This window comes from Demequina lignilytica, assembly GCF_030418305.1.
In the GTDB taxonomy this organism is placed as follows: Bacteria; Actinomycetota; Actinomycetes; order Actinomycetales; family Demequinaceae; genus Demequina; species Demequina lignilytica.
The window spans coordinates 287,545-400,004 of the sequence record NZ_JAUHPX010000001.1 but is presented as its reverse complement, the minus strand read 5'-3'; the positions used below and the strand labels follow the sequence as shown (position 1 = coordinate 400,004).

General features: G+C 71.9%; 101 protein-coding genes (2 of these 101 only partly in view). 43 read left to right on the top strand and 58 right to left on the bottom strand.

The annotated features are described in order from the left end of the window. The 4 genes in view from QQX10_RS01840 to map are tightly spaced (at most 51 nt apart) and all read right to left on the bottom strand, a layout consistent with a single transcriptional unit that may run on beyond the window. Positions 1-807 carry the 5' portion of an ROK family protein gene (locus QQX10_RS01840; protein ID WP_301144482.1) on the bottom strand. Its footprint begins 420 nt before the window's first position, so the window shows 807 of its 1,227 coding nt (coding positions 1-807); its start codon is at positions 805-807; its stop codon lies beyond the left edge, outside the window. Positions 808-858: 51 nt separating this feature from the next. Next, the gene (locus QQX10_RS01835) at positions 859-1,443 is read right to left on the bottom strand and encodes a GNAT family N-acetyltransferase (protein ID WP_301144481.1); all 585 of its coding nucleotides are present in this window, start codon (positions 1,441-1,443) and stop codon (positions 859-861) included. Then, complete coding sequence (ppgK, locus tag QQX10_RS01830) at positions 1,440-2,279, bottom strand: polyphosphate--glucose phosphotransferase (RefSeq protein WP_301144480.1); 840 nt, start codon at positions 2,277-2,279, stop codon at positions 1,440-1,442. The genes QQX10_RS01835 and ppgK overlap by 4 nt, the downstream gene beginning before the upstream one ends. Continuing rightward, positions 2,276-3,157, bottom strand: a complete 882-nt coding sequence (map, locus tag QQX10_RS01825) for a type I methionyl aminopeptidase (RefSeq protein ID WP_301144479.1) — start codon at positions 3,155-3,157, stop codon at positions 2,276-2,278. The genes ppgK and map overlap by 4 nt, the downstream gene beginning before the upstream one ends. A 31-nt stretch (positions 3,158-3,188) precedes the next feature. Between map and QQX10_RS01820 the strand changes: the two genes are divergently transcribed. Together QQX10_RS01820 and QQX10_RS01815 are read left to right on the top strand one after the other, a co-directional pair. After that, positions 3,189-3,392, top strand: coding sequence for a hypothetical protein (locus QQX10_RS01820; protein ID WP_301144478.1), 204 nt, complete (start codon positions 3,189-3,191; stop codon positions 3,390-3,392). Between the two features lie 169 nt (positions 3,393-3,561). Further along, entirely contained in the window at positions 3,562-3,885 is a 324-nt protein-coding gene (locus QQX10_RS01815; protein ID WP_301144477.1) for a hypothetical protein, read from the top strand. 27 nt (positions 3,886-3,912) lie between these two features. Here the strand turns inward: QQX10_RS01815 and QQX10_RS01810 are convergent, their stop codons facing one another. The 3 genes from QQX10_RS01810 to QQX10_RS01800 all read right to left on the bottom strand — a co-directional run bounded on the left by QQX10_RS01810 (position 3,913) and on the right by QQX10_RS01800 (position 7,471). Next, positions 3,913-4,764 carry an NAD-dependent epimerase/dehydratase family protein gene (locus QQX10_RS01810; RefSeq protein ID WP_301144476.1) on the bottom strand — a complete coding sequence of 284 codons (852 nt, stop codon included), beginning with the start codon at positions 4,762-4,764 and terminating at the stop codon, positions 3,913-3,915. 2 nt (positions 4,765-4,766) lie between these two features. Further along, positions 4,767-5,576 carry a 3-methyl-2-oxobutanoate hydroxymethyltransferase gene (gene panB, locus QQX10_RS01805; RefSeq protein WP_301144475.1) on the bottom strand — a complete coding sequence of 270 codons (810 nt, stop codon included), beginning with the start codon at positions 5,574-5,576 and terminating at the stop codon, positions 4,767-4,769. 248 nt (positions 5,577-5,824) lie between these two features. Continuing rightward, a complete protein-coding gene (locus QQX10_RS01800; RefSeq protein WP_301144474.1) occupies positions 5,825-7,471 on the bottom strand; it encodes an NAD+ synthase in 1,647 nt (548 codons plus the stop codon). Positions 7,472-7,545: 74 nt separating this feature from the next. Between QQX10_RS01800 and glnA (QQX10_RS01795) the strand changes: the two genes are divergently transcribed. The 3 genes from glnA (QQX10_RS01795) to QQX10_RS01785 are packed head-to-tail and all read left to right on the top strand — an operon-like array spanning position 7,546 to position 12,795. Next, complete coding sequence (glnA, locus tag QQX10_RS01795) at positions 7,546-8,880, top strand: type I glutamate--ammonia ligase (RefSeq protein WP_301144473.1); 1,335 nt, start codon at positions 7,546-7,548, stop codon at positions 8,878-8,880. Between the two features lie 31 nt (positions 8,881-8,911). Continuing rightward, positions 8,912-11,911: a bifunctional [glutamine synthetase] adenylyltransferase/[glutamine synthetase]-adenylyl-L-tyrosine phosphorylase gene (locus QQX10_RS01790; protein ID WP_301144472.1), complete on the top strand. Its 3,000-nt coding sequence runs from the start codon at positions 8,912-8,914 to the stop codon at positions 11,909-11,911. Further along, positions 11,908-12,795 (top strand): hypothetical protein, encoded by an 888-nt coding sequence (locus QQX10_RS01785; RefSeq protein ID WP_301144471.1) that lies wholly within the window; start codon positions 11,908-11,910, stop codon positions 12,793-12,795. The genes QQX10_RS01790 and QQX10_RS01785 overlap by 4 nt, the downstream gene beginning before the upstream one ends. Positions 12,796-12,823: 28 nt before the next feature. On the opposite strand, the gene QQX10_RS01780 is transcribed toward QQX10_RS01785, so the two are convergent. From QQX10_RS01780 to QQX10_RS01770, 3 genes are read right to left on the bottom strand one after another with little or no spacing between them, the layout of a single operon-like run. Beyond that, positions 12,824-13,723 carry a carbohydrate kinase family protein gene (locus QQX10_RS01780; protein ID WP_301144470.1) on the bottom strand — a complete coding sequence of 300 codons (900 nt, stop codon included), beginning with the start codon at positions 13,721-13,723 and terminating at the stop codon, positions 12,824-12,826. After that, positions 13,716-14,747 (bottom strand): LacI family DNA-binding transcriptional regulator, encoded by a 1,032-nt coding sequence (locus QQX10_RS01775; RefSeq protein ID WP_301144469.1) that lies wholly within the window; start codon positions 14,745-14,747, stop codon positions 13,716-13,718. The genes QQX10_RS01780 and QQX10_RS01775 overlap by 8 nt, the downstream gene beginning before the upstream one ends. Positions 14,748-14,787: 40 nt before the next feature. Next, the gene (locus tag QQX10_RS01770; protein WP_301144468.1) at positions 14,788-16,452 is read right to left on the bottom strand and encodes a glycoside hydrolase family 13 protein; all 1,665 of its coding nucleotides are present in this window, start codon (positions 16,450-16,452) and stop codon (positions 14,788-14,790) included. 389 nt (positions 16,453-16,841) lie between these two features. On the opposite strand from QQX10_RS01770, the gene QQX10_RS01765 reads away from it, so the two are divergent. The 3 genes from QQX10_RS01765 (at position 16,842) to QQX10_RS01755 (ending at position 19,645) form a co-directional block, all read left to right on the top strand. Next, positions 16,842-17,450 carry a GTP cyclohydrolase II gene (locus tag QQX10_RS01765; protein WP_436968550.1) on the top strand — a complete coding sequence of 203 codons (609 nt, stop codon included), beginning with the start codon at positions 16,842-16,844 and terminating at the stop codon, positions 17,448-17,450. A gap of 67 nt (positions 17,451-17,517) precedes the next feature. Continuing rightward, on the top strand, positions 17,518-18,504 hold the full coding sequence (locus QQX10_RS01760) for a zinc-binding dehydrogenase (RefSeq protein WP_301144467.1): 987 nt from the start codon (positions 17,518-17,520) through the stop codon (positions 18,502-18,504). Between the two features lie 61 nt (positions 18,505-18,565). After that, the gene (locus tag QQX10_RS01755) at positions 18,566-19,645 is read left to right on the top strand and encodes a T6SS phospholipase effector Tle1-like catalytic domain-containing protein (RefSeq protein ID WP_301144466.1); all 1,080 of its coding nucleotides are present in this window, start codon (positions 18,566-18,568) and stop codon (positions 19,643-19,645) included. Between the two features lie 8 nt (positions 19,646-19,653). On the opposite strand, the gene QQX10_RS01750 is transcribed toward QQX10_RS01755, so the two are convergent. Next, a complete protein-coding gene (locus QQX10_RS01750) occupies positions 19,654-20,118 on the bottom strand; it encodes an acyl-CoA thioesterase (protein WP_301144465.1) in 465 nt (154 codons plus the stop codon). 11 nt (positions 20,119-20,129) lie between these two features. Beyond that, positions 20,130-21,704 (bottom strand): AMP-binding protein, encoded by a 1,575-nt coding sequence (locus tag QQX10_RS01745; RefSeq protein ID WP_301144464.1) that lies wholly within the window; start codon positions 21,702-21,704, stop codon positions 20,130-20,132. Positions 21,705-21,877: 173 nt separating this feature from the next. Between QQX10_RS01745 and QQX10_RS01740 the strand changes: the two genes are divergently transcribed. Then, positions 21,878-23,080, top strand: a complete 1,203-nt coding sequence (locus QQX10_RS01740) for a TetR/AcrR family transcriptional regulator (protein WP_301144463.1) — start codon at positions 21,878-21,880, stop codon at positions 23,078-23,080. A gap of 27 nt (positions 23,081-23,107) precedes the next feature. Here QQX10_RS01740 and QQX10_RS01735 read toward each other — a convergent pair whose 3' ends face one another. Next, on the bottom strand, positions 23,108-24,607 hold the full coding sequence (locus QQX10_RS01735; protein ID WP_301144462.1) for an aldehyde dehydrogenase family protein: 1,500 nt from the start codon (positions 24,605-24,607) through the stop codon (positions 23,108-23,110). Positions 24,608-24,736: 129 nt separating this feature from the next. Between QQX10_RS01735 and QQX10_RS01730 the strand changes: the two genes are divergently transcribed. Then, positions 24,737-25,357 (top strand): TetR/AcrR family transcriptional regulator, encoded by a 621-nt coding sequence (locus tag QQX10_RS01730; protein ID WP_301144461.1) that lies wholly within the window; start codon positions 24,737-24,739, stop codon positions 25,355-25,357. A 26-nt stretch (positions 25,358-25,383) separates the two neighbouring features. Here the strand turns inward: QQX10_RS01730 and QQX10_RS01725 are convergent, their stop codons facing one another. The 9 genes from QQX10_RS01725 to QQX10_RS01685 form a co-directional block, all read right to left on the bottom strand. After that, positions 25,384-26,439 (bottom strand): branched-chain amino acid ABC transporter permease, encoded by a 1,056-nt coding sequence (locus QQX10_RS01725; RefSeq protein WP_301144460.1) that lies wholly within the window; start codon positions 26,437-26,439, stop codon positions 25,384-25,386. Further along, positions 26,436-27,311, bottom strand: a complete 876-nt coding sequence (locus QQX10_RS01720) for a branched-chain amino acid ABC transporter permease (RefSeq protein WP_301144459.1) — start codon at positions 27,309-27,311, stop codon at positions 26,436-26,438. Before QQX10_RS01720 ends, QQX10_RS01725 begins: the two co-directional genes overlap by 4 nt. 13 nt (positions 27,312-27,324) lie before the next feature. Next, on the bottom strand, positions 27,325-28,032 hold the full coding sequence (locus tag QQX10_RS01715; protein WP_301144458.1) for an ABC transporter ATP-binding protein: 708 nt from the start codon (positions 28,030-28,032) through the stop codon (positions 27,325-27,327). Then, a complete protein-coding gene (locus tag QQX10_RS01710) occupies positions 28,029-28,796 on the bottom strand; it encodes an ABC transporter ATP-binding protein (RefSeq protein WP_301144457.1) in 768 nt (255 codons plus the stop codon). The genes QQX10_RS01715 and QQX10_RS01710 overlap by 4 nt, the downstream gene beginning before the upstream one ends. A gap of 73 nt (positions 28,797-28,869) precedes the next feature. Further along, positions 28,870-30,183, bottom strand: coding sequence for an ABC transporter substrate-binding protein (locus QQX10_RS01705; protein WP_301144456.1), 1,314 nt, complete (start codon positions 30,181-30,183; stop codon positions 28,870-28,872). Positions 30,184-30,589: 406 nt separating this feature from the next. Further along, positions 30,590-31,576, bottom strand: coding sequence for an NAD(P)H-dependent flavin oxidoreductase (locus tag QQX10_RS01700; protein WP_301144455.1), 987 nt, complete (start codon positions 31,574-31,576; stop codon positions 30,590-30,592). A 9-nt stretch (positions 31,577-31,585) separates the two neighbouring features. Continuing rightward, positions 31,586-33,775: a 3-hydroxyacyl-CoA dehydrogenase NAD-binding domain-containing protein gene (locus QQX10_RS01695; RefSeq protein ID WP_301144454.1), complete on the bottom strand. Its 2,190-nt coding sequence runs from the start codon at positions 33,773-33,775 to the stop codon at positions 31,586-31,588. A 26-nt stretch (positions 33,776-33,801) separates the two neighbouring features. Beyond that, positions 33,802-35,010 carry an acetyl-CoA C-acetyltransferase gene (locus QQX10_RS01690; RefSeq protein WP_301144453.1) on the bottom strand — a complete coding sequence of 403 codons (1,209 nt, stop codon included), beginning with the start codon at positions 35,008-35,010 and terminating at the stop codon, positions 33,802-33,804. Between the two features lie 26 nt (positions 35,011-35,036). Further along, complete coding sequence (locus tag QQX10_RS01685; protein WP_301144452.1) at positions 35,037-36,233, bottom strand: acyl-CoA dehydrogenase family protein; 1,197 nt, start codon at positions 36,231-36,233, stop codon at positions 35,037-35,039. A 145-nt stretch (positions 36,234-36,378) separates the two neighbouring features. Here QQX10_RS01685 and QQX10_RS01680 point away from each other — a divergent pair, with 145 nt between their 5' ends. The 10 genes from QQX10_RS01680 to QQX10_RS01635 are packed head-to-tail and all read left to right on the top strand — an operon-like array spanning position 36,379 to position 46,979. After that, positions 36,379-37,182 (top strand): SDR family oxidoreductase, encoded by an 804-nt coding sequence (locus QQX10_RS01680; protein WP_301144451.1) that lies wholly within the window; start codon positions 36,379-36,381, stop codon positions 37,180-37,182. Further along, complete coding sequence (locus QQX10_RS01675; RefSeq protein ID WP_301144450.1) at positions 37,179-38,402, top strand: acyl-CoA dehydrogenase family protein; 1,224 nt, start codon at positions 37,179-37,181, stop codon at positions 38,400-38,402. Before QQX10_RS01680 ends, QQX10_RS01675 begins: the two co-directional genes overlap by 4 nt. Continuing rightward, entirely contained in the window at positions 38,399-39,481 is a 1,083-nt protein-coding gene (locus QQX10_RS01670) for a phosphotransferase family protein (RefSeq protein WP_301144449.1), read from the top strand. Before QQX10_RS01675 ends, QQX10_RS01670 begins: the two co-directional genes overlap by 4 nt. Then, entirely contained in the window at positions 39,478-40,254 is a 777-nt protein-coding gene (locus QQX10_RS01665; RefSeq protein WP_301144448.1) for an electron transfer flavoprotein subunit beta/FixA family protein, read from the top strand. The genes QQX10_RS01670 and QQX10_RS01665 overlap by 4 nt, the downstream gene beginning before the upstream one ends. An 11-nt stretch (positions 40,255-40,265) precedes the next feature. Beyond that, positions 40,266-41,246, top strand: coding sequence for an electron transfer flavoprotein subunit alpha/FixB family protein (locus tag QQX10_RS01660; RefSeq protein WP_301144447.1), 981 nt, complete (start codon positions 40,266-40,268; stop codon positions 41,244-41,246). Then, positions 41,243-42,538 carry a cytochrome b/b6 domain-containing protein gene (locus tag QQX10_RS01655; protein WP_301144446.1) on the top strand — a complete coding sequence of 432 codons (1,296 nt, stop codon included), beginning with the start codon at positions 41,243-41,245 and terminating at the stop codon, positions 42,536-42,538. Before QQX10_RS01660 ends, QQX10_RS01655 begins: the two co-directional genes overlap by 4 nt. Next, entirely contained in the window at positions 42,535-43,305 is a 771-nt protein-coding gene (locus QQX10_RS01650; protein ID WP_367281251.1) for a GntR family transcriptional regulator, read from the top strand. The genes QQX10_RS01655 and QQX10_RS01650 overlap by 4 nt, the downstream gene beginning before the upstream one ends. A gap of 2 nt (positions 43,306-43,307) precedes the next feature. Beyond that, positions 43,308-44,834, top strand: coding sequence for an MmgE/PrpD family protein (locus QQX10_RS01645; RefSeq protein WP_301144514.1), 1,527 nt, complete (start codon positions 43,308-43,310; stop codon positions 44,832-44,834). Positions 44,835-44,845: 11 nt separating this feature from the next. Continuing rightward, positions 44,846-45,748, top strand: coding sequence for a methylisocitrate lyase (gene prpB, locus QQX10_RS01640; RefSeq protein WP_301144445.1), 903 nt, complete (start codon positions 44,846-44,848; stop codon positions 45,746-45,748). Between the two features lie 55 nt (positions 45,749-45,803). After that, entirely contained in the window at positions 45,804-46,979 is a 1,176-nt protein-coding gene (locus QQX10_RS01635) for a bifunctional 2-methylcitrate synthase/citrate synthase (RefSeq protein WP_301144444.1), read from the top strand. Between the two features lie 113 nt (positions 46,980-47,092). Here QQX10_RS01635 and QQX10_RS01630 read toward each other — a convergent pair whose 3' ends face one another. Next, positions 47,093-48,022, bottom strand: a complete 930-nt coding sequence (locus QQX10_RS01630) for an endonuclease domain-containing protein (RefSeq protein ID WP_301144443.1) — start codon at positions 48,020-48,022, stop codon at positions 47,093-47,095. A gap of 165 nt (positions 48,023-48,187) precedes the next feature. Next, positions 48,188-48,751: a TetR/AcrR family transcriptional regulator gene (locus QQX10_RS01625; protein WP_301144442.1), complete on the bottom strand. Its 564-nt coding sequence runs from the start codon at positions 48,749-48,751 to the stop codon at positions 48,188-48,190. 255 nt (positions 48,752-49,006) lie between these two features. On the opposite strand from QQX10_RS01625, the gene QQX10_RS01620 reads away from it, so the two are divergent. Then, the gene (locus QQX10_RS01620; RefSeq protein WP_301144441.1) at positions 49,007-50,572 is read left to right on the top strand and encodes an MFS transporter; all 1,566 of its coding nucleotides are present in this window, start codon (positions 49,007-49,009) and stop codon (positions 50,570-50,572) included. Between the two features lie 65 nt (positions 50,573-50,637). On the opposite strand, the gene QQX10_RS01615 is transcribed toward QQX10_RS01620, so the two are convergent. The 9 genes from QQX10_RS01615 to glnA (QQX10_RS01575) all read right to left on the bottom strand — a co-directional run bounded on the left by QQX10_RS01615 (position 50,638) and on the right by glnA (QQX10_RS01575) (position 61,887). Further along, a complete protein-coding gene (locus QQX10_RS01615; protein ID WP_301144440.1) occupies positions 50,638-53,151 on the bottom strand; it encodes a GH39 family glycosyl hydrolase in 2,514 nt (837 codons plus the stop codon). 36 nt (positions 53,152-53,187) lie between these two features. Beyond that, complete coding sequence (locus QQX10_RS01610; RefSeq protein ID WP_301144439.1) at positions 53,188-53,835, bottom strand: HAD family hydrolase; 648 nt, start codon at positions 53,833-53,835, stop codon at positions 53,188-53,190. A gap of 52 nt (positions 53,836-53,887) precedes the next feature. Then, on the bottom strand, positions 53,888-54,925 hold the full coding sequence (locus tag QQX10_RS01605; RefSeq protein WP_301144438.1) for an ABC transporter permease: 1,038 nt from the start codon (positions 54,923-54,925) through the stop codon (positions 53,888-53,890). Between the two features lie 34 nt (positions 54,926-54,959). After that, on the bottom strand, positions 54,960-56,186 hold the full coding sequence (locus QQX10_RS01600; RefSeq protein WP_301144437.1) for a LacI family DNA-binding transcriptional regulator: 1,227 nt from the start codon (positions 56,184-56,186) through the stop codon (positions 54,960-54,962). A gap of 54 nt (positions 56,187-56,240) precedes the next feature. Further along, positions 56,241-57,311: an ABC transporter permease gene (locus QQX10_RS01595; protein ID WP_301144436.1), complete on the bottom strand. Its 1,071-nt coding sequence runs from the start codon at positions 57,309-57,311 to the stop codon at positions 56,241-56,243. Continuing rightward, on the bottom strand, positions 57,299-58,798 hold the full coding sequence (locus QQX10_RS01590; protein WP_301144435.1) for a sugar ABC transporter ATP-binding protein: 1,500 nt from the start codon (positions 58,796-58,798) through the stop codon (positions 57,299-57,301). Before QQX10_RS01590 ends, QQX10_RS01595 begins: the two co-directional genes overlap by 13 nt. Before the next feature lie 273 nt (positions 58,799-59,071). Beyond that, positions 59,072-59,446, bottom strand: coding sequence for a hypothetical protein (locus QQX10_RS01585; protein WP_301144434.1), 375 nt, complete (start codon positions 59,444-59,446; stop codon positions 59,072-59,074). Between the two features lie 88 nt (positions 59,447-59,534). Beyond that, on the bottom strand, positions 59,535-60,287 hold the full coding sequence (locus QQX10_RS01580) for an FkbM family methyltransferase (protein WP_301144433.1): 753 nt from the start codon (positions 60,285-60,287) through the stop codon (positions 59,535-59,537). A 166-nt stretch (positions 60,288-60,453) separates the two neighbouring features. After that, complete coding sequence (gene glnA / locus QQX10_RS01575) at positions 60,454-61,887, bottom strand: type I glutamate--ammonia ligase (RefSeq protein ID WP_301144432.1); 1,434 nt, start codon at positions 61,885-61,887, stop codon at positions 60,454-60,456. Between the two features lie 165 nt (positions 61,888-62,052). On the opposite strand from glnA (QQX10_RS01575), the gene QQX10_RS01570 reads away from it, so the two are divergent. Both QQX10_RS01570 and QQX10_RS01565 read left to right on the top strand, forming a co-directional pair. Continuing rightward, the gene (locus QQX10_RS01570; RefSeq protein ID WP_301144431.1) at positions 62,053-62,481 is read left to right on the top strand and encodes an RDD family protein; all 429 of its coding nucleotides are present in this window, start codon (positions 62,053-62,055) and stop codon (positions 62,479-62,481) included. Continuing rightward, positions 62,478-63,131 (top strand): HAD-IA family hydrolase, encoded by a 654-nt coding sequence (locus QQX10_RS01565; protein ID WP_301144430.1) that lies wholly within the window; start codon positions 62,478-62,480, stop codon positions 63,129-63,131. The genes QQX10_RS01570 and QQX10_RS01565 overlap by 4 nt, the downstream gene beginning before the upstream one ends. A gap of 81 nt (positions 63,132-63,212) precedes the next feature. On the opposite strand, the gene QQX10_RS01560 is transcribed toward QQX10_RS01565, so the two are convergent. The 3 genes from QQX10_RS01560 to lipB are packed head-to-tail and all read right to left on the bottom strand — an operon-like array spanning position 63,213 to position 65,671. Continuing rightward, positions 63,213-63,914 carry a DUF4191 domain-containing protein gene (locus tag QQX10_RS01560; protein WP_301144429.1) on the bottom strand — a complete coding sequence of 234 codons (702 nt, stop codon included), beginning with the start codon at positions 63,912-63,914 and terminating at the stop codon, positions 63,213-63,215. Between the two features lie 48 nt (positions 63,915-63,962). Then, a complete protein-coding gene (gene lipA, locus QQX10_RS01555; RefSeq protein WP_301144428.1) occupies positions 63,963-64,982 on the bottom strand; it encodes a lipoyl synthase in 1,020 nt (339 codons plus the stop codon). Next, complete coding sequence (lipB, locus tag QQX10_RS01550) at positions 64,979-65,671, bottom strand: lipoyl(octanoyl) transferase LipB (protein WP_301144427.1); 693 nt, start codon at positions 65,669-65,671, stop codon at positions 64,979-64,981. The genes lipA and lipB overlap by 4 nt, the downstream gene beginning before the upstream one ends. 72 nt (positions 65,672-65,743) lie before the next feature. Between lipB and QQX10_RS01545 the strand changes: the two genes are divergently transcribed. Further along, positions 65,744-67,930, top strand: coding sequence for an MMPL family transporter (locus QQX10_RS01545; RefSeq protein WP_439710159.1), 2,187 nt, complete (start codon positions 65,744-65,746; stop codon positions 67,928-67,930). A gap of 67 nt (positions 67,931-67,997) precedes the next feature. Next, positions 67,998-69,227 (top strand): serine/threonine-protein kinase, encoded by a 1,230-nt coding sequence (locus QQX10_RS01540; RefSeq protein WP_301144424.1) that lies wholly within the window; start codon positions 67,998-68,000, stop codon positions 69,225-69,227. On the opposite strand, the gene QQX10_RS01535 is transcribed toward QQX10_RS01540, so the two are convergent. From QQX10_RS01535 to lpdA, 3 genes are read right to left on the bottom strand one after another with little or no spacing between them, the layout of a single operon-like run. Beyond that, entirely contained in the window at positions 69,211-70,098 is an 888-nt protein-coding gene (locus tag QQX10_RS01535) for a TIGR01777 family oxidoreductase (RefSeq protein WP_301144423.1), read from the bottom strand. The two genes, QQX10_RS01540 and QQX10_RS01535, sit on opposite strands and share 17 nt — an antisense overlap. Before the next feature lie 17 nt (positions 70,099-70,115). Next, entirely contained in the window at positions 70,116-71,891 is a 1,776-nt protein-coding gene (gene sucB / locus QQX10_RS01530) for a 2-oxoglutarate dehydrogenase, E2 component, dihydrolipoamide succinyltransferase (protein WP_301144422.1), read from the bottom strand. A 25-nt stretch (positions 71,892-71,916) separates the two neighbouring features. Beyond that, positions 71,917-73,302, bottom strand: coding sequence for a dihydrolipoyl dehydrogenase (lpdA, locus tag QQX10_RS01525; RefSeq protein ID WP_436968540.1), 1,386 nt, complete (start codon positions 73,300-73,302; stop codon positions 71,917-71,919). 126 nt (positions 73,303-73,428) lie between these two features. On the opposite strand from lpdA, the gene QQX10_RS01520 reads away from it, so the two are divergent. Further along, positions 73,429-73,761, top strand: coding sequence for an oxidoreductase (locus QQX10_RS01520; RefSeq protein ID WP_301144421.1), 333 nt, complete (start codon positions 73,429-73,431; stop codon positions 73,759-73,761). 84 nt (positions 73,762-73,845) lie between these two features. Here the strand turns inward: QQX10_RS01520 and QQX10_RS01515 are convergent, their stop codons facing one another. Then, positions 73,846-75,288, bottom strand: coding sequence for a leucyl aminopeptidase (locus QQX10_RS01515; protein ID WP_301144420.1), 1,443 nt, complete (start codon positions 75,286-75,288; stop codon positions 73,846-73,848). A gap of 32 nt (positions 75,289-75,320) precedes the next feature. Here QQX10_RS01515 and QQX10_RS01510 point away from each other — a divergent pair, with 32 nt between their 5' ends. Next, complete coding sequence (locus QQX10_RS01510) at positions 75,321-76,337, top strand: quinone-dependent dihydroorotate dehydrogenase (RefSeq protein WP_301144419.1); 1,017 nt, start codon at positions 75,321-75,323, stop codon at positions 76,335-76,337. Here QQX10_RS01510 and QQX10_RS01505 read toward each other — a convergent pair. Continuing rightward, positions 76,268-77,380: a TDT family transporter gene (locus QQX10_RS01505; protein WP_301144418.1), complete on the bottom strand. Its 1,113-nt coding sequence runs from the start codon at positions 77,378-77,380 to the stop codon at positions 76,268-76,270. The two genes, QQX10_RS01510 and QQX10_RS01505, sit on opposite strands and share 70 nt — an antisense overlap. 87 nt (positions 77,381-77,467) lie before the next feature. Here QQX10_RS01505 and QQX10_RS01500 point away from each other — a divergent pair, with 87 nt between their 5' ends. After that, positions 77,468-78,361, top strand: coding sequence for a LysR family transcriptional regulator (locus QQX10_RS01500; protein WP_301144417.1), 894 nt, complete (start codon positions 77,468-77,470; stop codon positions 78,359-78,361). A 362-nt stretch (positions 78,362-78,723) separates the two neighbouring features. On the opposite strand, the gene QQX10_RS01495 is transcribed toward QQX10_RS01500, so the two are convergent. From QQX10_RS01495 to nadA, 3 genes are all read right to left on the bottom strand, one after another. Beyond that, positions 78,724-79,731, bottom strand: a complete 1,008-nt coding sequence (locus tag QQX10_RS01495) for an aldo/keto reductase family protein (protein ID WP_301144415.1) — start codon at positions 79,729-79,731, stop codon at positions 78,724-78,726. 106 nt (positions 79,732-79,837) lie between these two features. Further along, positions 79,838-80,419 carry a DUF3043 domain-containing protein gene (locus QQX10_RS01490; protein ID WP_301144414.1) on the bottom strand — a complete coding sequence of 194 codons (582 nt, stop codon included), beginning with the start codon at positions 80,417-80,419 and terminating at the stop codon, positions 79,838-79,840. A 38-nt stretch (positions 80,420-80,457) separates the two neighbouring features. Further along, positions 80,458-81,660, bottom strand: coding sequence for a quinolinate synthase NadA (gene nadA / locus QQX10_RS01485; protein ID WP_301144413.1), 1,203 nt, complete (start codon positions 81,658-81,660; stop codon positions 80,458-80,460). 40 nt (positions 81,661-81,700) lie between these two features. On the opposite strand from nadA, the gene QQX10_RS01480 reads away from it, so the two are divergent. Together QQX10_RS01480 and erpA are read left to right on the top strand one after the other, a co-directional pair. Continuing rightward, positions 81,701-82,681 carry a glycerate kinase gene (locus QQX10_RS01480; protein WP_301144412.1) on the top strand — a complete coding sequence of 327 codons (981 nt, stop codon included), beginning with the start codon at positions 81,701-81,703 and terminating at the stop codon, positions 82,679-82,681. A gap of 111 nt (positions 82,682-82,792) precedes the next feature. Further along, positions 82,793-83,146 (top strand): iron-sulfur cluster insertion protein ErpA, encoded by a 354-nt coding sequence (gene erpA, locus QQX10_RS01475; protein ID WP_301144411.1) that lies wholly within the window; start codon positions 82,793-82,795, stop codon positions 83,144-83,146. 42 nt (positions 83,147-83,188) lie between these two features. On the opposite strand, the gene QQX10_RS01470 is transcribed toward erpA, so the two are convergent. Continuing rightward, entirely contained in the window at positions 83,189-83,464 is a 276-nt protein-coding gene (locus tag QQX10_RS01470; RefSeq protein WP_301144410.1) for a sulfurtransferase TusA family protein, read from the bottom strand. Continuing rightward, positions 83,457-84,575, bottom strand: coding sequence for a cysteine desulfurase family protein (locus QQX10_RS01465; RefSeq protein ID WP_301144512.1), 1,119 nt, complete (start codon positions 84,573-84,575; stop codon positions 83,457-83,459). Before QQX10_RS01465 ends, QQX10_RS01470 begins: the two co-directional genes overlap by 8 nt. Before the next feature lie 47 nt (positions 84,576-84,622). On the opposite strand from QQX10_RS01465, the gene ctaC reads away from it, so the two are divergent. Genes ctaC through QQX10_RS01450 form a run of 3 tightly spaced genes read left to right on the top strand, consistent with a single transcriptional unit; the run spans position 84,623 to position 87,627 of the window. After that, complete coding sequence (ctaC, locus tag QQX10_RS01460; protein WP_301144409.1) at positions 84,623-85,498, top strand: aa3-type cytochrome oxidase subunit II; 876 nt, start codon at positions 84,623-84,625, stop codon at positions 85,496-85,498. After that, a complete protein-coding gene (ctaD, locus tag QQX10_RS01455) occupies positions 85,498-87,213 on the top strand; it encodes an aa3-type cytochrome oxidase subunit I (protein WP_301144408.1) in 1,716 nt (571 codons plus the stop codon). Before ctaC ends, ctaD begins: the two co-directional genes overlap by 1 nt. 12 nt (positions 87,214-87,225) lie before the next feature. After that, entirely contained in the window at positions 87,226-87,627 is a 402-nt protein-coding gene (locus QQX10_RS01450) for a cytochrome c oxidase subunit 4 (protein ID WP_301144407.1), read from the top strand. Between the two features lie 73 nt (positions 87,628-87,700). Here the strand turns inward: QQX10_RS01450 and QQX10_RS01445 are convergent, their stop codons facing one another. From QQX10_RS01445 to ctaE, 6 genes are all read right to left on the bottom strand, one after another. Next, positions 87,701-88,438, bottom strand: coding sequence for a potassium channel family protein (locus tag QQX10_RS01445; protein WP_301144406.1), 738 nt, complete (start codon positions 88,436-88,438; stop codon positions 87,701-87,703). A gap of 104 nt (positions 88,439-88,542) precedes the next feature. After that, positions 88,543-89,163, bottom strand: coding sequence for a superoxide dismutase (locus QQX10_RS01440; RefSeq protein WP_301144405.1), 621 nt, complete (start codon positions 89,161-89,163; stop codon positions 88,543-88,545). 246 nt (positions 89,164-89,409) lie between these two features. Then, the gene (gene qcrB, locus QQX10_RS01435) at positions 89,410-91,032 is read right to left on the bottom strand and encodes a cytochrome bc1 complex cytochrome b subunit (RefSeq protein WP_301144404.1); all 1,623 of its coding nucleotides are present in this window, start codon (positions 91,030-91,032) and stop codon (positions 89,410-89,412) included. Next, complete coding sequence (gene qcrA / locus QQX10_RS01430; protein ID WP_301144403.1) at positions 91,032-92,099, bottom strand: cytochrome bc1 complex Rieske iron-sulfur subunit; 1,068 nt, start codon at positions 92,097-92,099, stop codon at positions 91,032-91,034. The genes qcrB and qcrA overlap by 1 nt, the downstream gene beginning before the upstream one ends. Further along, the gene (qcrC, locus tag QQX10_RS01425; RefSeq protein WP_301144402.1) at positions 92,096-92,884 is read right to left on the bottom strand and encodes a cytochrome bc1 complex diheme cytochrome c subunit; all 789 of its coding nucleotides are present in this window, start codon (positions 92,882-92,884) and stop codon (positions 92,096-92,098) included. Before qcrC ends, qcrA begins: the two co-directional genes overlap by 4 nt. A gap of 11 nt (positions 92,885-92,895) precedes the next feature. Beyond that, complete coding sequence (gene ctaE / locus QQX10_RS01420; RefSeq protein WP_301144401.1) at positions 92,896-93,525, bottom strand: aa3-type cytochrome oxidase subunit III; 630 nt, start codon at positions 93,523-93,525, stop codon at positions 92,896-92,898. A 157-nt stretch (positions 93,526-93,682) separates the two neighbouring features. On the opposite strand from ctaE, the gene QQX10_RS01415 reads away from it, so the two are divergent. Both QQX10_RS01415 and trpD read left to right on the top strand, forming a co-directional pair. Then, the gene (locus QQX10_RS01415; protein ID WP_301144400.1) at positions 93,683-94,111 is read left to right on the top strand and encodes a response regulator; all 429 of its coding nucleotides are present in this window, start codon (positions 93,683-93,685) and stop codon (positions 94,109-94,111) included. 9 nt (positions 94,112-94,120) lie between these two features. Then, complete coding sequence (trpD, locus tag QQX10_RS01410; RefSeq protein WP_301144399.1) at positions 94,121-95,161, top strand: anthranilate phosphoribosyltransferase; 1,041 nt, start codon at positions 94,121-94,123, stop codon at positions 95,159-95,161. Positions 95,162-95,204: 43 nt separating this feature from the next. Here trpD and QQX10_RS01405 read toward each other — a convergent pair whose 3' ends face one another. Then, positions 95,205-96,932 carry a DEDD exonuclease domain-containing protein gene (locus QQX10_RS01405; protein ID WP_301144398.1) on the bottom strand — a complete coding sequence of 576 codons (1,728 nt, stop codon included), beginning with the start codon at positions 96,930-96,932 and terminating at the stop codon, positions 95,205-95,207. A 97-nt stretch (positions 96,933-97,029) separates the two neighbouring features. Between QQX10_RS01405 and QQX10_RS01400 the strand changes: the two genes are divergently transcribed. Continuing rightward, complete coding sequence (locus QQX10_RS01400) at positions 97,030-97,230, top strand: hypothetical protein (RefSeq protein ID WP_301144397.1); 201 nt, start codon at positions 97,030-97,032, stop codon at positions 97,228-97,230. Positions 97,231-97,263: 33 nt separating this feature from the next. Here the strand turns inward: QQX10_RS01400 and QQX10_RS01395 are convergent, their stop codons facing one another. Next, entirely contained in the window at positions 97,264-99,048 is a 1,785-nt protein-coding gene (locus tag QQX10_RS01395; RefSeq protein WP_301144396.1) for an AMP-dependent synthetase/ligase, read from the bottom strand. An 87-nt stretch (positions 99,049-99,135) separates the two neighbouring features. Here QQX10_RS01395 and QQX10_RS01390 point away from each other — a divergent pair, with 87 nt between their 5' ends. The 4 genes from QQX10_RS01390 (at position 99,136) to QQX10_RS01375 (ending at position 103,503) form a co-directional block, all read left to right on the top strand. Further along, entirely contained in the window at positions 99,136-100,095 is a 960-nt protein-coding gene (locus QQX10_RS01390; protein WP_301144395.1) for an ROK family glucokinase, read from the top strand. Positions 100,096-100,102: 7 nt separating this feature from the next. Continuing rightward, positions 100,103-100,831 carry a lysophospholipid acyltransferase family protein gene (locus QQX10_RS01385; RefSeq protein ID WP_301144394.1) on the top strand — a complete coding sequence of 243 codons (729 nt, stop codon included), beginning with the start codon at positions 100,103-100,105 and terminating at the stop codon, positions 100,829-100,831. Between the two features lie 82 nt (positions 100,832-100,913). Continuing rightward, positions 100,914-102,113, top strand: a complete 1,200-nt coding sequence (locus QQX10_RS01380) for a pyrophosphate--fructose-6-phosphate 1-phosphotransferase (protein WP_301144393.1) — start codon at positions 100,914-100,916, stop codon at positions 102,111-102,113. Between the two features lie 4 nt (positions 102,114-102,117). Next, positions 102,118-103,503: a class II 3-deoxy-7-phosphoheptulonate synthase gene (locus tag QQX10_RS01375; RefSeq protein ID WP_301144392.1), complete on the top strand. Its 1,386-nt coding sequence runs from the start codon at positions 102,118-102,120 to the stop codon at positions 103,501-103,503. Positions 103,504-103,581: 78 nt separating this feature from the next. Here QQX10_RS01375 and pknB read toward each other — a convergent pair whose 3' ends face one another. Next, a complete protein-coding gene (pknB, locus tag QQX10_RS01370) occupies positions 103,582-105,543 on the bottom strand; it encodes a Stk1 family PASTA domain-containing Ser/Thr kinase (RefSeq protein WP_301144391.1) in 1,962 nt (653 codons plus the stop codon). A 58-nt stretch (positions 105,544-105,601) separates the two neighbouring features. Beyond that, positions 105,602-106,750 carry a LysM peptidoglycan-binding domain-containing protein gene (locus tag QQX10_RS01365; protein ID WP_301144390.1) on the bottom strand — a complete coding sequence of 383 codons (1,149 nt, stop codon included), beginning with the start codon at positions 106,748-106,750 and terminating at the stop codon, positions 105,602-105,604. A gap of 117 nt (positions 106,751-106,867) precedes the next feature. Here QQX10_RS01365 and QQX10_RS01360 point away from each other — a divergent pair, with 117 nt between their 5' ends. Further along, entirely contained in the window at positions 106,868-107,218 is a 351-nt protein-coding gene (locus QQX10_RS01360) for an Rv2175c family DNA-binding protein (RefSeq protein WP_301144389.1), read from the top strand. A 12-nt stretch (positions 107,219-107,230) separates the two neighbouring features. Here the strand turns inward: QQX10_RS01360 and QQX10_RS01355 are convergent, their stop codons facing one another. Further along, positions 107,231-108,271, bottom strand: coding sequence for a polyprenyl synthetase family protein (locus QQX10_RS01355; protein ID WP_301144388.1), 1,041 nt, complete (start codon positions 108,269-108,271; stop codon positions 107,231-107,233). Positions 108,272-108,379: 108 nt separating this feature from the next. On the opposite strand from QQX10_RS01355, the gene QQX10_RS01350 reads away from it, so the two are divergent. Further along, a complete protein-coding gene (locus QQX10_RS01350; protein WP_301144387.1) occupies positions 108,380-109,378 on the top strand; it encodes a DUF4192 family protein in 999 nt (332 codons plus the stop codon). Between the two features lie 125 nt (positions 109,379-109,503). Further along, positions 109,504-110,973 carry an RNA polymerase sigma factor gene (locus QQX10_RS01345; RefSeq protein WP_301144386.1) on the top strand — a complete coding sequence of 490 codons (1,470 nt, stop codon included), beginning with the start codon at positions 109,504-109,506 and terminating at the stop codon, positions 110,971-110,973. Between the two features lie 51 nt (positions 110,974-111,024). Here the strand turns inward: QQX10_RS01345 and QQX10_RS01340 are convergent, their stop codons facing one another. Continuing rightward, on the bottom strand, positions 111,025-112,460 hold the end of the coding sequence (locus tag QQX10_RS01340) for a helix-turn-helix transcriptional regulator (protein WP_301144385.1). The gene runs 1,480 nt beyond the window's last position; only the last 1,436 of its 2,916 coding nucleotides appear in the window; the start codon falls outside the window, past its right edge; the stop codon is at positions 111,025-111,027.

Here is a 112,460-nt window from a genome sequence, read left to right as displayed (position 1 = left end):
GAACTGCGTGAGGCAGCCGCGAGCGCCGCACTCGCACGCGGGACCGGCGAGATCGACGCAGATGTGCCCGCACTCGCCCGCCATCAGGTGCGACCCCAGATAGACCTCGCCGTCGATCACGAGCCCGCCGCCGATGCCTCCGTCGCCCTTGACGTAGGCCATCGCCCGGGCCGCGCCGGGGCCGCGGTCGGCATGCTCGGCCAGCGCGCCCAGGCGGCCGTCGTTCATGATGATCGGCGTGGCCGGCCGCTCCAGCAGGGCGCGCACGGGCTCGAGGATCTCGGTGCGCCCGATGCCGAAGTCGATCGCGGATCCGATGGTGGTGCCCGCGACCACAGGTGCGGGCACCGCGATGACGATCGCCGCCTGCCACGAGTCCTCGTGCTGCGCCAGGAAGCCCTGCGACGCGTTGACCGCCTCAGCGAGCGCGCGCACGACGTCGCCCGGCTCACCGGTCCGCACGCCGTGGCGCCGACGCAGCTCCCAGATCAGCTCTCCGCCGAAGTCGCGGATCTCCGCGATCGTGTCCTCCGCCGTGAGCTGGACCACGCTCACCACCACGCGGGAGTGGTTGAGGTGGAGCACCTTGCGGGGGCGGCCGCGGCCGCCGGTCGAGGTGGTCTCGCCCGACTCGATGAGGATCCCGCGCCCGATCAGCTCGTCGACGATGCTGGACACCGTGCCGCTCACCAGGCCCGTCGCCGCGCGCAGGTCCGTGCGCGAGGCGGGGCTCTGGGCGTCGAGGGCGCGCATCACGAGCGAGAGGTTGGTGCGGCGCACCTCCGCGGTATCGGCCGGCCCGTTCATGGCCTCATCCTCGCGCACCTGGGGTCGCGCGCGCCCGACGGCGCACGGGGGTCACCGCGATGCCACCCGGGACTCGAGGCCGAGCCGCACCGAGGGCCACTCGCGATCGAGGATCGAGAACACGACCGTGTCGCGGATCGAGCCGTCGGTCCAGACCTTGTGCTGGCGCAGCACGCCGTCCTGGTGGGCGCCGAGCCGGGCGATCGCCGTGCGCGACTGGTGGTTGTGCCAGTGCGTGCGGAACTCGACGGCCATGCAGCCGAGCGCGTCGAACGCGCGCGCGAGCAGCAGCAGCTTGACCGCCGGGTTGACCCCGGTGCCCTGAGCCTCGCGGCCCAGCCAGGTCGAGCCGATCTCCAGCCGGCGGTTCTCCGGGTCGAGGTTGAGGTAGGTCGTCATCCCGACCGCGCGCCCGGTCCGGGCGTCGACGATCGCCCACGGCGCGACCGCATCGTCCCGCTGCTGCGCGAGGCGCCTGTCGATCTCGGCGGTCATGGTGTCCGGCGAGGGGATCGACGTGTACCAGAGCGTGTGCAGGTCGCCGACGGCCGCGCACAGGTCGTCGTGGTGAGCGTGGGCCAGCGGCTCGAGCCGCGCGAGGCGATGGGACAGGACCGGGGCGGCCGAGAAGGTCACGACGCCTTCGCGGCCTTCTTCGACCTCTTCGCCTCGGCCTTCGCCTCCTTCTTGGCGGCGGCCTTCTGCTCGGCCTTCTCGACCTTGTCGGCCGCGGCCGCGGCGGCCGCTGCGCCCACGATGCCCGCGCCGTTGAGCAGCTCGGCGGGCACGATCGGGGCTCGCAGGCGCAGCTCCGGCAGGAACATGTGGTGCGACTTCGAGATGCCGCCGCCGACGATGATGAGGTCGGGCCACAGCAGCCGCTCGATCTCCGAGTAGTACTTCTGGAGCTCCGCGATCCACTGGTCCCAGTCGTAGCCGTAGCGGTCGCGCGCGGACTCCGCGGCTCGCTCCTCCGCGTCGTGGCCGTCGATCATGATGTGCCCGAGCTCGAGGTTCGGCACCAGGGTGCCGTCGACGATCATGGCGGTGCCGATCCCGGTGCCGAGCGTGGTCATGAGGATCGAGCCGTTCTGGCCGTGAGCGGCGCCGAACTTGTACTCGCCGTAGCCGGCGGCGTCCGCGTCGTTGAGCACGTGGACGTCGTGCCCGGCGTAGTCGCGGATGATCGCGCGCAGGTCGGTGCCGATCCACGAGTCGTCGACGTTGGCGGCGGTCTTGACGATCCCGTGCTGGACCACGCCGGGGAAGGCCACCCCGATCGGGGTGTGCTTGCCGGGGGAGAACTTCGCGATGACCCGCGCCACGGTCTTGGCGACGGCGTCCGGTGTCGCGGGCTGCGGCGTGGGGATGCGGTACCGGTCGTCCGCGAACTTGCCGGTCTTCAGGTTGACGGGCGCGGCCTTGATGCCGGTGCCGCCGATGTCGACGCCGAGGGCGATGTGCTTGCTCATGGCAGTGTCAGGATCTCCGGTCCGGTCTCGGTGATGACGATCGTGTGCTCGAACTGGGCGACCCAGGAGTGGTCGTCCGTGACCACCGTCCAGCCGTCGTCCCATTCGTGGTTCTCCTCCGAGCCCATGCACAGCATCGGCTCGACGGTGAAGACCATGCCCGGCTCGATCACGTCGGCGTGATGAGGGGCGGCGTCGTAGTGCGGGATCACCAGGCCCGTGTGGAACGCGGGTCCCACCCCGTGCCCGGTGTAGCTGCGCACCGACTCGAAGCCGAAGCGCGAGGCGTACTTCTCGATCACGCGGCCGATGATGTTGACCTCCCGGCCCGGCTGCGCCGCCTTGATGCCGCGCATCATGGCGTCGTACGTGACCTGCACGAGCTCCTGCGCCTCCGGGGTGCCCTCGCCCGCGATGAACGAGCCGCAGTTGTCGCCGTGCACTCCGCCCGTGAACGCCGTGATGTCGACCTTGACGATGTCGCCCTCCTCGATCACGGTCGAGTCCGGGATGCCGTGGCAGATCACCTCGTTGACGGAGGTGCACAGCGCCTTGGGGAAGGCCGGCCGCCCGGCGGCCCCCGGGTAGCCCAGGGTCGAGGGGTACGCGCCGTGGTCGAGCACGAACTCGTGGCCGATCCGGTCGAGCTCGTCCGTGGTCACGCCGGGCACCACGTGGCGGCCCACCTCGGCGAGCGCCTGCGCCGCGATGCGCGCGCTGACGCGGATCCTCTCGATGGTCTCGGGGGAGTGCACGTCGCCGCCCGTCCATAGCGCCGCCCGCGTCTTGCCGACGTACTCGGGGCGGGGGATCGATGACGGGACATCCCGCACGGGGGTGACGGTGCCCTTGGAGATGCTCTCGCGTACGGGGCTCATACCTGGCAGTCTATTCACGGAGGCGATGCCGATGTCCACCGAAGCCGAGCAGCCCGTCGAGTACTGGTTCAACACCCGCACCCGCATGGTGGAGAAGGGGCGCCAGAGCTCGTGGGAGCACCTCATGGGTCCCTACGCGAGCCCGGAGGAGGCCCGCCACGCTCTCGAGATCGCTCAGGCGCGCAACGAGCTGTGGGACTCCGACGAGGACTCCTGGGGCGACGACGACTCGTAGTCTGCGCGCCGAGCTCGGCTTCTGGCTCCTCGTCGCGCTCTTCGTCCTGCTGATCGTCGGCACCGTCGACATCGCCGCGCGGCTGTGGTCGGGCGACCTGACGCTGTGCGCCGCGCCGTGCGATGCCGGGGCTGTCGACGGCCTCGCGCTGCTCGCCTGGTACCTCGCGATGACCGGCCTGATCCCGATGACGGGCGTGCTCTCCTACTGGCTCGTCAGGTGCGTCGTCGGGTGGTGGCGGGCTCGTCGGGGGGACGATGCGACGGTCGCCTCTCACGGCGGCGGCGGGTGGCTCCTCGCGATCGTGCTGCTGCTCGTCGTCAACCTCGCGGGCATCGCGCTGCTGGTCGCGGACGCGCTCCACGCCGAGGACGTCGCCGGGCGCGCGAGGTCCTGGCTCGACGTCGTCACGCTCGCGTCGAACGTCTGGGTGCTCGTGTACTACGCGCGACGACGCAGGTGGGACGGGGTGCCGATGACTCTGCGGGCGTGAACGCGACCGCCGTCGCCATCCGCCGCGCTAGACGTGGTCGCGCCAGGAGTGCTCGGGCTCGTAGCCCAGGAGGCGTCGTGCCTTGTCGATCGACAGCATCGTCTCGTGCTCGCCGAGCTTCTTGACCACCGGGACGCCGGGGAACTCCGCCTCGGCGAGGTCGGCCGACGAGCGGGACATCACCGTGTCCGCGTTCGCGATCACGAAGCGGTCGAAGCCACGGGGCTCGTAGTCGAGCGCCCGGGCCACGGCCTGCGCGCCGTCGCGCCCGTCGATGTAGCCCCAGAGGTTCCAGCGGCGCAGCGTCGGATCGGCGTCGAAACCGGGGAAGGCCGCATAGTCCTCGACGTCCATGACGTTGGAGAAGCGCAGCGCGATGATCTTCAGCGCGGGGTCCCAGCGGCACAGCTGGATCGCCATCTGCTCCTCGAGGTGCTTGACCAGGGAGTAGTTCGACTCCGGACGGGCGTCGTACTCCTCGTCCACGGGGATGTACGGCGGGGGAGTCTCGAACGGGAGCCCCAGCACGGTCTCCGACGATGCGTAGACGACGTTCGTGATGCCCGCCCGGCGCGCGCCCTGGAAGACGTTGAACGTCGCGAGCATGTTGTTCTGGAAGGTCGCGGTGTCCGTCATCTGACCCGGCGCGGGGATGGCGGCCAGGTGGACCACCGCGTCGACCGCGCCGTAGGCGTCCTGGACCCCGAACATCGCGTCGAGGGTCTGGCCCGCGTCCGTGAGGTCGATGCGGACGTAGTCCCTCGCGGGTGCGATGGGCTTGGCATCGAGGCGGTGGACGTCGTGACCGTCGTGGCGCAGGCGCGCGACCACGTGACGGCCCAGCTTGCCTTCGGACCCGGTGACGAGGATGGTGCTCATGATCAGCTCTCGAACGTGTGCTCGGCCGCGGGGAACGCGACGGACTTGACCTCGGCGACGTAGCCGGCCGCCGCATCGTGCAGCGCCTGCCCCACCGCGCCGAACTGCTTCGAGAAGCGCGGGTGCCAGTCGCCCACGCCCGCGGCGTCGAGCCAGACGAGCACCTGACCGTCGGTGTCCGGCCCGGCGCCGATCCCGATGGTCGGGATGTCGAGCGCCTGCGTCACCGCTCGGGCGGCGGGAGCGATCACCATCTCGAGCACCACGGCGAAGGCTCCTGCCTCCTGGAGCGCCAGCGCGTCCGCCACGAGCTCCTCGACGCCGTGCTCGCCGCGCCCCTGGATGCGGCGACCGCCGAGGGCGGTCTCGCTCTGCGGCGTGAACCCGAGGTGCCCGCAGAAGGGGATGCCCGCGTCGGTGACGGCCTTGACCTGGCGGGCGATGCGGCGGCCGCCCTCGAACTTCACCGCGCTCGCGCCGGTGGCCTTGATCATGCGGATCGAGGACTCGACCGCCTGCTCGGGGGAGACCTCGTAGGTCCCGAACGGGAGGTCGGCGACCACGAACGCGCGCTCGGCGGCGCGCGCGACGGAGCGGGTGTAGGGGATCATCTCGTCGATCGTCAGCGGCACGGTCGAGTCGTAGCCCATGACGTTGTCGCCCATGGAGTCGCCGACCAGGAGCATGTCGACGCCCGCGGCGTCGAAGGCCTTCGCGGTGGGGAAGTCGTACGCGGTGAGCATCGTGATCTTCTCGCCGCGCTGCTTCATCTCACGGAAGTGATGGATACGGACCTTCTTCGGACTCGTCATGGTGTCCAGCCTCTCACGAGGGCGCAGGTGCGGCCGCAGATGCGGGCCTTCGCGCAGGCCCTCGCGCAAGCCTCCGGTACCGCTGCGCCGGCGCTCCCGTATTCATGCGCGAACGCACCGGTGCGGGCCGGGCGGCGGGACGCGGAGGAGCCCGTTCGTTCGTGCATGAAATCGGGAGCGTGGCCGCAGGCGCCCCCGCACCCGTCGGGGAGGGGGCGGCGCGGGGCCGCGGGTCGTCCGGGCCGGGGCTACTCGGCGAGCTCCCGCCAGCGGTTGGTGATGGGGAGCCGGCGGTCGCGGCCGAACGCCAGCGCCGTCACCTTCGGGCCGAGGGGGTACTGACGCCGCTTCCACTCCGCGCGGTCGACCAGCTGCAGCACCCGCTCGACCACGGCCTCGTCGAATCCGCGGGCCAGCAGCTCGGCGCGGCCCTCGGCGTGCTCGACGTAGGCGTCGAGCACCTCGTCGAGCAGCTCGTACGGCGGCAGCGAGTCCTGATCGGTCTGCCCGGGGCGGAGCTCGGCCGACGGAGGCTTCTCGATCGACGAGACGGGGATGGGCGGGGTCTTGCCGTTCGCCTCCGCATGGGCGTTGCGCCAGCGCGCCAGCTCCCAGACCCGCGACTTGTCGACGTCCTTCAGGGGGGCGAAGCCGCCGATCGAGCCCGCGTCGTAGATGGTCGCGTAGCCGGTCGCCAGCTCGGACTTGTTGCCCGGCGCGATCACCAGGTGCCCCTCCTTGTTGGACAGCGCCATGAGGATCACGCCGCGCAGCCGCGCCTGCAGATTCTCCTCGGCCACCCCCTCGAGCGCGAGCTCTCCCTGGAAGGCCTCCACCAGCGGCGCGATCGGCTGCACCCGGTAGTCGGCGCCGATGCGCGCGCACAGGTCCGCCGCATCGTCGCGCGAGTGCTGCGAGGAGAAGGACGACGGCATCGACACGCCGACCACGCGCTCGCCGCCGATCGCGTCCGCCGCCATCGCGGCGGTCAGCGCGGAGTCGATGCCGCCGGACACCCCCAGGACGATCGAGCGGAACCCGTTCTTCTCCACGTAGTCGCGCAGCCCCGTCACGCAGGCGCGGTAGACCTGCTCGGCGTCGGAGGCGAAGTCGACCACCGGCCCCTGGACGGGTGCCGCGCCCGGCTCCGGGGCGTCCCACAGCAGGAGGGCGTCCTCGAAGCCCGGCGCGTTCGCCATCCAGGCCCCGTCGGCCGCGACGATGAACGAGTGCCCGTCGAACACCAGGTCGTCCTGGCCTCCCCACAGGTTCACGTAGGCGAGCGGCGCGCCCACCTCGGCTGCGCGGCGGCGCGCGAGATCGGTCCGGACCCGGCCCTTGCCCTCCTCGAACGGCGACCCGTTGAGCACCAGCAGCAGGTCGACGTCGAGGGCCGCGAGCTGCGCGACCGGGCCGCCGTCCTGCCAGATGTCCTCGCAGATGACGATCCCGATGCGGGACGACGCGGCGGTGATGACGCAGGCGTCCTCGCCGGCGGCGAAGATCCGCCGCTCGTCGAACACGCCGTAGTTGGGCAGGTGGTGCTTGTTGTAGCGGGCGGCGACCTCGCCGCCGGTGATGACCACCGCCTGGTTGAACGGCAGACCGGCGCGCGACACCCCGAGCGTGCCGAGCACGACCATCAGGCCGCCCATGCCCTCCGCGTCGAGGGTCGCGGCGATCTCCTCGGTCGCGCGGGCCGCGGCGCGCTGGAAGCTCTCCCGCAGGGCCAGGTCCTCGATCGGGTAGCCCGTCACCACCATCTCGGGGAAGGCGACCACGGTGGCGCCAGCCTCATGGGCGGCGCGGCACCGGTCAAGCACGAGTGCCGTGTTACCAGCGATGTCACCCACGCAGGGGTTGACCTGGGCGAGCGCGAGGCGGAGCGTCGACATGGAGGAAGCCTACGCGTCGCGGCACGCGGGCCGCGGACACATGTTCGTCACACAAATGGTGCAGGATGGGCCGCATGGACAAGCAGCAGGAATATGTGCTCCGCAGCGTCGAGGAGCGCGACATCCGGTTCATCCGTCTGTGGTTCACGGATGTGCTGGGCATCCTCAAGTCGGTCGCGATCGCGCCCGCGGAGCTCGAGAACGCCTTCAACGAGGGCATCGGCTTCGACGGCTCGGCCGTCGAGGGGCTGACGCGCGTGTACGAGGCGGACATGATCGCCAAGCCCGACCCCGCCACGTTCCAGATCCTCCCGTGGCGCGGCGAGCGTCAGGGCGCGGCCCGCATGTTCTGCGACATCTTCACGCCCGACGGCGAGCCCGCGCTGTCCGACCCGCGCCAGGTTCTCAAGCGCACGCTCGACAAGGCCTCGCAGCAGGGGTTCAGCTTCTACACGCACCCCGAGATCGAGTTCTACCTGTTCAAGCAGTTCGAGCCGGGCCAGCAGCCGGTCCCGGTCGACCGCGCCGGCTACTTCGACAACGTGCCCCGCGGCACGGCCCACAACTTCCGCCGTGAGGCGATCACGATGCTCGAGAACATGGGCATCTCCGTCGAGTTCAGCCACCACGAGGCGGGCCCGGGCCAGAACGAGATCGATCTGCGCTACGCCGACGCGCTGACCACCGCGGACAACATCATGACGTTCCGCACCGTGATCAAGGAGGTCGCGCTGGAGCAGGGCGTGTTCGCCTCCTTCATGCCCAAGCCGCTGTTCGAGGCGCCGGGCTCCGGGATGCACACGCACATGAGCCTGTTCGAGGGCGACCGGAACGCCTTCCACGAGGCCGGCGCGGAGCTCGGGCTGTCGCTCGTGGCGCGCCAGTTCATGGCGGGCCTGCTGCGTCATGCCCCCGAGATCACCGCGATCACCAACCAGTACGTCAACTCGTACAAGCGCCTGTGGGGCGGGGCCGAGGCGCCGTCGTACGTGTGCTGGGGCGTCAACAACCGGTCTGCGCTGGTGCGCGTGCCCGCGCACAAGCCCGACAAGAGCCAGTCGGCCCGCGTCGAGTACCGGGCGATGGACTCCGCAGCCAACCCGTACCTCGCGTTCTCGGTCCTGCTCGCGGCGGGGCTCAAGGGCATCGAGGAGGGCCTCGAGCTCCCCGACGGCGCCGAGGACGACGTGTGGGAGCTGTCGAGCGCCGAGCGTCGCGCGCTGGGCTACGAGCCGCTCCCGACGTCCCTCAACGAGGCGATCCAGGTGATGGAGCGGTCGGAGCTGGTGGCCGAGACCCTGGGCGAGCGCGTCTTCGACTTCGTCCTGCGCAACAAGCGGGCGGAGTGGGAGTCCTACCGGGCCCAGGTCACGCCGTTCGAGCTCGAGACCTACCTCTCGGTCCTCTAGACGGTCGTCGTCCCCCGATAGGGTGGCCCGCATGAGCGCGCGGGAGGTCTCCTTCACCACGCTGCTCAGGCGCGCCGGGGCCTCTGAGCCGGCGCGCGCCGAGAGGCTGATCCGGGAGATCGAGGAGGTCTCCGGCGTCACGCTCGAGGACCCGGCGCACGCCGTCTCGTACCTGGCGGATCCCGACGCGGGTCTGCTGCAGCTGCTGCGGCTCGCGGAGTCGGCGCGGGACGCGGGCCTGAGCGCGGAGTTCGCCGCGCTGTCGTCCTCGCCGGGCGGCATGCGTCTGGGCGTGCTGCTCGGGGGCTCGCTCGCGCTCGGGGACTTCCTGATCCGGCACCCGGAGATGCTGCGCGACTTCCTCGACTGGGACTCCGCCGCCTCGTTCACCCGCATGGACTTCCGTGCGCGACTGCTCGAGGCCGTCGGGGCGGACCCCTCCGACGCCGCCCCGGTCGCGACGCTCGGGGGCCGTGAGGGCGTCGCCGCGATGCGGGTCGCCTACCGGCGGGCGCTCACCCGGATCGCCGCCGAGGATCTGTTCGAGCACGTGCCCGCCACGATCTTCCCCGCCGTCGCCGCCGCGCTCGCCGACCTCGCCGGCGCCGCCCTCGAGGCCGGGCTCGCGATCGCCCGCGCCGACGATCCGGAGCATGCGGCCACCCGGCTCGCGGTCATCGCGATGGGCAAGTGCGGCGCGCGCGAGCTGAACTACGTGTCGGACGTCGACGTGATCTACGTCGCGGAGCCCGCCGAGGGGGTCTCGGACGACGTCTCGCTGCGGGTCGCGACGAGGCTCGCGATCGCCGCGGCCAAGGCCTGCGGCGGCATGGGGGTCGAGCCCGCCCTCTGGGAGGTCGACCCGAACCTGCGTCCCGAGGGCCGCGACGGGCCGCTGGTCCGCAACCTCGCGTCGCATCAGGCCTACTACGAGCGCTGGGCGCAGACCTGGGAGTTCCAGGCCCTGCTCAAGGCCCGGCCGGTCGCCGGAGACCCCGAGGTGGGGGCGGCGTACGTCGAGCGCCTGCACCCGATGGTGTGGAAGGCCGTCGAGCGCGAGGGCTTCGTCGAGTCGGCTCAGGCGATGCGCCGCCGGGTCGAGGAGCACGTCCCGGCGGCCGAGTCGGGACGCCAGATCAAGCTCGGTCCCGGGGGCCTGCGCGACGTGGAGTTCACCATCCAGCTGCTCCAGCTGGTCCACGGCCGCGCCGACGAGTCGCTGCGCGTGCGGGGCACCCTGGACGCGCTCGCCGAGCTGCGCGCCGCCGGTTACGTCGGACGGCCGCAGGCGGCGGCGATGGACCGCTCCTACCGCCAGCTGCGCGTCTGGGAGCACCGCCTGCAGCTCCGGAAGCTCACGCGGACGCACCTGATGCCGGACGCCGATCAGGACCGTCGGATCCTCGCGCGCGCGTCGGGCTTCGCCACGGTCGAGTACATGGAGGAGGTGTGGACGGACATCCGGCGCGACGTGCGCGCGATGCACCTCGAGATGTTCTACCGGCCGATCCTCCCGGTGGTCGCGCGCCTGAGCGAGGACGAGGCGCGGCTGGACGATGCGGCGGCCAAGGAGCGCCTGGCGGCCGTGGGTTTCGTGGATCCGGCGGGTGCCTACCGGCACATCCAGTCGCTGACGGAGGGCACCAGCCGCTCCGCATCGATCCGCCGCCAGCTGCTGCCCGCCATGATCGGCTGGTTCGCGCAGGGCGCCGATCCCGACGCGGGGCTGCTCGCGTTCCGGCAGCTGTCGGAGCAGATGGGCGACCAGCAGTGGTTCCTCAAGCTGCTGCGCGACTCGGGGACGGCCGCACAACGGCTCGCCCGCCTCCTGTCGACCTCCCGCTACGTCGCGCGGGCGCTGCTGGCCTCCTCCGAGGGCGTCACGTGGCTCGACCGCGACGAGGACCTGGTGCCCCGCTCCTACGAGCGGATGTGGACCGAGGCCGACGCGATCCTGCGGCGCTCCAACGACCCGGAGCAGGCGGCCACCGCGATGCGAGGCCTGCGCCGGCGCGAGCTTGCGCGCGTCGCCTCGGCTGACGCGCTCGGCCTGATCAACGCCTCGGACGCCGCCGAGGCCGTGTCCCACGCCGCCGACATGCTGATCGAGGGCGCGCTGCGCATCGCGCGGCACAACGTCGCGACGTCGCGGGGGCTCGAGGAGCTGCCGATCCGGTTCGCGGTGATCGCGATGGGCCGCTACGGCGGCCTCGAGATGAGCTACGCGTCGGACGCGGACGTGCAGTTCGTCTGGGACGGCCAGGCGCCGGACGGCCAGGCCATCGCGGTGCAGATGGCGCAGGAGATCCGCAGCATCCTGCAGAGGGTCGGGCCCCAGCCGCCGCTGGAGATCGACGCGGACCTCCGTCCCGAGGGGCGCAACGGCCCCCTCGCGCGATCGCTCGAGTCGTGCTCGACGTACTACGGCCGGTGGTCGGACCCGTGGGAGGCGCAGGCGCTGCTCCGCGCGCAGCCGGTGGCGGGCGACCAGGGCCTGCGCGACGCTTTCGTCGCGATGATCGACGAGGTCCGCTACCCGGTGGAGCTGCCGGACGGCGCGCTCCGGCAGATGCGCACGCTCAAGGCGCGGATGGAGGCCGAGCGGCTGCCGCGCGGCGTCGACCCGCGCCGGCACCTCAAGCTCGGCCCCGGCGGGCTGTCCGATGTCGAGTGGTGCGTGCAGCTCCAGCAGCTGCGGCACGGGCGCGCGCACGCCGAGCTGCGCACCACGCGCACCCTCGAGGCGCTCGCGGCCTGCGCCGACCTGGGCCTCATCGGGCGTGGCGACGCAGCCAAGCTGCGGGAGGCGTGGGTGCTCGCGACGGATCTGCGAGGGGCGATGGCGTTGAGGGGTGCGGCGCGCGACACGGACGTCCTTCCGGCGGATATCCGCGAGTTGGGCGTACTTGCTGAGATTCTTGGTACACAGATGTCCGGTGCTGAGCTGGACGAACGATTCACGCGGGCCTCCCGACGAGCGAGGGCAGTGACGGAGCGCGTGTTCTTCGGCTGGGAGGTGGGGCGCACGTGAACTGGGCCCGCACGGTGGTATCGGCGCTGATCATCCTGGTGGCCGCGTCTCTGTTCTCCGCATGGGCGGTCAGCGCCGTCGCGGTCCGCGCGATCGAGGACGGCACCGCCGTCCACGGGATCGCGGAGGACGCGCTCGACGACCCCGAGGTCGTGGCGGCGTTGGGCGATGCCGTCGCCGACTCCGCGGTCGCCGGCCTGCAGGCGAGAGGCATCGACCCGGCGCGCCTGGGCCTCGAGGATGCGCTCCGGACCCTCATCACCGACGCGGTCGACAGCGACACGTTCAAGGAGTCCCTGCTGGAGCAGGTGGATGCGGCGCACGAGCAGCTCGCGGCCCAGCTCGGCAGCACGCTCACGACCCCGGCGCCGCTGACGCTCGAGATCGACGTGTCCGGCTACGTCAACGCGCAGATCGACACGATCCCGCTCGTCGGCGTGCAGATCCCCGACATCCAGGTGGACCCCATCGAGGTCGAGGCGCTCGACGCGGAGACGTTCGACGACGTGCGCAGCGCCTACCAGTGGCTCCGGATCGCGCAGGACTGGGCGCTGTGGACCGGCATCGGCGTGGTCGTCGTCGGCATGTTCGTGACGCTCCGACTCCGCTGGTTCCTGCCGAAGGTCGGAGCGGCCACCGCCGCGATCGCGGGGGCGCTGTTCGTCGGCACCCACTTCTGGGGCGTCGAGGCGGTCGTGGCGCTGCTGCCCGGCGGCAAGGACGGCTCGATCGGACGGCTGATCCTCGAGGTGGTCACCGAGGCCGCGGTGCCCGCGGTCGAGCTCCGCCTGCTCGAGCTCGCCGCGTGGGCGCTGATCATCGGGCTGGTGTTCTTCCTCATCGGGGTGCTCACGTACCCGCGCCCCAAGCCGCAGTACCGCTGAACAGCTCGGCGTGCCCCGGGGCACGCCCTCAGCCGGCGCCGTGCCGCTCGAGCAGCGGGGAGATCTGAGCGGAGCCGACGGCGCGGGCGCTCTGCGCGGCCCCGGCCTCCAGCGCCTGTCCCAGCAGCTCGCCGGTGATGCGCGACGCCCCGCCGACCTCGACCGCGAACGCCATCAGCCCGGCCGCGAAGGCGTCGCCGGCGCCGTTCGCGTCCACCACCGCGACCTCGGGCGCGGCGATCCGCACCATCGCGCCGTCGGCGGTCGCGCCGAGCGCGCCGTCGGCGCCCAGCGTGCAGACGGCGAGGGTGGTGCCGGCGGCGATCCGATCGCGCAGGTAGGACCCGGGATTGCGGATCCGGTCCCGGTTCATGATGAGGACGTCGGCCGCGTCGACGAACGGCCGGTGGAATCCGTCCATGCCGTCGTAGTCGTGGACGTCGCACCACACCTCGTGGGCGAGCGCCGTCGCCTCCGGGATGAGCGCGCGGCCCACGTCCGAGAGGTCGAGGAACACCGCGGCGGCATCGGTCATGGCCGCCAGCGCGACCGAGCGTGCGCGGCGCAGCTCCTCGGCGGGGAGCGGCCCGGACGGCTGCAGATAGATCGAGACGCGTCCGCCGTCGGCCGCCATGAGGTTGAGGTGGCGCTCGGTCGGGCCCTCGGCACGGACCTCGCGCACGTCCACCCCGCACGCCCGCAGCTGCGCCATGAGCGCGTCGCCCGCGGCATCGTCCCCCCGCGTGGTCAGCAGCGTGGGGGACAGGCCGGCGTCCACCAGGTGGAGGGCCTTGCCCGCGGAGGTCCCGCCCAGCACGGTGCGGTGCCCGAGCGCGAACACCGTATGGGGCTCGGGGCGGGGCAGCGCGTCGAGCGCGACCAGCTGGTTCTCGCTCGTGGGCCCCACCACGAGCACGCGGTCACTCACGCGGCCTGCCGGAGGGCACCGCGGTGCTCTTGCGCACTACTAGCTCGTACGGGAGGTCACGGTTGACGTGGTCGCCGGGCGCGTCGGGGGACAGCTCCTCGAGGAGCGTCTCCGCGGCCATCCGCCCCTGCACGACCGGGAACTGGTCGACCGTCGTGAGGCCGAAGAACTCGCCGAGCTCGTGACCGTCGATGCCGACCACCGACAGGTCCTCGGGGACCCGGAGCCCCAGGTCGCGCGCGGCGAGGATGGCGCCGATCGCCATCTCATCGGAGGCGGCGAACAGGGCGGTGGGCCGCTGCGGCGCGCCGAGCATCTGCAGCGTCGCCTGGTAGCCGCCCTGGATGGTGAAGTCCGCGTTCTTGATGAGCCGGGGATCCGGCTCGACCCCGGCGGCGCGCAGCGCCTGCTCGTACGCGGCACGGCGCTTCGCGGGCACGTGGAAGTCCTGCTCGAACGCCTCGTCGCCGCCCAGGTGGGCGATCTCGCGATGGCCGAGCGACAGCAGGTGCTCGGTCGCCAGGGTGGCGACGCCCGCATCGTCCAGGCTGAGCGTGGTGACGCCGGGGATGGGGCCGCCGAGCCCGACGATCGGCTTGCCCAGCAGCGCGATCCTCTCCAGCTCGGCGTCCGACAGCTCGAGGGAGACGGCGATGAACGCGTCGACCCGCTTGCGTCGCAGGAACTCGTCGAAGAGCCGTTGGCGGCGCTCGGCGTGCCTGGTCGTGTCCTCGAGGTGGTAGAGCGTGAGGTCGTAGCCGCCGTCGGCGAGCGCCCGGTGGGCGCCCTTGAGCACGGCGGCGTAGAACCAGCTGCCGAGGTAGGGCATGACCATGCCGATGTTCCGCGTCCTGCCCGAGGCGAGGGACGATGCGGTCGCGGAGGCGACGTAGCCGAGCGACCGGGCGGCCTCCTCGACGCGCTCGCGCGTCGCGGCGGAGACGGACGGCTTGCCGGCGAGGGCCCGCGAGACCGTCGCGGTGGAGACGCGTGCCAGGTCCGCGACCTGCTGGATCGTCGCCAACGCCGGCTCCTTCCCTCGCTGTGCGGCCCGCACCTGCATGCTACTCGGCTGCGCGCACCCAGACGGTCGTGTCGGGCGGCAGCAGGTCGCCGTCGAACGGGCTCGACGCCACGAGGACCTCGCCATGCACCTTCACGGGAGCGCCGTCGAGGTTCGCGATCACCCGGACGCCGCCGTTGTCGAGCGACAGCACGCCGGCGGGGGCGTCGCGCCACGCGATCGCGCCGGCGCCGAGGCCTCGTTCGCGCCGCAGCCGCAGGGCATCGCGGTACATCTCGAGCGTCGAGCCCACCGTGCCGCGCTGGCGGTCACGGGCGAGCACGCCGTACAGGTCGGGCTGGGGGAGCCACGTCTCCCCGGTGGACGAGAACCCGTAGGCCGCTCGGTCCGCCTCCCAGGGCAGCGGGACGCGGCAGCCGTCGCGGCCGTAGCGCTCTCCCTCGGTCCGGTGCCACGTCGGGTCCTGTCGCGCGTCGCCCGGGATGTCGATCGCCTCGGGAAGGCCCAGCTCCTCGCCCTGGTAGAGGTAGGCGCCGCCGGGCAGCGCGAGCATGAGCAGGGTCGCGGCGCGTGCGCGGCGGATGCCCTCCTCGATGTCGGGGAGCCCGGGCGTCTCGGGCCCGACCCCGTGGCCCTGCGGCGCGTCCTCGCCCAGCGACAGGCGGGTCGCGTGGCGGATCATGTCGTGGTTCGACAGCACCCAGGTGGAGGGAGCGCCGACCGCGCCGAACGTCTCGAGCGAGTCGTCGATCACCTGGCGCAGCGCCTCGCCGTCCCAGGGTGCCTCCATGTACCCGAAGTTGAAGGTCTGGTGCATCTCGTCGGGACGCACCCAACGGGCCATGAACTCGAGCGGGTACACCCACGCCTCGGCGGCGAGGATCCGGTCGCCCGGGTACTCGTCGGTGACCCGGCGCCACCGGCGCCAGATCTCATGGACGCCGTCCTGGGCCCAGTAGGGCGACTGGGTCGCCGCCCCGCCGCCCATGGAGGCCTCCTCCTGGGACTGCACGAAGTCGGGCAGTCCGGGCGCCTTGATCAGCCCGTGCGCGACGTCGACGCGGAAGCCGTCGACCCCGCGGTCGAGCCAGAAGCGCAGCACGTCGTCGAACTCGGCGCGCACCTCCTCGAGCTCCCAGTTGAGGTCGGGCTGGGCGGTGTCGAAGATGTGGAGGTACCACTGGCCGGGCGTGCCGTCCGGCTCGGTCACACGCGTCCACATCGGCCCGCCGAAGACGGACTCCCAGTTGTTCGGTGGCAGCTCGCCGTTCTCGCCCGTGCCGTCGCGGAACACGTAGCGCTCGCGCTCGGGCGATCCGGGCGCGGCGGCGAGCGCGGCCTGGAACCAGGGGTGCTGGTCGCTGCTGTGGTTCGGGACGATGTCGACGATCACGCGGATGCCGAGCGAGTGAGCGCGCTCGATCATGGCGTCGAAGTCCGCGAGGGAGCCGAAGATCGGGTCCACGTCGCGGAAGTCTGACACGTCGTAGCCGGCGTCCTTCTGCGGGGAGCGGTAGAACGGCGACAGCCACACCGCGTCGATCGCGAGATCGGCCAGCTCCTCGAGGCGGGCGGTGATGCCGGGCAGGTCGCCGATGCCGTCGCCCGAGGCGTCCGCGAACGACCGGGGATAGATCTGATAGATGACCGACGACCTCCACCACTCGGTTCCTGCGGTGGGCGCGGTTGCGTCGGTGGGGGCCACGTCGTCCTCTCGAGGGGTGCGGTGCTGCGATCCTGCTGGTCGGACACCGCCCGCGCGTCGATGAGCGCGCGGCGTCCTGGACACCAATGTAAGCGTTTGCAGGCGGTGCCACAAATCCGACCCCGCCGCACGCGGTCGGCCCCGGGCGCGGCTGCCGCGGGAGGTTCCGTGCGACCCGTGCGCGTGCCCGCGAAATACGAGGCGCGTCCGCGGCGTTCGACACCTCACCAGACCCGAGCCGACGCCGACGGGGCGTCGCCCGATCAGAAGGAGCGGTCGTGACCCTCACCTGCCCCCTGCTGCGATCGCGTGCCCGCGACCTCGAGGCCACCATCGCCGAGCCCGCCGCCCTCACGCCCGAGCCCGCCACGGTGCGCACCTCGGTGCGGGTGCCGCTGCGGTTCGCTGACGGCCTTGCCGCCACGGGGGACGTGGTCACGTTCGACGGCCTGGTCGACGGGCGGGAGCATCTCGCGATCGGGTTGGGGGACTGGCGCGGCGCCCTGGAGCGCGCCGCCGCCGGCGGCGCGGCCCCGCTGGTGCGGCCTCACTCCGAGTGCCTCACGGGCGACGTGCTGGGCTCGGAGCGCTGCGACTGCGGCCCGCAGCTGCGCGAGGCCGTCGAGCGCATCGCGGAGTCGGGCGGATTCCTGCTGTACCTGCGCCAGGAGGGGCGCGGGATCGGCCTTTACGCCAAGCTCGACGCGTACGCGCTTCAGGATGCCGGCCTCGACACCTACGAGGCCAACGTGGCGCTCGGCCGCGGCGAGGACGAGCGCGACTACGCGCCCGCCGCCCAGATGCTCCGCGCCCTCGGGGTCGACCGGATCCGGCTGCTGAGCAACAACCCGGACAAGGCGGCGCAGCTCGAGCTGCTCGGCGTCGACGTGGACGAGCGCGTGCCCACGGGCGTGCACCTCTCGGGCGCGAACGCCCGCTACCTCGAGACCAAGGTGCGGCACACCGCGCACACCATCGCGCTGCCCGACCCCGTGTGAGCGCTGGGCCGCGCCGCCCGTCGGACCGGCGCGCTACGGTGGGCGCATCGGTCGAGGAGGGACCCAGATGCGCGCGCTGCTGCTGGAGGCACCGGGAGATCCGTCGGGCCTGCGTCTCGGGGAGATCGAGCCGCCCGCGCTCGACCCGGGCGCGGTGCTGATCGCGGTCGAGGCCTGTGGGCTCAACCCCGTCGACGCCTCGACCGCGCGCTCGGGACATCCGGCGTGGACCTACCCGCACGTGCCGGGGCTCGACATCGTCGGACGGGTCGAGGCGGTGGGCGAGGCCGTCGGACACCTCGGGGCGGGCGACAGGGTCGCCGTGCACACGGACCTGCGCCGCGGGGGTGGCCTCGGGGAGCTCGCGGCGGTCGACGCGCGCGCCGTGGCGCTGGTCCCCGCGGGTCTCGGCCCCGTGGAGGCGGCCGCGCTCCCGTGCGCGGGCCTCACGGCGCTGCAGGCCGTCGCGCGGAGGCTCGACGTCGAGCCCGGCGACACGGTGCTCGTGACGGGCGGCTCCGGCGGTGTGGGCGGCTTCGCGGTTCAGCTCGCGGTGCTGGCCGGCGCGCGCGTGATCGCGACGGCGTCGGCGGCGCATCACGAGGCGGTCCGCGAACTCGGCGCGCACGACGTGATCGACTACCGCTCCGAGGACGTGGCCGCACGGGTGCGCGAGCTGACCGGCGGCCGCGGGGTGGACGCGGTGGTCGACACCGTGAGCGCGCGCTCCGCTACCGAGAACCTGTCCCTGCTCGCTCATGGCGGCGGCATCGCCTGCGTCGCCGGTCGCGCGGACCTCTCCGCGGTGCCGCCGTTCACGACGGCGCCGTCGGTGCACGAGATCGCGCTCGGCGCGGCCCATGCCGCGGACGACGAGCGGTCGGTCGCGTGGCTCGCCGAAGGGCTCGAGCTGCTGATGGACCTGGTCGTGGCGGAGGAGGTCGACCCGCTCGTGACCGCGACCGTCACGCTGGCTGAGGCGCCCGCCGCGCTCGCCCGGGTCGGCGAGCGGCATACGCGGGGCAAGGTGGTCGCGGTGCTCACCGAGCACTGAGGCGCGTTGACAGCGCCCGGGACGGGCGCTGTCATGGGAGGACGCCAGGGGAGGGGGCACGGTGGTCTCACGCATCGTCCTGTGCTGCGACGGGACCTGGAGCCGTCCCGATCAGGCCGCGGACGGCACGCCGACGCCGACCAACGTCACGAAGCTCGCGGCCGCGATCGCTCCGACCGGGGACGACGGAGCACGCCAGGCCGTGCTCTACCACCGCGGTGTGGGCACCGACGCCGGCGAACGCCTCCTCGGGGCCGCGTTCGGCGTGGGCCTGTCGCGCATCGTCCGGGACGCGTACCGCGACATCGTCGCCGAGTACACGCCGGGCGACGAGCTGTACCTCATCGGCTTCTCCCGCGGCGCCTACACGGCACGATCCGTCGCGGGACTGATCCGCAACTGCGGGATCCTGCGCCCGGAGCACCGGGACCGGCTCGACGACGCCTACCGCCTGTACCGCTCCCGCGCGTACGGGCCGCACGCGGTCGAGTCCGAGCTGTTCCGGCGCTCCTACTCGCACCCGGACGTCGGGGTCAGGTTCATCGGCGTGTGGGACACCGTGGGCGCGCTCGGCCTGCCGTGGAGCGGCATCCCCGGCGTGCGCCGCCTCAACCGCCGGTGGAGCTTCCACGACACCCGGCTGTCGGGCACCGTCCAGGCGGCCTTCCACGCGCTGTCGATCGACGAGCAGCGCAAGCCCTACGCGCCCGCCGTGTGGGAGCTCCCCGATCCCGAGGGCGGGCAGATCGTCGAGCAGGTCTGGTTCGCGGGCGACCACTCGAAGGTCGGCGGCGGGGTCCTCGCGCACGGCCTGTCGGACATCACCCTGCGGTGGATGGCCGATCGGGCGGTCGAGCACGGGCTCACCCTCCGGCCCGGGTCCTTCGCGGTGGGGGACGATGCGGTGCCGGGCGACGACGAGCTGGTCCCGTTCGCGCCGGACCCAATGGGCGAGGTGGGCGACGCGCGCACCGGGCTGTTCCGCCTGTGGCCGCCGCATGTCCGCCCCCTGGGCGCGGCCGAGGGCGGGCGGGAGTCGGTGGCCGCGACGGCCGTCGATCGCCTCGCGGTCGATCCGGCCTACCGGCCGCGCAACCTCGAGGGCTTCCTCGAGGACGGCGGACCCGTCAGCGACGTGTGACGCGCGCGTCAACGCGCGACGGCGGCGGGAGCGACGGGACCGCGGAGGGCCAGGGGCTCGTCGGCGAGCTCCGCGAAGGCGGCGCGCTCGTCGGCCCGGAGCCCGCGCGGCCGCTGGGTGGCCGGGTCCAGATAGACGATGACCGAGACCGCTCGCGCATAGGTGGTCTCCGGGTCACCCTCGGGCGAGCGGATCTGATGGCACACCTCGATGCTCGCGCCGCCGACGCGGGAGACCCACAGGTCGACGCGGACGGGCCGCTCGGACCACGGCATCGGCGCCAGGTACTCGACCTCGTGCCGTGCGACCACCGCGGAGGCCCGCCCCCGGGCCTGGTCGGCCCGGGAGCGGAACACGTGGAGGTGGCGGATCCGCACCTCCTCGAGGATCGTGAGGAAGGCGACGTTGTTGACGTGGCCGTTGGCGTCGAGGTCGGACCAGCGCACCTCCACCGGGACGGTGATCCGGGTCATCGGCGCCCGCCCTACGGCGCGACCGGCACGGGGTCGGCCTGCCGCAGCGCGACCTTGTTGACCTTCCCGGCGGCGTTGCGGGGGAGCGCCTCGACCTCGACCAGCGCCTTCGGCTGCTTGAAGCGGGCCAGCTTGTCGCCGAGCCAATCCTGGAGCCCCTCGATGTCGAGGCTCGCGCCTGGGCGCAGCGCCACGGCGGCCACGGGCACCTCGCCCCAGCGCTCGTCCGCGCGACCGTAGACGGCCGCCTCGACGATGTCGGGATGGGCGAAGAGCGCGTTCTCGACCTCCGCGCAGTACACGTTCTCGCCGCCCGAGATGATCATGTCCTTGAGGCGGTCGACCACCCAGACGAACCCGTCCTGGTCCTGGCGCACCAGGTCGCCGGAATGGAACCAGCCGCCGGCGAAGGCCTCCGCGGTCTCGGCCGGCTTGCGCCAGTACCCCTTCATCAGGTTGGGCCCGCGGTAGATGATCTCGCCGACGTCGCCGACGGCCACGTCGTTCATCGCGCCGTCGACGATCCGGTACTGCTGCGTGACCAGCGGACGGCCCACGGATCCGAGCTTGTGGATCGCGTCCTCGCCGCGGAGCGCACAGGTGATCGGGGACAGCTCGGTCTGGCCGAACACGGCGACATTGAGGGCGTCCGGGAAGGTGTCGGACATGGTCCGCAGCAGGGTGTCGGAGGCCGGTGCCGCGCCCCAGCTGATGACGCGCAGCTTGAGATCGCGCTCCCGGATCCCCGGCACCGCGCAGATGGCCTGCCACTGCTGCGGGACGTTGAACACGATGGTCGCGCCCTCGCGCTCCCACGCGTCGACCATCTCGACGGGATCGAACGCGCCCAGAGGGTGCAGCACGGTGGGGATGCCGACGATGAAGTTCGCGCCGATCGAGCCCAGACCCGCGATGTGGAACAGCGGAGCCGTGAGGAAGGACACGTCGCGCTCGTTGAAGATGTTGTTCACCCGGATCACGGTGATCGCCTGCGACGTCATGTTGGCGTGATCGAGCATCGCGCCCTTCGGGCGTCCCGTGGTGCCGGAGGTGTACATGATGAGGCAGGTCGTGTCCTCGGGGACGTCGGGCGCCTCGAAGTCGCCGATCGGCTCGGCGAGCAGCGCGGAGATGGGCTCCTGGCCCTCGGCTGCCTCGCCGAAGACGATCACCTTCCGGATGCGGCCGGTCAGCTGGCCCACTGCCGCCACCAGCGGGGCCAGCGGCTGGTCGACCATGATCACGTCCGCGTCCGCGTCGTCGACGATGTACGCGAGCTCGGCGGGTGACAGCCTGATGTTCATCGGGACCGCGATCGCGCCCAATCTGTTGATCGCGAATACCGACTCCACCACCAAAGGATGGTTGAGTGTGAGCATGAGCACGCGGTCGCCGAAGCCCACGCCGCGCCTCCGCAGCGCGGCGGCGATGGTGTCCATGTGGCGTGCGGTGTCCGCCCAGGTGGTCACCTCGCCGCGGAACTTGAACGCGGGACCGTCGGGCCTCATCTCCGCGTGGCTGAGGACCTGGTTCATCCAGTGGTTGCGGCGGATCGCCGCGGGGATGCCGGTGGTGGATTCGCTCATGAGTTGCACCTCGTTGTACGTCGAGCCCTGCGAGCGGCGGCGCCCTTGCCGCGACTCGTCCCTCCCTGCCGGACATCTGGCTGCCCGACTGGCATCATGTTACTCATGATTCACATTTCCTGGCTAGGGCGCCCGGCGTATTGCGCGGCGCGCCGCCGCGACGAGGCGCGATCGTGAGCGGCGCCGAGGCTCCGGCGCCCCCACGGCGCCGGCCGCGGGACCGGCGGCAGTCCATCGAGGCGGCCGCCGCCGCGGCCTTCGCGGAGCGCGGCTACCATCGCGTCGCGATGCAGGACGTGGCCGACGCCGTGGGCATCACCGCGGCGGCGCTCTACCGGCACTTCGCGAACAAGTACGACCTCTTCAGCTCCGTGGCGATGGGCCTGGTCCAGGGCCTCCACGAGGCGGCCGACGAGGTGCCGACGCCGGCGGAGCGCACGCCCGACGAGGCGCGCCGGGAGATCGACGCGCTTCTCGAGGCGTGGACCGTCGCGACGCTGGGCATGCGCACCACCGGCGGGATCTACCGGTGGGAGAGCCGCTATCTGCACGACGACGACCGCCGTGCGCTGCGCGACGAGTTCGCCGCCCTGCGCGAGCGGCTCGGGGGCCCGGTGGGGGTGCTGCGCCCCGAGCTCGACGCCGAGACGCTGGACCTGGTGTGCCGCGCGGCCCTGAGCGCCATCGCCTCGGTGACGATGCACCGCACGGCGATGCCCGGCGCCGCCCTGCGCGCGCTGCTCGAGCACGCTGCCGGCGACGCGCTCGCCTGCGCCGTCGACCCGGTGCCCGCGGTCTCCTCCCAGGCGGCGGAGCCGTCGTCTCCGCCTCGCCGTCGGCGCGACCAGCTCGCGCAAGCGGGCATCGCGCTGTTCGGTGAGCGCGGGTACCACGACGTGACCATCGAGGACATCGCCGGTGTGGTCGGGCTGACGCCGTCGGGCGTCTACCGCCACTTCGCCGGCAAGGCCGAGATCCTGCGCACCGCCTGCGAGCGGGCCGCCGCGGTGCTGGACGCTGCGGCGGAGGAGGCGCTGGGCGGGGACGAGCCGCTGGAGTCGCTGCGGGTGCTCGAGCGCGCGTACATCGCCTTCGCCGTCGACGACCGCGACCTCATGGACGTGTACACGGCTGATGTCGGCGCCCTCGATGCGGAGGACCAGCGGCGCCTGCGACGGCTTCAGCGCGAGCACGTCGACGACTGGGTGGAACTGCTCGGCGCCGTGCGCCCCGACCTGGAGCCTCGCGAGGCGCGCACCCGGGTGCACGCCGGGCTCAACGTGGTCGCCGACCTCGCCGTCGCGCTGCGCCACCGTCCGGCCGCGGACGCCAAGGCGTGGATCCGGCCGATGCTGGAGGCGGTCCTGGGCGTGTGACGCCAGGACCGCCTCCGCGGTCGGCGATCAGCGCTGCGGCTTGGACTTCCCGTGGAGCATCGGGATCATCTTGGCCGCGGTGTGCATGTCCTTCTCGGTGCGATCCATGGTGAGCAGGTTCAGCATCGGCTTGCGGGTCTGGCGTGCGATCGACTTGACCGTGCAGAACTCCCGCAGCCCGTCGGCGCCGTGGATGCGGCCGAAGCCGGAGTCCTTCACGCCGCCGAACGGGAGCGCCGCGACGCCCGCGAAGCCGAGCACGGAGTTGATCGACACCACCCCGGTGCGCAGGCGGCCCGCGGCCCGGTCGGCGGCGCGGGTGTCGCGTGTGAAGATCGCGGCGGTGAGGCCGTACGAGGTCGCGTTCGCGCGGGTGACGGCCTCGTCGAGCGACGCCACGGGGTTGATGACCACGAGCGGCCCGAACGTCTCGTGCTGCACGGCGTCCGAGGACTCGTCCACGTCCGTGATGACGATCGGCGCGATCGTCCGGCCCTGGATGCTCTCCGGGCCGCCGAGCGCGGCGGTGCCGGTCCGCAGCGCATCGTCGACGTGGGCGCGGACCACGTCCGCCTGGGCCGGCAGGGTCATGGGGCCGTACTGGGCGTCGTCGCCGCCGGTGCGCAGGCGCTGCGCTCGCTCGACCACCTTGGCGACGAGCGCGTCCTTGATCGAGTCGACCGCGTACACGCGCTCCACGCCGGCGCATGTCTGGCCCGCGTTGCCCATGCCGCCGAAGACGACGAAGTCGGCCGCGGCGTCGAGGTCCGCGTCGGCGGCCACGAGCACGGCGTCCTTGCCGCCGCATTCCGCGACGATCGGCACCAGCCGCTCGGCGGCGGCGGCCATCACCTTCTTGGCGGTCGCGGTCGACCCGGTGAAGGCGATCTTGTCGATGTCCGCGGCGACCAGCGCCGCGCCGGTCTCGCGGTCGCCGGTCACGGCGATGAGGACGTCGTGACCGACCGTCTCGTCCCAGCGCTCGGCGATCCACACGGCGGCACCCGGCGTGAGCTCGCTGGGCTTGAACACCACGGCGTTGCCCGCGGCCAGCGCATACGAGATGGAGCCCATCGGCGTGTAGAACGGGTAGTTCCACGGTCCGATCACGCCCACGACCCCGTAGGGCTCGTAGCCGACCGTCGCGTGCTGGTTGTAGTTCACCAGGCCCGACTTGACCTTGCGGCGCCTGAGCACGTGCTCGGCGTTCTTGGCGGCCCAGTCCAGGTGGCCGAGCGTGAGCATCACCTCGAGCACGGCGTCGCCATGGGGCTTGCCGGTCTCCGCCGAGATCACGTCCGCGAGCTCGTCCGCCCGGAGCGCGATCGCCGACTTCCACGCCAGCAGGTGCGCGCGCCTGGCGCCGAACCCGAGGTCCCGCCACCAGTCGGCGCCCGAGCGCGCGCGGGCGATCGCGGCGGCCAGCTCGGGCGGGCCGGCGACCGGATAGGTGGCGACGGCCTCGCCGTCGATCGGGTTGCGGGTGGTCAGCTGGGCGCCTCGGACGGGCTGGTCCATCAGGGTCATCGCCGGATCTCCTACTCTCCATTGAGCAGCAACCTGCAGGTGGCACGATTAAGTGAATCGCGCTTCACATGCTAGGACGGGCCGCGTCGTTCCGCAAGGTGGAATCTAATATGGGTTAGAATCCCAGGTATGAACAGCACCGAGGCCGTGGCGTCCTCCGCGACGTCGAAGTCGGCGCAGACGCGCCAGCGCATCCTCGACGCCGCCGCCGAGGTGCTCTCCCGGAAGGGCTACGCGGGCACCCGGCTGTCCGACGTCGCGCAGGTGGCCGGGGTCCAGGCGCCCGCGATCTACTACTACTTCTCCTCGCGTGACGAGCTGGTCGAGGAGGTCATGTGGGTCGGTGCGAACCGCGTCCGCCTCCACCTCGCGGAGGTGCTCGCGGCGCTTCCCGAGGACACGTCGTGCATGGACCGGCTCATGGTGGCCGTCGACGCGCACCTGCGGTTCGAGCTGCAGCTCTCGCACTACGCGACCGCCTCCATCCGCAACGCCGGCCACGTGCCGGAGCAGCTGCGCATCCGGCCCGCGGCCGAGGAGGCCCTCTACAGCCGGCTGTGGCGCGAGCTCTTCGCCGAGGCGCAGCAGGCGGGGGAGGTGCGGGCGGACCTCGACATCAACATGTTCCGGCTCCTGCTGCTGGGCGCGATGAACTGGGTGGTCGAGTGGTGGAACCCGCGGACCCGCTCGCTCGACGAGCTGGTCGCGACCGCGCAGGCGATGGTGCGCACCGGCGCCGGCGCCGTCTGACGCCGTCCGGGCGCGGCGCGGGCCCGCTACGTGCCGCGACGCCCGGGCAGACGGGCCACGAGCCGGCCGAGCGCCGCGCGGACCAGGCCCACCAGGCCATAGGGCAGGAAGAAGGCGAACGCGATCAGCACCGCGCCGTAGGCCGCGCCGGTGGCCGCCGGGCTGATGCTCGACGTGAGCGTGGGGACGTACTGCACGAACAGCGCCCCGAGCACGGCGCCCGGCACGGTCGCGAGCCCGCCGACGACGATCAGCGTGACGAACGAGATCGACAGGGTGAGGTTGAAGTTCTCCGGGCCGACGAACTCGAGAAGCATGGCGTAGAGCCCTCCGGCCACCCCGGCGTAGGCGGCCGACGCCGCGAACAGGCGGGTCTTGGTCCGCCAGACGTCCACGCCGAGGGTCTCGGCCACGATCTCGGCGTCGCGGACCGCCACGAAGGATCGGCCCAGGCGCCCGCGCGCGAGCCGTCGCGTCACCACGTAGCCGATCGTGGCCGCCGCGAGCGCGAGGTAGTACACCCACTGGTCGTGGGCGAGCGGGATCCAGGCGGGCGGGTCGCCGTCGATCGCGATGCCGCGGCTGCCGTGCGTGAGGGGCTCGAGCGCGCGGATCGCCGCGGGCGTGGCCATGGCCATCGCCAACGTGACCAGGCCGAGCTGGAGCCCGTGCAGCCTCAGCGCCGGCAGCCCCAGCACGTATCCCACGAGGAAGGGCAGCGCCGCGGCGATCGCGAGGGTCGCCGGATGCGGGATGCCCGCCTCGCCGCCCACCGCCACGGCGTACGCGCCGATCGCGAAGAAGGCCGAGTGGCCGAGGGAGACCTGGCCGCCGAACCCGACGAGCAGGTTGAGACCGAGGCCGACGAGCGTCCAGATCATCACGAGCGTCACGGTGAGGTTGATGTAGCTCGGGTTGACCAGCGGCACCACCGCGAGCGCCGCGGCGCCGACGGCGATACCGGCGATGGTGAGCCAGCGCGGGGGAGCGAGCGGGGGACGGGGGCGCCGCAGCCACTCGACGGCGGAGCCGCGCGACGGCCGCGGGCTCCCCGTCCTGCGCCGTGTCGATGTCGCGGTCATACCCGGACCACCTCCCGCCGCCCGAGGATCCCTTGGGGTCTCACCAGCAGCACCACCACGATGATCACGAGCGCGACCACCTGCTTGAAGTCGGAGCCGTGCGGGAGGTAGCTGCCCGCGAGGTTCTCCACCACCCCGACGGCGAGGCCGCCGATCAGCGCGCCGACGGGGGAGTCCAGGCCACCGAGCGTCGCCGCCGCGAAGGCGTAGATCAGGACGGGCGCCATCATGCCCGGGTGAAGGAACAGCTCGGGCGCGATCAGCGTGCCGGCGAGAGCGCCGACCGCGCCGGCGATCGCCCACCCCATGGTCATGGTCCGGCCCGTCGAGATCCCCGACAGCTCCGCGGACTCGGGCGCCGACACCGCGGCCCGCATCCGCAGGCCCCAGCGGGTGAACTCGAAGAGGACGCCGAGCACCACGGCGACGACCAGCACGGTGAGGACGATCCCGATGTCCTGCCGCGACACCGCCACCCCGCCCAGGTCGACGGCGCCTCCGCCGAACAGCGCGGGCACCTCCTTGGTCTGATAGGTCCACGCCCACCCGATCACCGCGTTGATCGCGATCATGAGGCCCAGCGTGACGATGATCAGCGGGAGGGCCTGGTGGCGGCGCGCGAGGGGCCGGATCAGCGCCCTCTCGCTCGCGGCCGAGAGCACCGCGAGCAGGGCCATGGAGACCGGCAGCGCCGCCCAGACCGGCAGCCCCCAGACGACGAGCTGCCAGGACACGTAGGCGCCCAGCAGGGCGAACTCGCCCTGGGCGAAGTTGAGCGTCCGCGACGCCCGGAAGACGAGCACGATCGCGAGCGCGAGCGCGCTGTAGATCGCACCGGTCGCGATGCCGTCGGCCAGCTGCTGCAGGAGCATCCGCGTTCCTCTCTCACACGCCCAGGTAGGCGCGTCGCACCTCGTCGTCGTCCCTCAGCTCGGCCGCGGGGCCGCGCAGGGTGATCTGGCCGCTCTCGATCACGACGGCCTGCTCGGCGATCCCGAGGGCCGCCTGCGCGTTCTGCTCGACCAGCAGCATGGCGGTGCCGGTCTCGCGGCAGAGCACGTCGAGCGTGGCGAACAGCTCGGCGGTGATCTTGGGGGCGAGCCCCAGCGACGGCTCGTCGAGCAGCAGCAGGCGCGGGGCTGACATGAGGGCCCGCGCGATCGCGAGCAGCTGCTGCTCGCCGCCGCTGAGCCCCGAGGCCGGCCGTGCGGCGCGCTCCCCGAGCCGCGGGAACCTCTCCATCCAGCGGTCGGCCTCGGCGCGGGCGGCGCGGCTGGGCCGGGTCGCGCCGCCGACCAGCAGGTTCTCGCGCACGGTGAGGTCGCCGAACGTCCCGCGACCCTGCGGGACGTGAGCGATGCCGGCGGCGGCGATGCGGTAGGGGCTGAGGCCCACGAGCTCGCGGCCGTCGAGCCTGATCGACCCCTCGACCCGCGTGAGGCCCGAGAGCGTCCGGAGCACGGTGGTCTTGCCCGCGCCGTTGGCGCCGAGGACCGCCAGGCGCCCTTCGGCGGGGACCTCGAGGTCGACGTCGTGCAGGACCGTGGCGCGGCCGTAGCCCGCGCTCGCGATCTCCGCCGTCAGGAGGCTCATGCGGCCGTCCCGAGGTAGGCGGCGACCACCCGCGGGTCCCGGGCGACCTCGTGCGGCTCGCCCTCGGCGATCACGCGGCCGAAGTCGAGCACGACCACGCGGTCGCACACGGAGGTCACCAGGCCCATGTGATGCTCGACCAGCAGGATCGCGGCGCCGCGCTCGGTAGCGAGGCGGCGCAGCGTCGCGCCGAGCTCGAGCACCTCCCCGTGCACCAGGCCGTTCGCGGGTTCGTCGACCAGCAGGAGGCGGGGCTCGCCCATGAGCGCGCGGGCGAGCTCGACCCGCTTCAGCGTGCCGAAGGGCAGGGTCCCGACCATCCGTCCGGCCACGTCCGCGAGGTCGAGCTCGGCGAGCAGGGCCATTGCGCGCTCGCGGTGGTCGCGCTCGGACCGGGCCACCGAGGGCAGGCCGAGCGCCGTGGCCCACCAGCCGCCGGCGGCGACGTGATGGGCGCCCGCGAGCACGTTCGCCAGCACGGTCTGGCTCGCGAGCAGGCCGATGTTCTGGAAGGTGCGGCCGACGCCGAGCGCCGCGATCCGGTGCCGCGGCAGGCCCGCGACCTCCCGGCCGGCGATGCGGATGCTGCCCGACTGCGGGCGGTAGAGCCCGCCGATGCAGTTGAACAGGCTGGTCTTGCCGGCGCCGTTGGGTCCGATCAGCCCGACGACCTCGCCGTCGCGCACCTGCAGGCTGGGGCCGTCGAGCGCCTGCAGCCCCCCGAACGAGAGGCGCACCTCGCTCACCGCGAGCAACGCGTCCATGCGGGTCCTCCTTCCTGGGTGCGAGGCCGTCGCTCCCCCGGGGCCGGGGCACGTGGCCCCGGGGGAGGCGGGCTCAGCCGACGGTGTAGGTGCCCTCGGCGACGTCCCACGTGGTCCCGTTGAAGACCTGGATCTTCACCTCGCTGAAGACGTAGGGGTACTCGGGGGACGTGCTCACCGTCACGGGTGCCAGATCGAGCTCGAGCCCGTCGAACGAGGTCGCGGCATCGAGCAGCGCCTCGCGGGTGCAGCCCTCCATCTGCGCCAGCGCCGCCTCGAGGAGCTGGGCGGTCTGGTAGCCCGCGGCGGCGGGCGCGAACATCGCGTTGACCTCGTCGGGGTGAGCCGCGGCGAAGGCCGCCCAGGCGTCGAAGCCGGCGTCGCCTGCGAGCGACGGATCGGTGATGTCCTTCGTGTAGGCGACCGAGACCACGCCGTCCGCGGCACCCTCGCCCGCGGGCTTGAGGAAGAACGTCGCATCCGCCGCGGGAGCGTTGATCACGGTGGTGGCGTCCCAGCCGAGCTCGAGCTTCTTCTTGAGCGACTGCGTCGCGAAGGCGCCGACCGCCCAGTTGAGGAAGATGTCGGCGTCGGACGCGGCGAGCGTGGTCACCTGGCTGTCGACGGTCGCGCTCGCGACCTCGTAGGGCTCGGCCGCCACGATCTCGATGCCGCTGCCCTCGAACGCGGCCTCGAAGCCTGCCTTGATGCTCTCGCCGAAGTCGTCGTTCTGGTAGAGGATGGCCGCCGTCTCGCCGGGGTGGTTCTCGATCAGGTACTGCGCGAGCGCCGAGACCTCGAAGCCGTACTGGGGCATGAAGCCGATGGTCCACTGGGTGCCGTCCGCGTGGAGGCTCATGATCGCATCGGAACCGGTGCCGACGAACAGGTTCGGCACGCCGGTCTCGGAGATGTACGGAGCGACCGAGATCGCGGCCCCCGTGCCCAGCACGCCGGCGAGCGCGAAGACCTCGTCCTGCTCGACGAGCTGGCGGACGTTCGTGGCCGCCTTGGCCGGGTCGTAGGCGTCGTCGACGACCGTCACGTTCACCTGTCGGGTGGTGCCGTCGGCCAGCTCGAGGCCGCCCGCGGCGTTGATGTCGTCGAAGTAGAGCTTGAGGGTCTGGCCGATCGCCCCGTACGCGGCCGCGGGTCCGGACAGGGGGACCGAGTTGCCGATCCTGATCTCCGTGTCGGTGAAGCCGGGGCTGCACGATTCGGCCATCGCCTCCGTGGCCGCGCCCGTGCCGGCGGTGGCGGACGCCTCGGGGTCGGCGCCCGCGGCATCGCGGCCCGAGCAACCGGCCAGGGCCAGGGTGGAGACCGCGAGACCCGCGACCGTGAGAGGCAGGGCGCGGCGGCGACCCGTGCGGTGGGCGATGGACATGGTTCCTCCTCAGATGCGCGGATGCCCGACGCGACGTTCGCGCGTCGAGGCGGGGGATGCGCCGCACGGGGCGCGGTGAGCGTGGTCGGACCCGCGGCCGTCGCGTACGCGGACGTCAGGCGCCATCGCCGGTCTCCTACTCTCCATTGAGCAGATAAGTAAATGGTGACTCACATGCTAAACGGAGGAAAGGGCGGGCGCAAGGCCCACGCGTCGTCGGCAGGGGATCCGTGACCGTTCCGTGACAACGTTCGCGAGGTGGCACGGACTCGCTCGCCTGACGCCTCGCGCGAGTCGGCGGGTCGGGAATGACGAAGTGAATCGAAGATCACGTCGATGCAGCGTCCACACGCACCGAGGGCCCCGGTGGCTCTCGCCGCCGGGACCCTCGGTGCGTCCGCTCGGTTCAGCCCACCGGGGCGGGGTCCCCGAACAGCGTCAGCCGGCGCCGAAGGATCTCCTCCGCCTGGGCGACGATCCGCCTCACGACCTCGCCCGCGGGCGGGATGTCGTGGATGAGGCCCTGCACCTGGCCGACCGTCCAGATCCCCGCGTCGAGGTCGCCCTCCTCGAAGACCTTCCTCCCGCGGGTGCCCGCGACCAGCGGCCGCACGTCCTCGAACTGCCCTCCGGCGTTCAGGATCTGCACCACCTCGTCGCTGATCGCGTTCTTGGCCACGCGGGCGGTGTTGCGCAGCGTCCGGAAGATCAGGTTGGTGTCGAGCTCGGAGGCCGCGACGATCCGCTCCTTGACCGCCTCCGCGATCGGGGACTCGACCGTGCACATGAACCGTGAGCCCATGTTGATGCCGTCCGCGCCCAGCGCCAGGGCGGCGGCCAGGCCGCGCCCGTCCGCGAATCCGCCGGAGGCGATGAACGGGATCGTGAGCTGGTCCGCCGCCGCGGGGATGAGGATCAGCCCGGGGACGTCGTCCTCGCCCGGGTGGCCCGCGCACTCGAAGCCGTCGATGGAGACGGCCGTTACGCCCACGGCCTCGGCCTTGAGGGCATGTCGGACGCTGGTGCACTTGTGGATCACCCGCACCCCGTGCTCGCGGAACAGCTCCATGTGCGGCTCCGGGTTGGATCCCGCGGTCTCCACGATCGTGACCCCGGAGTCCACGATCGCGCGCCGGTACTCGTCGTACGGCGGCGGGTTGATCGACGGCAGGATCGTGAGGTTCACGCCGAACGGCTTGTCGGTCAGGGTGCGCGCCCGTGCGATCTCCTTGACCAGGTCGGCGGGTGTGGGCTGGGTCAGCGCCGTGATCATCCCGAGGCCGCCGGCCTCCGACACCGCGGCCGCGAGCTCGGCCCGTCCCACCCACATCATGCCGCCCTGGACGATCGGGTGCTCGATCCCCAGCGCCTCCGTGAACCTCGTGGTCAGCATGGTCCGCTCCTACTCGTAGATCTCGCCGGTGGCCGCGCGGGCGATCAGCGAGGCAGGCGGGCGGAAGCGCTCGCCGTAGCGGTCGGCCAGCTCGTTCGCCCGCTCGATGAAGCCGTCGAGGCCGCCCTCGTACTGGTTGACGTACTGCAGCACCCCGCCGGTCCAGGCGGGGAAGCCGATGCCGTAGATCGAGCCGATGTTCGCGTCGGCGACGGAGGTGAGCACGTTGTCGTCGAGGCAGTCGATGGTGTCGATCGCCTCGGCGAACAGCATCCGCTCCTGCAGGTCCTTGAGCGGCACCTCGACGCTCCCGGAGGCGTAGCGCTCCCGCACGCCGGGCCAGATCCCCGCGCGCCGGCCGTTCTCGTCGTAGTCGTAGAAGCCCTGGCCGGCCTTGCGGCCCGGGCGTCCCGCCTCGTCGACCATCCAGTCCGCGATCGATTCGGCGGGGTGGGCCACCCACGGGATGCCCTCGGCCTCCTGGGCCGCTCGGGTCTCGTCGCGGATCTTCTGCGTGAGGGCGATCGAGAGCTCGTCGACCAGCTGCAGCGGGCCGGCGGGGTAGCCGGCCTGCAGCGCCGCCTGCTCGATGGACGCCGGCTCGACGCCCTCGCCAACGGCGGCCACCGCCTCGTCGATGAACTTTCCGATCACGCGCGACGTGAAGAAGCCGCGCGCATCGTTCACCACGATCGGGGTCTTGCGGATCTGGAGGACGAAGTCGAAGACCTTCGCCAGCACCTCGTCCGACGTGCGCGCGCCGCGCACGATCTCGACCAGGGGCATCTTGTCGACGGGGGAGAAGAAGTGGATGCCGATGAAGTCGTCGGTGCGGTCCACGCCTTCCGCGAGCAGCGTGATGGGCAGGGTCGAGGTGTTGGAGCCCAGCACCGCGTCCGGCAGCACCATGTCCTGGATCTCCTGGAACACGGCCTGCTTGACCGGCACGGACTCGAACACGGCCTCGATGACGAAGTCGACGCCGGCGAAGTCCGCCGGGTCGCCCGTGGTGGTGATCCGGGCGAGCAGCTCCTCGCTGCGCTCGGGTGTGGTCTGGCCTCGCGTCAGCGCCTTCTGCTCGAGCATCCGCGAGTAGTCCTTGCCCTTCTCCGCGGACTCTTTCGAGACGTCCTTGAGCACCACCTCGATGCCCACCTTGGCGGCGACGTAGGCGATGGCGGCGCCCATCATGCCTGCACCCACCACCCCCAGGCGCTTGGCCTGGTACGTCGGGTAGCCGATGGGCCGGCTCGCGCCCGAGCTGATGCTCTGCAGGTCGAAGAAGAAGGCCTTGATCATGTTCTTCGCGACCTGCGAATGGGTGAGCTGGACCAGGTAGCGGCTTTCGATGGTGGAGGCGGTGTCGAAGTCGACGTAGGCGCCCTCGACGGCCGCGGCCATCGCGGCCCGCGGCGCGGGAAGGGGGGCGCCCTTGGTCTGCTTGCGCAGCAGCGCCGGCATCGCGCCCAGCATCCCGGCGTTTCCGGGGGACAGGGGTGCACCGCCCGGCAGGCGGAAGCCCTTCACGTCCCACGGCTTGACCGGCTCGGGGTTCGCCGCGATCCAGGCCTTCGCGCGGTCGACGATCTCGGCGGTGGGTGCCACCTCGTCCACGAGGCCGGCCGCGAGCGCTCCCTCGGCGGTGAACTTCGTGGCGGGCAGGATCACGTCCGCGAGCGCCTTCTGCAGGCCGAGCATCCGCACCGTGCGCGTGACGCCGCCGCCCCCGGGGAGAAGGCCGAGGGACACCTCGGGCAGGCCGAAGCGTGCGCCCGTCGCGTCCGACGCCGCGATCCGGTGATGGGTCGCCAGCGCGACCTCGAGCCCGCCGCCGAGCGCGGTGCCGGTGAGCGCCGCGACCACGGGGCGGCCGAGCTTCTCGACGCGTCGCAGCAGCGCCTTGACGTGCTCGATGTGGGCGGTCTCCTCGGCCGCCCGGGACGGGTCGGCCGCCCGCAGCAGCTTGAGGTCGCCGCCCGCGAACCAGCTCTTCTTCGCCGAGGCCAGGATCACGCCGGTGAGCTGCTCGCGCTCCGCCTCCAGCCGCTCGACCGTCGCCTCCAGCGCGGCGACGAAGTGCGCGTTCATGGTGTTGGCGCCGCTGTCCGGGTCGTCCATGGTGATGGTGACGATCCCGTCGGCGCCCTGCTGCCAGTCGTACACGTGGACCACGTCGGTCCGCTCCTCGATGACGCTCATGCGCTGTCCCTCCCGTTCCCGCTCGCTCAGACCCGCTCGATGATGGTCGCGACGCCCATGCCGGCGCCCACGCAGAGCGTGGCCAGGCCACGCGTGAGGTCGCGACGCTCGAGCTCGTCGAGCAGCGTGCCCAGGATCATCGCCCCGGTGGCCCCCAGCGGGTGGCCCATGGCGATCGCGCCGCCGTTGACGTTGACCTTCTCGTGCGGGATGCCCATCTCCCGCTCCCACCGCATGACCACCGAGGCGAACGCCTCGTTGAGCTCGAACAGGTCGATGTCGTCCACCTCGAGGCCCGCCTTCGCGAGCGCCTTGCGGGTGGCCGGCGCGGGGCCTGTGAGCATGATGGTGGGCTCGGATCCCGACACCGCCGCGGCGACGATGCGGGCGCGCGGCGTGAGCCCGAGGCGCTCGCCGACCTCGGCGGAGCCGATCACCATGAGCGCCGCTCCGTCGACGATCCCGGACGAGTTCGCGGCCGTGTGGACGTGGTCGATCCGCTCCACGGCGTGGTACTTCTGCATCGCGACGGCGTCGTAGCCGGCCTCGGCGCCCATCGCGGCGAACGCGGGCGTGAGGGCGCCGAGCGACTCGACGGTGCCGCCGGGGCGACGGTGCTCGTCGTGGTCGAGCAGCGTGACGCCGTTCATGTCCTTCACCGGCACCACCGAGCGCGCGAAGCGGCCCTCGCTCCACGCCACGTCGGCACGTCGCTGGGACTCCACCGCGAAGGCGTCGACATCCTCGCGGGTGAAGCCCTCGACCGTCGCGATGAGGTCGGCGCTGACGCCCTGGGGGACGAAGTAGAGGTCGTAGTTGGTGGTCGGGTCCTGGACGTACGCGCCGCCGTCGGAGCCGATCGGGACGCGCGACATCGACTCGACCCCGCCGGCGAGCACCAGCGACTCGAAGCCGCTCGCGACCTTCTGCGCCGCGGTGTTGACGGCCTCGAGGCCCGAGGCGCAGAAGCGGTTGAGCTGGACGCCGGCGACGGTCTCGGGCAGGCCGGCGACCAGCGCCGCTGTGCGGGCGATGTCGCCGCCCTGCTCGCCCACCGGGGAGACCACACCCAGGACGATGTCGTCGATCAGGTTCGTGTCGAGCGTCGGGTTGCGCTCCTCGAGCGCGTGGATCAGGCCGACCACCAGGTCGACGGGCTTGGTGCCGTGGAGCGAGCCGCCCCGGTTGCGTCCGCGCGGGGTGCGCACGGCGTCGTAGATGAATGCGTCAGGCATGTTGTCCTCTCCCAGTCCCTGTCCGGTCACAGTCCCAGGCCCCGCCCGACGATCTCCTTCATGATCTCGGTGGTGCCGCCGTAGATGGTGGTGATGCGCGCGTCCTCGTAGTCCTTGGCGATCCGGTACTCGCGCATGTAGCCGTAGCCGCCATGCAGCTGCAGGCAGCGGTTGACGACGTTCACGTACTGCTCGGTCGCGAGGAACTTCGCCCCCGCGGCCTCCTCCGCGCTCAGGGTGCCCTCGGTGAGCCGGACCATGCAGTCGTCGACGTAGGCACGGGACGCGCGCACGGCGGTGACCATGTCCGCGAGCTCGAAGCGGGTGTTCTGGAAGGAGCCGATCGGCCGGCCGAAGGCGTGGCGCTCCTTGACGTACGCGAGCGTGCGCTCGAGGACCCCCTCGCTCGACGCCACCGCCGCCGCGGCGATCGAGAAGCGCTCCTGCGGGAGGTTGCGCACCAGCCCGAAGAACCCGGTGCCCTCCTCGCCGAGGAGGTTTGCCACGGGGACGCGGACGTCCTGGAAGAAGATCTCGCTGGTGTCCTGCGCGTGCAGGCCGATCTTCTCGAGGCGGCGGCCCCGGGAGAAGCCGGGGGAGTCCGCCGGGATCACCAGGAGGCTCATGCCGCGGTGCGGGTCCGGCCCGGTGCGCACCGCCGTCACGATCAGGTCGGCGTTCTGGCCGTTCGAGATGAAGATCTTCGAGCCGGTCACCACGTAGTGGTCGCCGTCTCGGACGGCGCTGGTGCGGATGCCCGCGAGGTCCGAGCCGGTTCCCGGCTCCGTCATGGCGACGGCGACGATGCTGCGCCCGGCGGCGATGTCCGGCAGCCAGCGCGCCTTCTGCTCGTCGTTCGTGAGGTCCGTGAAGTAGGGGATGACGATGTCGTTCGACAGCGCCACCCCGGCCATCCCCGAGGTGACGGGGTGGCGGGCGAGCTCCTCGCCCATGACCGCGTTGAAGCGGAAGTCGTCGGAGCCGCCGCCGCCGTACTCCTCGGGGATGCCGAACCCCAGGATCCCGGCCTCCGCGGCACGCACGAACAGGTCGCGGTCGACTCGTCCCTCCTGCTCCCACCGATCGGCGTGGGGGCGCGCGTGCAGCTCGACGAAGTCCCGCACCATCTCGCGGAACTGCTCGTGCTCCTCGTCGTAGACGCGACGGGGGCCGACGACGCTCGCGCTCGCGGCCTTGGGCGACGTGCCGGTGACAGCGGTCATGAGTGGATCCTCCTTGATCTCAACCTCACGGTTTTTATAGCACATTAGAAACCACGATGGCCAGGGGCCGGATTCTGCGTGTCGCTTGCGCGCCTCCTCCCTTGCTGTTTAATCTGGATTAAGCAATCGCGCAAAGGAGCGTGGCATGCAGGATGTGGATGGTCGAGTGCTCGAGGCACCGGGCCTCGTGGTCGCGGACCGCTTCGCGGGGAAGGTCGCGGTCGTCACAGGAGCGAGCCGCGGGATCGGCCGCGCCATCGCGGCGCGTCTCGCGGCCGAGGGGGCGTCAGTGGTGATCACCGCGCGCAAGGAGGACGAGCTGGCCGCGGCCGCCGCCGAGCTGCCCGGGGGGCGGGTGCGGACGATCGCCGGCCGCGCGCAGGATCCCGACCACCGTCGCGACGCGATCGCGGCCGCGATCGCCGCCTTCGGGCGCCTGGACGTGCTCGTGAACAACGCCGGCATCAACCCCGTGTACGGGCCGCTGCTCGGCCTCGACCACGAGGCCGCGCGCAAGGTGCTCGACGTCAACCTCCTCGGGACGCTCGGCTGGGTGCAGGAGGCGTGCGCGGCCGGGCTCGGCGCGCACGACGGCGCCGCGATCCTCAACCTCTCCTCCGTGACGGGCACGGTGCCGTCTCCCGGCATCGGCTGGTACGGCGTGAGCAAGGCGGCCGTCTCCCACCTCACCCGTACGCTCGCGGCGGAGCTCGGGCCCCGCGTCCGTGTCAACGCGCTCGCGCCGGCCGTGGTGCGCACGCAGTTCGCGCGCGCGCTGTACGAGGGTCGGGAGGCCGAGGTCGCCGCGCAGTACCCGATGGGCCGGCTCGGCGTCCCGGAGGACGTCGCGGCCGCTGCGGCCTTCCTCTGCTCGCCCGAGGCGGGCTGGATCTCGGGCCAGGTGCTCGACCTCGACGGGGGACTGCTGGCGGCGGGAGGGGTCGCATGACCGCCGCGGAGGCCACGCGGGCCACCGTGGGCGAGCTCGCCGTGCGCACCCGGCGCTTCATCCGCGACGTGGTGGTGCCGTCCGAGCCGCCCGCCGGCATGGAGCTGGGGCCGGAGCGCAGGCGCGCTCTCCAGGAGGAGGCGCGCGCGGCGGGCGTCTTCGCGCCTCAGGTGCCGACCGCGCTGGGCGGCCTGGGCCTGACCCTCCCCGAGTGGTCGCCTGTCTTCCAGGAGGCGGGCTACTCGCCGATCGGCCCGGCGGTCCTCAACTGCATGGCCCCCGACGAGGGCAACATGTACCTGCTGGAGCGCGTCGCCTCGCCGGCGCAGCAGCAGGCGTTCCTCGCCCCGGTGGCCGCGGGCGAGGCACGGTCGTGCTTCGCCATGACCGAGCCCCACCCCGGCGCCGGATCGGATCCCGCCGCGCTCGCGACGGTCGCGCGCCGCGTCGACGGCGGCTGGGTCCTCGACGGGGAGAAGCGGTTCATCTCCGGCGCGGACGAGGCGGCCTACGCGATCGTCATGGCACGCACGCCCGAGCTCGGCGACGGGGCCGCGACCATGCTGCTGGTCCCGATGGACACGCCCGGCGTGACGGTCGGCCACCCCGTCCGCACCATGGAGACGGCGATCACGGGCGGCCACCCGCACGTGACCTTCGCCGACGTGCGCGTGGGCGACGATGCGGTGCTCGGCGCGGCGGGCGAGGGCTTCGCGTACGCGCAGGTCCGGCTCGGCCCGGCCAGGCTCACCCACTGCATGCGGTGGCTCGGTCTCGCCCGACGCGCGCAGGACACGGCCCTCGACCGCGTGCGGACGCGCGAGGTGTTCGGCGCGCCCCTGGCGGAGCTCGGGATCGCCCAGGCGATGCTCGCCGACTCCGAGATCGACCTCGCCACCTGCGACGCGCTGATCGACCGGGCCGCCAGGCTGCTGGTGGAGGACCCGCGCGCGGGCGCCACCGCATCGTCCATCGCCAAGGTGCACGTCTCGGAGGCCGTCGGCCGCGTGATCGACCGCGCGGTGCAGCTGTGCGGGGGCGACGGCGTGACGCTCGAGCTGCCCCTCCTGGCGTTCCTCAACGAGGTGCGCCCGTTCCGTGTGTACGACGGCTCGTCGGAGACGCACCGGTGGGCGATCGCCCGCCGCGCCGTGGCGCGGCGGCGGCGTGAGGTCGAGGCGGGTGAGCGGGTGCTCGACACCCCGGAGGGGGCGCGATGAGCGTCGAGACGCGGGACGTCGTGGCGGACGCCGCCGATGCCGCCGCCCTCGCGAGCCCGCCGCTGCTGGTCATCGAGCCGCTGGACGCGTACCTCGACTCCGTCGGGATGGCGCGCGGCACCCTCGCGTGGCACCGGATCGGCGACGGCCAGGCGAACATCACCTACGAGCTGCGGCGGGGGCGCGACCGGCTGGTGCTGCGCCGCGGCCCGCGGCCGCCGTTCCCGCCCTCGGCGCACGACATGGTGCGCGAGGCGCGCGTCGTCGCGACGGTCGGTGCCGCCGGCGTGCCCGCTCCGCGCGTGGTGGCGGTGTGCGAGGACCCGGACGTCATCGGGGTGCCGTTCTACCTGATGGAGCTCGTCGAGGGGCACGTGCTCACCGACGCGCTGCCGCGCGGCTACGCCGATCCCCGCGACCGTGCGGCGACGGTGAACGAGGCCGTGGACACCCTCGCCCGCCTGCACCAGGTCCCGCTCGAGGGCGACGTGGCAGCACTGGGCCGTCCCGCGGGCTACCTCGAGCGCCAGCTGCGGCGGTTCTCCCAGATCTGGCCCCTCAACACCCGGCGCGAGGTGCCGCTCGTCGACCAGGTCGGCGAGCGCCTCGCCGCCGCCGTGCCGTCCGAGCCCGGCGCGAGCATCGTCCACGGCGACTTCCGCCTCGGCAACCTGATGTTCGCGGCACCGGGCCTGATCGCCGCGGTGCTGGACTGGGAGATGGCGGCGCTGGGCGATCCGCTCGCCGACCTCGGCTACCTGGTGGCGACCTACACGGAGACCGGCAGGCCGACCACCCCGATGGACCTGACCCGGGTGACCGCGCTGCCGGGCTTCCCGACGCGGGCCGCGCTCGTCGCCCGGTACGCCGAGGAGACCGGCGCGGACGTGTCGATGCTGCCCTGGTACGAGGCGCTGGCGCTGTGGAAGTCGGCCATCTTCTGCGAGGCGATGCACACGCGCTGGCTGGACGGCGAGCGACCCGGGGACGCGTTCGCGCCCACGCTGGCGGAGGGTGTGCCCGCGCTCGCCCGCGCCGCCGCGGAGGCGCTCGACAGGCTGGAGGAGGGGGAGCGGTGAGGATCGTCGTGCTGATGAAGGTGGTGCCCGACACGTACGGGGACCGGACGCTGTCGCTGGAGACGGGGCTCGCGGAGCGGGCCCCGGAGGACGCCGTGATCGACGAGATCAACGAGCGCGCGCTCGAGGTCGCGCTCGCGCAGGCCGATGCGCACCCGGGAACCGAGGTGGTGGTGCTCGCGATGGCCGCCGAGCCCGCGCAGAGCGCGCTGCGCAAGGCGCTCGCGATGGGAGCCTCGTCGGCGGTTCAGGTGATCGACGAGCGGCTGCTCGGCGCGGACCTGATGCTGACCGCCGAGGTGCTCGCCGCCGCGGCACGACGCATCGGCTTCGACCTGATCGTCGCGGGCAACGCCTCGACCGACGGCGGCGGAGGTGCGGTGCCCGCGGCCATGGCCGAGCACCTCGCCGTGCCGTGCGCGACCGCGCTCGCCGCGATCGAGATCGGTGAGGACGCGGTGACCGGCACGCGCGCCTCCGACGCCGCCACCGTGCGCGTCACCGCGCCCCTGCCCGCGATCGTCTCGATCACCGAGGCGCTGCCCGACGCGAGGCTCGCGAGCTTCAAGGGGATCATGGCCGCCAAGAAGAAGACCGTCGAGACCCTCTCCCTGGACGACCTCGGGGTCGACGCCGAGGCTCCCGACGTGGCGCGGTCGATCATGATCGCCGCGCGTCAGCGACCGGCCCGCGAGGCCGGCATCAAGATCACCGACTCGGGTGACGCGGGCGAGCAGCTCGCCGCGTTCCTGGTCTCGAGCCGGCTGGTGTGAGGGGGAGGGACATGACCGACCACAGCGACGCGCCCGTGCTGGTGCTGCTCGACCGGCTGCCGTCCGGCGCCCTCGCCCCGTCCGCGGCCGGGCTGCTGGGCGCCGCGGCGGAGGTCGGCCTCCCCGTCGCCCTCGTCGTCGGCGACGGGGCACGCGAGGTCGCGGCGGCCGCAGGTGCGCTCGGAGCGACCCGGGTGCTGGTCGCCGATGCGGCCGAGGACGCGGTGACGGTGCCCGTCGTCGACGCGCTCGCGGCGGCCGTGGAGGCATCGACGCCCGCGGCGATCCTGGTGTCGCACTCCGTCGAGGCGCGTGAGGCCGCGGCCCGGCTCGCCGTTCGGACGGGTGCGGCCCTGGCGGTCGACGCGGTGGGCGTGTCCCGCGACGCCGAGGGGATCGTCGCCCACCACAGCGCCTACGGTGGCGCCTACCTTGTCGACTCCGCCGCGACGTTCGGGGCGCCCGTCATCACGGTCCGCCAGGGAGCGGTCGACGCGCGGGGCGTGCCGGTCGAGCTGCCGGTGGTGGAGGCGCTGGAGGTGGCGCCGTCCGGCCTGCCCGCCGCGACCGTCGTCGAGGTCGAGCCCGTCGAGGCGACATCCTCCCGCCCGGACCTGCGCGGCGCCGCGAAGGTGGTCTCCGGCGGTCGCGGGCTCGGGTCCGCCGAGCAGTTCGCGCTGGTCGAGCAGCTCGCGGACACGCTCGGCGCCGCCGTCGGCGCCTCCCGTGCCGCGGTCGACGCGGGCTACATCCCCGCAGCGCATCAGGTGGGGCAGACCGGGGTCTCGGTGTCGCCGCAGCTCTACGTGGCGCTCGGCATCTCGGGGGCGATCCAGCACCGGGCGGGGATGCAGACGGCGAAGACCATCGTGGTGGTCAACAAGGACGCCGACGCGCCGCTGTTCGCGATCGCCGACTTCGGGGTGGTGGGCGACGTCTTCACCGTGGTCCCGCAGCTGATCAGCGCCCTCGAGTCGAGGAAGGGCGCATGACGGCCACCCTCCGTCGCGGTCTGCCGCGCGTGCCCGGCGGGGAGCCGTGGCCGCCCGCGCCCGCCGCGACGGGGGACGATGCGGGGGCCCTGACGGGAGCCGCGCCCGCCGCCGTGACGCTCACCGCCGGGGCGCCCGCGGCGACCTCGACGACCGCCGTCGCCACCGCATCGTCCGTCCCGGGCGACCCCGCGCCGGGCGCCGGGCGTCCGCGTGGAGACATCGCGCTGCGGCGGGGGCTTCCCCGAGTGCCCGGCGGGGAGCCGTGGCCGCCCGCCGGGTGGGCGCCGGCCGTCGAGGCTCACGATCCGCCTCCCCAGGAGCCGGCGCCGGAGCCCGCGGCGGTCGCCGCGGACGAGGCGCCCGGGACCGCCGACGCATCCCCGACCACGGAGAGCGATCCCGGCGGGCTCTCGCCCCGCGCGCGCCGCTCCCTCGGGATGGTGGCCGTGATCGCCGTTCTCGGGATCGCCGCGGTGCTCGGCGCCCGCCTGATCATGGGCCTCGACGGCGTCCAGGCGTTCGTCGCCCGCTACCCGGGGGCGGTGCCGCCGCCCGAGGGCGCGCCGGTCGGCATCCCGACGTGGCTCTCGTGGACGCACTTCTTCAACGTGTTCCTGCTGGCGATGATCGTGCGCACCGGGCTCGAGGTACGACGCCAGGCGCGGCCGGAGGCCTACTGGGCGCGCCGCTCCGACCCGCGGACGCGGATCAGCCTGCTTGCGTGGACCCACCAGGCGCTCGACGTGCTGTGGGTGGTCAACGGCGTCACCTACGTGGTGCTGCTGTTCGCGACGGGGCAGTGGATGCGGATCGTGCCGCTGTCGTGGGAGGTCGTGCCGAACGCCGTGTCGACCGCGCTGCAGTACCTGTCCCTGGACTGGCCCGTCGAGGACGGCTGGGCGTACTACAACTCGCTGCAGCAGCTCAGCTACGTCGTCACCGTCTTCATCGCGGCGCCGCTCGCGATCGCGACCGGGGTGCGCATGAGCATCTTCTGGCGCGCGGGCGGCCGCCTCGACCGGCTGTACCCCGTGGCGGTGGCGCGGCGGATCCACTTCCCGGTGATGCTCTACTTCGTGCTGTTCGTGGTGAGCCACGTCGCGCTGGTGCTCGCGACCGGGGCGCGCCGCAACCTCAATCACATGTTCGCCGGCACCCAGGGCGAGGGCTGGACGGGCGCGATCGTGGCGACCGCGGCCCTGGCGGTCGTGGTCGGAGCCGTGCTCGCAGTCCGGCCGCTGCTGATCGCGCCCGTCGCGCGGCGCTTCGGGACGGTGAGCGGACGATGACCGCCACGATCGAATGTATGCACAAGACCTCCGAGAGTGCTAGTTTCGCGACCATGGAGACGTTGTTGTATACAGAAGATCCGCCGGGAGCGCTGAGGACCAGCGACCGCGTCTACCGAGCGCTACGGGACGAGATCCTCGATGGCACCCTCGCGCCCGGCGCGCCCCTCGCAGAGATCGAGCAGTCGGCGCGGCTCGGGGTCTCCCGCACGCCCCTGCGCGAGGCGCTGTCCCGCCTGCAGGGCGACGGACTGGTCGCGGCCCGCGGCGCGCGCGGCCTCGAGGTCGCCGGCCTGACGCTCGACGACGTGCGCGAGCTGTTCGAGATCCGCGAGGCGCTCGAGGTGAAGGCGGCCAGGCTCGCCGCGCTCCGCCGCGACCGCGGGGTCTTCGAGGTGCTGCGCGAGGAGGTCCGGGAGGCGGGGGAGCGGCTCGCCACCGAGGCGTCCCGCGACGACTTCTACGCGCAGACCGCGCGCATGGACGCCGCCATCGACGGGGCCGCCGCCAACCCCTACCTGCTGTCCGCGCTGCGCGGCGTGCGCGTGCACGTCGCCAGGATCCGGCGCCTGTCGAGCGACGACTCGGCCCGGCTCCGCAGCGCCACCCAGGAGCACCTCATGATCCTCGACGCGATCATCGAGGGCTCCGAGACCATGGCCGCGTACGCGACCGAGCTCCACCTGCACCGCAGCCTCGCGAACATCCTCGCGACCATGCGCCAGGACCCCACCCTGCCCCCGACCGCTGAGGAGCGTCACCAGTGAAGATGCACGCCGTCCGAGCCCACACGTCCGCCGAGGCGCTGCCCCGCGAGGGCCAGCTCGCGTGGTCGATCGCGCAGGTCGCCGCCGACCCCGTGCCGATCGCCGACGACGTCGCGGAGATGGTGATCAACCGTGTGATCGACAACGCCTCGGTGGCGGCCGCCTCCTACTCGCGCGAGGCGCCCGCGGCGGCCCGCGCGCAGGCCCTCGCGCATCGTCCCTCCGCCGGAGGCGCGGGCGCGACCGTGTTCGGCGAGCCCGGCGCCACCCGCGTGAGCGCGGAGTGGGCGGCCTGGGCGAACGGCGTGGCCGTGCGGGAGCTCGACTACCACGACACCTTCCTCGCGGAGGAGTACTCGCACCCCGGCGACAACATCCCGCCGATCGTGGCGGTGGCGCAGCACGCCGGCGCGCGCGGGCTCACCGGGGCCGACCTGCTCCGCGGGATCGTCGCCGGATACGAGATCCAGGTCGACCTGGTCAAGGGCATCAGCCTGCACCGGCACAAGATCGACCACGTCGCGCACCTGGGTCCCAGCGCCGCCGCGGGCATCGGCGCCATGCTCGGCCTCGACGCCGAGACCATCTTCCAGGCGGTGGGTCAGGCCCTGCACACCACCACCGCGACCCGGCAGTCCCGAAAGGGCGAGATCTCGTCGTGGAAGGCGCACGCCCCGGCCCTGGCGGGCAAGCTCGCCGTGGAGGCGGTCGACCGCGCGATGCGGGGGCAGACGTCCCCGACGCCGATCTACGAGGGCGAGGACGGGGTGATCGCCTGGATGCTCGGCGGCTTCGACGCCCGCTACGAGGTCCCGCTGCCCGAGGCCGGGGAGGCCAAGCGGGCGATCCTCGACACGTACACGAAGCAGCACTCGGCGGAGTACCAGTCGCAGGCGTGGATCGACCTCGCGCGGCGCCTGCACCGCGCGCGTCCCGAGATCGGCGATCCGGAGCGGGTCGCCAGCATCGTGCTCGCCACGTCGCACCACACGCACTACGTCATCGGGTCCGGCTCGGGCGACCCCGAGAAGTACTCGCCGACCGCGTCGCGCGAGACGCTCGACCACTCCCTGCCGTACATCTTCACCGTCGCCCTGCAGGACGGCGCGTTCGATCACGAGACCTCGTACCTGCCGGCGCGGGCCGCGCGGCCCGACACGGTCGCGCTGTGGCAGCGGATCACCACCACCGAGGACCCCGAGTGGACGCGCCGCTACCACTCGAACGACCCGGCGGAGAAGGCCTTCGGCGGCACCATCCGGGTGACCTTCACCGACGGCTCGGTGCACGAGGAGTCGATCGCGGTCGCCGACGCCCACCCGCTGGGCGCCAAGCCGTTCGCGCGCGACGACTACGTCGGCAAGTTCCGCACGCTCGCCGACGGCATCGTCCCGCCCGCCGAGATCGAGCGGTTCCTCACCGTCGCGCAGCGGCTGCCGGAGCTCGGCCCCGACGAGCTCGGCGGGCTGACGTTCACCGTGTCCGACCAGGTGCGCGCGGCCGCGCCCGCGCCGTCCGGGCTGCTGTAGGGGAGGGGACGATGCTCTACGCGACCACCTCGGCGGCCGACAAGCGGGCCGCGTTCCGAGCCCGGCTGGCCTCCGGCGAGCTCCTGCGCTTCCCCGGGGCCTTCAACCCGCTGTCGGCGCGGCTCATCGAGCAGCGCGGCTTCGAGGGCGTCTACATCTCCGGTGCGGTGCTCTCCGCCGACCTGGGGCTGCCGGACATCGGCCTCACGACGCTCACCGAGGTCGCGGGGCGGTCGCGCCAGATCGCCAGGGTCACCGACCTGCCGGCGCTCGTCGACGCCGACACCGGCTTCGGGGAGCCCATGAACGTCGCCAGGAGCGTCCAGGAGATGGAGGATGCCGGCGTCGCGGGCCTGCACATCGAGGACCAGGTCAACCCCAAGCGCTGCGGCCACCTCGACGGCAAGGAGGTGGTGGGGCTCGACCTCGCCGTACGCCGCATCCGCGCCGCGGTCGACGGTCGCCGCGACCCGAACCTGCTCATCATGGCGCGCACCGACGTGCGTGGCGTCGAGGGCCTCGACGCGGCCACGGACCGGGCCAGGGCCCTGGTCGACGCGGGCGCGGACGCGATCTTCCCCGAGGCGATGGCCACCCTCGCCGAGTTCGAGGCCATGCGCGCGGCGGTGGACGTGCCGATCCTCGCGAACATGACCGAGTTCGGGAAGTCCGAGCTGTTCTCCGTGGACAGCCTCCGGGACGTCGGCGTGAGCATCGTCATCTGGCCCGTCTCGCTGCTGCGGCTCGCGATGGGATCCGCGGTGCGCGGGCTCGACGAGCTCCAGTCCGCGGGCCACCTCACCGGGCTGCTCGGGCAGATGCAGCACCGCGCGGACCTGTACGACCTGCTCGACTACGAGTCCTACGGCCGCTTCGACTCGAACGTGTTCACCTTCACCGTCACCAAGGACTGAATCGACCCCTCCTCGCACCGCACGGTGCCCGTCCCCACATCACAAAGGAGTGATCATGAGCGACACCCCCGAGATCAAGAAGGGCCTCGCCGGCGTCACCGTTGACCACACGGCCGTGTCGAAGGTCAACGTCGACACCAACTCGCTGCTGTACCGCGGGTACCCGGTCCAGGAGCTCGCGGCCATGCGGTCGTTCGAGGAGGTGGTCTACCTGCTCTGGTACGGGGAGCTGCCGACGGCCGAGCAGCTCGCGCAGTTCCAGCGCATCGAGCGCTCGCACCGGACGCTCGATCCGGCCATCGCGCGGGTGATCGACCAGCTGGTGGGGACCGCTCATCCCATGGACATCGTGCGCACCGCGGTGAGCATGCTGGGCGCGAGCGACCCCACCGCCTGGGACAGCGAGCCCCACGCGATCCTCGACAAGGCCCTCGCGCTGTTCGCCCAGCTGCCCGGGATCGTCGCGTACATCCAGCGCTGCGAGCGAGGGCTGGGCGCGATCGCGCCGCGTGACGACCTCGGCTACGCGGCGAACTTCCTGTGGATGACCTTCGGTGAGGAGCCGCACCCGGTGGCGCGCGAGGCCTTCGACGTGTCGATGACGCTCTACGCGGAGCACTCGTTCAACGCCTCCACCTTCACCGCGCGCGTGGTGACCTCGACGCTGTCGGACTACTACAGCGCGGTGGTCGCGGCGATCGGCGCGCTCAAGGGCCCGCTGCACGGCGGCGCGAACGAGGCGGTGATGCGCACGTTCGAGGAGATCGGCGACGCCTCACGCGTGACCGGGTGGCTCGACGAGGCGCTGGGAGCGAAGCGCAAGATCATGGGATTCGGCCACCGGGTCTACAAGCGCGGGGACTCGCGCGTGCCGACCATGCACGCGGCGCTCGACACGCTCATCGCGCACTACGGACGGCCGGACATCGCCGACCTGTACGACCGGCTGGAGGCGGAGTTCGTCGCGCGCAAGGGGATCTACCCGAACCTCGACTACCCCTCGGGGCCGGCGTATCACCTGATCGGGTTCGACACCGCGATCTTCACGCCGATCTTCGTGGCGTCCCGCGTCGCGGGCTGGACCGCGCACATCCAGGAGCAGCTGGCCTCGAACGCCCTGATCCGGCCCCTCAGTGCGTACAACGGCCCGGCGGAGCGGCACATCGAGGGCTACGTGGCGGACGAGCGTGCGATCGCCGCCGCGACGCGTCAGGAGGAGCTCGCGGGGTAGCGGGGCTCGGCGCTCAGGCCTGCCCTCGCCTCGCCTCGCCACCACCCCACCCCATCCCACGCCAGCGCGCTCCGGCCGGACATGAGTGCGCGATCGTTGCCGCATCGCCGCACTCATGTCCGGCCCAGGCGCGAACTGATGGCCGCGCGCAGGAGCGTTCGGCATCGGTCGGGGTCCCTCATGAGCTCGCGGAATCCGAACCGCACGGTCGCGTACCCCGCCGCCAGCAGCTCGGCATCGCGGGCGCGGTCCCGCGCCACCTGCTCAGGACCATCGTGATACGCCGAGCCGTCGAGCTCGATCACCAGGCGCGCACGCCGATGCAGGAGGTCCGCGATCCGGGTCCGTCCCGCGGCACGGATCGAGACCTGCGCCTCGAGCTCGGCGAACTCGTGACCGACGAACACCCGCCGTCGCGCCAGGACCTCCGTGGGCGATGTCGCCCCGTCGTCGAACTCGTCCAGCAGCCGGACCAGCGAGCGGCGATCGGCGACTTTCGCGCGCCGGTCGGCCGCCCGACGTAGCTGACGGGGCGACACCGCCCGAAGCCAGAGGGCGGTGTAGAACACGGTCTCCCGGTCGGCCGGCGCTGCGATGCACCATGCGTCGAGCACCGCGTCGTCGCTCACCAGGCACGTGACGCCCCCGACCGTGATCCGCCACCGAACCGATTCGCCGTACCTGACGCGCAGCCACGCTGGCGCGCGGACGTGGCCGTGCCGCTCGCTGCGAGCCTCAACCCGCTGAGGTGCGGGGAACCGGCTGTCGAGCAGGTGGAGTGCGGAGCGGCCCGTGATCGCCAAAGCGCCCCGCGACCAGCGCACGACGGCCGCGCACCGCACCTGATGGTCATCCGCGTGCGCGGCGAGGCCGTACCAGCCGGGCAGCACCCTGGTCAGCGTTCCGTCGGCGACGGCGCGGTCCAGTCCGGCCCGTCCGATCGCGTCGAGCACCTGCCGGCGCGGGAGCACCGGGTCTCGCGGGCCGTCGAGCCGCGATATCAGAGCGGTCAGGCGACCGTCGGAGCGTGCGGCGCGGGCCATGGGTCGAGGCTCGCGCACCTGGTGATAGGGGACTCCGACCGGCTCCTCGCAGGGGAGAGCGGGCCGTCCAGGATCGGCGCCGGACATCGGTGCCGGAGACAGGGGGAGATCAGGCAGCCATGTCCGGCCGGGCGAGGGAGATCGGAGGGTGTCGGCTCCGCGGCGCTACGGCACCAGGTCCGCTGCGACCCTGAGCGCCGCCTGACCGCGCTCCTCGACCGTGCCTCCGAGGTCGCTCTCGAGCTTGTTGGCGATCAGCACGGTCATCACTGCCATGCGCATCCGCAGCCGGTCCTCGAGCGGGGCGTCCGCCGGCAGCGACGAGTCCCACAGCTTCTGCTTGAGCTGGTGGACCAGCCCGGTGGTGGAGGCGAGGTTCTGCAGCGCGACCTCGTTCTGCTGCACGCACCGCATCACCTCGCCGGGGGTGCCGCGGGTGACGTCGACCAGCCGCGCGATCATCTCCAGGCGCCGCTCGCGCGTCGCCGGGCCGTCGTTCATCCACGTCACCAGCGCGTCGACCTCGTCGAGGACCTGCGCGATCAAGGAGTCGAGGATCTCCTCCTTGGACTTGAAGTGGTAGTAGAGCGCGGCCTTGGTGACGCCCAGGTCCTCGGCGATCTCGCGCAGCGAGGTCTGGTCGTAGCCCTGCGAGGTGAAGCGCTCGAGCGCGACGTCCTGGATGCGCGCACGGGTGTCGCCCCGGCGGCGCGTGGCGGTGTCGGTCATGGCTTCCTTCCTACCTCTCGCGGGGGACGATGCGGCGGTCCGACACGTCCCGGGAATTGACTTGACGACCGGTTAGTTGTGTGAATACTATCACCGAGAGAACTTACCGGTCGGCTAGGAAGTTCCCCGGGCATCGTCCCGCCGCCGCCCGGACCGTCGCCGGCGCCTCGCCGGCACCGCCCTCACGGGCTCCCCGCATGGTCGCGCTCGACGAACGTCCCTGCCGTCGCGGCCCCTGCACACGAAAGGCTCCCCATGGACACCACCCCCGATCCCCGCCGCTGGTGGGGGCTCGCCGCGATCGGCCTCGCGCAGCTGATGGTCGTGCTCGACATGACGATCGTCAACATCGCGCTGCCCACCGCACAGGCGGACCTGGGCATCTCGGATGCCGACCGCCAGTGGGTCATCACCGCCTACACGCTCGCGTTCGGCGGGCTGCTGCTGCTCGGCGGTCGCCTCGGCGACGTGTTCGGCCGCAAGAACACGATGATCATCGGCCTGAGCGGCTTCGCCCTCGCCTCGGCGTTCGGCGGCTTCTCGCAGTCGCTCACGATGCTGCTGGTCGCCCGCGCCCTCCAGGGAGTGTTCGCCGCGCTCCTCGCCCCCGCGGCGCTGTCGATGTTGAACATCACCTTCACCGAGCCGAAGGAGCGCGCTCGCGCGCTCGGCGTCTACGGCGCCATCGCCGGCGGCGGCGCCGCGATCGGTCTCATCCTGGGCGGCGCGCTGACGCAGTACGTCGACTGGCGCTGGACGCTCATGGTCAACGTCCCGATCGCGGTGGTCGCGGTCATCGGCACCGCGCTGTTCCTCCACGACCGCCGCACGCCGGGCATCCGCACCCGGCTCGACATCCCGGGCGCGGTGCTGGCCTCGAGCGGCCTGCTCGCGATCGTCTTCGCCCTCAGCGAGGCGGAGCAGCACGGATGGTCCTCCGGCCTCGTCCTCGGGATGCTGGGGCTCGGCGCGATCCTGATGGTCGCGTTCGTCCTGGTCGAGCGCCGTACCCCGCACGCGCTGCTGCCGCTGCACCTGCTGCGCGAGCGTAACCGGGTGGGCGCGCTGCTCGCCGTCGGCCTGACGCAGATCGGCATGTTCGGCGTGTTCCTGTTCCTCACCTACTACCTCCAGGGCGTGCAGGGCTACTCGCCGCTGAGGACCGGCGTCGCGTTCCTCCCCATGGTGCTGGGCATGATGACGGGCGCGGTCGGCATCTCCGCCCGCCTGCTCCCGCGGGTCGGGCCTCGCCGCCTCATGGTCCCGGGCACGCTGCTCGGCGCGGGCGCCCTCGCGTTCCTCACGCAGATCGAGGTCGGCTCGTCGTACTGGTTGCACGTGCTGCCCGGTCTGGTGGTGCTCGGCCTCGGCATGGGCATGACGTTCATGCCGTCGATGGCGACCGTCACCGGGGGAGTGCGCGGGACCGATGCGGGCGTGGTCTCGGCGACCCTCAACACCACCCAGCAGGTGGGCGGCTCCGTCGGCATCGCGCTGCTCAACACGATCGCCGCGACGGCGACCGCGAACTGGATCGTCGACACCGGCGCGTCCGCCCCTGCCGAGATGGCGCAGGCGGCCGTGCACGGCTTCACCACCGCCATGTGGGTGTCCGTCGGAGCCGTCCTGCTGGCCTCGCTCGCGGCGGGCCTGCTGGTGACGATGCGCCCGGCAGCGGGCGGCGACGCCCACGTCGCGTCCGAGGCGGCCGAGCGGGAGGCCGCGATCGCGAGCTCCGGCGAGGCGATCTCGGGCGGCGATCTCGCCGCCGCGCCCGCCTTCGCCGACGGCGAGCCGCACCCGGGGGGATCGCGCGGCTGACGCATCGTCCCGTCCCGGCGCCCTCGGCTCTCGAGAGAGACCCGGGGGCGCCGCGCCGTCCCTCGTCAGGATGCGCGACGGCGCGGCACGAGCTCGATCACCCGGACCTCGAGCGGCTCCAGCACGGCGGAGACCGTGAGCGTGCCGTCGACGCCCGCCTCCACGTCGTTCACGATCATCTGCGGGACGGAGACCTGCCGGATGTAGTCGACCTCCGGGGGATCGATCGACGGCGCGCCCATCCGCAGCCAGGTGTCGAAGGCCGAGCCGTGGTCGGCGTTGATGACCTCCTCGCGCTGGCGGTACGTGCCCGGCGCGAGCCCGGTGAGCTCCAGCGAGACGTCCATGCGCCCGACCTCGGAGAACGGGGCGTAGCGCTCGAGGTAGGTCATGTCGTAGCGCTCGCCCGAGGCGAACAGGTGGCTGAAGTGCTCGTAGTTGTACAGGTAGATCTGCACGGCGTGATCGCTGGCCGTCACGAAGTGGCCCTCGCCTGAGGCGAGCAGGCGGTCGCCGGCGCGACGCAGGGCGGCGAGCACGTAGTAGTGGGGCTTCTTGACCCCGTTGTAGGTGTAGAGCCCCAGGCCGCCGTGGAACATGTCGTCGGACGGCTGCAGCTCCTCGACCAGGTCCGTGAGCATCCAGTAGCCGAACGAGTCCAGGTCGTCGTAGTTCTCGAGCAGGTTCTTCGCGAGGTAGCAGCTCTTGAACGTCGTGTCGTTCAGGAGGTCGCGGTGGGACACCGTGAGGTTCCACTCGGTCATGTACACGGGGGTGGCCATCCCCCGCTCCTGGAGCAGCATGCGGAGCTGGCGGACGGTCTTGTGGAACGTGTCCTGGTCCTTGTTGAGGCGCAGCCCGGCCGGCTCTCCGGGGGAGTGCTCGTCGAGCCGGGCGCGCGAGAAGTCGTTGTCGTAGAAGTGCACCGTGAGGAAGTCCGGGGCGCGCCCGGCGGCCTCGGCGTGGTCGAGGAAGGCGAGCAGCCAGTCCTTGTCCTGGGCGTAGCTCACGAGCATCGCGGGGCTGCCGAACGCCAGGTCGGTGCCGGACCGCTTCACCGCGTCGTACGTCGCGTCGTAGAAGTCGTAGAACAGCGCGTCGTCGTCGAAGCCGAAGAGCGTGGACCCGGTGTCGGGCTCGTTCCAGGGGCTGAAGAGCCAGCGGGACACCTCGGCGTGCCCGTAGCGGTCGATCGCGTGCCTCACGAACGCCTCGACCAGCGCGGTCCAGCCCTCGAGGCTCGCCGGCGGGCTGACGTTGAACGGCGCGGAGAAGACCGTCCGGTCCGCGATCGAGGCCATCTCCTGCGGCGTGAAGGAGAGTTCGACGAACGGCCGGAGCCCGATCGACAGCAGGAAGTCGAGGACCTTGTCGAGCAGGACGAAGCTGTAGACCGGCCGGCCGTCCCTGTCCTCGCGGTACACGTGCATGTCGTCCGCGAACAAGCCGTGGAACTTGATGTACTCGAAGCCCACGTCCGCCTGCCACTCGGCGAGCATGTCGCGGACCTCCTGGTACAGCAGCTCCTTGGCGCGGCCGACGGTCGTCACCTTGCGGTACGCGTGGTGGAGCGCGCGCCCGTCCGCGGTCACGTCGATCGCGTCCACCGCGACCACCTTCGCGAGCGGATCCGCGTCGAAGGCGGCCGTGACGTGACCGTCGCTCTCCTCGGGCAGGTACTTCGCGAGCAGGGCCAGCGGGGAGTCCGGCGCGGGTCGCGCCGTGGTCGATCGGCGTGACGGGCCGTCGCGGCCTTCCTTCTTCTGCAGCTCGTCGCGGCGGTACTGGCTCGGCAGCACCCCGAAGCGTTCTTTGAACACCTTGACGAAGGCGCGGGGATCCCTGAAGCCGTTGCGGCGGGCCACCGTCTCGACGCTCTCGTCGGTGGTCACCAGGTCGTCGACCGCCCGGTCGAGCCGCAGCGCGTTGTAGTACGCGGAGAACGTCATCCCGACGTTCTCCTTGAAGAACGCGGAGAGGTAGGGCGCGGACAGGTGCTCGTGCGCCGCGACCTGGTTGAGGGTCAGCGCCTCCGCGTAGTGCTCGTCGATGTAGCGGAGGAGCCGGCGCATGCGGCTGCGATGCTTGTCGGACGCGGTCGTGCCGCCGGCGGGGTCGGCGATGAAGCCTCGGGTCAGCTCGTCGAGCAGCGCGTAGAGCAGCGCGAGGGTCTTGAAGCGGTTCTGCTCGTCCTCGGTCGCGTTGGCCTTGACGACCAGGGCGAGCAGGTGGAGCAGCGGACGGAACGCGCGGCGGTGGGAGGCCGCCGCCGAGTTGACGCGGAACTCGACCTCGTCGAGCGACTCGTCGAGGCGCCGCACGTCGAGTCGGAGGACGATCACCTGGAAGGGGTCGTCGGACTCGAGGGCGACGAGCCGCCGCGCGTTCGCGAGATAGACGTCGTCGGGCTCGAGGGTGACCTCGTCCTCGTCGTCGACCACCGTCGGGCGGCCGTGGACCACGAAGATCAGTTGGGACTCGTCACGACGGCTCGGCGGGACCATGCCGTCGGACTCGACGAACATCACGCGCGCGGGCAGCGCGCGCGGCAGGACGACCAGCTCGCTCTCGGAGTACACGGCGGTATTGTCTCGCGTCCCGGTGGCGAGGGCTGATCAGACGCTCACGAGGGCGGCGATGCCCGCCACGCTCGCGAGGGCCCGGGTGACATCGGGGTGTGCTGCGGCGTCCCCCAGGCCGAGCACCTCTCCGAAGCCGCCGGCGTGCGCCGTGCCGGCGCCCTCGCGGGTGCTCACGACCGCCGCGCACTGGTACGCGGGCAGCGCGAGAAGGTCGGCGGCGCGGAGGAGGCCCTCCGGATCGGGCTCCCGGCGCGACATGTTCGCGCCGTCCGACACGGCGTCGAACCGGTCCCGGAGCCCCGTGCGCTCGAGGATCATGCGGGAGCTGCGGCTCGCGGACGCGACGGCGAGCCGCAGCCCGCGGGCGCGAAGGTCCGCGAGCAGCGTGGGCACCGCGGGGTCGATGTCGCGCGGGGACAGCCCGCGCACGAGCTCGCGGTGGATGGCCGTGCGCTCGTCCGCGAGAAGCTCCTTCTCGGTCCGCGACACCTCGGCGTCGCCGAGCGCGAGGATCGCGTCGAGCGTCTCGGAGCGGGACAGGCCCCGCAGCCGGGCGTGGTCGTCGCGGCCGAACGCGATGCCCAGGCGGGAGGCGACGGTCGCCCACGCCCGGAAGCTCGTCTCGTCGGTGTCGACCAGCACGCCGTCGAGGGCGAAGACGATGCCCCGGGTCCCGGTCACGACCGGTCGGCGGATCGCCGCCGTGGACGCGGGCCCGTGGCCGTCGCGGCCGTCACGCCGAGGCCCCGACGCCGGCGGTCTCGCGCGGGGGCGCGGCGGGTCCCGACGGCGGCCGGTTGCCGAGCCGGGCCCGACGCCACCAGTGCTTCGCCCGCTCCTCGTTGCTCAGGAAGATGAGGAAGGCCACCAGCAGGAACGCCGTGATGAGCGACTGCTGTGCGGACGTGAGCCGCAGCGCCGAGTAGCCGAGCCCGATCACCGACATGCTCAGCGCGCCGAGCAGGTAGCCGAGCTTGTCGTTGGAGTAGCGGCCGATGTAGCCGCCGACGAACATCGGAAGGAACGCGGTGAACATGATGCCGATGGTCGAGAAATTGATGCTGCCGGCCTCGATGAGGCCCTTGCCCGACGCCTGGATCAGGCCCACCACGCCCATCAGGCCGCCCGACACCGCGTAGGTGGCGATCGCGTTGCCCTTCTCCTTCACGCCGGCCGACACGGCGGCGTGCTGACCGGTGATGAGGGCACGGTAGTCCGAGCCGAACCGCGAGCGGTCGAAGACGGTGTAGACGCCGACCAGCGCGAGCACGATCACGATCACGAGCGCGGTGAGGTTCTTGCCGAAGGCGACGAGCTCGGGGTACTGCGTGAAGCTGATGTTGCCGCCGCCGGTGATGGTGAACGCCAGGCCCTCGAAGAGCAGCGTCACGCCCAGGGAGCTCACCAGCGGGGAGATGCGGAGCGTCACGTAGAGGAGGCCGGAGAAGGCGCCCAGGAGCGCGCCGGCCGCCAGCGTCACGGCCGCCATCGCGGGGAAGCCGCCGCCGACGTTGATCGCGATGGTGGCGCCGATGGTGCTCGACGCGAGCGCCATGGCACCCAGCGAGAAGTCGAAGCGCCCGCTGTTGAGGTTGATCGCGAGAGCCATGGTCGTCAGCATCGTCACCGCGGTGGTGCGCGCCAGGATCATCAGGCTGTCGCTGGAGCTGAACAGGGAGGCACCGTCGATGGCGGCCAGCGCCCAGACGACCGCGAACACTCCGACCGGGATGATCAGGGTTCCCGTTGCCCGTCGCATGAAGCTGCCCATCTCTGGTGCCTCCCTGTCCTTTCCTAGGGGTGTGTCAGCCGACCAGGTCGGCGAACGTGTACTTGCTCACGAAGTCGGCGAACTCGTCGTAGCTCGCGCCGGAGGCCACGAACGGCGACAGGGCGTCGACGTCGTAGACGGGGGCGTCGACGTTGTCGGCGTCGACGATCTCCTGGAACTCCTCGGCCGTGGTGGCCTCCCAGTAGCCCTGGCTCAGCGCGAAGGCCGAGCCCTCGGCGGTGCGGTAGGGCTCGCCCTGGACCGCGGAGAGGGTCGCCGCGAAGATCGGGCCGTTGATCGAGGTGAACTTGCCCGCGAGGAAGCCGAGGGTGCCGTTCTCCATCGCCACGAGGTTGTCCTCGGTGTAGGCGTCGATGTCACCGATCTGGATGCCGGTGCCGTCCACGGCGGCGCCCAGGATCGCGTTGCCGGTGCCGACCGCGAGGATCGCGTCGGGGCCCGCGGCGATCATGTCGGCCATGCTGGCCTGCCACGCGGCGTCGAAGTCCCAGGTCTCGAGGTAGCCCGAGAGGGTGTAGACGTCCGACTCGAAGTCCGCGATCTTGATGGTGCCGTCCTGGTAGATCTTGCCCAGGATGTCGCCCATCTCCGTGGCGCCGCCGTACGAGGTGGTCGGGTCCTCCGCGAGCGCGGCGAGCATGCCGGCGGCGCGGTAGATGTGCATCTCGAGGTAGTAGGGCACGCCGCCGCCGAAGATGCCGAACTCGGTGTCGCCCTCGGCGGTGAAGTGCTTCACCATGTCGTAGCCGGCCTGGTACTCGGTCATCGCGTCGGGGCCGATGGCGCCGACGTAGTACTCGTAGTCCTTGAAGGTCTCGTACTCCTCCTCGGACAGGGCGCCGGTCGCGACGGCGTAGTAGATGCCCGCGTCCTCGGCCATGTCGAGCTGCGTCGGGCGGTCCGCCGACGCGAAGGAGATGACGGCCTCGCAGTTGTTCGCGATGAAGCCCTCCATCGCGGTCTTCTCCGCCTCGGCGTCCGCCAGCTCGTCGGAGTACACGAACTCCACCGGGAAGTTCCCGGCGATGTAGTCGGTGTAGTAGTCGCGGAAGCTCAGCGCCTCCGACGACGTCACGTCGGCGACGAGCACGCACATCTTCACCGGGTCGGCCGCGGCGGCGTCCGTCGCGCCCGCGCTCGAGCCGTCGGTGGTGCCCGCGCTGCTCGAGCAGGCGGCCAGCGACAGCGCGGCGGCGACACCAGCAGCGGTGCCGAACGCCATCTTGCGAGTGATCTTCATGATGTTCCCTTCATTGGGTGGGGTACTGCGATCTGGTGGAGCAGGGGAGGGTGGTCAGCGGGGCAGGACCTTGGTGCGGAAGCCCGAGGCCGCGAGCCAGACGACGGCGAGGAACAGGACGGCGCGGACCATCTGGGCGATCCCGGCGCCGCCGGCCATGCCCTGGAGCATGATCGACATGGTCTGGTTGAGCAGCGCCATGGAGATGCCGCCGATGATCGCGGCGTAGATCCGGCTGCGGGGCCCGCCGGAGATCACCATGCCGCCGAAGACCATCGCGACCAGGATGTTCATCCCGATGTCGGAGGCGCTGGTCACCGTGAGGGTGGGCGTGCGGAGCGCGGTCAGGAACGCGCCGAGGCCCACGCCGAGGCCGGCGATCGCGAACGCCGCGATGGCGGTCAGCTTCATCGAGACGCCGGTGAGCCTCGCGGTGACCGGGTTGCCGCCCATGAGCTTCTCCACGCGGCCCAGGCGTGTGTAGTTGAACAGGAACACGCAGAGCGCGAGGAACGCGACGGCGACGATGATCTTCACCGTGAGCGTGTCGTACTCGCGGGCGAACGACCGGTCGATCCGGATCTGGGCGCCTCCCGTGGTCTGGACGAGCGCGGCGGCGACGGCACCCAGCACCGACAGCATGGCGACGGTCGTCACGAAGACCGGCAGGTTGAACACGGCGGCGAGCGTCGCGCTGATGAGGGAGGCGGTGACGGCCGCGAGGACGCTGGCCCCAAGCATCAGCCAGAGGTTCCCGGTCGCGTTGTGCACCAGGCCCGCGACCATGGCGGCGACCAGCGTCGAGGCACCGAGGCTGATGTCGAAGGAGCCCATCGCGAAGATGAAGATGGCGCCGGTCGCGATGATGATGACGATCACGGACTGGTTGACCAGGGTCTCGACCGCGTAGCCCATGTTGGTGCCCGCCGACGTGCCCGCCAGCACGAACGCGACCGCGAGGACCGCGAGACCGATCAGCGGCGCGAGGTCGGCGAAGAGCTTGCCGCGTCGAGCCTTGGCGGCCGCGGCGGCGTCCTCCTTGGCGATGGCGGCCTTGGTGGGCGTGGCGGGCGTGCCCGCCACCGCATCGTCCTGGGCCACGGTGGTGCCGTTCAGATCATGCATTCGATGATCTCCATCTCGTTGAGGTCGGCGCTGCGCTCGAACTCGCGCACCACGCGACCGTCCTTCATGATCAGCAGGCGGTCGCTCATGCCCATGAGCTCGGTCATCTCCTCGGAGATGAGGACGATCGCCTTGCCCTCGTCCTTCAGCTGGGTCATCAGGCGGTACATCGCCTGCTTGACGCCGACGTCGACGCCGCGGGTCGGGCAGTCGAGGATCAGGACCTCGGTGCCGCACGCGATCCACTTGCCGAACACGACCTTCTGCTTGTTGCCGCCGGAGAGCGTGGAGACGATGGTGCCGGCGCCGGGCGCCTTGATCTCCAGCTGGTCCATGGGGGTCTTCACGTAGGCGTTCTCGGCGCCGGAGGTGATGAGCCCCGCGCGTCCCTTGCCGATCAGCCGGAGCCCGGCGCTGGCGATGTTGTCGCGGATCGAGGCGCTCAGGCTGAGTGACTCGGTGTCGCGGTCCTTCGAGACGTAGCCGAGCGCGTTGCGGACGGCGCGGCGCTCGTTCGAGATCCTCACGCCGCGTGACTCGACCGCGCCCGAGTCGAGCACCACTGCGCCGAAGAGCGCCTTGCCCAGCTCGTGCATGCCGCAGTGGCTCAGCCCGCCGACGCCGACGATCTCGCCGCTGCGGACGTCGATGGTGACGTCGCGGAGCTTGTCGCCGAGGTTCAGCCCGGTCGCCGACAGCATCACCTCGTCGTTCGCCGTGGCCTTGTTGTCCTCGCGGTAGTAGTGACCCTCCATCGAGCGGCCGATCATCGCGGCGCGGATCGCGCCCTCGTCGAACTCGTCCTTGTCGAAGGTGCAGATGATGTCGCCGTCGCGCAGCACGGTGAGGCGGTCGCAGACGGACATGATCTCGTCGAGGTCGTGCGAGATGAAGATGACGGCGCCGCGGGTCTTGTGGTCGTCCATCGCCTTGTAGAGCAGGTCACGACCGTCCTGGCCGAGCGCGGTGGTGGTCTCGTCGATCACGACCACCGCGGGGTCGTACATCATCACGCGCGCGAGCTCGACGAGCTTGCGGGTCTGGAAGTCGCAGGCGCCCGCGGGGGTGGCGGGGTTGACGTCGGTGACGCCGATCGCCTCGAGCGCCGCGGTAGCGCGCGCGTTCATCTCGCGGCGGTTGACGAGGCCCAGGGTGGAGAACTGGCCCGTCTCGCCCAGGAACAGGTTCTCGGCGATGGTGATGCCCGGCACGGTGCCGCTCTCCTGCACGACCATGCCGATGCCGTTCGCGAGCGACTCGTTGACCGTCGCGGGGGACCACGGCCCGCCGCGGAAGATCATGGTCCCGGTGTCGGCCGGCTGGCTGCCCGCGACGATCGAGGTGAGCGTCGACTTGCCCGAGCCGTTCTCGCCGATCAGGCCGTGGAGCTCACCGTCGCGGAGCTCGAAGTCGACGTTCTTCAGCGCGCGGACCACGCCGAAGCTCTTCGACATGCCGGTCACCGTGAGTACGACGTCGTTCGTCACTCTGCGCTGCCTCTCTGTTTCGCCGTTGAACTTTCGAGGCAAAGTTACGTAGAGGTTTCGACGCGCTTCAACGAGCATCCGTACGGCATTTCCGGGGATGCGTTGCGGGGGCTACCGGAGCAGGGAGGCGCCGCGCGCGTCCGCCTGCATATCGATGTGCGCCGCAAGTGGAGCGCTCAGATGAAGAGAATGAGCCAGGCGGGTCGCGGGCGCGTTTCCTTCGGATTCTTCGGGTCCAACGTCCCGGAGGCGCGTGCGCGCCGCGCGCGGGAGCTACTCGGAGCCGAAGTCCTGCAGCTCGCCCTCGCAGCGCTCCTCGACCTGGTCCACCAGACGGCCGACGGCGGACGTGACCTCGTCCTCGGTGAGCGCCGTCGCCTCCGCGATGCCCGCCTCGATGTCCTCGACCACCGACCGGACCACGCCGACGTCGTCGGCCAGGTCCTCGGGACCGGAGCGGTCGAGCGCATCGACCAGGTTGCGCGCGGCCTCGGCGTTCGCGCTGTCGACAGCGGCCGCCAGCCGCACCACGTCGGAGCACCAGCGGATGTCGTCGATCTGGCCGCGGAACTCCTGGATCTGGCTGCACCCGGTGAGCGCGAGCGCGAGCGCGACGGGCAGGGACAGCAGCGCGGACCGGGCGTTCATGCCTCACCTCCGAAGCGGGCGGCTCCTGTCATCGTAGGCGAGTCGCGCCGCGCTGTCCCGGGATGGCCGGGCGCTCCCGGCCGCGCGATCAGGGAGTGAACAGGTAGTTGCGGCGCTCGTCCGTGACGCGCGCCGCCGGGCGCCACCCCCGCCGCGTCCACCCGTGCATCGTGTAGCCCTGGTCGAGGAGGAAGCCCGTCACCTGCGCCACGGAGATCCCGTACTTGTCGAGGTGACGCTCCTCGATCTCGAGCTGGACGATCGGCCGGTGCCGGGCGATGGTGCGCGCTCCTCCGGTCAGCACGTGGAGCTCCCCGCCCTCGACATCGGCCTTGATCATGTCGAGCCGGGTGAGCCCATGGAGGGCGGCCAGGTCGTCCAGGGTCGACACCTCGACGGGATAGCGGCGCTCGCCGGCGAAGTCCGCGGCATTGGGTCCCGCGCCGGTGGCGTGCCTGGTCACGAAGGCCCGGCCGGAGACCGCGCGGCCGCGGCGCACCGGCACGCTCAGCTCCGAGCGGCCCGGAGCCGAGCCGATGGCGCACGCGTGGCGCACCACGCGGTCGTCGGCGCGGTAGAGCCGCACCACGGCGTCGAGCACGCGACGCGAGGACGGCTGAGGCTCGATCGCGTGCACGGTGCCGCCCGTGCCGACGGCGGTGATCATCGCGGCGGTGTACAGGCCGTACCCGGCGCCGACGTCGACGCAGACGCCGCCGGGCGGCACGAGCTCGGCGATCGCGCTCACCTCGTCCTCGAGGAACCAGGCGCTGCGCGCGAGCACGCCGAGCAGGGTGCGGGGCGCCGGACGGTCCCCGCGCGCCGTGCTCCTCGCCGTCACGCTCATGCTCCCCGCATCCCCCTCCGGTGGCAGGCAACTGACCCAAGGATTCCCGACCGGCGTGCACGGTGCAAGCGCTCGGACGGGTGCCGCGGCCGGCCTGCGACGCCGAAGGCCCGCCCCGCGCATGCGGGACGGGCCTTCGGGTGAACGCTACGCGGGCTGCTCAGCAGTCGTAGTAGAGCTCGAACTCGTGCGGGTGCGGACGGAAGCGCAGCGGGTCGATCTCCTGCGTGCGCTTGAGGTCGATCCACATCTCGATGAGGTCCTCGGTGAACACGCCGCCCTCGGTGAGGAACGCGTGGTCGGCCTCGAGCGAGTCGAGCACCTTCGGGAGCGAGTCCGGCACCTGCGGGATGAGGGCGTGCTCCTCCGGGGGAAGCTCGTAGAGGTCCTTGTCGACCGGGGCCGGCGGCTCGATGCGGTTCTTGATGCCGTCGATGCCGGCCATCAGGAGCGCCGCGAACGCGAGGTAGGGGTTCGACGACGGGTCGGGCGCGCGGAACTCGATGCGCTTGGCCTTCGGGTTCGAGCCGGTGATCGGGATGCGGACCGCGGCGGAGCGGTTGCGAGCCGAGTACACCAGGTTGACCGGGGCCTCGTAGCCCGGCACGAGGCGGTGGTACGAGTTCACGGTCGGGTTGGTGAAGGCGAGCAGCGAGGGCGCGTGCTTCAGGATGCCGCCGATGTACCAGCGGGCGATGTCCGACAGGCCACCGTAGCCGGCCTCGTCGTAGAACAGCGGCTCGCCGTTCTTCCAGATCGACTGGTGCACGTGCATGCCCGAGCCGTTGTCGCCGAACAGCGGCTTCGGCATGAAGGTGACGGTCTTGCCGTGCTTCCAGGCCACGTTCTTGATGACGTACTTGAACTTCTGGATGTCGTCACCGGCGTGGAGCAGGGTGTTGAACCGGTAGTTGATCTCCTGCTGACCGGCGGTGCCCACCTCGTGGTGCGCGCGCTCGAGGTGCAGGCCGACCTCCTCGAGGACCTTGCACATCTCGTCGCGGAGGTCCGCGAACTGGTCGCCGGGGGAGACGGGGAAGTAGCCGCCCTTGTAGCGCGTCTTGTAGCCGCGGTTCGGGGTGCCGTCCTCCTCGTACTCGGTGCCGGTGTTCCACCAGGCCTCGGACGAGTCGATGTGGTAGTAGCCCTCGTGCTGGTTCGTGTCGAACCGCACCGAGTCGAAGATGAAGAACTCGGCCTCGGGCGCGAAGAACGCGGTGTCGCCGATGCCGGTGGAGTTCAGGTACTCGACGGCCTTCGCCGCGATGTTGCGGGGGTCGCGCGAGTAGGGCTCGTTCGTGAACGGGTCCACGATCGAGAAGTTGATGACCAGGGTCTTGGCCTTGCGGAACGGGTCGATGAACGCGGTGGCGACATCCGGCAGCAGCTTCATGTCGGACTCGTTGATCGCCTGGAAGCCGCGGATCGACGAACCGTCGAACATCGCGCCCTCGGTGAACACGTCCTCGGTGAACTGCGACGCGGGGATGTTGAAGTGCTGCATCTGACCGGGGAGGTCGCAGAAGCGGATGTCGACGAACTCGACACCCTCGTTCTTCACATACTCGATCGCCTCATTGGCGTCTTTGAACATCCGGTACTCCTAGATGAGGTGGAAGGCCTTCTCTGGCATGACCACCCTAGGGCCGTACTGTTGCCTCCGGATACAGGCGATGTTTCAGAACTGTTACATGTGGCCCCGAAACCGGCCATCGCCCGCACGGATCGGCCCCGCGGCGACCGCGGCTAGGCTGACGCCGTGACTCCCGACGAGACGGCCGCGACCCCCGTCGCGCCCACCATGAGACGGCTGCTCGGCATCGGCATCGACTGGATCCTCAGCCTGCTCGTATCGAGCGCGTTCTTCGCCGACCCGGCCCTCGATCCCGGCGTCGCCACGCTGCCCGAGCGGGTGCTGCTCGCCGGAGCGCCGTTCGCGACTCTCGGCGTCTGGGCGGCGCAGCATCTGCTGCTGGTCGCGACCCTGGGCACCACCATCGGGCATCGCGTCATGGGGCTCCGGGTGATTCGGGAGGACGGTGCGTCGTTCGTGGGCCCCGTCAAGGCGCTCATCCGCACGGCGCTCCTCGCGCTCGTCATCCCCGCCGTCGTGTGGGGACCGGACGGGCGAGGGCTGCACGACCGCCTGGCCGGCACCCGCATCGTCCGTACGGGAGCCGCCGCATGACGGTGCTCGACGTCGCCGGCGTCCTGCTCGACATGGACGGCACGCTCGTGGACTCCACCGGCATGGTGGACCAGGTGTGGGGCGACTTCGCGCGCGAGGTGGGCCTCGACCCGGCGGTGGTGCTCGCGCACGTCCACGGCGTCCCGGCCCGGGCCACGCTGCGGCGGTTCCTGGGGGACGACGCGGACATCGAGCCCTGGTTCGCGCGCATCAGCGCCTGGGAGAACGAGCGCTTCGACGCCGAGGTCGAGGTGCCGGGCGCCGTCGCGGCGGTGCGGGCGATCCCTCCGGCGCGGTGGGCCGTCGTGACCTCCGCCGTCCGGACGGCAGCCCTGCGACGCATGGAACGGCTCGGCTTCCCCGAGGTGACCCGCATGGTCGCGGCCGAGGACGTCGAGCGCGGCAAGCCCGACCCGGAGCCCTACCGCAGGGGCGCCGGGCTGCTCGGCACCACCGCGGGGGAGTGCGTCGTGTTCGAGGACGCCGATGCGGGGGTGCGGTCCGCGCTCGAGGCCGGGGCGACGGTGGTGGTCGTCGGAGGGCTGTCGACGCCCGCCACGGAGGGTCTGCCGCGCGTCGCCGACATGCGCGAGGTCTCCTTCGGGGCGGGGCCGCTCGGGGTGCGCGTCACGCTCGGCGCGCCACGCTGAGCGCCCCGCAGAAGTCGCCCACGACGAGGAAACCGCCCGTGAGCTCCCCCTCGGGGGCTCACGGGCGGGTCGTCGTCGGGCTCAGCGGCCGCGCATGCCCTTGCGGTCCGGGCGCGCGCGGACCGGGTCGATGCCCTTCGGCAGCGGGGGCTTGCTGCCACCGATCGCCTTGAGGCGCGCCTTCACGGTCGCCTGCGCGTTCTTGTTGAGCGCCTTCGGGGTCTTGCGGATGGTGCGCTGCAGCTTCGCGAGCGACACCTCGCCCTCGCCCGAGCCCACGTAGTAGGAGGTGACGGGGACGCCGGGGACCAGCTTCTCGATGCGCTTGGTCGTGGTCTGCACCGTCTTGCGCGCGGCGTTGCCGCCCTCGGCCAGCAGCACGATCCCGCCCTTGCCGACGCCCTGGAACACGATCGCCTGGCTGCGGGGATCCATGTTGACCGGCTCGTCCTGGAACTCCCAGCCGGAGCGGATGGCCTGAGCGACCGCGAGGGCCGCGCCGGGCTGGCCCGCCATGCGGGCGTAGGCGTTGCTCTCGAAGCGGCGCGTGAGGAAGTACATCGCGCCCAGCAGCGCGGTGAGAACGCCGAAGATCGAGGTGTAGATGATCGCGGCGGTGCCGCCGATGATCAGACCGATCACCACGAAGACGGCGATGCCGCCCACGATGATGCCGATGATGCCGGGCAGCAGCCACTTGTCGTGCGGCGCCGTGACCTTGTAGGCCTGGGCGACCAGCGAGTACCAGCGCTGCTTCTTCTGAGGCGAGGTGTCCTTAGCCATGATGCGGGACAGTCTAGTGCGTGACGTGCGGGAGCCGGACCCTCCGGGTCAGCCGGCGAGCGTCGGATTCGCCCGCAGCAGCGCGGAGGCCTCCTGGCGGGACTCCGTCTCCTCGCCGAGGTGCGCGAGCGGCGCCGGGATCTCCCGACCCTTGCGCCGCATCGCCTGGCCCCACAGCCGGCCGGCACGGTACGACGAGCGCACCAGCGGGCCGGACATGACGCCCAGGAAGCCGATCTCGGTCGCGATGTCGGACAGGTCGACGAACTCCTGCGGCTTGACCCAGCGGTCCACGGGGTGGTGGCGGGGGCTCGGGCGCAGGTACTGGGTGATGGTGATGAGGTCGCACCCGGCGGCGTGGAGGTCACGCAGCGCCTCGACGGCCTCGTCGAACGTCTCGCCCATGCCGAGGATGAGGTTCGACTTGGTGACCAGGCCGTCCTCCTGCGCCGCCGTCAGCACGGACAGGGAGCGCTCGTAGCGGAAGCCCGGGCGGATGCGCTTGAACACCCGCGGCACGGTCTCGAGGTTGTGCGCGAGCACCTCGGGGCGCGAGGAGAAGACCTCGGCCAGCTGGTCGGGCTCGGCGTTGAAGTCGGGGATCAGCAGCTCGACGCCCACGCCGGGGTTGAGCGCGTGGATCTGCCGCACCGTCTCGGCGTAGAGCCAGGCGCCGCCATCGGCCAGGTCGTCGCGCGCGACGCCGGTGACGGTGGAGTACTTGAGGCCCATCTGCTGGACGGACTCGGCGACGCGGCGCGGCTCGTCCGCGTCGAAGTCCGCGGGCTTGCCGGTGTCGATCTGGCAGAAGTCGCAGCGCCGCGTGCACTGGTCCCCGCCGATGAGGAAGGTCGCCTCGCGATCCTCCCAGCACTCGAAGATGTTGGGGCAGCCCGCCTCCTCGCACACGGTGTGCAGGCCGCCGGACTTCACCAGACCCTTGAGGTCCTTGTACTCGGGGCCCATGGTCGCCTTGGTGCGGATCCACTCGGGCTTGCGCTCGATCGGAACGGCGGCGTTCCGGGCCTCGACGCGCAGCATCTTGCGGCCCTCGGGTGCGATGGTCACACGGTCTCCTTCGTGGGGAGCGGGGAGTCGGCGGGGGTGCTCGCCTGCGCCCACCTTACGTCGGCGAGGGCGGCTTCGAGGAATCCGAGCAGCGGCTCGCGCGCCTCGTCCAGCGTCACCTCGCGGCCCAGCTCGGCGCTCAGCGAGGTCACGTCGGCGTCGGAGATGCCGCACGGGACGATGCGGTCGTACCAGGCCAGGTCGGTGGTGCAGTTGAGCGCGAAGCCGTGCATGGTGACGCCCTTGGCGACGCGCACGCCGATCGCGCAGATCTTCCGCTCGCGGCGGCCGTCCGCCGCCGGGAGCCACACGCCCGAGCGGTCCTCGACGCGCATCGTCTCGATCCCGAAGTGTGCGCAGGTGTCCATGACCGCCTGCTCGAGCGTCCGCACGTAGCGCACCACGTCCACGGGCTCCGCGAGGCGCACGATCGGATAGCCGACCAGCTGGCCGGGGCCGTGGAACGTGATGCGACCGCCGCGGTCCACGTCGACGACCGGGGTGCCGTCGACGGGCCTGTCCCACGCGGCGGTCCGCTTGCCCGCGGTGTAGACGGGCTCGTGCTCCACGAGCAGCACGGTGTCCGGCTCCTCGCCGGCCACCACCTGGGCATGGATCCGGCGCTGAAGATCCCACGCCTCCTGGTACGGGATCAGGCGTGTGCCGAGGTCGAGGGGGACGATCCGCATCACAGAAGGGTAACTTCTCTGCGCGCGCGGGAATATCGCTCCGCGCGCGCGGTTGAGCCGTTCACTATGAACGTGCTGAAGCGTCCCTGGCTCCGTCCCATCGCCGTCGTCCTGACCATCGTCGCCTGGCTCGCCATCGGCGGAGCCGGCGGACAGACCTTCGGAGTGCTGTCGGAGGTGCAGGAGAACGACTCCGCCGCGTTCCTGCCCTCGAGCGCCGAGTCGACGGAGGCGGCGGCCGCGCACGCGGAGTTCGCGCCGACGGAGTCCGTCCCCGCGCTCCTGGTGGTCGAGGGCGGTCCCGAGGACCTCGCGACCGTCCAGGCCTTCCTCGACTCCGCCCTGGCGGTCCCGCTCGAGGGCGACCCCGACGGTCGCACCGTCGGCGACGTCACCCTGACCGGCCCGCAGGGCCAGGGTCCGACCGCGGTGCCGTCGGAGGACGGCGAGGCCATCCTCGCCTCGCTCGCGGTCGACGCCGAGGTGTTCGACGAGGCGGCGGGCGAGGAGACCATCGGACAGCGGTACGTGGACACCTTGCGCGCGGCCTGGGAGGAGGCCGACACAGGCCTCACCGGCTACGTCACCGGTCCGGCGGGGCTGGTGGCCGACCTGGTGGAGGCCTTCGGCGGGATCGACGGCATCCTGCTCCTGGTCGCGCTCGGCGTGGTCCTCATCATCCTGCTCATCGTCTACCGGAGCCCCGTGCTGCCGTTCCTGGTGCTCGCGACGTCGATGCTCGCGCTCACGGGCGCCATCATCGCGGTCTACGCGATGGCGTCGGCCGACGTGATCACGCTCAACGGCCAGAGCCAGGGCATCATGTTCATCCTGGTGGTGGGCGCCACCACCGACTACGCGCTGCTGCTGGTGGCGCGCTACCGCGAAGAACTGCTGCGCGTGCGCTCGCCGTACGCCGCCCTGGGCCGCGCCTGGAGGCGCTCGCTCGAGCCCATCGCGGCCTCGGCCGGCACGGTGGTCCTTGGCCTGCTCGTGCTGCTGCTGAGCGACCTCAAGTCGAACGCCGCGCTCGGTCCGGCGGGCGCGATCGGCATCGCCGCATCGTTCCTCGCCGCGCTCACGCTGCTGCCTGCGCTGCTGCTGATCGGAGGCAAGCATGCGAGGGGCGTGTTCTGGCCGGCGATGCCGCGCTACCGCGGCGATGACAACCACGAGGCGGAGGAGACCATCGAGGCCGTCGAGGCGCGCGCCGGGGTCTGGGGCCGCGTGTCGCGGTTCGTCGACGCCCGCCCGCGCGTCGTGTGGGCGTCCGCCGCGCTGGGTCTGGTGGTGCTCGCCGCGTTCGTGCCGACCTTCAAGTCCGGCGGGCTGGGCGAGCGCGACATCTTCACCGCGGAGACCGAGTCTGTCTCGGGCTTCGAGTTCCTCGAGCAGCACTTCGACGCCGGCGCGACGTCGCCGATCCGGGTGATCACCCCGGAGGACTCGGCGGAGGACGTGCTGTCCGCCGTCGCCGCCGTCGACGGCGTCAGCGCGGCCTACCTGCTCACCCCGGCCGTGGCGGCGGGCGCCCCCGCGGGCGCCGTCCCTGAGGACCCGATCGTCATCGACGGCCGTGTCGAGGTGAACGCGGTCACCCAGGTGTCCGCGTCGTCGGCGGAGGCCCTCGAGATCGTCGCCGACGTCCGCGAGGCGGCGCATGCCGTCGACGCGGACGCGCTGGTCGGTGGCCAGGCCGCCGAGTCGCTCGACACCCGGCTCACCAGCGAGCGGGACCTGGTCATCATCCTGCCCACGATCCTCGTGGTGATCCTGATCGTGCTCATGCTGCTGCTGCGCTCGATCCTGGCGCCCGTGCTGATCATCCTCGCGAACGTGCTGAGCTTCGCCGCGACCATGGGCCTGTCCGCGATCGTGTTCAACCACGTGCTCGGGTTCCCCGGCACGGATCCGTCGGTGCCGCTGCTGGGCTTCGTGTTCCTGGTCGCGCTCGGCGTCGACTACTCGATCTTCCTCATGTCGAGGGCCCGCGAGGAGTCGTTGGAGCACGGCGCGCGTCAGGGCGTCCGCCGGGCCCTCGCGGTGACGGGAGGCGTCATCACCTCCGCGGGCATCGTGCTGGCCGCGACCTTCGCCGCGCTCGGGGTGATCCCGCTGATCTTCCTTGCGCAGATCGCGTTCATCGTGGCCGCGGGCGTGCTCATCGACACGTTCGTGGTGCGCTCGCTCCTGGTGCCCGGGCTCATCGGCGACATCGGCCGGCGCGCGTGGTGGCCGGCCCGCCGCATCGGGGACTGACGCCGGGCGGGCGTTCGCCCCTGTGGAGAACGCCCGCCCCTCGTGGGGCCGGTGGCACCGTGAGGGGGTGACCAGCCCTCGACCGCTCTCCCTGCGTCGCGTCGTGCGCGACGTGGGGGAGGGCGACGCCGTCGAGCGCGCCGCCCGCGCACGGATGGCGGCGTTGGCGGCGGTGGACCACCCCGGCCTGGTGCCGCCCCTCGACGTGCGGCGCGACGGGTCCACCGTGCAGGTCTGCACCCCGCGGGTGTCCGCGCCCGACCTGGGCACCGCGCGCGGAACCGGCCCGCACGCGGGCATCACGTCGCTCGAGCAGTGGGTGTGGCTGATGTCGGGCCTCGCCGACGCCCTCGCCGCGCTGCACCGCCACGGCCTGGCTCACGGCGACGTCTCTCCGGGCAACGTGCTCGTGGCCGAGCGTCCGCTGCTGATCGACCTCATCGGACCCGCGCTCGGTCGCGAGCACGGGACGCCCGGCTTCGCCGCGCCCGAGGCGGCGGGCGGACCCAGCCCTGCCGGAGACGTCTACGCGCTCGGGAGGCTGGGCCGCCACATGGCGGCTCCCACGATCGCCGTCCAGGCGGATGCCTGGACGGCACCCCTGCTGGCCGAGGATCCGGCCGCGCGCCCACCCGCCGAGTCGATCGCTGCCGGTTTGACGAGCTGCGCCGAGACCGCCCGGTGGCGGCCCGAGGCAGTCGACGTCGCGCCGTCGCTCCGGTCCGCCGCCTCGACTGCGGCGACCGCGCGTGATCCCCGCGCGTGGGCATGGCGGCTGCGGCGACGCGTCCCGCTCGTCGCGGGGACGGTGGTCCTCGCGCTCACGGCTGGCTTCCTGTGGAGCGCCCTCCCGCCGTCGGTGCCGGAGGGCGCGGCGGGCGCCACGACGGTCCTGGTGGAGGCCGCGGCGCAGCCGCCGGTCGGGGTGGAGCCCACCGACGCCGCCCGCGAGCTGACGCGGGCACGTTTCGCCGCGCTCGAGTCGGGCGATGGCGATGCGCTGGCCGGGCTGGCGGTCCCGGGGTCGGCCGCGTGGGCGCAGCTCGAGCATCAGGCCGCGCTGCTGGCCGACGGTGCCGCGGTGGAGGGGCTCGGCGACCCGGAGATCGAGGCCTCGACGGTGATGGTCGACGGTGAGGCGGCGACGGTCGAGGTGACCACGCGTATCGGTGCGCACACGTGGGTCACCGCGGAGGGTGAGAGGCGCGAGATCGAGGCGGCGGTCGAGACCGCGGTGCTCGAGCTCGTGTGGTCGGGGGAGCGGTGGCGCGTGAGCGACGTCAGCGCCGCGCCATGACCCAGCGCGCGGCGTCCTCGATCGTGGGGTGGTGCCACTCGAAGCCGAGCCTGGTCAGCACGCCGGGCTGGGCGTGCTGAGAGGACAGCAGATCCTCGACGGCGGGTCCGATGGCGGCCTCGAGCACGAACGCGGGGACGCTGAATCCGGGGCGCCTGCCCGCCGCCTCGCTGAGGGCGCGGATCAACGCCGCGTCACGGGCCGCCGCCGGCGCGATCGCGTTGACCGCGCCCGCATGCTCGCTGTCGATGAGGAAGCGCAGGGCGCGGATGTGGTCCTCGAGCGTGATCCACGAGTGCCACGCGTCGCCGGGCCCCAGCGACCTCAGCAGACCGCGGGTCACCAGCGGAAGCAGCCGCTCCGCGAACCCCCCGTGCGGGGCGAGCACCAGCCCTGTCCGCACGGTCACCGTGCGGATCCCCGCGTCGCGGACCGGCTGGGCCGCGGCCTCCCAGTCCTGGACGATGCTCGCAAGCAGCGTCGACCCGGGCCCGGAGCGCTCGCTCAGGACCTCGTCGCCCCGGTCGCCGTAGTAGCCCATCGCGGAGCCCTGGATCAGCACGCCCTCGAAGCCGCGGGTGAGCGCGGACGCGAGCGTCGCGGTCGACTCCACGCGCGAGGAGCGCACCACCGCCGCGTACGCGTCGGTGAGGCGCTTGTCGCCGATCGAGGCGCCCGCGAGGTTGACCACCGCGTCGGCGGAGAGCAGCAGGTCGGCGTCGAGGGTTCCGGCGCGGGGATCCCACTGCGACTCGTGATCGTCGCGCGCCGGACGCCGCACGAGGGCGACCACGTCGTGGCCGCCCTCGTGAAGCGAGTGCGTGAGCGCCGTTCCGATGAGCCCCGAGGAGCCCGCGATGACGACGCGCATCTTCTGGTGTCTCGTATCTACAGGCCGAGCTCGGACTCGAACTCTCCGGCCTCGATGATCCGCTTCACGGTCTGCAGGAAGCGGGCCGCGTCCGCACCGTCGACGATCCGGTGGTCGTAGCTGAGCGGGAGATAGCACATCGGGCGGACCGAGATGACGTCCTCGCCGTCCGGGCCCTTGACCACGACGGGCTTCTTCACGATCGCGCAGGTCGCGAGGATGCCCACCTGGGGGGCGGGGACGATCGGGGTGTCGAACAGCGTGCCGCCCGAGCCGGTGTTGGTCACCGAGAACGTGCCGCCCGAGATCTCGTCCGAGCTGAGGCCGCCGCTGCGGGCCTTGCCGGCCAGGTCGACGATCCCCTTGGCGTGATCCGCGATGGTCTTCGAGTCGGCATCCTTCAGCGTGGGGAGCATCAGGCCCTTCTCGGTGTCGACCGCGAGGGACAGGTTCACCGTGGGGTGGTACGCGATGCTGCCGTCGACGACGGAGGCGTTGAGGAAGGCGTGCTCGGTGAGCGCGATGGCGACGGCACGGGTGAAGAACGGCAGGAACGTGAGATTCACCCCGTGCTTCTCGGAGAACGCGGCCTTGTTCTTGGCACGCAGCGCGAAGATCTTGGTGCAGTCGACCTCGACCACGGAGGTGAGCTGCGCCATGCCGTGCAGCGACTCCATCATCTTGTCGGCCGTGATCTTGCGGATGCGGGTCATCTTGACCGTCTGGCCGCGCAGCTCGGACACCGTCACCTCGTTGGCGGACGATGCGGGGGCCGGCGCGGTCTCCGCGGCGGGTGCCGCCGCGGGTGCGGCCGGGGCAGCCGCCTCGGCCGCGGCGAGCACGTCCTCCTTGCGGATGCGGCCGCCGACGCCGGTGCCGGCGAGCGAGCCGAGGTCGACCCCCTTCTCTGCCGCGAGCTTGCGGACGATCGGCGTGACGTAGCCGGAGCCGGTCGACGCCGCGGCCGGTGCGGGCGCGGCGGGAGCCGCCGGGGCTGCAGGAGCGGGGGCAGGGGGCGCAGGGGGCGCCGCCGGCGCTGCCGCGGGAGCCGGCGGAGCGGCCGGGGCGGGAGCAGGAGCGGGAGCCGGAGCCGGAGCCGGAGCCGGAGCCGGAGCCGGAGCCGGAGCCGCAGCGGGCTCGGGCGCGGCCGCGGGCGCAGGGGCGGAGCCGGGCTCGCCGATGCGTGCCAGCACGGCTCCGACCTCGGCCTCCTCGTCCTCGTCCACCAGGATCTCCGTCAGCACGCCGCCGAAGGGCGCCGGGATCTCGGTGTCGACCTTGTCGGTCGAGACCTCGAGCAACGGCTCGTCGGCCTCCACGGTGTCACCGACGGACTTCAGCCAGCGGGTGACGGTGCCCTCGGTGACGGACTCGCCGAGGGCGGGCAGCGTGACCTCACGCCCGCCACCGGCCGGCGCGGGCGCTGCCTCGGCTGCGGGCTCGGGTGCGGGCGCGGCCTCAGCAGCGGCGGCAGGAGCCGGGGCGGGAGCCTCCGCCGCGGGTGCGGGCGCCGGAGCCGCGGGCTCGGCCGGGGCGGCCTCCGCGGGCGCCTCGCCCTCGGCGCCGATGCGCGCGAGCACCGAGCCCACCTCGGCGTCCTCGTCCTCCTGGACCAGGATCTCGAGCAGCACGCCCGCGACGGGCGACGGGATCTCGGTGTCGACCTTGTCGGTCGAGACCTCGAGCAGCGGCTCGTCGACGGCGACGGTGTCGCCGACGGACTTCAGCCAGCGGGTGACGGTGCCCTCGGTGACGGACTCGCCGAGCGCGGGAAGGGTGACGTCGTTTGCCATGGGTGTGGAACTCCCTCGTTCGGATTCAGTCGTGCGCGTGGAGCGGCTTGCCGGCGAGGGCGAGGTGCGCCTCGCCCAGGGCCTCGTTCTGGGTGGGGTGGGCGTGGATCAGGGGTGCCACGTCCTCGGGGTGGGCGTCCCAGCTGACGATCAGCTGAGCCTCGCCGATCTGCTCGCCGACGCGTGCGCCGAGCATGTGGATGCCGACCACCGGTCCGTCGACCACGCGGACCAGCTTGATGAAGCCCGTGGTGCCCAGGATCTGGCTCTTGCCGTTGCCTCCCAGGTTGTACTCCAGCGACTTCACCTTGTCGGCGCCGTACTTCTCGACGGCCTGCTTCTCCGTCAGGCCCACCGAGCCGAGCTCCGGCTCGCAGTAGGTGACGCGGGGGATGTTCGACTCGACGATCGCCTGGGGCGCGAGGCCTGCGATCTCCTCGGCGACGAAGATGCCCTGCTGGAAGCCGCGATGCGCGAGCTGGAGGCCGGGGACGATGTCGCCGACCGCGTAGATGTTGCCGACGCCGGTGTGGAGGCGCTCGTTGGTGAGCACGAAGCCTCGGTCCATCGGGACCCCCTGCGCCTCGTAGCCCAGGTCCGCGGTGCGCGGGCCGCGGCCGACCGCGACGAGCAGGATGTCGGCCTCGAGCACCGTGCCGTCCTCGAGCGTGACCTTGACGCCCTGGTCCGACTGCTCGACGCCCTGGAACCGGACCCCGACCTTGAAGTCGATGCCACGCTTGCGGAACGCGCGCTCGAGCCCCTTGGACAGCGACTCGTCCTCGTTGGGGGCGAGGTGGGGGAGCGCCTCGACGATCGTCACCTTCGAGCCGAACGACGTCCACACGGAGGCGAACTCGACGCCGATGACGCCGCCGCCGAGGACGATCGCGGTCTGGGGCACCCACTCCATCTGGAGCGCCTGGTCCGACGTGATGACGCGGCCGCCGATCTCGAGGCCGGGCAGCGAGCGGGCGTAGGAGCCGGAGGCGAGGACGATGTTCGCGCCCGTGTACCGCTCGCCGTTCACCTCGACCGTGTCGGTGCCGACCAGCGTGCCGTGGCCCTCGATGACGGTGACCTTGCGCGACTTCACCAGTCCGGTGAGGCCGCGGTAGAGGCGGTCGATCACGCCCTGCTTGTAGGCGTTGACCTGCGGCATGTCGATGCCCTCGAGCGAGGAGTTGACGCCGTACTTGTGGCCCTCGCGCGCGTTGTCGGCGAGCTCCGCGGCGTGCAGCAGCGCCTTGGTCGGGATGCATCCGTTGTGGAGGCACGTACCCCCCACCTTCGACTCCTCGACCAGGCCGACCGTGAGGCCGAGCTGGGAGGCCCGCAGCGCCGCGGCGTAACCGCCGGAACCGCCACCGAGGATCAGGACATCAAACGAGCGTGGGGTGGACTCGGACACTATGAAATCTCCTTGTAGGGATGACTGTACGGCCCATCTTGCCACCAACGGGGAACGTGGGAGGACCAAGGGCCCGGCCGTGGCGCGCCGTCCGGGAACCAGGCGGGTGAGGCTACGCTGGAGCGCATGGGTCTGTTCTCACGCAGGTCACGCTCGAAGTCCGCTCCGGCCGCGCCCGCGGCGAAGGACGCGAAGGCGGAGACCATCCAGCACTTCCGCGAGTTCGTCGCCGGCCATGGCGAGTGCGAGGCGTACATCGAGCCTCCGACGCGCGTCACGCAGACGACCATGGTGATCGTGGCGGGGTCGGGCGAGTGGACCCGGCGACGGGTGCCCGACGAGGCGACGGCGCGCAAGCTCGCGAAGCAGTTCGCGATCCCCGCGTTCGACGTCAACCTGTCCGGCTACCCGTCGCGCATGCGCGAGTGGAACGAGAAGCACCGCAAGTCGCTGGGCTGAGCCCGCGCATCGTCCCGGCGCCTCCTGACGACGACGGCCCGGCACCCCCGCGGGGGTGCCGGGCCGTCTCGCGTCAGCGGGAGGTCACGCCTGCGCGCGGTTCTCCAGGAAGCGGAACAGCGTGCGCAGGGAGTGGCCGGTCGCGCCGGCGACGTTCTCGGCCCACGGCTTGCCCTCGTTGTAGGCGGGACGGGCGATGTCGAGGTGGCCCCACGGGGTGTCGCCCACGAACTCGCGCAGGAAGATCCCGGCGGTGAGCATGCCGCCGCCCTGCGGGTCGCCCATGTTCTGCAGGTCCGCGACCTTCGAGTCGATCCCGGCCCGGAGGTGCTCGGGGAGCGGCATCGGCCACATGAGCTCGTCCGCCTCGCCTGCGGCGGCCACCACCTCGTCGCGGATCGCCTCGGTGCCCATGACGCCCGAGGTGCGGGTGCCGAGCGCGGCACCCTGCGCGCCGGTCAGCGTCGCGACGTCGAGCACCACGTCGGGGTCCTCCTCGCACGCCTTGACCAGGCCGTCGGCCATCACCAGGCGTCCCTCGGCGTCGGTGTTGAGCACCTCGACGGTCTTCCCGCCGTAGATGCGGATCACGTCGGACGGGCGCTGCGCGGTGGCCGAGGGCATGTTCTCGGCGAGGCACAGCCACGCGGTCACGGCGACGGGCAGCTCGGCGCGGGCGGCGGCGATGACGGCGTGCAGCACCGTGGCGGCGCCCGTCATGTCCGACTTCATGGTCTCCATGGACTTCGACGGCTTCAGCGAGATGCCGCCGGTGTCGAAGGTGATGCCCTTGCCGACGAGCGCGACGGTCTGGGTCGCACCCTCGGGCGCGTAGCCCACGCGCACCAGGCGGGGCAGGCGCGACGATCCCATGCCGACGCCCAGGATCCCGCCGAAGCCCTCGTTCGCGAGATCCTGCGCCTCCCACACCTTGACCTCGACGCCTGCGGCGGCGCCCAGCTGCTGGGCGATCTCGGCGAAGGAGCCGGGGAAGAGGTCCAGCGGGGGCGTGTTGACCAGGTCGCGGATGCCGGCGGCGGCCGCGATCAGGATCTGGGCGCGGGCGATCGCGGCGTCCGAGGCACCCGCCACGGTCCACGCGGTGTCGGTGGCGGCGTCCTCGTCCGACTTGTAGTCGGTGAAGGCGTAGGCGCCGAGCAGCGCGCCCTGGGCGACGGCGACCGCCGCCTCGTCCGACTCCACGGGCAGCGCGACCACCACGGCCGCCGGCTTCTTGCCGACCGCGCGCGAGGCCTCGCCCGCGGCGGTGCGCAGGTCCTCGGTCGTGGCGTCGCCGACGCCGACCACGACGACGCGGCGCGCGGCCACGCCGACGCCCGGCAGCACCGTGACCTTGCCCGCCTTCGACGAGGCGTCGAGCGCGGCGGCGCCCGCGGCGATCGCCTCGCGAGCCTCGTCCGAGAGCAGCGGGTGGGCGGCGACCGAGCCGTCGGCGGCCCATCCCACGATGAGCGCATCGGCGTCGATCGACGCGACGGATTCCTGAGCGGTGGTGAGTGACGTCATGCGACGAGCCTAGCCCGGGTACTTTGGGACTCGTGTACCAATCCTTCTACCGGCACCTTCTCAGCCACATCGACGCCGAGCGCGCCCATCGGTTCGGGATCGCGGCCTTCAGGATGGGCGCTCCGGCGTTCCGGATGGGCCGTGCGCTGGGCCTCGTGCCCCGTCCCGTTCCCACCGGCGCGGTCCAGGCGCTCGGGCTGACGTTCCCGGCGCCCGTCGGGCTGGCCGCGGGCATGGATAAGGACGCCGAGGCGGTCGAGGGGCTCGCGGCGGCCGGCTTCGGATTCGTCGAGGTCGGCACGGTGACCCCGCTGGGGCAGCCAGGGAACGAGCGTCCGCGGTCGTGGCGGGAGAAGGACATCCAGGGCCTGCGGAACCGGATGGGCTTCAACAACGGGGGAGCCGAGGAGATGGCGGAGCGTCTCGCGAGGCTCCGTGCCACCCGGCGCGGGCGGCGCATCGTCCTCGGGGTGAACCTCGGCAAGAACAAGGTCACGCCCGCGGAGCAGGCGCCCGAGGACTACGCCACGTCCGCCGCGCTGCTCGCCCGCCACGCCGACTACCTGGTGGTGAACGTCAGCTCGCCGAACACGCCCGGGCTGCGCGACCTCCAGTCGGTCGAGACGCTGCGACCCATCCTGGCGGCGACCCGCGCGGCCGCGGACGACGCCGTCACGGACCGTCACGTCCCGCTGCTGGTGAAGATCGCGCCGGATCTCGCGGACGAGGACGTCGATGCGGTCGCGGACCTGGCGCTCGAGCTCGGGCTCGACGGGATCGTTGCGGCCAACACCACCATCGCCCACGACCGCGGCCCCGGCGGCCTGTCCGGCCCGCCGCTGCTGCCGCGCGCCGTCGAGATCATCGGGCGGCTGCGCGCCCGGGTGGGCGACGAGATGTGCCTGATCGGCGTGGGCGGGATCAGCTCGGAGGAGGATGCGCGGCGCATGCTCGCCGCAGGCGCGACGCTCGTGCAGGTCTACACGGCGTTCGTGTACCGCGGTCCCGGCTGGGTCGCGCGGCTCAACCGCGCGCTCACCGCGGGCTGAGCCCGCCGCGCCACCAGGTCCCGGACGGTCCCGCGAGCGGCGACGAGCCATCCGCCCAGCAGGAGGGCGAAGAGGCCGACGGCTATCGCGGCCAGCGCCGACGAATCCGTGTGTGCGGCGAGCGACGAGGCCCCGGTGACGCAGGTGCCCACGGGGAACGTGAACGCCCACCATGCCAACGAGAACGGCAGCCCGGTGCGTGCCGTGCGCGCCGTCAGCACCCCGGCGATGGCGAGCCAGAGCAGAGCGAACCCGAGCACGGGCACGCTGACGAGCACGGCGCCGACCCTCAGCACCTCCGGTTCGACTCCGAGCGCCGGGCCCGCGTGGTCGGCCAGCAGCCCGATCGCGGTGACGGACTGACCGAGCGGGCCGAGCACGATCCAGAGGGTGGGCACAGCGGCCGCGGCGCCGAGCTTGTGGTGTGCCAGGCGCGACCAGATCTGCGGCAGGAGGGCGAGCGAGGCGAGGCCTGCAGCGCCCACCATCGCGTAGCACGCGAGCGCGAGGGTCTGAGCGGCCGCGCCGTGGAGGGATGGGAGCAGCAGCGCGCCGGTCGCGGCCGAGACCATCGGGGGCACCACCGGCATCAGCCATGCGCCTGACGCCGAGTCCGCCGCCGTCTCATGCCGGGTGAAGTGCAGCACGGGCACCCCGACAGCGGTGGCGAGCCCGACCATGGTGCCAACCGTCCACAGCACGGAGTCGATCGCGATCGCCGACGCCCCGAGCGCGGGACCGGCGACCAGCAGGGTGGCGGCGCCGTACGCGAGCAGACCCATCGAGAGCGCGCCGTAGAACGGGGCGACCGCGCCGTCGAGAAGATACGCGCGCACGGCGCCGCGGTCGGAGAGCACGTGGCGCACGGTCGCGATGACCGCAACTGCGAGCGCGAGCCCCGCCGCAGCCCAGGCGGTCCAGGCGAGAGCGCCCAGCCCGGGCAGCTGCCAGGGAAGCGAGTGGGCGGAGGTCGCGACGATCGAGGTGCCCATCACCACCGCGAACCAGTTCGGCGGGACGGGGCGGACGGTGCGGCGTGTCATGCGTCCAGCGTTCCAAGCCGTCATGAGGTCCGGTAGTGGCAGAATGCCGGTGATCCACAACCTACGCTTGTAGAAAGAGGAGTGGGCATGCGGACCTCGCTCGAGGAGCTGCGGATGCTGGTCGCCGTGGAGCAGCACGGCAGCCTCACCGGCGCGGCGCAGGAGCTCGGCGTCAGCCAGCAGGCGGTGTCGCAGCGCATGCGGGCGCTCGAGCGCCGGTGGGGGCTCCCGCTCTTCGCCCGCTCCGCGCGAGGCACCGGGCTCACCGACCACGGTGCGCTGATCGCGGGATGGGCGGCGGCCGTCCTCGCGCAGGCGGACGGCCTCGAGTCGTCGGTCGCCGCGCTGCGGGCCGATGCCACCGCACACGTGCGGATCGCGGCGTCCCTGACGGTGGCCGAGCACCTGCTTCCCGGATGGCTCGTGGCCTACGGCCGCGATCCCGACGCGGCGCAGGTGGAGCTGACCGCCATCAACAGCGCGGTCGTCGAGGAACGAGTCCGCGCAGGGCTGGACGACCTCGGCTTCGTCGAGACCCCCGATCCGCCCGACGGGCTCGCCGCGCTCGTGGTCGCGCGTGACGAGGTGGTCGTGGTGGTCGCGCCCGGGCATCCGTGGGCGCGCCGGACCTCCGTCTCCGCCGCGGAGGTGGCGCGCACGCCGCTCCTGAACCGCGAGCCCGGCTCCGGCACGCGGCTCACCCTCGAGAGCGCGCTCGCCGCGATGCTGGGTCCGGGTTCCGTCGCCGCTCCCGCGGCCGAGCTGTCGACCACCGCGGCGATCCGCGCCACGGTGCTCGCCGGTGGGGGCGTGGCGGCGCTGAGCGAGCGCGCGGTGCGCGACGACGTCGCCGCCGGACGCCTGGTCCGGGTCCGCGTCGACGGGCCGGCGCTGGTGCGCCCCCTCGCCGCGGTGTGGGATCCCCGCAGGCGACTGGCCCCGGCCGCCGCCCGGATCCTGGAGATCGCCGCTGCGGGCTGACCGCGAGCGGGAGCATCGACCGGACACCGGCCAGCCCCGCCACCGGCCAGCCCCGCCACCGGCCAGCCCCGCCACCGGCCCCGAAATGGCGGATCGGTGCGCGGAACGGCGCGGTTTCGGGCACCCAGCGTCCATCTCGCGGGATGGGAGCGGGCGGTGGGACGGGCGGCGGGCGGTGGGAGCGGGAGGCGGGCGGCACCGGGGCGATGCCGACGACCAGGAACCAGCCCCCGGGAACACTGAGCGGGACCAGCACGTTGTCATGCATGTACGGACCTGCCAGCCGTGCATGCATTGTTTTCTCCTTTGATGCAACGAGGACCCCGGAGCCATCAGGCTCCGGGGTCCTCGCATGTCCGCGCTCAGCGCGAGGCCGGACCGGCCTCCGCGGTGCGGCCGGGGTCGCGCTCGACCACGTCGCCGAGCACGTCGTCGATCCGCGTCATGAGCTCCGCGGGGATCTCCACGCCGGACGCCTTCGCGTTGTCCACGATCTGCTCGGGCCGCGACGCGCCGATGATCGCCGCCGAGACGTTGTCGTTCTGCAGCACCCAGGCGATCGCGAGCTGCGCGAGCGTGAGGCCGAGCTCGTCCGCGACGGGCCGCAGGTTCTGTACGCGCGTGAGGATGTCGTCGCGCATGAAGCGCTCGATGAAGCGCGCGCCGGACTTCTCGTCGGTGGCGCGGGAGCCCGCGGGCGGCGGCTGCCCCGGGGCGTACTTGCCGGTGAGGATGCCCTGCGCGACGGGGGACCACACGATCTGCCCGACGCCGACCTCCTTCGAGGCGGGCACCACCTCGTCCTCGATCACGCGCCACAGCATCGAGTACTGCGGCTGCGAGCTCACGAACGGGATGCGCAGCTCCTTGGCGAGCGCCGCGCCCGCGCGGATCTGATCCGCGGTCCACTCGCTCACGCCGATGTAGTGCGCCTTGCCCGCGTGCACGATGTCTGCGAACGCGCTCATCGTCTCCTCGAGCGGCGTGTCGTGGTCGTAGCGGTGCGCCTGATACAGGTCCACGTAGTCGGTCTGCAGGCGGCGCAGCGACCCGTCGATCGACTCCATGATGTGCTTGCGCGACAGCCCCATGTCGTTCGCCCCGCCCGGCCCGGTGGGCCAGAACACCTTGGTGAAGATCTCGAGGCTCTCGCGGCGCTCGCCCTTCAGCGCCTCGCCCAGCACGGTCTCCGCCGCGGTGTTGGCGTAGACGTCGGCGGTGTCGAACGAGCTGATGCCCACGTCGAGCGCCGCGCGCACGCACGCCTTCGCCTGGTCGTTCTCGACCTGCGAGGCGTGGGTGATCCAGTTGCCGTAGGTGAGCTCGGTGATCTTGAGGCCGGAACGGCCCAGGTATCTGTAGTTGACCATGGTCCGACCCTAGGCGAGGGACGCGACCGGAGCCGAACCCGGCCGGGAACGGCGAAGGCGCCCGCGGCACGGGGCCGGGGCGCCTTCGGACGATGCGCGGGTCGCGTCAGCTCGGGAACTCGCCCCGGTTAACGGCGGGCTTCGGCGCACGGAAGCGGCGGATGTTGAGCTGGCGGGCGATCACGTAGAAGGTCCAGCCGCGCGGCAGCTTCTTCCAGCCGAACTTCTCCACGAAGCGCTTCTTGAGCCGGCGCGTCATCAGGAACGTGTCGACGGCGACGATGATCACCAGCAGGTAGAAGAAGACGATCAGGCCCAGGCCCGCCCAGGTCTGCGACGGGACCAGCAGGGACGCGACCACGAAGACGATCGAGACGGGCAGCAGGAACTCGCCGAGGGTGGTGCGCGCGTCGACGTAGTCGCGAAGGAACCGGCGCTCGGGGCCGCGGTGCTCGAGCGGCATATGCCGCTCGTCGCCCTCGCGCATCGCCTGGTACTCCTTCTCGCGCTGCGCGCGCATCTTCTCGCGCTGCTCCTTCTTCGCCTGCTTGCCGTCGGGGACGATCGGGCGGCGGCGCGCGGCCTCCTGGTCCTTGCGCTTGGGGGTGGGGCGCCCCTTCCTGTCGCCCGGCACCTCGATGCCGGGGATCTCGGTCGCGGGGGTCTCGTTGGTGTTCTGGTCGCTCATGATCATGTCGGGGCGGCCGCCCCTGGCAGTCCTTCGGGTCAGTCCTTGGCGGGGTTGAGGGCGGGGAGCGCGAGCATCTGGTCGAGCGCCACCTTGGCGAGGCGCTGGGTCTCCGCATCGACGACGATGCGGTTGGGGACCTCTCCCGCGGCCAGCGACTCGAGCGCCCACACGAGGTGGGGCAGGTCGATGCGGTTCATGGTGGAGCAGAAGCACACCGTGTCCTCGAGGAAGTGGATCTCCTTGTCGGGGTGCGCGTTCGCGAGGCGCCGGACCAGGTTCAGCTCGGTGCCGATGACCCAGCTCGAGCCGGGCTCGGCCGCGTCGAGCGTCTTGATGATGTACTCGGTCGAGCCCACGAAGTCGGCGGCTGTGACCACCTCGTGAGCGCACTCGGGGTGGACGAGCACGTTGATGCCCGGCACCTCCGCGCGGAAGCGGTCGACGTGGGCGCGGCGGAAGCGGCCGTGCACCGAGCAGTGGCCCTTCCACAGGATCATGCGGGCCGCCTCGACGGCCTCGGGGGTGTTGCCGCCGAGCGGCTTGCGGGGGTCCCAGACGATGCAGTCGTCCAGCTCCATGCCGAGCTGCAGCACCGCGGTGTTGCGGCCCAGGTGCTGGTCGGGCAGGAACAGGACCTTGCCGTCGCCGTCGACGCCGCCCACCTGGTCGAAGGCCCAGCGCAGCGCGACCTCGGCGTTCGACGAGGTGCAGACCACGCCGCCGTGGGCGCCGCAGAACGCCTTGATGGCCGCGGTCGAGTTCATGTAGGTGACGGGGACCGTGCGGGAGGCGACGCCGGCCTCCTCCAGCTGGGCCCACGCATCGTCCACCTGGTTGATGTTCGCCATGTCGGCCATCGAGCAGCCGGCGGCCATGTCGGGCAGGACCACGGCCTGGTCGTCGCCGGTGAGGATGTCCGCGGACTCCGCCATGAAGTGGACGCCGCAGAACACGATGAACTCGGCCTCCGGGCGGGCGGCCGCGTCGCGCGCCAGCTTGAAGGAGTCGCCGGTGACGTCGGCGAACTGGATGACCTCGTCGCGCTGGTAGTGGTGGCCGAGGATGAAGACGCGGTCGCCCAGCGCCTCCTTGGCGGCACGCGCGCGCTCGACCAGGTCGGGGTCCGAGGCCGCCGGCAGGTCGCCCGGGCAGTCGACGCCGCGCTCCGACAGCGGATCGCGACGCTCGCCCAGGAGCATCAACGCGGACGGCGAGGGCTCATGGAAGGTCTGGGTCATTCGCACATTGTCGCATGACGGACACGGCACACTGGTGGCCATGCGTGCCGTGATCGCCGCCCAGAGCTGGCCCCGCCCCGACGCTCCCGATCTCCCGCCCGCGGCGGTCGCCTCGGCGGCGGCGGAGGCCTGGGGAGCGGCGGCGCCGCACGTCGACGTGGCCGCCGTGCCCGTGCCTGACGGCGGGCCTCGCACGGCCGATGCCCTCGACGGAGAGGCGCTGACCGTCGGCGGGGCGACGGCCCGTCGACGGGGGGACGCGCTCGTGCTCGCGCCCGTGACGGGGGCGCGTTGGGAGCCCGCCGCGCTGGCGGCGGCGCTGCTCGGGCTGGCAGCGGCGGGGGAGAGCGGCACCGTCGTGGTGCCGGTGGGCGACGAGCCCCCGGCGGGGGATGCGACAGACCTGTGGGGCGGTGGGCTCGAGGCGGCGCGCGCGGGCCTGAGCGGGCTCGCCATCATGGCGCTCGCGGGCTCCGACCGGCCGCTGCTCGGCTTCACGGGCATGAGCGCCTCGGTGCGCGACGGACGGGAGCACGATGCCGCGCTCGCCCTCGCGGCGCAGGCACAGGAGGAGCGCTGGTCCGCGATCGCCCGCGAGGCCGACCCGGTCGCCGCCCGGCGCACCCTGCTGGGGCCGGGTCGCCTGTCCGATCAGCCGGGCAGCGGCGCCGCGGGCGGACTGGCCTACGCGCTCGCGGCGCTCGGCGCGCGGATCGTGCCGGCGGCGCCCGCCGTCGCGGAGCTCGCCGGTCTCGACCGTGCCGCCGCCGACGCGGACGTGGTCGCGTGCGTGACGGGACGCCTCGACGCCCGCGGGCTCGACCACGGCGTGGCGGCCTCCGCGGCCCGGGTCGCCGGCGCCACGGGGGTGCCGGCCGTCGCCGTCACCGCGCACCTGGCGCTGGGCCGGCGCGACCTGATGGCGGCGGGGATCGCGGGAGCGCACGAGGGGCTGCCGGGGGAGGCGGGGCTGGCCGACCAGATCCGCCGGGTCGCCCAGACATGGACCCCGCGGCGCTGAGCCGGTTCCTGTTCGCCGGTGGATGATCCATCAACGAATCGCGCGCCGGGGGTGGGGAATGTCCGCGCCGCGGCGTACGCTGGTCCCGTAACCGAGAGAGAGGAGGCGCCAGTGACCGAGACTGCGACCGAGACCAAGTCCCACGGCGTCGTGATCACCGATGCCGCAGCGGCCAAGGTGAAGAGCCTGCTGGAGCAGGAGGGTCGTGACGACCTCCGCCTGCGCCTCGCGGTGCAGCCGGGAGGCTGCTCCGGCCTCATCTATCAGCTGTACTTCGACGAGCGCACCCTCGACGGGGACGCGATCCGCGACTTCGACGGCGTCGGAGTGGTCGTGGACAAGATGTCCGTCCCGTACCTGGACGGCGCCACGATCGACTTCGCGGACACGATCGAGAAGCAGGGCTTCACGATCGACAACCCGAACGCGTCGAGCTCGTGCGCATGCGGAGACTCGTTCAGCTGAGCCGCGCGGGGCGACCCGATCGCGCGAACTGAATCAGAACACCTAGAGGAGACGGACGGTGAGGGCCACGGCCCCGCCGTCCGTCTTCGTCTCCCCGACGAACTCGTGGCCCGTCATCCGGGCCCATGCGGGGACGTCGAGACGCGCCGCCACGTCGGTGCAGACCACCGTGATCGTGGTGCCGGGCGCCCTCCCGCGCGCCGCCCGGCCCAGCTCGATGATCGGCAGAGGGCACAGCAGCCCCGTCGCGTCGATGGTGACGTCGGCCGCGCCGGACGGCGACGCATCGTCCCCGCCGGAGGCGCGATCCTCAGCCAAGGTCCGGTGCCCCGGCCTCGTCGCGCAGGTCGCCGAGGATGCGCGGCATCAGCGCCAGGAAGCGCTCGATGTCCGCCTCGCCGACGCCCGGGTGCAGACCGAGCCGGACGTTCCCATGGCTGAGCGCACCGATCGAGGCGAGCACGCGCGACGGCTCGAGCGTGCTGGTCGTGCAGGCGGAGCCGGAGCCGACCGCGATGCCCTCGCGGTCGAGGCGCGTCAGGAGCGCCTCCCCGTCGACGTACAGACAGGAGAACGTCACCACGTGCGGGAGCCGCTCCGCGGGATCGCCGACGACGTCGACGCCGGGCCAGTCGGTCGCCCGCGCGCGGACGTGGTCGATCAGCGCCCCGAGCCGCGCGCCCACGGCGTCCAGCTGCTCGAGCCGCTCCTGCAGCGCCACGGCCGCCGCCAGGGCGGCCGGGACGCTGACGCCGCCGGGCGCCCAGTCGTCGCCCTCGGGCCACACGGGCAGCCACCGGGTCGAGGGGCGTAGCGCGACCACGCCGATGCCCTGGGGGCCGCCCCAGTCCGCCGGGTTCGCGACCAACGCGTCCCATCGCTCGGGGGCGGGGACGTGGCCGATGCTCGCGGTGGCGTCCACGATGAGAGGCACGGCTGCCGCGGACGTCGCGGCGTGCACACGGTCGAGCCGCTGCAGCGTCCCGATCTCGTGATTGCCGTGCTGGACCGCGGCGAGCGCGACGTCCGGGTCGGCCAGCTCGGCGCCGAGCGCCTCGATGTCGACGTGCCCGTCGCGATCGACCGGAACGGTCGCGAGGCGCCCGCCGCTGACGTAGTCGGCGGCGTGGAGCGTGGCGTCGCGCTCCACGGCGGAGGCGACGATCCGGCCGCGGCCTCGCCGGGCCGCGAACACCCCGGCGATGACGCGCTCGAGCCCCAGGTGCGGGGAGGCGGTGAGGTGCACCTGCTCGGGACGCGCATCGAGGGCGTCCGCGATCGCCTCGCGGGAACCGTCGAGAAGCTGGCGCGCGCGCCGCGACTCCGAGTGGAGCCGCGTCGGGTCCGCCCAGCCGTCGGCGAGGCCCGCCTGGAACGCTTCCAGCGCCCGATTCGTCATAGGGGAGGAACCACTGGCGTCGAGGAACATGCGGGCGGCCTGCATGCCCTCACCGTATCGCGCGCTACACTGCCCGTGTGTCCTCGATTTCGCGTCCCCGCGCGCTCGGAAAAGCCCTGGCAGGAGCCCTCGCCCTGGGACTGACGTCCCTGGTCGCCGGCTGCTCCACCGGGATTGAGAACGGCGCCCTTCCCAGCACCCCTGAGATCACCAACCAGACCGGGCGGATCATCACGCTCTGGAACGGCTCCTGGATCGCCGCGCTCACCGTCGGCGTCATCACCTGGGGCCTGATCCTCTGGGCGGTCATCGTGTACCGCAAGCGCAAGGGAGACACCAAGCTCCCGCTGCAGACCAGGGCGAACGTTCCGCTCGAGCTGATGTACACCATCGTCCCGCTGCTGATGATCGGCGTGCTGTTCAAGTACACGGTCGAGGACATCTCCGCGATCAAGGACACGTCCGAGACCCCGGACATCCACATCAACGTGGTCGGCAAGCAGTGGAGCTGGGACTTCAACTACGTCGACGACGACGTGTACGACCCCGGTGTCCAGGCGAGCCTGACGGGCGAGGAGGGCGTCGAGGAGACGCTCCCGACGCTGTACCTCCCCGTGGGCGAGCGCGTCGAGTTCACGCTCGACTCGCGCGACGTCATCCACTCGTTCTGGGTGCCCGCGTTCCTCTACAAGGAGGACGTCATCCCGGGCCGGACCAACACGTTCCAGATCATCCCCACCCAGGAGGGGATGTACCAGGGCAAGTGCGCCGAGCTGTGCGGCGAGTACCACGCGTCGATGCTGTTCAACGTGGCTGTCGTCTCCCGCGACGAGTACGACGCTCACATGGAGGAGCTGCGCAACGAGGGCTACACCGGGCAGATCGGCGTCGAGGAGTACTCGCGCGATCAGGTCGTCCAGCTCACCGAGGAGCACGAGGAGGCTGATTCCTGATGGCCACGGTTTCGTACGAGGCCGGCGGCGACGCCGCCCGCCAGGTGTCCGTCCCGGTCGCGCCCACCAAGCGCGGCTCGATCGTCATCAAGTGGTTGACCACCACGGACCACAAGACCATCGGGTACATGTACCTGATCACGTCGTTCTTCTTCTTCGTGGTCGGCGGCCTGCTCGCGCTGCTGATCCGCGCGGAGCTGTTCGAGCCGGGCATGCAGGTGGTCCAGTCCGCCGAGCAGTACAACCAGCTGTTCACCATGCACGGCACGATCATGCTGCTGCTGTTCGCCACCCCGCTGTTCGCGGGCTTCGCGAACTTCATCATGCCGCTCCAGATCGGCGCGCCCGATGTGGCGTTCCCGCGCCTCAACATGCTCGCGTACTGGCTGTACGCGTTCGGCGGCGTGATCGCCATGGCGGGGTTCTTCACCCCGCAGGGCGCCGCATCCTTCGGCTGGTTCGCGTACGCGCCGCTGTCGAACTCGGTCTACTCGCCGGGCGTCGGCGGCGACCTGTGGGTCTTCGGACTCGCGCTCGGTGGCTTCGGCACCATCCTCGGTGCGGTGAACTTCATCACCACGATCGTGACGATGCGCGCGCCGGGCATGACCATGTTCCGGATGCCGATCTTCACCTGGAACATCCTGGTGACGTCGATGCTGGTGCTGCTGGCGTTCCCGCCGCTGGCCTCGGCGCTCTTCGCGCTCGGCTCGGACCGCGTGCTCCACTCCCAGGTGTTCAACCCTGACAACGGCGGCGCCATCCTCTGGCAGCACCTCTTCTGGTTCTTCGGCCACCCCGAGGTGTACATCATCGCGCTGCCGTTCTTCGGCATCGTCTCGGAGATCTTCCCGGTGTTCAGCCGCAAGCCGCTGTTCGGCTACCACGGCCTGGTGTACGCCACCATCGCGATCGCGGCGCTGTCGGTCACGGTGTGGGCGCACCACATGTACGTCACCGGCGCGGTCCTGCTGCCGTTCTTCGGCTTCATGACCATGCTCATCGCGGTGCCGACCGGAGTGAAGTTCTTCAACTGGATCGGCACCATGTGGCGAGGGAAGCTCACCTTCGACACACCGATGCTGTGGTCGATCGGCTTCCTGGTCACCTTCCTCTTCGGCGGCCTCACCGGCATCATCCTGAGCTCGCCGGTGCTCGACTTCCCGCTGTCCGACTCCTACTTCGTGGTCGCGCACTTCCACTACGTGGTGTTCGGCACGGTCGTGTTCGCGATGTTCGCGGGCTTCTACTTCTGGTGGCCCAAGTTCACGGGCAAGATGCTCAACGAGCGCCTGGGCAAGGTGCACTTCTGGCTGCTGTTCTTCGGCTTCCACACCACCTTCCTGGTCCAGCACTGGCTGGGCGCGATGGGCATGCCGCGACGCTACGTCGACTACCTGCCCGAGGACGGCTTCACCTGGATGAACCAGCTGTCGACCATCGGCGCCGTGGTGCTTGCGCTCTCGACGCTGCCGTTCCTGTGGAACGTGTACATCACCTCGAAGCGGGCGCCCAAGGTGACGGTGGACGACCCGTGGGGCTTCGGCAACTCGCTCGAGTGGGCGACGTCCTGCCCGCCGCCGCGCCACAACTTCACGTCCATCCCGCGCATCCGCTCGGAGCGTCCGGCGTTCGACCTGCATCACCCGGGTGCGGCGGCGATCGACCACTATCAGGCCGAGCGCGACAACACCGACCACGCCCCGGTCGGCTAGGAGGAGAGCCGCATGCGCATCGAGGCGAATGTCTTCAACATCCCGACGGCCTTCTTCATCCTGGCTGGCACGGCGTACGGCATCTTCACCCACTGGAGCGAGTGGGTCGGGTTCCTCGCGATCTACCTGACCGCCGGCATGTTCGGCATGGTCGGCTTCTACTTCAAGATGCTCGAGCGTCGCCACGGCAAGCGACCCGAGGACGCGGAGGACGGCGAGATCGCCGACCACGCGGGGGAGCAGGGCGTGTTCGCGCCGTGGAGCTGGTGGCCGCTGGTGCTGGCCGCCGGCGCCGCGCTGTCCTTCGTGGCGCTGGCCGTCGACTGGTGGATCATGGTCCCGGCGGCTGTGCTCGGCACCATCGGCCTGTGGGGCTGGGTCTTCGAGTTCTCGCGCGGTCAGCACGCCCACTGAGCGTCAGCCGCGAACGGTTCACGGCCCGGTCCCCGCGCGGGGACCGGGCCGTCCTCGTTCCCCGTGGCGCGGCTCAGGGCTCGTCAGGACCGGGCGCTCGGGTGTCCCTGCCGCGGAGCCACGTATGGCTCCCGCCGAGGCCCACCAGGCGCGCGATGACGATCGCGAGGTAGAGGGTCCCGACCACGGCCTCGAACGACCATAGGGCACGTGCCCACGGGGCCAGCGGCACGATGTCGCCGAAGCCGAGCGTGGTCAGCGTCACGTAGCTGCCGTAGATGAGGCCCTGCCAGGCCAGCGGCTCTCCCGACGCCGTCTGGTCGACGAAGCTCCCCGGGGCGGCGAGCTCGAGCTGGGCGGAGAGGAGGCCGCACACGCCGCCGAACAGCAGATAGATCGCCACGGCCACCAGGATGAGGTCGGTGACCGTCGCGTGCGCGGGAGGATGGACCAGCGCGTCGAGGAGCGCCACCATGAGCGCGAGCTGGAGCAGGAACGAACCCGCGAGCATCGCGCGCGTCGCGGCGAGGTCGTCCTGCTGCACCGCGAACCAGGTCGCGCCGGCGACCAGGGCGGCGGCGGCCGCCACGAGGGGCCAGAAGCGTCGCGGGTCGGCGGCGCCGATGCGCACGGCGACGACGACGAGCCCGATGTAGACGGACAGGTAGAGGAGGGTCCACAGCCGTCCGTCGAGGGTCGCGGGGTACGCGAACTGGAGCACCGCGAGGCTCCCCACGAGCAGCCAGAGCGCGGAGCGTCGATCCGCGGCGCTCGTGGCGCGCCCGCGGGCTCTCAGGGCCTCTCCCGGCATGCTCCCAACCTAGCGGGCAGGCCGGGGGAGATGGGGACCCAGGAGACGCGACAGGGGCCGCCTCCCGGATGGAAGGCGGCCCCTGTCGGGTACGAGGACGTCCGTCACATGACGATGAGGCCCTGAGTCGCGGTCGCGGTGATGAAGCGCTGCTGGACGTTGGCCCAGTCCACGACGTTCCACCACGCCTTGACGTAGTCCGCCTTGACGTTCTTGTACTGGAGGTAGAAGGCGTGCTCCCACATGTCGAGCATGAGCAGGGGGATCAGACCGACCGGCACGTTGCCCTGCTGGTCGTAGAGCTGCACGATCACGAGCTTCTTGCCGATGGTGTCCCAGGCGAGGATCGACCAGCCCGACCCCATGATGGTCATCGCGTTGTTCGTGAAGTGCGCCTGGAACTTCTCGAACGAGCCGAAGTGCTCGTCGAGCGCCGCGGACAGCTCGCCGGTGGGCTTGTCGCCACCCTCCGGGGACATGTTGGTCCAGAAGATCGAGTGGTTGGTGTGACCGCCGAGGTTGAAGGCGAGCGCCTTCTCGAGGCCGGCGATCGCGCCGAAGTTGTCGGTGTCGCGCGCCTCCGCCATCTTCTCCAGAGCGGTGTTCGCGCCGGCGACGTACGCGGCGTGGTGCTTGCTGTGGTGCAGCTCCATGATCTGACCCGCGATGTGCGGGTCGAGGGCGCCGTAGTCGTACGAGAGGTCCGGCAGCGTGTAGTCGGCCATATCTCCTCCAAGGTCGGGCCGCGGCGCACACGCGTCACGGCCGGTTTTCCGGGAACGTCCCGAGCCTACTCATGGCAGGGCGACGGGGCGAGGATGGTTCTCCTGTGACAACTCCCGTGTCGGCGCGGGCATTCCGGGACGATGCTGGGGATTCGCTCGGAACGCGGCATCGGCGGGCAACGGTGCCGGGAACGCCGCAGGGGCGTCCCGGATGCTCCGGGACGCCCCTGCGGGTGACGATGCGTGTCAGTGGTGCGCGTGCTGCGCCTCCTCGAGCTCCTCCGGCGTGACGGGGGAGATGCGCTGCTCGAAGTAGAAGCGCGACAGCCGCTGCTTGAAGCGATCCCAGCGGTAGCCCTTGCGGCGCACGCCCCGGTCGTTGAACTCGGGCTCGATCTCCAGCGGCGCGATGTCCTCGTAGCCCACGCGGAGCCAGCGCTCCTGCTCGTCGAGCGGCTCGTGGACCTCGATGTACTCGCCGTGCTCGTGGCGGACGATCCGACCGGTCTCGTTTCCGTGGAGCACCAGCTCGCGGTCCTTGCGCTGGAGCCCGAACGCGATGCGCCGGGTGATCCAGAAGGCGAGCACCGGGATCACGAAGATGCCGATCCGGAAGAAGTAGGTCAGGTCGTTGAGCGACAGGTGGAAGAGGTTCGCGATGATGTCGTTCGACCCCTCCATCACGAGGATCACGTAGAACGTGATCAGCGCCACGCCGAGGCCCGTGCGCACCGGCGCGTTGCGCGGCCGGTCGAGCACGTGCTTCTCGCCGCGGTCGCCCGTGGCCCAGGCCTCGATCCACGGGTACAGCGCGAGGAAGCCGAAGAACAGGCCGGGCAGGATGACGGCGGGGATCAGCAGGTTCCAGCTGAGCGTGTAGCCCCAGAACTCCCACTCCATGGGGATGACGTCGAACAGCCAGCCCGGCATCAGGCGGAGCGCGCCGTCGATGAACAGGATGTACCAGTCGGGCTGCGTGCCTGCGGAGACCGGGGACGGGTCGTAGGGGCCGTAGTTCCACACCGGGTTGATGGTGAACAGCGCCGCCACGAGCGCCACCACGCCGAAGACCACGAAGAAGAAGCCTCCGGCCTTCGCGGTGTACACGGGGAACAGGGGCAGGCCCACGACGTTCTTGTGGGTGCGGCCACCGCCCGGGTACTGCGTGTGCTTGTGCAGGAACACCAGGAACAGGTGCAGTGCGATCAGCGCGAGGATCAGGCCCGGCACCAGCAGGATGTGCATGGTGAAGAGGCGGGGGATCAGGATCTCGCCGGGGAACTCGCCACCGAAGATCCAGAAGGAGATGTACTCGCCCAGGATCGGGATCGAGCGCGTCACGCCTTCGATGATGCGCAGGCCGTTGCCGGAGAGCACGTCGTCGGGGAGCGAGTAGCCCGAGAAGCCGGCCGCGAGCGACAGGATCATCAGGGTGAAGCCCACGAGCCAGTTGAGCTCGCGCGGCTTGCGGAACGCGCCGGTGAAGAACACGCGCGCCATGTGGGTGACGATCGCGGCGGTGAACAGCAGCGCGGCCCAGTGATGGATCTGGCGCATGAGGAGGCCGCCGGGGACCTCGAACGACATGTGCAGCGTCGAGGCGAACGCCTCCGACATCTCCACGCCCTGCATCGTCTCGAGCGGGCCGTCGTAGGTGACGATCGTCATCGAGGGGACGAAGAAGGCGGTCAGGAACACGCCGGACAGCAGCAGGATGATGAACGAGTACAGCGCGATCTCGCCCAGCATGAACGACCAGTGGTCGGGGAAGAGCTTGCGCGCGAAGAACTTGACGAAGCCGCCGATCGAGGTGCGCTCGTCGACGTAGTTCGCGGTGCCCGCGGCGGCGCGGTTGAGTCGGGTGCCCATCAGTGGCTGCTCTCCTCGGTCGAGTCGGACAGGCCGTCGGACGTGTTCTTGAGGCGCGTCCAGTACGACGGCCCGATCGGCTCGTGGAAGTCGCTCTGAGCGATGATGTAGCCCTCGTCGTCGACCGCGATCGGAAGCTGCGGAAGCGGCCGCTTCGCGGGCCCGAAGACCACCTTGGCGCCGTCGGCCACGTCGAAGGTCGACTGATGGCAGGGGCACAGCAGGTGGTGGGTCTGCTGCTCGTACAGCGCCACGGGGCAGCCGACGTGCGTGCAGATCTTGGAGTACGCGACGATCCCGTCGAACGACCAGTCCTCGCGGCCCTCCTGGACCTTGAGGTCGCGCGGGTCGAGGCGGAGCAGGAGCACGACGGCCTTGGCCTTCTCCTCGATGAGCCCGTGCTCGAGGTCGTTGAGACCCTCGGGGATCACGTGGAAGGCGGAGCCGATGGTGACGTCCGCGGCCTTGATCGGGGTGCCGTCGGGGTCGCGGGTGAGCCGCATGCCCTTGCGCCACATGGTGTGCGCGAACTTCTTGGTGTTCCAGTCCGCGCCCATGTTGCCCAGCTGCGGCACCAGGATCGCCAGGGGAGCGGCGAGAAGCGCCGCGACGCCGGTGCCGACCAGGAGGCCGCGGCGCTTGATGCCGCTGATCCCGGAGTCCGCGGCACCGTCCTTGAGGTTCTGGATCGCGCCCTCGCGGGACTCGTCGGAGGACCGCAGCTCGTGGCGCTCCTCGACCATCTCGTGGTCGCGCATGAGGGTCTTGGCCCAGTGGATGGCACCGAGGCCGATGCCGATCATGGCGAGGAAGATGCCGATGCCGATCGCCATGTTCGCGAAGCGGATCGAGTCGATCTCCTCCGACATGTCGATGGCGAAGTACGCGCCGATGGCGACGACCGTGCCGACGATCGAGATCCCGAAGAGCGCGGCCACCTGGCGCTCGGCGCGCTTCTCTGCCTTCTCGTCGACGTCCGCGCGGCGCGGACGGTGGTACGGCAGACCCGGGTCCTCGAAGGCCTCGGGCGCGCCGTGATCCTCAGCGGGCTTGTCTACGGTGCTCATGAAGAACGGGCTCCGATCCACACGGTGCTGGCGATGATGAGTCCGAGGGCGATCAGCCACCCCCACAGGCCCTCGGCGACGGGGCCGATGGTGCCCAGGCGGAAGCCGCCGGGGGAGCCGGCGTCCTGCGCCTCGAGGTAGGCGATGATGTCGCGCTTGCCCTCGGAGGTGATGTTGGCGTCGTTGAACACCGGCATCGACTGCGGGCCGGTGAGCATCGCCTCGTAGACGTGGGTGGGGGTGGTCTCCCACAGGTTCGGCGCGTACTTGCCCTGCGTCAGCGCGCCGCCGCCTCCGACGGAGCCGTGGCACATCGCACAGTTGGTGCGGAACAGCTGCATGCCGTTCGCGGCGTCTCCGAGCGCGGGGTCGACCTGCTCGGCGGTCGGGATCGCGGGGCCGGCGCCCAGCGAGGCGACGAAGGCCGCGAGCTGGTTGATCTCGTCCTGCGAGAACTGCGTGCGCTTGGCGATGGCCTGCGGGCCGGACGCCTGCATCGGCATGCGTCCGGTGCCGACCTGGAAGTCGACCGCGGCGGCGCCGACGCCGACCAGCGAGGGCGCCACGCCCTCGGTGCCGGTGGCGTCGAGCCCGTGGCAGGACGCGCAGTTCGCGGCGAACAGCTTCTGACCCTCGGTCACGTCGTCGGCCGTGGTGGTGACGGCGGCGTCCGCGGAGGTCGCCTGGGAGATGGCCCAGGCCACGCCGGTGACGAGCGCGAGCAGCAGGGCGACGAGGATGACGGGGGCCGCGCGGTGGTACCGCCGCCTGGCGAGCGAATGCATCTCTTGAGCCCCTAACGGATCAGGTAGATCACGGCGAAGAGCGCGATCCACACGACGTCGACGAAGTGCCAGTAGTACGAGACCACGATGGTCGTGGTGGCCTCGTGCGTGCCGAACTTCTTGGCGGCGAACGACCGGCCCAGCACGAACAGCATCGCGATCAGACCGCCGATGACGTGCAGGCCGTGGAAGCCTGTGGTGAGGTAGAACACCGAGCCGTAGGGGCTCGACGAGATGGTGAGGCCCTCCGAGATCAGCATCGCGTACTCGTACACCTGGCCGCCGATGAAGATCGCGCCCATGATGTAGGTCAGCACGAACCACTCGTGCATGCCCCAGCCCTTGAGCTTGAGCAGGGAGCCCGTGCGGCGGCGCTGATAGCGCTCGGCCGCGAAGACTCCCGCCTGCGCGGTGAACGACGAGAGCACGAGGACGGTCGTGTTCACCGCGGCGAAGGGGATGTTGAGCAGCTCGGTCTTGTCGGCCCAGACCTCGGGGACCTGAGCCCGGAGCGTGAAGTACATCGCGAACAGGCCCGCGAAGAACATCAGCTCGGAGCTCAGCCACACGATGGTGCCGACGGCGACCTGGTTCGGACGCGTCGCGTGGATGGGCGACGGCGCAGTCGTGGCGTGGGACATAGGTCCCATTAAAGCGCACGGAGCACGCAGTTCACACCATTCAACGCGCATGGCGCGGGGCCGGTTCCCGGCAATCCGCTCAAGCCGCGCGAACCGGGGCGGACGCGCCCCTGCGAGACGGGTGGCGCGGTCCCGCGGCCATGCCAGAATGGGCGACATGAGCGACGTGGTCAAGCACGAGTCCGGCGCCCCGGCGACCCGCAAGGCGCGCATCCTGCTGTACAGCGACGACCGCAACGTGCGGGAGAAGGTGCGCTTCGCCGTCGGTCCGTCCACGCACGGGCGCGAGATCGAGTGGGTGGAGACCGCCACGCACGCCGCGGTGATCGACCGCCTCGACAACGAGCGCTTCGACCTGGTCGTGCTCGATGGGGAGGCCGCGAAGGTCGGGGGCATGGGCATCGCACGGCAGATGAAGCACGAGCTGTACGAGTGCCCGCCGATCCTCCTGCTCGTCGGCCGTCCCGGCGACGCCTGGCTGGCCACCTGGTCGGAGGCGGACGCCGCCGTGTCGCACCCGCTCGACCCGTTCGCGGTGCGCGACGCCGTCGACGGCTTCTTCGCCCCCGCCGACGCGGACGCCTGAGGGGCTCTCGTGGCGACGTTGCAGGACCTGCTCGCGCGCCTGGTCGAGCACGAGGACCTGACCGCGGAGGAGACCGCCGCGGTGATGGAGTCCGTGCTGACCGACTCCGCCTCGCCCGTGGCCATGGGCGCGTTCCTCGCGGCGCTGCGCGTCAAGCGGGAGACGGCCACCGAGGTCGCGGGCCTCGCGCAGGCGATGCTGGACCACGCGCTGCGCTTCGAGGTGCCCGGCCGGACCGTGGACATCGTCGGCACCGGGGGCGACGGCGCCCACACCGTCAACATCTCGACCATGGCGTCGATCGTGATCGCCGGCGCTGGACCGACGGTGGTCAAGCACGGCAACCGCGCCGCGACGTCGAAGTCGGGCAGCGCTGACGTGCTCGGGGCGCTGGGTGTGCGGCTCGACCTTCCCGTCGAGCGCGTCAAGGAGCTCGCGACGGAGGTGGGCATCACCTTCTGCTTCGCGCAGGTGTTCCACCCGTCCATGCGGTTCGCCATGCCGATCCGCAAGGAGCTCGGCATCCCGACCACCTTCAACATCCTCGGCCCCCTGACCAACCCCGCGCAGCCTCAGGCGACCGCGATCGGATCCTCGAGCATGCGGGTGTCCCCGGTGCTCGCGGGCGTGGTCGCGTCGCAGGGCCGCGAGGCGCTCGTGTTCCACGGCGACGACGGGCTCGACGAGCTCGCGCCGACGGGACCGGCCACCCTCTGGGAGGTCCGTGGCGGCGAGATCTCGGAGCAGCGCCTCGATCCGGTGGGCGACCTCGGTCTTGCGCCGATCACCCTGGACGAGCTGCGGGGCGGCGACGCCGAGCAGAACGCCGCGGTGGTCCGACGCGTGCTCGAGGGCGAGACGGGCCCGGTCCGCGACACGGTGGCGCTTAACGCGGCCGCCGGCCTGGTGGCGGATGCGACGCTCCCGGGCACGGCCTCGGGCACCCTGGTCGAGCGCTTCTCGGCGGGGCTCGGCCACGCCGAGCGCTCGATCGACTCGGGAGCCGCGCGCGAGGCGCTCGATCGCTGGGTCGCGGCCACGCAGTCCTGATCCCCCTCGGGCGCACGCGTGCCGTCGGGCGGGTGAGCGAGGCTCAGGTGGTGCGCAGGTCGCCGCGCGCCGCGCGGTCGGCCCGACGCGCGTCGACCCACCGCGCGTGGCGGCCCGCGCCTGTCCACGGGCTCGCCCACTCGCCCTCGACCACGAGCAGCCGTGTGCCCGAGGACTCCAACCAGCGGGCGACGATCTCGCGCTCCTCGACCAGCACGGGCTCGTCCAGCCCCAGGTCGCCCGTGAGGCCCCGGAGGCGCTCGACTGCGGGCCAGACGTCGGCGCGCGAGGCCGCGTACGCGCTCGCCGCGAACGCGCCCCGGCGGAAGGCGGCGACGTCCCAGCCGTCGCCGTGCGGGCGCGCGGCGACGATGCCGCAGCGGGCGATCGCCGCGAGCCGCTCGGCACGCATCGCGCCGTCCACGACGGCGCTGATCCCGTCGCGCAGCTCTGCCGCGCGCTCGTACTCGAGCGCGTCGGCACGCTCCACGATGAGCTGCTCGAGCGCCGACACGACCGGGGCGGGATCGCGTTCGAGGGCGTCCTTGGCGGCGGCGGCCGTCACGTCGTAGCCCGAGGACGGCCCGCGCACGCAGGGGGCGGCGCAGGCCCCGAGGTCCTTGAGCAGGCACGCTCGCGCCCCGCCGCGGGGCGTGATGGGGAGCCGCGTGGTGCAGGTCCGCACACCGAGCGCGCTCTGCAGCGCCTCCACCGCGACGCGCGCGTCGGAGGCCGATCGCATCGGCCCGAGCGCGCCGGGGGGAGGCTCGATCGACCGGGAGACGCTCAGCCGCGGGTAGCGCTCGTCGGTGAGCCGGACCCATGCGGTGCGCTCGGGCCGGGCGGAACGCCGGTTGTAGCGCGGGCGGTGCTCCGCGATGAGGCGCACCTCCCTCACGTTGGCCTCGAGCTCCGTCGCGCACACGATGGTGTCGACGGTGACCGCGAGCTCGAGCATCTCGCGGATCTGGCGCCGCTGCTCTCCCGTGGTGAAGTACGACTTGACCCGTGCCCGCAGGTTCTTCGACGTGCCGACGTAGAGGCGCTCGCCGCGCGGCCCCCGGAACGTGTACACGCCGGGCTTGGCCGGCACCGTCTCGGCCATTGTCGCCTTGCGGCGCAGCTTCTCCGGCATGGGGTTGCGCAGCGCGACCAGGTCCTCACGATGGGTGATGCCGAACGCGGCCACGCGCTCGAGCATGCGGTGGAGGATCTCCGACGTCGCCCGGGCGTCCTCGAGCGCGCGGTGGTTGGGCTCCACCGCGGTGCCGAACACGCGCGCGAGCGTCGACAGCTTCTTGTTGGGGGCCTCCTCCTTGGTGGTGGCACGGCGCGCCAGGGTGACGGTGTCGACCACCTGGCTGCCCGGCCACGCGTAGCCGTGGGCGCGGCACGCCGCCTTGAGGAAGCCGACGTCGAACGGCGCGTTGTGCGCGACCAGCACCCCGTCGCCGAGGAACTCCAGGAAGGACGGGAGCACGTGCTCGATGCGCGGCGCGGCCACCACCATCGCGTCGGTGATGCCCGTCAGCGCCACGATCATCGGCGGGATGGGCAGGCCGGGATCGACCAGGGTCTGGAACTCGCCGACCAGCTCTCCGCCCCGCGTCTTCACCGCGCCGATCTCGGTGATCCGCGATGTCTGCGGGGACGTGCCCGTGGTCTCGAGGTCGACCACCACGAAGGTGGTCTGCGACAGCGGCTCGCCGACGTCCGCGAGCGTCGGCTGCCGGTGCAGCAGCTGCTCGAGGGTCGACGGAGGGGTGGTCATGGCGCCGACGGTACGTCAGCGGTCCGACACGACGGTGCCATCACCGCTCTGCCAGGCATGACGGAGCGATGTCAGACCCGTCGCGCACACTGGCCGCATGATGATCGATTGCGATTCGTGCGAGATGCGCGGGAAGTCCTGCGGGGACTGCGTGGTGTCGTTCCTCACGATCGAGGTGCGACCGTCCGACCGGGCCAGGGTCGAGTTCGACGACGACGAGGCGAGCGCGGTGGCGGCGCTGGCCGAGGGCGGGCTCGTCCCGCCGCTGAGGCTGGTCAGGCCGCCACGGGCGGGCTGACCAGCCTCGGGTGAGGGCAGCGCGCGCGACGCGTCAGCCTCGGTACAGCGCCTCGATCTGGTCGGCGAAGTCCCGGAGCACCAGGGAGCGCTTCATCTTGAGCGACGGCGTGAGGTAGCCGTTGTCGACCGTGAAGTCGTCGAGGAGGATCTCCCACCGGCGGATCGACTCCGCCCGGGACACCGCGCCGTTGGCGCGCTCCACGGCCTTCTCCAGGTGCTCGCGCACCGTTGGATCCTGCGCCGCCTCCGCGACGGTCATCTCCGGCAGCCCGTGGCCCTTGAGCCACGCGGGGAGCGCCTCGGCATCGAGGGTGACGAGCGCCCCGATGTAGGGCTTCGCGTCGCCGACCACGACGCACTGGCTGACCAGCGCGTAGCTCCGGAGCCGGTCCTCGAGCACCGCGGGCGCGACGTTCTTCCCGCCCGCGGTGACGATGATCTCCTTCTTGCGCCCCGTGATGTAGAGGTAGCCCTCGTCGTCCTGGTGCCCGATGTCCCCGGTGTGGAACCAGCCGTCCTGCATGGCGGCCGCGGTCGCCTCGGGGTTGCGGTGGTAGCCGGCGAACAGCATGTCGCCACGCATGAGGATCTCGCCGTCGTCGGCGATGCGGACCTCGAACCCGGGCAGGGGCGAGCCCACCGAGCCGATCTTCGAGAGCCTCGTGCGGTTCACGTGCGACGCGGCGGTGACCTCGGTCAGGCCGTAGCCCTCGAGCACCTGCAGGCCGAGCCCGTTGTAGAAGTGGCCGAGCCGCTCGCCGAGCGGCGCCGACCCGGAGATGGCGTGGATGGCGCGCCCGCCGAGCACGGCGCGGATCTTGGACAGCACCAGCCGGTCGGCCACCGCGTGGCGCGCCTTGAGCGGGAACGACGGCCCGCCGGGCGTCGACAGCGCCCGCGAGTAGTCGATCGACTGCTTGGCGGCCCAGCGGAAGATCTTCACCTTGCCGCCCTCGGCCGCCTTCTGCTCGGCGGAGTTGTAGACCTTCTCGAACACGCGCGGCACCGCGAGGATCAGCGTGGGCTGGAACGACGCGAAGTACGGGACGAGCTTGCGCGCGTCGGGGCAGTAGCCGATCACGGTGCCGGAGGCGAGGAGCGCGACCTCGACGAGCCGCGCGAGCGAGTGCGCGAGCGTGAGGAACAGCACCGTGCTGGCGCCGTCGAAGAGCAGCACGTCGTCGAGCTCGTCCTGGATGCCATAGGTGTGGCGGACGAAGTTGAAGTGCGTGAGCGTGACGCCCTTCGGGCGTCCCGTGGTGCCCGAGGTGTAGATGATCGTCGCGGGGGAGTCGAGGGTCGCGAGGGCGGACCGCTCGGCGACCAGCGAGTCGGGGATCCCGGCGCCCGCGGCGCGCAGGTCATCGAGGCAGCCGTCGTCGATCACCATGACGTCGCTGAGCGGGCTCTCCGCGTCCTCCGCGACCTGGCGCGCGAGCGCGGCGTGCTCGGCGGTCTCGACGAACAGGAGGGCGATCTCGGCATCGGAGGTGATCCAGTCGATCTGAGAGGCCGACGAGGTGTCGTAGATCGGCACCGGCAGGGCGCCGACGGTCCAGATCGCGACGTCGAGCAGGCTCCACTCGATCCGGGTGCGAGACATGATGCCGACGCTGGCGCCCGGCTCGACCCCCCGCGCGATCAGACCCTTGGCGATCGCGGCGACCGTGGCGAGCGCCTCGCCGCCCGTGACGTCGATCCAGCGGTCGTCCGCGTCGGCGTGACGCATGACCACCTGATCGGCGCGCTCGCGCCAGCGGTCGGTGATGAGGGCGACGATGTTCGGGGCGTAATCAGCGCGCGCGGGCTGGTTCATGAACGTGTGACTCCGGTGGCAGTGGGCGGGACCTCTCACAGGCTAGCCTTGACGGAGTCCCAGCGAAGCATCGGAAGGCCATAGAACATGCATGCAATCGGCGTAGACATCGGCGGCACCAAGATCGCGGTCGGTGTCGTCGACGAGCACGGGCGCATCGTGGCGAAGACCAAGCGCAAGACCAAGCCGCAGGATCCCGCGAGCATCGACCAGGCGATCGCCGAGGCGGTCGGCGAGCTGGCCGCGGACCACGAGTTCCACGCCGTCGGCCTCGCGGCCGCCGGCTTCGTCTCCTCGGACCAGGAGCACGTGCTGTTCGCGCCGAACATCGCGTGGCGCGACTACCCGCTCGCTGAGCGAGTCTCCTCGCTCATCGGACGCGATGACATCGCGGTCGTCGTGGAGAACGATGCGAACGCCGCCGGATGGGCCGAGTTCGCCTTCGGCGCCGCCCGCGAGGCCAGGAACATGGCGCTGCTGACCATCGGCACGGGGCTGGGCGCCGCGCTGGTCGTGGACGGCACGCTGGTGCGTGGCGCGTTCGGCTTCGCGGCCGAGCTGGGGCACCTGCGCGTGGTGCCCGGCGGGCACCCCTGCGGCTGCGGGCTCCGAGGATGCTGGGAGCAGTACGCGTCCGGCTCCGCGCTCACGCGCGAGGCGCGCCGCGCGGCGGTCGAGCGCGAGGTGCGCGCCGCCGCCCTGCTCGAGCTCGCCGGGGGAGACGCCGCCGCCGTCACCGGACCGATGGTCACCGAGGCGGCGATCGCGGGCGACGAGCTCGGCATCGAGCTGCTTGCCGAGCTCGGCCGGTGGATCGGAGAGGGATCGGCCTCGCTCGCTGCGGCCCTCGACCCGGAGCTGTTCGTCATCGGCGGAGGGGTGATCGCGGCAGGCGATCTCCTGCTGGGCCCCGCGCGCGAGGCCTACGAGGAGAACCTCCCCGCCCGCGGCCACCGACCCATCGTCCCGATCGTCGCGGCGCAGATGGGCAACGATGCCGGGATCGTCGGCGCCGCCGACCTGGCGCGCCTCGCCGCGCAGGCCTAGGAGCAGCATGAGCGACACGAACTACTGGTTGTTCAAGAACGTCCTGATCGGGCCGGCCGCCAAGGGCTACTACCGGCCCTGGGTCGAGGGCGCCGAGAACATCCCGGCGGAGGGCGGCGCCATCCTGGCGTCGAACCACCTGTCGTTCTCCGACTCCGTGTTCCTGCCGCTGGTGATCAAGCGCAAGGTGGTGTTCCTCGGCAAGGCCGAGTACTTCACCGGCAAGGGCGTGAAGGGCTGGGCGACCCGCACCTTCATGGAGGGAGTGGGCACCATCCCGGTACATCGCGGTGGCGGCCGCGCGTCGGAGGCGGCGCTGCGCACGGGGCTCCAGGTCCTGCAGGGCGGGGATCTGCTCGGGATCTACCCCGAGGGCACCCGGAGCCCCGACGCGAACCTGTACCGCGGCAAGACCGGCGTCGCGCGCCTTGCGATCGAGTCGGGCGCCCCGGTGCTCCCGGTGGCGATGATCGACACCCACATCGCCCAGCCGATCGGGCAGCGGCTGCCGTCCCGCCACCCGATCGGGGTGCGGATCGGCGAGCCGATCTCCCTCGAGAAGCACGCGGGTCGGCAGGACGACCGCACCGTGCTGCGCGAGGCCACCGACGAGATCATGCACGCGATCGCCGCGCTGTCGGGCCAGACGTACGTCGATCGCGACGCCGCGCTCGTCAAGCGCGAGATGGCCAAGGCCGCCCGCGAGGAGCCGGCCGAGGGAGACGCCGACCGCTAGGTCTCCCGTCCCGGCGCGGGGCCCCTGCCCGCACGCCTAGAATGACCACGAAATCCGCAAGCTCAACGACGAAAGGTCCGTCATGTCGGTTCGCCGTGTCGCCCTGCTCACCGCGGGAGGCTTCGCCCCCTGCCTGTCCTCCGCCGTCGGAGGCCTGATCGAGCGCTACACCGAGATCGCCCCCGAGGTCGAGATCATCGCCTATGAGCACGGCTACTGGGGCCTGCTGCTCGGCAAGAAGACCGTGATCGACGACGAGGTCCGCAAGCACGCGGGACTGCTCCACGAGTTCGGCGGCTCGCCGATCGGCAACTCGCGCGTCAAGCTCACCAACGCCGCCGACTGCGTCAAGCGCGGTCTGGTCGAGGAGGGTCAGAACCCCCTCGAGGTGGCAGCTGAGCAGCTCAAGGCCGACGGCGTCGACGTGCTCCACACCATCGGTGGCGACGACACGAACACCACCGCCGCGGACCTCGCCGCCTACCTGGCCGAGCACGACTACGGCCTGACGGTCGTGGGCCTGCCGAAGACCATCGACAACGACGTGGTCCCGATCCGCCAGTCGCTCGGTGCCTGGACCGCCGCCGAGGAGGCCGCGCAGTTCGGCCGCAACATCATCGGCGAGCACCGCTCGGGCCCGCGCATGCTCATCATCCACGAGGTCATGGGCCGCGCCTGCGGCTGGCTGACGGCCGCCGCCGCGAAGTCCTACCGTGACGACCTCGCCACGCGCACCTTCCTGCCCGGCATCGGGCTCACCAAGGAGCGCTGGGACATCCACGCCGTCTACGTGCCCGAGTCGCCGATCGACCTCGACGCCGAGGCCGACCGCCTCCGCACCGTCATGGACGAGGTCGGCAACGTCAACATCTTCCTCTCCGAGGGTGCCGGCGTCCCCGAGATCATCAAGGAGATCGAAGAGTCGGGCGGGGTCGTCGAGCGCGACCCGTTCGGCCACGTCAAGCTCGACACGATCAACCCCGGCCAGTGGTTCGCGAAGCAGTTCGCCGAGCGCCTCGGCGCGGAGAAGGTCATGGTGCAGAAGTCCGGCTACTACTCGCGTGCGGCCGCGGCGAACCCGCAGGACCTGCGCCTGATCAAGTCGATGACGGACTACGCCGTCGAGTGCGCGCTGCGCGGCGAGCCCGGCGTGATCGGCCACGACGAGGAGGACGGCGACCGGCTCAAGGCCATCGCGTTCCCGCGCATCGCCGGCCACAAGCCCTTCGACACCTCCACCCCGTGGTACGTCGAGACCCTCGAGGCGATCGGACAGGCGTAGACATATGACCGAGGCTGCCCTGACGGCGGCTGGCATCGACTCGTACCTCGCTTGCGAGGCGAGGCAGCAGCCGACGTGGCCCGACGCCACGGCGCTGCTGCACGCCACCGACCGTCTCAAGCAGGTCCCCCCTCTGGTGTTCGCGGGCGAGGCGGACCGGCTGCGTGAGCAGCTGGCCGCCGCGTCCCGCGGCGAGGCGTTCGTCCTCCAGGGAGGGGACTGCGCCGAGATCTTCGCCGAGGCGACGGCCGACCGTATCCGCAACAAGATCAAGACCATCCTGCAGATGGCCGTGATCCTCACCTATGGCGCCTCGACGCCCGTGGTGAAGATCGGCCGCATGGCGGGCCAGTACGCGAAGCCGCGCTCCTCGGACACGGAGACCCGTGACGGCGTGACGCTGCCCGCGTACCGCGGGGACATCGTGAACTCGTCCGGCTTCACGGCCGAGGAGCGGATCCCCGACCCGAACCGCCTGCTGGACGCGTACCACGTGTCCGCGTCGACCCTGAACCTGATCCGCGCGTTCACGCAGGGCGGCTTCGCCGACCTGCGGCGCGTGCACCAGTGGAACAAGGGGTTCGCGGCCAACCCGGCGTACGCGCAGTACGAGCGGACGGCGGCGGAGATCGACCGGGCCGTGCGCTTCATGGCGGCCGCGGGCGGCGACTTCGACGCGCTCAAGACCGTCGACCTGTTCTCGAGCCACGAGGCGTTGCTGCTCGACTACGAGCGGGCGCTCACCCGCATCGACTCGCGGTCGGGGCTCGCCTACGACTGCTCCGCGCACCTGCTGTGGATCGGCGAGCGCACGCGCCAGCTCGACGGCGCGCACGTCGAGTTCCTCTCGAAGGTGCACAACCCGCTGGCGGTCAAGCTGGGTCCGACCGCCACGGCCGACGATGCGGTCGCGCTCGCCGAGCGCCTGAACCCCGCGAACATCGCGGGGCGCCTGACCTTCGTCGCCCGCATGGGCGCGGACAAGGTGAGGGACGCGCTTCCGGGGATCGTCGAGGGCGTGCGGGACGCCGGCGTCGCGGTGACGTGGCTGACCGACCCGATGCACGGCAACACCTTCACCTCGGAGTCCGGCTACAAGACCCGTGACTTCGACACGATCCTCGACGAGGTCACGGGCTTCTTCGAGGTCCACACCGCGCTCGGGACCGTGCCGGGAGGCCTCCACGTGGAGCTCACCGGCGACGACGTCACCGAGGTCATGGGGGGCACCGAGAAGATCGACGACGAGGGCCTCGCGCGGCGCTACGAGACCAAGGTCGACCCCCGTCTCAACCATCAGCAGTCGCTCGAGATGGCCTTCCTGGTCTCCGAGCTGCTCACGCGCCACCACGCGACCCTGCCGCAGGACGAGAGCGTCGAGCTCGGCTGAGCCGGGCATCGTCCCGGCAGGGCAGAAGGCCCGTCCCTCGGGGGACGGGCCTTCTGCGCATCGTGGACGATGCGGGGGTCAGTTGTAGCGGAGGGTGATGGTCGAGTTCTTCTCGACCGCGGTGCCGGGGAAGATCGACTGGTCCACGACGGAGGTCTTCGAGCTCCACGGCCACACGGGGTAGAGGCTGACCTTGAGCCCGTCGTCCTTCGCGGCCGCCTCGGCCTCGTCCACCGCGAGCCCGACGTAGTCTCCCACCTCGATCAGAGGCTTGCCCTCGGACACCGTGATGGTGATCGCGTCCGTGCGACGCGCCTCGGAGCCGGCGTCCAGGCTCTGGGCGTAGACCTCGCCGGTCTTCACGTCCTCGGTGCGTCCGGTCTCGACGGTGACGCGCAGCGCGTAGTCGTCCTCGAGGAGAGCGACAGCGTCGTCCTGCTTCATGCCGCTCACGTCCGGGACGGTGATCGGTGCGGGCCCGGACGAGACGACCATGTCGACCGGCTCGTCGTGGCGGACCGTCTCGCCCTCGGCCGGCGAGACCGACATGACCTCGCCGGACGGCACCGTGTCGGACGACGTCGACGTGACCTCGCCGATCGTGAAGCCGATCTCCGCGAGCGCCGCTCGGGCGTCGTCCTCTGACGAGCCGACCACGGACGGCACGGTGAACATCTCCGGGCCCTGCGAGACGAACACCGTGACCGTGCTGCCACCGAGGACGCGCTGCTGCGCGCTCGGGTCCGTGCCGATCACGAAGCCGTCGAGCACGTCGTCGTCGTAGACGTACTCGACCTCGGCCTCGAGCCCGGCGCTCTCGAGGAACGTGCGGGCGTTGTCCTCGGTCTCGTTCGCGACCGGCGGCACGGTCGTGTAGGCGCCCGGACCGATCGAGTTGTACCACCACAGCGAACCGCCGCCGATGACGAGCACGGCCACCAGGATCGCGGCGATCCACCAGCCCGCGCGCCGGTCGGCGCGGCGCGGCTCCTCCGCCTCAGGGTCGTCGTCGGGCAGGTCGGGCACCACCTCGGCGCCCACCGCGGGGAACGGGTGGCCCAGGCCGATCGGGAGCGCGACGGTCGCGCCCACGGGGGCGGCCTCGAGCACCGTGGTCGCGTCGTCGTCGCCCACCGCGGGGATCTGGCCCGACGGCGGGTCGGCGCGGCGATCCAGGGTGGGGTCGTCGAGCAGCTCGCGGGTCGCGCGCAGGCGCTCGAGCGCCTCGGCCGCGTCCGCGGGACGGTGCGCGGGGTCGCGGGAGGTGAGGCTCGCGACCAGGTCGTCGATCTCCGGCGGCAGCCACGGCACGGACTCCGACGGCGCCGGCATGTCGTGGTGGACGTGCTGGGTGGCGACGTCGATGGCGGTGTCGCCGGTGTACGGCTGGCGTCCGGTGATCATCTCGTAGAGCAGCACGCCGACGGCGTAGACGTCGGTACGCGCATCCGAGATCCCGTTCGAGATGAGCTCGGGGCCCAGGTACGCGACGGTGCCGAGGATGGTCCCCGTGGTGCTCGAGGTCACCTCGGTGACCGCGCGTGCGAGGCCGAAGTCGGCCACGCGGGGCCGACCGTCGGTGTCGATGAGGACGTTCTCGGGCTTCACGTCCTGGTGCACCAGCCCCTGGCGGTGAGCGGCCGCGAGGGCGTCGAGCACGTGCTCGGCCGTGGTGAGGGCGTCGCCGAGCGCGAGCGGACCCTCGTGCGCCATCCGCTCCCGCAGGTTCTCGCCCTCGACGAACTCCATGGTCAGGTAGGACAGCTCCTGGTCGGTGCCCTGGTCGTAGACGCGGACCACGCCCGGGTGGGTGAGCCGTGCCGCCGCCTTGGCCTCGCGTCGGAAGCGCGCGACGAACTCCCGGGAGCGCGGGTCGACCTCCAGATGCGGGTGCATGACCTTGAGGGCGATCTCGCGCTCGAGGTGGCGATCGAACGCCAGGTACACCGTCGCCATCCCGCCCGCCGCGACGCGCTCGCGCACCTCGTACCGGCCGTCGATGACGCGGCCGAGGAGCGGATCGGTCAGGGTGTCGGACACGTGCGCCATTCTAGGCGTCCCGGCGCCGCTCCCGGCAGGTGCCGCGGCGGCGCGGCGGTCACCCGAACCGGGTCATCAGGGCGGTGACGGATCGGACGTAGTCGACCGTGCCGGGGTACAGCCCGTGCTTCCGCACAGCGGCAGCGCCCTGGTAGTAGGCGCCGATCACCTTCGCCCGGTCCGCGAAGCTCCTGGTGTGGGAGCGCAGGATGAGGACGCCGGCCAGGACGTTGTCCTCCGGGTCGAGCAGGTCGAGCCGGCGGCCGGCCATGGTGGACGCCCACTCGCCCGATGCGGGGATCACCTGCATGACGCCCACCGCGTCGGCGGGGGAGACGGCGCGCATGTTGAAGCCCGACTCCTGGTAGGCGACGGCCTGGGCGAGTGCGGGGTCGACGCCGTACGCGTTCGCGGTGGCCACGACCAGGCGCTGCATGGCCGCGCGCGAGGGGACGTCGCGGGCGAGCAGCGCGGCCTTGTGCCGGTTGGCGGAGGCGACCACCTCCGTCGGGTACGTGCGGCCCAGGAAGGTGTCGCCGACCAGCCCGGTGGGCGTGCCTGTGGTGTCCGGCAGGGTGAGGCGCTGCCCGATGCGGATCAGGTTGACGTTCGTGAGGCCGTTGGCACGGGCGAGCGCCGCGACGGTCGTCGAGTTCCGCGCGGCGATCGCGGACAGCGTGTCCCCGGGGGCGACCGTCACGGTGCGCGCGGTGGACGATGCCGAGGACGGCCCGGGGGACGCGGTCGCCTCGGGCGCCGTGGAGGATGCCGCGACCCCGGGCAGCACGAGCGTCTGCCCGACGCGGATGAGGGCGCGCGAGCCGAGGTCGTTCGCCGCGATGATGGCGTCGACGCCGATGCCGTGCCGGTGCGCGAGGCTCCACACGGTGTCCCCGGCCACCACCACGTGCGTCGCGACGCGGGTCGCGGAGGACTGGGCCTGGCTCGAGGCGGCTCCGGTGCCGGTCGGGATCGTCAGGGATCGGCCGACCACGATCGTCGCGCGCCCGTCGAGACCGTTCGCGCGCACGATCGCGGACACCGACGACCCGTAGCGCTGCGCGAGGGACCAGACGGTGTCGCCCGGCTCGACGCGGTGACGTTCGTCCGCGGCGGCGGGGGCGGCGGCGAGCAGGGCGATCACGAGCGCTCCGACGGCCGCGGACGTGGCGGCCCGGCCGGAGGGTCGGCGCTGCGTTGCACGCATACGCACCTCCAGATCTGTGACGGATGTGACTGATGTGACAGATGGTGCAGAAGTGACGTTATGCCAGGTCGGCCCATCCCGCAACCCGTCAGAGCCCACGTCGGTACGCTGGACGCCATGACCGATGACACCGACTGGCTCACCGTCCCCGACTTCGCCGAGGTGCTCGGCATCACGCCGTCGCAGGTGCGCGAGCTGATCCGCGAGGGCCACGTCCTGGCGGTCCGTCGCGGCGAACGTCAGGTGATGCAGCTCCCGGCGGGGGTGATCGTGGACGGAGAGGATGGTCCCGAGGTCCTGGCGACCCTGCGCGGCACGCTCACCCTCCTGCGGGACGCGGGATTCGACGATGCGGAGAGCGCCGACTGGCTGCTGCACGAGGAGGCCGAGCTCGGCATGACCCCGTTGGCGGCGCTGCGCGAGGGACGACGCGCCCACGTGCGGCGCATCGCCCAGTCGCTCCTCTAGGAGCGGCCGAGGTCAGGACGCGCGGTCGATCGCGGCATCGACCAGCGCGAGCACCGGCGTCGGATCCGGCAGGGCGGCGTGTAGCGCGGCGCGGGCGTGCCCCGCGGCGGCTGCGATCGCCTGCTCGACCGCGTGCACGGCGCCGGATGCGCGAAGGGCCGCGATCGCGGCGTCGATGTCGGGCGCGCCCGCCTGGGGGTCACCCAGGACCGCGAGAACGTCGGCGCGCTGGGCTGCCGTCCCGTGCGCCAGCACATGCGCGATGAGGAGCGTGCGCTTGCCCTCACGGAGGTCGTCGCCGACCGGCTTGCCCGTCACGTCGCTGGCGCCCAGCACACCGAGGACGTCGTCACGGAGCTGGAACGCGATGCCCAGGGGGACGCCGGCGTCTCGCACCGCCGCGACCACCGCATCGTCCGCCCCGGCCAGCGCGGCGCCGAGCGCGAGCGGCATCTCCGCCGTGTAGGAGGCGGTCTTCGACCGCATCACCGTCTGCACGGCCTCGGGTAGCCGCTCGGCGTCGAGCGGCACCGTCGCCTCGTGCATGTCGAGGTGCTGGCCTGCCGTGACCAGCACGGCCATCTCCGCGAACAACGGCTCGATCCGCGGGTCGGCGGCGTAGGAGACCTCGGCCGCCGCATGGAGCGCCGCGACCAGCGCGATGTCGCCCGCGAGGATCGCACCCGCCGTGCCGTACGCCGCGGGCTCGCCGAGGCCGCCGCGCGCCCGATGCGAGGCCTCGAAGGCACGGTGCGTGGCGGGGCGGCCCCGCCTCATGTCGGAGCCGTCGAGGACGTCGTCGTGGATGAGCGCGGCGGTCTGGAAGAGCTCGAGCGCCGCGGCGACGCCGACCACGTCGGCCTCGGACGCGCCGCCGCACGCCTCCGCCGCCGCGATCACGAGGCGGCCCCGGAACGCCTTGCCGCCCTCCGAGGCCTGGACCAGGCGCGCATGGATCTCGTCCGCGGCGACTCCGGTCGGGCCGGCGACGTCGCGGAGCCAGCCGAGGATGCGGTGGACACGTACGTCGATCGCTGCGCGGGGATCGTCCATGGCGATCAGCGTACGGGCGGATGTCCCCAGGTCGGGACGACGACGCCTGACTCCTCTGCGCCCCCGCCTCGCGGCGAGTCCTCCCGCCACGGGCACGAGCCTGGCGGCATGACAGTGATCACCGGACCCGGCGAGCTGGTCGCGCTCGTCCCTCGCATGCTCGGATTCGAGCCCGCCGACAGCGTCGTGACGGTGCTGCTCGGCGATGCCGGCGCCGTGCTCGCGGCGCTCAGGGTCGATCGTCGCGACCTGCTCGCCGACGACGGCCCCGACCTCGCCCTGCAGGTCGCCGCGCAGGCGGCGCGTGACGGCGCGGCTCGCGCGCTGGTCCTCGGGTTCACCGACGAGCCGGCCGACCGCCGCTGCGACGCGCTGGACCGGGTCGCCGACGCGCTTGCGGACACCGTCGGAGAGGTCGGCAGCTGGCGGGTCACGGCGGGTCGCTACTTCTGCCCCGACTGCACCGATCCCCGCTGCTGTCCTCCGGGTGGACGCGCCGTGCCCGCCGCCCGACCGGACCCCGGCCTCGACGGGCGGTGGAGGCGGGCGTGGGCCCGGGACCTGCGGTCGGCGCCCGCGGAGGAGCGGCGCAAGAGCGTCCGCGCCGCGCGGCGGTGGGAGGCGCGCGCGTCGGCGCTCGGACCCGCGGGGTGGCGCGTCCGCTCGGTCGAGACCTGGCTCGTCGCGCTCGGGTCCGACGGCTGGAACGCGGCTCTGCTGGGCCGGATCGCCGCAGGTCTCGCGGACGTGCGGGTGCGCGACGCCGCGCTGATCGCCCTGGTGCCCGGCGCGGACGCGGCGGTGGCGGAGGCGCGCGACGGCCGTGACGGTGAGGCGGTCGCGGCGGTGCTCGGCGCCGGCCTGACCCCGCGCAGCGCCCCGGACCCCGTCCGGTCGGCGCGTGCACGCGAGCTCCTCGCGGGGATCCTGGACCACCTCGCGGGCGAGCGCGCCGCTCCGGCCGCCGCGATGCTCGCGGTCCTGGCATGGTGGACGTCCGATCGCGACGGCGCCGTCGCCTGGTCGGAGGTCGCGCTCGAGCTCCAGCCCGGCTACCGCCTCGCGGGCCTGGTCCGCGCCCTCGTGGAGACCTCGGGGGAGCGCTGACGGGAGCGATCCGCCGACGTGTCGAGGAACACCGCGGGTCGATCGGGCGTTACAATCTAATGGATTTGCGCGAGGCGAACAGCGCAGCCTCACCATCCACTCCGTGACAGGTCGAGAGGGTAGTCGTGTCGCCGAAGCAGTCGAGCCGGTCCGTCTCCGGCGACCATAGCCGCCCTCGTGGCGAACGCCAGGACCAGACGGACGCCCCCCGCAGTTCGACCGACGCGCTGCCGCACGCCGACAGCACCATGATGAAGGAGAAGGCCACGACTACCGCCGCCGCTTCCAAGACCACCGCCACCACGACGACCGCGCCCAAGGCAGCGGCGCGCAAGGCGAGCGCAGCCAAGGCCGCCGAGCCGGAGGCCCCCGAGGGCGCCGACGCCGAGACTGCGGCTCCGAAGAAGCCTGCCGCCAAGCGCGCCGCCGCCAAGAAGCCTGCCGCCGGGGCGACGACCCCCGCCAAGGGCCGGGGCAGGGCCTCCGCGAAGGCCAAGGGTTCCGAGGCCGACGCCGAGCCGGCCGAGGACGAGACCGACCCGTCCGACGGCGGGCCGAGCGACGACGAGGTGACCGAGGACTCCGAGGCTCCCGCGGGCAAGGAGGGCGGCGAGGACGAGTCGCGCGGCTTCGTGCTCGGCACGGGTGACGACGACGCACCGGTCCAGCAGGTGATGACGGCCGGCGCGACGGCCGACCCGGTGAAGGACTACCTCAAGCAGATCGGCAAGGTCGCGCTGCTGAACGCCGAGCAGGAGGTCGACCTCGCCAAGCGCATCGAGGCGGGCCTGTTCGCTGAGGAGAAGCTGGGCTCCGGCGAGAAGCTGGCGCCCAAGCTGCGGCGCGAGCTCGAGTGGATCGCGAACGACGGTCGTCACGCCAAGAACCACCTGCTCGAGGCGAACCTCCGTCTGGTCGTGTCGCTCGCCAAGCGCTACACGGGCCGCGGCATGCTGTTCCTGGACCTGATCCAGGAGGGCAACCTCGGTCTGATCCGTGCGGTCGAGAAGTTCGACTACACCAAGGGCTACAAGTTCTCGACCTACGCGACCTGGTGGATCCGCCAGGCGATCACGCGCGCCATGGCCGATCAGGCCCGCACCATCCGCATCCCGGTGCACATGGTCGAGGTCATCAACAAGCTCGCCCGTGTGCAGCGCCAGATGCTGCAGGACCTGGGCCGCGAGCCGACCCCGGAGGAGCTCGCCAAGGAGCTCGACATGACGCCCGAGAAGGTGGTCGAGGTCCAGAAGTACGGCCGCGAGCCCATCTCCCTGCACACGCCGCTCGGCGAGGACGGCGACAGCGAGTTCGGCGACCTCATCGAGGACTCCGAGGCGGTCGTGCCCGCGGACGCCGTGGGCTTCACGCTGCTCCAGGAGGAGCTGTCCAAGGTCATGGACACGCTGAGCGAGCGCGAGGCAGGCGTGGTCGGCATGCGCTTCGGCCTCACCGACGGCCAGCCGAAGACCCTCGACGAGATCGGTCGCGTGTTCGGCGTGACGCGCGAGCGCATCCGCCAGATCGAGTCGAAGACCATGTCGAAGCTGCGTCACCCGTCGCGCTCCCAGGTGCTGCGCGACTACCTCGACTGACACCCGCTCACGACGCGCTGAGGCGCCCTCGCCCGCTCCGGGGAGGGCGCCTCAGCCGCGTCCGGAGGCGTGGTGATAGGCGGCGGCCTCGGTGCGGTTGGCGACGCCGAGCTTGGCGAGGATCGACGAGACGTGGACGCTGACGGTCTTCCGCGAGATGAACAGCCGCTCGCCGATCTCCCCGTTGGAGAGGCCCTCCGCGACCAGGTCGAGCACCTGGGTCTCACGTTCCGTGAGCGGTCCGTCGACCTGGAGGTCCGGCCCGGATCGGCCCAGGCGCGTCAGCAGCTCCGTCGCCCACGCCCCGACGGCCCCGACGCCGTCGGGGGGCGCCTCCGCCGCGACGGCGCTCAGCAGGTCCACCGCCTCGTCCCGTGAGCCGTGGTCGAGCAATGCGTCCGCCAGCAGGTAGCGCGAGTGGTGCACGTGGCGGCGCGGCACCCGGCCTCGCGCGCATTCGGCGACCGCGAGCCGCCACCTCTCGACGCGATCCGGGGATCGCGTCGCGTCGCCGAGGTGGGCTTCCGTGAGGACCAACGACGACCGGAACCACGGATGGCGGCCCAGCTGCGTGGCGATGCTCCGGATGGTCGCCACACGGTCCGCGGGCACCTCGACGCCCACGCGCGCGGCAGCGCCCATCAGCGCCGCCGCGGAGACCACCAGCACGTCCAGATCGCCCGGCGCGTGCTCGGCCTCGGCGGTGCCGAGCGGATCGACCAGCGACATCGCTTGGCTGAGGAGGGCGGCGCGGGCCGCGGGCGCAGACGCCATCGCCCGGACCACGGCCGCGTCGACGCGGAGCTGGTGCCACACCCCGATCCACTGCAGGTCCAGCTGCGTGTCCTGCGCGACCGACGTCTCGAGCGCGATCAGGCGGTCGTACTCCTCGAGGCGCCCGTCCCACGCCAGGCCGAGCCCCTCGATCTGCTTCGCGTTGAGGACGATCTGCACGGAGTCGCCGCGGGAGAGGCTGACGGAGCGGCGCGCCGCCGCGATGCCCTCCTCGAGACGGCCCGAGGCGATGATCCCCTCGGCCGTGTTCGAGAGGATGTGCGCCCCGGCCCGCTCGCGACCGGCCTCCGTCACCAGAGCCACGGTCGCGAGTCCGAGATCGACGGCTGCACCGAACCGTCCCGCCTGCAGGTGGTTGCAGACGATGTTGTTGACGGCCAGCAGCCGGGTGTCATCGGGCTCTGGGCACAGCTCCAGCACCTCGGCCAGGTCCGCGTGAGCCCTCTCGAGGTGACCCGTCGACCAGCAGTTCTTCGCGCGCATGAGCTTCGCGAAGGCGAGCACGCGCGCGTCGCCGGTCGCCGAGGCGAGGGCGACGGCTCGGTCGTGGAGCGCGTCGCTCTCGGCTCCGCGCGAGCATGACGCGCGCCAGGTCACCGACTGGGCGCGCCAGAGCTCGGCCTCGGCGTCGTTGCGACCGCTGATGAGGGAGTCGAGCTCGTCGAGCCGTGCGGCCCTGTCGAGACGGCGCT

Excerpts from the sequence above, each read along its gene's own strand:
- ppgK (WP_301144480.1), bottom strand. The coding sequence starts at position 2,279 with ATGAGCAAGCACATCGCCCTCGGCGTCGACATCGGCGGCACCGGCATC.
- map (WP_301144479.1), bottom strand. The coding sequence starts at position 3,157 with ATGAGCCCCGTACGCGAGAGCATCTCCAAGGGCACCGTCACCCCCGTG.
- QQX10_RS01820 (WP_301144478.1), top strand. The coding sequence starts at position 3,189 with ATGTCCACCGAAGCCGAGCAGCCCGTCGAGTACTGGTTCAACACCCGC.
- QQX10_RS01815 (WP_301144477.1), top strand. The coding sequence starts at position 3,562 with ATGACCGGCCTGATCCCGATGACGGGCGTGCTCTCCTACTGGCTCGTC.
- QQX10_RS01810 (WP_301144476.1), bottom strand. The coding sequence starts at position 4,764 with ATGAGCACCATCCTCGTCACCGGGTCCGAAGGCAAGCTGGGCCGTCAC.
- panB (WP_301144475.1), bottom strand. The coding sequence starts at position 5,576 with ATGACGAGTCCGAAGAAGGTCCGTATCCATCACTTCCGTGAGATGAAG.
- QQX10_RS01800 (WP_301144474.1), bottom strand. The coding sequence starts at position 7,471 with ATGTCGACGCTCCGCCTCGCGCTCGCCCAGGTCAACCCCTGCGTGGGT.
- glnA (WP_301144473.1), top strand. The coding sequence starts at position 7,546 with ATGGACAAGCAGCAGGAATATGTGCTCCGCAGCGTCGAGGAGCGCGAC.
- QQX10_RS01790 (WP_301144472.1), top strand. The coding sequence starts at position 8,912 with ATGAGCGCGCGGGAGGTCTCCTTCACCACGCTGCTCAGGCGCGCCGGG.
- QQX10_RS01760 (WP_301144467.1), top strand. The coding sequence starts at position 17,518 with ATGCGCGCGCTGCTGCTGGAGGCACCGGGAGATCCGTCGGGCCTGCGT.
- QQX10_RS01750 (WP_301144465.1), bottom strand. The coding sequence starts at position 20,118 with ATGACCCGGATCACCGTCCCGGTGGAGGTGCGCTGGTCCGACCTCGAC.
- QQX10_RS01745 (WP_301144464.1), bottom strand. The coding sequence starts at position 21,704 with ATGAGCGAATCCACCACCGGCATCCCCGCGGCGATCCGCCGCAACCAC.
- QQX10_RS01735 (WP_301144462.1), bottom strand. The coding sequence starts at position 24,607 with ATGACCCTGATGGACCAGCCCGTCCGAGGCGCCCAGCTGACCACCCGC.
- QQX10_RS01730 (WP_301144461.1), top strand. The coding sequence starts at position 24,737 with ATGAACAGCACCGAGGCCGTGGCGTCCTCCGCGACGTCGAAGTCGGCG.
- QQX10_RS01725 (WP_301144460.1), bottom strand. The coding sequence starts at position 26,439 with ATGACCGCGACATCGACACGGCGCAGGACGGGGAGCCCGCGGCCGTCG.
- QQX10_RS01720 (WP_301144459.1), bottom strand. The coding sequence starts at position 27,311 with ATGCTCCTGCAGCAGCTGGCCGACGGCATCGCGACCGGTGCGATCTAC.
- QQX10_RS01715 (WP_301144458.1), bottom strand. The coding sequence starts at position 28,032 with ATGAGCCTCCTGACGGCGGAGATCGCGAGCGCGGGCTACGGCCGCGCC.
- QQX10_RS01710 (WP_301144457.1), bottom strand. The coding sequence starts at position 28,796 with ATGGACGCGTTGCTCGCGGTGAGCGAGGTGCGCCTCTCGTTCGGGGGG.
- QQX10_RS01705 (WP_301144456.1), bottom strand. The coding sequence starts at position 30,183 with ATGTCCATCGCCCACCGCACGGGTCGCCGCCGCGCCCTGCCTCTCACG.
- QQX10_RS01700 (WP_301144455.1), bottom strand. The coding sequence starts at position 31,576 with ATGCTGACCACGAGGTTCACGGAGGCGCTGGGGATCGAGCACCCGATC.
- QQX10_RS01695 (WP_301144454.1), bottom strand. The coding sequence starts at position 33,775 with ATGAGCGTCATCGAGGAGCGGACCGACGTGGTCCACGTGTACGACTGG.
- QQX10_RS01690 (WP_301144453.1), bottom strand. The coding sequence starts at position 35,010 with ATGCCTGACGCATTCATCTACGACGCCGTGCGCACCCCGCGCGGACGC.
- QQX10_RS01685 (WP_301144452.1), bottom strand. The coding sequence starts at position 36,233 with ATGACCGCTGTCACCGGCACGTCGCCCAAGGCCGCGAGCGCGAGCGTC.
- QQX10_RS01680 (WP_301144451.1), top strand. The coding sequence starts at position 36,379 with ATGCAGGATGTGGATGGTCGAGTGCTCGAGGCACCGGGCCTCGTGGTC.
- QQX10_RS01675 (WP_301144450.1), top strand. The coding sequence starts at position 37,179 with ATGACCGCCGCGGAGGCCACGCGGGCCACCGTGGGCGAGCTCGCCGTG.
- QQX10_RS01670 (WP_301144449.1), top strand. The coding sequence starts at position 38,399 with ATGAGCGTCGAGACGCGGGACGTCGTGGCGGACGCCGCCGATGCCGCC.
- QQX10_RS01660 (WP_301144447.1), top strand. The coding sequence starts at position 40,266 with ATGACCGACCACAGCGACGCGCCCGTGCTGGTGCTGCTCGACCGGCTG.
- QQX10_RS01655 (WP_301144446.1), top strand. The coding sequence starts at position 41,243 with ATGACGGCCACCCTCCGTCGCGGTCTGCCGCGCGTGCCCGGCGGGGAG.
- QQX10_RS01650 (WP_367281251.1), top strand. The coding sequence starts at position 42,535 with ATGACCGCCACGATCGAATGTATGCACAAGACCTCCGAGAGTGCTAGT.
- QQX10_RS01645 (WP_301144514.1), top strand. The coding sequence starts at position 43,308 with ATGCACGCCGTCCGAGCCCACACGTCCGCCGAGGCGCTGCCCCGCGAG.
- prpB (WP_301144445.1), top strand. The coding sequence starts at position 44,846 with ATGCTCTACGCGACCACCTCGGCGGCCGACAAGCGGGCCGCGTTCCGA.
- QQX10_RS01635 (WP_301144444.1), top strand. The coding sequence starts at position 45,804 with ATGAGCGACACCCCCGAGATCAAGAAGGGCCTCGCCGGCGTCACCGTT.
- QQX10_RS01630 (WP_301144443.1), bottom strand. The coding sequence starts at position 48,022 with ATGGCCCGCGCCGCACGCTCCGACGGTCGCCTGACCGCTCTGATATCG.
- QQX10_RS01625 (WP_301144442.1), bottom strand. The coding sequence starts at position 48,751 with ATGACCGACACCGCCACGCGCCGCCGGGGCGACACCCGTGCGCGCATC.
- QQX10_RS01620 (WP_301144441.1), top strand. The coding sequence starts at position 49,007 with ATGGACACCACCCCCGATCCCCGCCGCTGGTGGGGGCTCGCCGCGATC.
- QQX10_RS01605 (WP_301144438.1), bottom strand. The coding sequence starts at position 54,925 with ATGGGCAGCTTCATGCGACGGGCAACGGGAACCCTGATCATCCCGGTC.
- QQX10_RS01600 (WP_301144437.1), bottom strand. The coding sequence starts at position 56,186 with ATGAAGATCACTCGCAAGATGGCGTTCGGCACCGCTGCTGGTGTCGCC.
- QQX10_RS01595 (WP_301144436.1), bottom strand. The coding sequence starts at position 57,311 with ATGCATGATCTGAACGGCACCACCGTGGCCCAGGACGATGCGGTGGCG.
- QQX10_RS01585 (WP_301144434.1), bottom strand. The coding sequence starts at position 59,446 with ATGAACGCCCGGTCCGCGCTGCTGTCCCTGCCCGTCGCGCTCGCGCTC.
- glnA (WP_301144432.1), bottom strand. The coding sequence starts at position 61,887 with ATGTTCAAAGACGCCAATGAGGCGATCGAGTATGTGAAGAACGAGGGT.
- QQX10_RS01565 (WP_301144430.1), top strand. The coding sequence starts at position 62,478 with ATGACGGTGCTCGACGTCGCCGGCGTCCTGCTCGACATGGACGGCACG.
- QQX10_RS01560 (WP_301144429.1), bottom strand. The coding sequence starts at position 63,914 with ATGGCTAAGGACACCTCGCCTCAGAAGAAGCAGCGCTGGTACTCGCTG.
- lipB (WP_301144427.1), bottom strand. The coding sequence starts at position 65,671 with ATGCGGATCGTCCCCCTCGACCTCGGCACACGCCTGATCCCGTACCAG.
- QQX10_RS01535 (WP_301144423.1), bottom strand. The coding sequence starts at position 70,098 with ATGCGCGTCGTCATCGCGGGCTCCTCGGGGCTCATCGGAACGGCGCTC.
- sucB (WP_301144422.1), bottom strand. The coding sequence starts at position 71,891 with ATGGCAAACGACGTCACCCTTCCCGCGCTCGGCGAGTCCGTCACCGAG.
- QQX10_RS01520 (WP_301144421.1), top strand. The coding sequence starts at position 73,429 with ATGGGTCTGTTCTCACGCAGGTCACGCTCGAAGTCCGCTCCGGCCGCG.
- QQX10_RS01515 (WP_301144420.1), bottom strand. The coding sequence starts at position 75,288 with ATGACGTCACTCACCACCGCTCAGGAATCCGTCGCGTCGATCGACGCC.
- QQX10_RS01505 (WP_301144418.1), bottom strand. The coding sequence starts at position 77,380 with ATGACACGCCGCACCGTCCGCCCCGTCCCGCCGAACTGGTTCGCGGTG.
- QQX10_RS01500 (WP_301144417.1), top strand. The coding sequence starts at position 77,468 with ATGCGGACCTCGCTCGAGGAGCTGCGGATGCTGGTCGCCGTGGAGCAG.
- QQX10_RS01495 (WP_301144415.1), bottom strand. The coding sequence starts at position 79,731 with ATGGTCAACTACAGATACCTGGGCCGTTCCGGCCTCAAGATCACCGAG.
- QQX10_RS01490 (WP_301144414.1), bottom strand. The coding sequence starts at position 80,419 with ATGAGCGACCAGAACACCAACGAGACCCCCGCGACCGAGATCCCCGGC.
- nadA (WP_301144413.1), bottom strand. The coding sequence starts at position 81,660 with ATGACCCAGACCTTCCATGAGCCCTCGCCGTCCGCGTTGATGCTCCTG.
- QQX10_RS01480 (WP_301144412.1), top strand. The coding sequence starts at position 81,701 with ATGCGTGCCGTGATCGCCGCCCAGAGCTGGCCCCGCCCCGACGCTCCC.
- QQX10_RS01465 (WP_301144512.1), bottom strand. The coding sequence starts at position 84,575 with ATGTTCCTCGACGCCAGTGGTTCCTCCCCTATGACGAATCGGGCGCTG.
- ctaD (WP_301144408.1), top strand. The coding sequence starts at position 85,498 with ATGGCCACGGTTTCGTACGAGGCCGGCGGCGACGCCGCCCGCCAGGTG.
- QQX10_RS01450 (WP_301144407.1), top strand. The coding sequence starts at position 87,226 with ATGCGCATCGAGGCGAATGTCTTCAACATCCCGACGGCCTTCTTCATC.
- QQX10_RS01445 (WP_301144406.1), bottom strand. The coding sequence starts at position 88,438 with ATGCCGGGAGAGGCCCTGAGAGCCCGCGGGCGCGCCACGAGCGCCGCG.
- QQX10_RS01440 (WP_301144405.1), bottom strand. The coding sequence starts at position 89,163 with ATGGCCGACTACACGCTGCCGGACCTCTCGTACGACTACGGCGCCCTC.
- qcrB (WP_301144404.1), bottom strand. The coding sequence starts at position 91,032 with ATGGGCACCCGACTCAACCGCGCCGCCGCGGGCACCGCGAACTACGTC.
- qcrA (WP_301144403.1), bottom strand. The coding sequence starts at position 92,099 with ATGAGCACCGTAGACAAGCCCGCTGAGGATCACGGCGCGCCCGAGGCC.
- qcrC (WP_301144402.1), bottom strand. The coding sequence starts at position 92,884 with ATGCATTCGCTCGCCAGGCGGCGGTACCACCGCGCGGCCCCCGTCATC.
- ctaE (WP_301144401.1), bottom strand. The coding sequence starts at position 93,525 with ATGTCCCACGCCACGACTGCGCCGTCGCCCATCCACGCGACGCGTCCG.
- QQX10_RS01415 (WP_301144400.1), top strand. The coding sequence starts at position 93,683 with ATGAGCGACGTGGTCAAGCACGAGTCCGGCGCCCCGGCGACCCGCAAG.
- QQX10_RS01405 (WP_301144398.1), bottom strand. The coding sequence starts at position 96,932 with ATGACCACCCCTCCGTCGACCCTCGAGCAGCTGCTGCACCGGCAGCCG.
- QQX10_RS01400 (WP_301144397.1), top strand. The coding sequence starts at position 97,030 with ATGATGATCGATTGCGATTCGTGCGAGATGCGCGGGAAGTCCTGCGGG.
- QQX10_RS01395 (WP_301144396.1), bottom strand. The coding sequence starts at position 99,048 with ATGAACCAGCCCGCGCGCGCTGATTACGCCCCGAACATCGTCGCCCTC.
- QQX10_RS01390 (WP_301144395.1), top strand. The coding sequence starts at position 99,136 with ATGCATGCAATCGGCGTAGACATCGGCGGCACCAAGATCGCGGTCGGT.
- QQX10_RS01385 (WP_301144394.1), top strand. The coding sequence starts at position 100,103 with ATGAGCGACACGAACTACTGGTTGTTCAAGAACGTCCTGATCGGGCCG.
- QQX10_RS01380 (WP_301144393.1), top strand. The coding sequence starts at position 100,914 with ATGTCGGTTCGCCGTGTCGCCCTGCTCACCGCGGGAGGCTTCGCCCCC.
- QQX10_RS01375 (WP_301144392.1), top strand. The coding sequence starts at position 102,118 with ATGACCGAGGCTGCCCTGACGGCGGCTGGCATCGACTCGTACCTCGCT.
- QQX10_RS01365 (WP_301144390.1), bottom strand. The coding sequence starts at position 106,750 with ATGCGTGCAACGCAGCGCCGACCCTCCGGCCGGGCCGCCACGTCCGCG.
- QQX10_RS01360 (WP_301144389.1), top strand. The coding sequence starts at position 106,868 with ATGACCGATGACACCGACTGGCTCACCGTCCCCGACTTCGCCGAGGTG.
- QQX10_RS01355 (WP_301144388.1), bottom strand. The coding sequence starts at position 108,271 with ATGGACGATCCCCGCGCAGCGATCGACGTACGTGTCCACCGCATCCTC.
- QQX10_RS01350 (WP_301144387.1), top strand. The coding sequence starts at position 108,380 with ATGACAGTGATCACCGGACCCGGCGAGCTGGTCGCGCTCGTCCCTCGC.